Raw genomic sequence first — 111647 nt, forward strand, 5'->3', positions numbered from 1 at the left:
ACCGGGTGAAGAACATTCTTGCCAACGTGCACTCGATCGCCACGGCGACGCTGCGCCGCAGCAACTCGCTGGCGGAGTTCGAAGCGGCCTTTCTCGATCGGCTCAAGTCGCTCGCCCGTACCCAGGATCTGTTGCTGCGCGAGAGTTCCGGCTGCGTCGACCTTCACGAACTGGTCAGCTGGGAGCTGGCCGCGCATGGCTGGGAAGAAGACGGCCGGCTGACGATCGACGGACCGGAGGTCACGCTGTCGCGGCGGGAGGCGCAGGCCTTTGCGATGCTGGTGCACGAACTCGCCACCAATGCGGTGAAGCACGGCGCGTTTGCAGGACCCGAGGGCCGTCTTGACATCACCTGGAGCATCGCGCGTGCAAACGGCAGGGACAATATCTCATTTGAATGGCGGGAGGACGGTGTTCTCATCGACAAGCAGCCGACCTCGAGCGGTTTTGGAAGCGGCCTCATCCGGCGAAGCGTCGGCCATATGCTCGGCGGCACGAGCCGCCTCGACTTTTCCGCGCGCGGCGCTATCTGCAAGGTGGAATTCGCGCTAGACGCATGAGGCCCTCGTGTCAGCTGACAGAAGGCTCGCTGGACTTCACATTCTTGTCGTCGAGGACGAGTTTCTCATCGCGATGGAGCTAGAAGACGCGATTGCCCAAATGGGAGCGACCGTGACGATGGTCGGGGGGCGCACCGAGGCGCTGGATGCACTGGCGCATGAACGGCCCGACGGCGCAATTCTCGACGTGCAGCTCGGTGAGGAGATGTCGTACGACGTCGCGAAGCAACTCATCGGACTTAAGATACCGTTCATTTTGGCGACCGGCTTCGAAGGCACCATCTTGCCGCCCCACATGCGCGACCGCCCTCGCCTGAGCAAGCCGTTTGCGCCGGCCGATCTGGAGCGGCTGGCCGTTCAAGTTTTCCGCGCCAGACGCTGAGCGCAACAGCGGCAATCGGATGCTGCATCTGCACCTCGCGCTTTACGCTGCAGGGCGCGCTTGTCTGCTACCGGAAATACGTTGAACCGGGATCGGATTGGGCACAAAATTATCGAGCAAGTCCAAAGCAGTACGGCGTCCTGCGTCATATCCCTGGTGCGGCGCTGGAGCGGAAAGGTGAAGCCAATGAAGAGGCTGGCAATCATTGCCTTGTCGCTGGCGACGGCGCTGACGAGCGGTGCACCGGCGATGGCGTTTCCCACCCCTGTCCCACTGAAGGTCGAGACACCGCAGGCGGAACCGGTGCAATACAGGCGCTACCGCGGAGGCTATCGCGGAGGCTACCGTGGCGGCTACTATCGCGGGCACCGCCACCATGGCGGCGACGACTGGGCCTGGGCACTCGGCGGGCTCGCCGTTGGCACGATCATCGGCGGGGCGCTGGCGCAGCCGAGATATTATGGTCCTGGCTACTATGGCGGCTATGACGGCTATTACGGCTCGGCCTATTACGGCCCGCGCTATTACGGGACAGGCTATTATGCGCCGCGGTATTATGCACCGCGCTACTACGCACCGCGCTATTACCGCCAAACCTACTATGGTGGCGGCAATGCGCATGTGCGCTGGTGCTATGCACGCTACCGTTCCTACAGGGCTTACGACAACACGTTCCAGCCCTATTACGGTCCCCGGCGTGCGTGCGTCTCGCCTTACTGACAATGGCGCAGCATAGGACAGCGCCGCGCGTGATTGGACGCGCGGCGCTGTAGTTCCGGACTCGAGAGCGCCGCGAAAATACCTTAAATCGAGATCGATTAAAGGCGCCATGCTGTAGAAATCCGCACCACCCTCACCTACTTGTCCGCCTGTCGAGTGTGTAGACGTGATGGCCGGCAAGATGTCCAGCAACACAAGAAAGCCTGCAAGGAAGGCCGAGGAGCAGCGGGACGCTGCGGCGGACGCACAGCCGAAGCTGCTTTCGGGCGGCAATCCTCAGATCGCAAAAGCCTATGGAGACGCGCCGGTGCGGGCCTATATCGCGGCCATGCCCGGCTGGAAGAGCGAGGTCGGACGGCGCCTCGACGCGCTCGTCACGCGCACCGTCCCGACGTGCGGAAGGCGGTCAAATGGAACTCGCCCTTCTATGGCATGGAGGATGAGAGCTGGTTTCTGAGCTTCCATTGCTTCACCAGATACGTGAAAGTCGCCTTCTTCCGAGGGAGCTCGCTGCGGCCACTCCCTCCGGGCGAGTCCAAGCGGAAGGAAGTGCGCTATATCGATATCCACGAGGACGACGAAATCGACGAAGCCCAGTTTACCGACTGGGTGAGGCAAGCAAGCCGATTGCCCGGCGAACGAATGTGAGCGGGCGAGCGACGACGAACACGAGGAGACGACATGACGAGGAACGGCACGAGCGGCGGTGATACGGGAGACACGGCCTCCCAATTGATCGATGCGAGGATCGGTGCGCTCGGTGATTGGCGGGGCGAGACACTCGCATGGATTCGGCGTGTCATTCAGGAAGCAGACCCGGATGTCGTCGAGGAATGGAAGTGGCGCGGCGTTCCGGTGTGGGAACACGACGGGATCATCTGCACCGGTGAGACCTATAAGCAGGTCGTGAAGATGACATTCGCCAGGGGCGCCGCGCTCAAAGATCCGGCAGGGCTTTTCAACTCCAGCCTCGACGGCAACACCAGGCGCGCCATCGACATCCGTGAGGGCGAGGAGATAGACGAAGAGGCGCTGAAGGCGCTCATTCGCGCCGCCGTGGCGCTGAACATGTCGACGCGGGCAGAGAAGAAGCGGAAGAGCGTTTGAGAAACGTCGTGTGGCGGGGGCATGCAGTAGCCACTTGCATTCGCATCCCCGCCGGCTACCCTGTTCGCCCCACCGCAAAGGAGCACGACCATGGAGTATCGTCTGCTCGGCCGCTCCGGCCTCAAGGTCTCCACCATTACCATGGGCACGATGACGATCGGCGGCGGCGGCAAGTTCGCCCAGGTCGGCAATGTCGGGCTCGATGATGCTCGACGCTACGTCGACATCTGCCTCGATGCCGGCGTCAACCTGATCGACACCGCCGACATCTACTCGACCGGCGCCTGCGAGGAGGTCATCGGCGACGTGCTCGGCGGCAAGCGCAAGAACGGCGTGCTGATCGCCACCAAGGCGCGCTTCTCCATGGGCCCCGGTCCGAACGACGGCGGCCTTTCGCGCCAGCACCTGATTGCGGCCTGCGAGGCGAGCCTAAAGAGGCTGAAGACCGACGTGATCGACCTCTACCAGGTGCATGAATGGGACGGCCTCACGCCGCTCGAGGAGACGATGGAGGCGCTCGATACGCTCGTGTGCCAGGGCAAGGTCCGCTATATCGGCTGCTCCAACTATTCCGGCTGGCACATCATGAAGGCGCTCGGCATCAGCGCGCTCGAGCACCGCCAGCGTTTCGTCAGCCAGCAGATCCATTACACGCTCGAAGCCCGCGAGGCGGAATACGAGCTGATCCCGATCTCGATCGACCAGGGTCTCGGCATCCTGGTGTGGAGCCCGCTTGCCGGTGGCCTGCTTTCCGGAAAGCACCGGCGCGGCGCCACGCCGGAGGGCACCCGCCAGCTTGCCGGCTGGAACGAGCCGCCGATCCGCGACGAGGAACGGCTGTGGAGGATCGTCGACATGCTGGTGACGATCGCGGCCGAGCGCAACGTCTCCGCCGCACAGATCGCGCTCGCCTGGCTGATTGGCCGCAAGGGGGTGACGTCGGTCGTCATCGGCGGCCGCACCGAAGCGCAATTCCGGGACAACCTTGCCGCTGCCAGCCTCAAGCTCAACGACGAGGAGCGCCAGTTGCTGGACGCCGTCAGCCTGCCGCCGGTCCTCTACCCCTACTGGCACCAGCTCTGGACCGCCAAGGATCGGCTCGGCGAGGCCGATCTGTCGCTGCTTGGGGCGCATATGTAAGGGGTTGTGGGGTACCCGCTCTGCCCTGCCGGGCAGGGCAGAGGGGGGTTAGCTAACGGCCCACGGCCGGTTGCCGCACCCAACCGAGCGTATCGCCTCCAAAAACCGCCCGCTGCACACGCGGCGCCAGCGATTCCGCGTAAGCCGTAGCAATGTGATGGCGGTCGCGGAAGGTGAGCTTGCCGTCGATCACCGCCGGGCAGGTCGTTTCGTTACAGAAGAGGTCGATCAGATCGACATAGTCCGCTTTCAGCGCCGCTGCGACCGCGCGCTCGGCGGCGGGTATCGTCTCCTCCACCGCTTCGGCGCGCGGCGTGTCGCAGACGCTCGGGCTTCGGTCCTGCCAGAGCGCGCGAGCGACGCATTTGTCGAGATACGCCTTGTGCACCGGCACGTCGCGAAGCAGCACGACGGCGCTGCCGTCCGCTTCAAGCCTCTCGATCGTCCGCCTGAGACCCGACTTCCAGTCCTCAAGCCTGATCGGGTTGGACGTGTGATTCATGTCGTTCCGGACGTAGCTGGAGGAATATTGGGAGAGGATCACCATGTCCGGCTTCAGCGAAGCGATCTCGCGGAAGGCGCGCTCCTTGAATTCGTCGCACTCCTCATAGCTCCGCATCAGCGCGCCGTTCCAGACCGTAACGCTTGCCGTCGGGCAGGACGACTTCATGTAGGTGACCAGGCGCCAGCCCTTCGTCTCGGCGATCCTCTTGAACGGCGTCGACCAGTGATCGGCATGGGAATCGCCGAAGAGCACGATCGTCTTCTTCGGCTCGGCGGAGCCAAACGAGCAGGCTTTCGGCTGCACCTCCTCCCGATCCAGAACGCAGTCCGTGTCGAAGCTGCGCGCCGCCGATTGCCGCTCGGCGCTTCGAAGGACCTCTCTTTGCTCGGCATCGAGGCTGCGGCTCGCGAGCGCCGCGCTGCCATAAGCGAGCGTTGTCCCGCTCCCGGTGAGGAGCACCGCCAGCGCCAGCGAGCGGCTCGTCTTGGCCGCCAGCCAGCCGTTCTGGCGCACCGGGTTTTCGATGAAGCGATAGCTGAAGACGGAAAGCGCGAGCGTCGCCGCGCCGCAGAGCAATCGGTCGGCGATGGTCAGCTCGGGTTTGAGAATCCCCGCATAGACGATGACCGGCCAATGCCAGAGATAGAGCGAATAGGAGAGCTTGCCGATCTCCTGCAGCGGCCGCAACGCGAGAAGCGATTTCGGCCCGGCGCCACTCTGATGCGCGCCGCTCAGCAACACCATCGCCGTACCGATGACCGGCAGCAGGGCGATCGATCCGGGAAAGGGGACCTCTTCGGTGACGGTCAGATAGGCAATGGCGATCAGCAGGAGCCCGATCCAGCCGAGGATGGGCGAAAAGCGAAAGCGTCTCGCCCATTCCTGCGGCAAGGCCATGGAGGCAAGACCGCCAAGTGCGAATTCCCAGGCCCGGAAAGGCGAGAAATAGAAGGCCCAGGGCTGGGATATCGCCGTCATTCGCCAGCAGAAGGCGAAGGAGACGGCGGCGATGATGGCAAGGAGAACGAATAGGCCGCCCCTCCCCGGCCGAAACTTCGCCAGGAGCAGCAGAAGTGCCGGCCAGACGAGGTAGAACTGCTCCTCGACCGACAGCGACCAGAAATGGATGAAGGGATTGTTCGACGCATCCGTGGCGAAATAGTCGACGGTCCAGCGGATGAGCCAGAGATTGATCATATAGGCGGAGGCAAACAGCGAGCCCTTGGAGTAGAACTGCTGTTCGGAGGGCGCCAGAATGAAATAGCCGACGATAAGCGTCGTCAGGATGACGAAAAGCGAGGCCGGAAGCAGGCGCCGGGCACGCCGGGCGTAAAAGCGCCAGAGGTTCACCGTGCCGCTCCTGGCGATTTCCTGCTGGAGGTGGCGGGTGATGAGATAGCCGGAGATGACGAAAAAGATATCGACACCGACAAAGCCGCCAGGCAATCCGCTCAGGCCGAAATGAAAGGCGACGACGCCGGAGACCGCCAGGGCCCTGAGCCCTTCAATGTCCGGACGAAACTCGCTCGAAGATGCTGATGAACGCATATGACCGGTGCCCTGTCCCTTGCCCGCCCGCCTGCCGCATGGGCCGGTCGCGACGCGAAGTTCTATTACGCATTGCAACAGTCCTGCTGCAGTGCAACGCACGGTGAAGCGATCCTGCCTGACAATATGGCGTCAATAAGGGCGCCGGCGATTTATCCCCGGCGACTGTCTCCGGCTTCAGGGCGCGAAGCCCTCTACCTGCCGGGCAGAGGGGAAGAATTTGTGCCAAAGCCCCTCCCCAAAAGGGGGAGGGATTTACGATGCCGCACCCTCTCTGCCGATACCCACCTCGCAACCGACGCTACCGCATCGAAATTTCATGAGATCGCCGCGAACACCAAGCCCCTCCCCCTTGTGGGGAGGGGTTGGGGAGGGGTCGTCCTCGCTTGCGATTTGAAGCGCTCAAGCGGCCTCGGCCATTTCGCCGCGTATCAGCGCGCCGAGGCGGCGGATGCCCTCGTCGATCATCTCGTCGTTGGCGCAGGAGAAGCTCAGGCGCAGGGTGTTTTCGCCGGATCCGTCGGCGAAGAAGGCGCGGCCCGGCACGAAGGCGACCTTGGCGGTCTCGATCGACTTCGCAAGCAGCGCGGCGCCGTCCGTGCCCTTCGGCAGCGTCACCCAGACGAACATGCCGCCTTCCGGCTTCGTCCAGCGGACATCGGCCGGCATGTATTTCTCGAGCGCCGCCAGCATGGCGTTGCGGCGGTGGCCGTAGACGCGGTGGATCTTCGCGACCTGTGCGTCGAAACCGCGCTCTGCGACGGTGCAGATCGCCATCTGATTGATGGTCGAGGAATGGAGATCCGCCGCCTGCTTCAACAGGACCAGCTTGCGGATGACCCGGTCTGCGGCGCAGACCCAGCCGACGCGAAGCCCAGGCGCCAGCGTCTTGGAGAAACTGCCGCAATAGATGGTGCGGGCCATGTTGATGTCGCCCTTGCGGGCGATTTCGAGCGCCAGGACCGGCGGGATGGCCTCGCCGTCATAGCGTAGCGCCTGGTAGGCCGCGTCCTCGATCACGGCGACGTCGAGCTCCTCGGCAAGGGCGAGCACCCGTTGGCGGCCGGCGCGGTCGACCGTCTCGCCCGTCGGATTGGCGAAATCGGCCGACAGATAGGCGAACTTGACACGGCCGCCCGCTTCCGCCGCGGCCTGGACATAGGCCTCCGGCGTCCGGTTGCCTGCGGGATTGAGCTGGTCATAGACCGGCTCATAGGCATTGAAGGCCTGCAGTGCGCCGAGATAGGTCGGCCAGGTGACGAGCGCCGTGTCCTTGGGCGAGAGAAACAGCTTGCCGAGATAATCGAGCGCCTGCTGCGAACCGGAGGTGATGAAGATGTTGTCGGCCGCTGCCGGAATGCCGAGGCCCCGCATCTGACCCGCCAGCCACTCGCGCAGCGGCCGATAGCCCTCGCTCACCGAATATTGTAACGCCGCACTGACCGCCGGCCCGCCGAAGATCTCCGCATAGGCCGCTTTAAACTCCGCATCGGGGAAAAGCTCGGGATCGGGAATGCCACCGGCAAACGAGATGATGTCCGGGCGGTCGAGAAGTTTCAGAAGCTCACGGATTTCCGAGGCCTTCATCCGGCTCGAGCGCGTGGCGAAAATGCTTTCCCAGTTCAGCATGCGGGCCCTCCCTTTGGCGAAGGCCGGACATCATCACAGCGCAGGATTTATGTCAATATTACTGACCTATTTTCCTCTACGTCGGCTCGACAGAGCGTCGCTTGACAGATGGATACTTTAGTGTCATTCATAGTGACATGAATACACAAAAGATGCGAAAATATTCGAGCCCCCTGAGAGAGGCGCACACTCAGGATACCCGCGAGCGGATCCTCGACGCCGTCGGCGTTGCCCTGCAGGAAACGCCGGACGGCAACATGTCGATCGATGCCGTTGCCCGGATTGCCAGTGTCGAGCGGCGAACCGTGTTCCGCCATTTCACGAGCAAGGAAGCCCTGCTCGATGCCTTCTGGGAATGGATCAACGCCAGGCTCACGGACAAGACCCTGCCGGAATCGCTTGAAGAGCTCTTGTGGGCACCGAGACAAACATTCACGCGCTTCGATCGAGAGGAAGCCTTGATCCGGGCAAGCCTGCACACCTCGTCCGGCCGGGAGATGAGGCTGCGCATGGTTCCGAAGCGCCGAGAGGCATTCCATCAAGCGCTGCTGGAGGTCACGCGCGGCCTCGAGGACAACGAGGCGCGACGGGTCGAAGCGATCGCCCACCTTCTCTACAGCGCATCCGCGTGGGAAACGCTGCGCGATTATGGCGGCCTCAGCGGCGAGGAAGCGGGAGAGACCGTTGAATGGGCTCTCAGGCTGCTCGTCGAGACGATTGCGAGACAAAAGAACGACGGCGATGCGCCGGAAATCACAGACAGGAGAGAGAAATGAACACATCGATTGGCATCAGCGATCCGGACGGTCTGGATTCTCTGTGGCTCGTGCGCGACCGGATCACGTTCAGGGGCGAGGTCGCGGACACGGGACTGTCCATTGTCGACGTCGAGGTTCCGCCACAATCGGGCACGCCGCCCCATCGCCATCCGTCGCCGGAGATATTCCGCGTGCTGGATGGTGAAATTACCTTCGGTCTCTTCAATGAAATCCCGCCGAGGGAGATCGTCGCCGGCCCCGGCACCGTCGTCACCGTCCCCTCCAGCACACCGCACAACTATCTCAACGCGAGCGGCCGGTCGGCGACGATGATGGTCGTGGTCGAAAAACAGATGGCCGATTTCTTCCGCGACCTCGGCCGCAGCGAAACGCCCGTTGGAGGCCCGCCGGATGAAGGCGAGATCGCCGCCATCATGGCCGCCTGCCAGCGCCACGACATCGAAATCCTCGGCGGCCCGCCGGCGTGACGCCCTTCGCCTAACGGGCGCCTACAGCGTCGCGCGTCGGGAAGAGCGAACCGCTTAGGGTTTCAAAGCCAGCCGGCCTGCCTACCACCGCGGCATATTGACCGCTGGCCGGGCGGCCCCGCTCAGTGCCCGATGCCGCCCTGCCCGCGCCTGACCCATCGAATGCCGGCGGCGGTCGCGAGACCAAGGAGCGGCCAGGCGGCCCAGAAAGTTCCGTGCCAAGTGAGAAGGTTGATCGACGTGACCGCAAGTCCGGCCACGGCCAAAGCGGCGAAACCGCGGTCGAGCCGGGACGTTCTGATCCAGAGCAAAGCCGCAATTAGCGCCACGGCAAAAACAGGCCAGACGGCCCAGACCTCGCCGCGCCAGGTGAGAAGGTTTACCGCGACGACTCCTGCGGCGATTATGCCGAGCCCGCAGAACACAGCGCGGCGCCGCCGCGCGGTACCGGCTGCGGATGTCGCCGTCCGCTCGGGCGCCGCCTGCCGCCCGAAAACAGACCGATTGCCCCGAGGCCCTGGCCGATCCTCCTCCGCGCCGATGTGAACCGCATAGCTTGCGACACCGCCTTCGATGTTTTTCACCTGGAGCTGCCCGAGAAATTCGAAGCCGACGGCCACCTTATTGCGAACCTGATCATAGACGGTGTTGGAGATGACGATGCCGCCGGCGGGGGCAGAGGCTTGCAGGCGCGCGGCGATATTGACGCCATCCCCATAGATGTCGTCGCCCTCCCCGATCACGTCGCCGAGATTGATGCCGATACGGAAATACATCCGGGCTCCGTCGGCCTGCGCTACGTTGAGCCTGGCGAGCTCGTTCTGGACATCGATCGCCGCCCGCACCGCCTCGACTACGCTCGGGAACTCGGCGATCAGCCCGTCGCCCCAGGTGTTCACCACCCGCCCGCCGCGCGCGTCGATCAACCGCGCCATCGCATCCCGGTAGCGCCTGAGGGTCGCGAGCGTCCCCTCCTCGTCCGCCCCCATCAGGCGCGAATAGTCCTGGACGTCGGCACAAAAAATGGTCGTCAGCTTGCGGTGCATGTCCGACATCGCCTGATCCCCTGCTTGCGGCTGAAAAGGCAAGATAGGTGAGCGCATACCATTCTCAAGGAACTGGGCGCCACAGGGGCTTGCCGAATGCCCGAGCCCCTGCTCCGTTCAGATCTCTCGTCCTGTTTGCTCCCACATCCGGCGCTGGCAACCACCGTTGCCGTTCGCGCCAGGGAACTGAAACAGCAGTTCGAGGTTTGGCTCCGCGTAAGAGGTAAACACCAGACTCTGGAGGTCACAGTTATGCTGACAAGATTCCTCATCGCCGGCGCCCTTTCCGCAGCTTTCGTGTCCCCGGTTTTTGCCCAGGCCGACATGATCTGCGATCAGGACGGCCTGTCGAAGGTGGAAACCGAAGTCGGGGCGTTCACCGACGCCACGAGAAAGGACTATGCGGAGAAGGAGCTTGCCATGGCAAAGGAAGCCATGGCGGCGAATGATGCCGAAAAGTGCAAGACTCACATGGCCAACGCTCTCAAGGGTGGATCCTCTGATTGAGGCTCCGTCCGCCGGCACTCATCCGGCGTTCTTCGGCTCCTTCCAATAGCTGAACAAAAAGGCCGGGGCTCGATCCCCGGCTTTCTCGCGTCATGATAACGCTTGCGTAGCGGATGACGGGATGCTCCCATGGTACCGCGCCGGCACGAGTGATGCGGGGGTTTTGGATGAGATTGCCAATGTCGAGCGAGGTAATCACCCAGGCGGCAAGCAGCGACCAATATAGCGCTTTCGCAGCCATGGTTCGCGAATATGTCGAATGGTGCCGCGAACGCTATTCTGCCGACGCATGGATGGTCGATGCCGCATTCAGTCACCAGGCCCTCGATGAAGAGTTGCAGACCCTGTCGTTCTCCTACGGACCGCCGAACGGCCGCACGTTTCTCGCGGCCCACGGAGACGAGATGCTCGGCTGCATTGCCTATCGGCGGCTGTCGGACACGATTTGTGAGATGAAGCGACTTTTCGTTCGCGGGAGCGGCCAGGGGCGCGGCACAGCGCGACGCCTGTGCATGGCCGCGATCGATGCGGCACGCAGCGACGGCTATACGCTGATGCGACTGGACACAGCCAGCCGGCTCACGGAGGCGATCGCCCTGTACAGGTCCATCGGCTTTCGCGACTGTCCCGCCTATAACATGTATCCAGACGCGCTGATGCCCCATATCGTCTTCATGGAGATGCCGCTCGTAACAGGAACCACGAGTCCGTCGTGAACTTTTCGGGGTGGTTCCTCGATTGCGCCGATCGCATCGCCCATAAAATGAAAGCCGAGGCAATCGCCCCGGCTTCCTTCGATCTAATGGGACAGGGCGATCCGCTGGGTAGGCGCGCTGTGCAGGGCGATGCTCACGCACATCGGCCAAGCAGCGTAACGGCGTCCAGCGGGTCGCCCTGTCCCACCCGAAGGGCCGGGCTCTTGCGCGCCGCGGCTGCGTTGCGCCACGCTTGTGATGCTATGGCATCACGGCGCGTGACGCGCCTTGCCACGACGCCCAATAGCTCCGGTTAGATCGGCCAGAATCTACCGCCGTTGGTATTAGTTCTTCGCCTTGTCGACCAGCTTGTTCTTGCCGATCCAGGGCATCATGCCGCGCAGTTTCGCGCCGACTTCCTCGATCTGGTGGGCATCGTTGACGCGGCGGATGCCCTTGAAGCGGGCAGCACCCGAACGGTACTCCTGCATCCATTCCGAGGTGAACTTGCCGGTCTGGATGTCTTTCAGCACGCGCTTCATCTCGGCCTTGGTCTCTTCCGTGATGATGCGCGGACCGGTGACGTATTCGCCCCACTCGGCCGTGTTCGAGATCGAGTAGTTCATGTTGGCGATGCCGCCTTCATAGATGAGGTCGACGATCAGCTTCACTTCGTGCAGGCATTCGAAATAGGCCATTTCCGGCGCATAGCCGGCTTCGACCAGCGTTTCGAAACCGGCGCGGATGAGTTCGACGAGACCGCCACAGAGAACGACCTGCTCACCGAAGAGGTCGGTTTCGCACTCTTCCTTGAAGTTGGTTTCGATAATGCCGGAGCGGCCGCCGCCGACGCCGCAGGCGTAGGAGAGTGCCAGGTCGAGCGCATTGCCGGATGCGTCCTGATGCACGGCGACGAGGCAGGGAACGCCGCCGCCCTTCTGGTATTCGCCGCGAACCGTATGGCCCGGGCCCTTCGGCGCGATCATCACCACGTCGACCGAGGCCTTCGGCTCGATCAGGCCGAAATGGACGTTGAGGCCGTGGGCGAAAGCAATCGCCGCACCGTCGCGGATATTGCCGGCGATCTCGGCCTTGTAGATGTCGGCTTGCAATTCGTCCGGGGTCGCCATCATGATGAGGTCTGCCCAGGCGGCCGCTTCTGCAACCGAGAGAACCGAAAGACCGTCGGCCTCGACCTTGGCGGCGGTCGCCGAGCCCGGCTTCAGCGCAATGCGGATTTCCTTGGCGCCGGAATCCTTGAGGTTCAGCGCATGGGCGCGGCCCTGGCTGCCATAGCCGACGATAGCGACCTTCTTGGACTTGATAAGGTTGAGATCGGCATCACGATCGTAATAGACGCGCATCGAATTTTTCCTTCCCTTTGCTTGTCTGTTTGCCTCTGGCAGCCAGTCGAGGACCGCCGTTACGCTTTCGCGCCGTAGAGCTTCAGAAAGGCGTCGACCGCCCGCTCCGCCCTGCGGCTGAAATCCTTCTTCATCACGCCCGTCTCTTCGCCGAGCAGCAGGCGAAGATGCCAGTCGGAGACGACGAGCCCGTATAGCGCGCCATAGGCCTCCTCCGCGTCGTCGAAGGCGAGAAGCCCCGCCTTGCAGCCCGCCTCCAAGAGCGCTCCTGCCCGCCGCCCGATCGGCCGGCGGCCGCGCTCCTGCAGGAGTCGCCCGAGCCTGGAGCCTTCGCGGCTCGCCTGACCGATCGCCAGCCGGTTGAGCGCCAGCGACACCTCGCCGGAGAGAACTTCGAGCAGGTCTCTCGCGAAGGCGACAAGATGCGCCTTGAGGCTTGCCGCGTCCAGCGCTTCCGCCGAAACGTCGAGCGTCCTGACCTTGCTCGCCTGGAAAGCGATCATCGCCGAAAGCAACCCCTCGCGATCGCCGAACCACTTGTAGAGGCTTTCCTTGGAGCAATTGGCCGCGCGCGCAACCCCCGCCGTCGTCAACGCCTTTTCGCCGCCATCGACGAGAAGGCGCAGCGCCTGCTCGAGCACCACGCCCTGACGCTCGGTCAGGCCGGTCCCGGCACTTGCCTCTCTTGTCGCTTCGACGCGTGGCACTTTGCCATTCCTCTGAGTACCGTACGGTACGGTTCGCACTCTTCTATTGAGAAGGAGAGACGGCGTCAAGCCGGTTCTTCAGAGGATCGTGCAGCGCTTCGCCGCCGAATTTGCGGAGGCTCTGGCCGCGATTGTGGCGGTGACGCCAGGGGCAGCCTTGCAGTTGCGATACGGCAGTCCACCTCTGGTCGCGCAGCCTTCAATGCCATTTTGACCGCGGAAGGCCCTCTCGAATCGGACGACACGTCCTGAACATTACGAAAATATAATGATCTCAATGCTTTTCGCCGGCCGACTACACCTCTATCCTGCTTGGAAGATCGCCCTGACAGAGTTATGCCCATGAGCAAGATGGCCAAGCCGGCGCAACAGGATGCGGCGGCCTCCAGTCCGACAGCAAAGGTCACCGTGATCCCGAAAACGCCGTCGCGGCTGCGACGCAAGCGCCGGTCGCGGCTCTGGATCGCTCTGCCCATTCTGCTCGCGCTCCTCGGCGCGGGCTATTACACGTGGAGCCAGTACGGGGCGCAGCCGGCGACGGCGATCCTCACCCAGGCGGTGACGCGGGGAGATATCGAAAACAGCGTGACCGCCGTCGGCACGCTCGACGCGGTCAAATCCGTCGACGCCGGCGCGCAAGTGTCGGGCCAGTTGAAATCGCTGCATGTCGCGATCGGCGACCGGGTTACCGAGAACCAGCTCGTTGCGGAGATCGATCCCGCCTCGATCGAGAACAGGATCGAAATCGACCAGGCGGAACTCGCCTATCTCGAGGCGCAGCTCGTCTCGAAGAAGGCTCAGCTCGTGCTGAAGGATGCCAATGTCGAACGTCAGCGCAGTCTCGTTTCCGCGAGGAGCGCGTCGCAGTCGACACTCGACCAGGCGATCGCGGATCACGCCGCCGCGGAAGCCGACGTGCAGGCGGTCGAGGCGCAGATCCGCAAGCAGAAGGCGACGCTGGCCGGCGACCAGGTTGATCTTGGCTACACCAAGATCTATGCACCGATGGCCGGAACGATCGTCGACAATCCTGCCAAGGAGGGCCAGACGCTCAATGCCAACCAGACGACGCCGACGATCGTCACCATCGCCGATCTTTCGACGATGACTGTCAAGGCCCAGGTCTCCGAGGCCGATGTCGGCAAACTGAAGATCGGCATGGACGCCTATTTCACCCTGCTTGGTCAGCCGGGAAAGCGCTTCGCCGGCAAGCTGCGCCAGGTCGAGCCGAAGCCGGACACGGACAACAACGTGGTTCTCTATTACGCGCTGTTCGACGTGCCCAATCCCACCGGCGAACTGATGATGTCGATGAGCGCACAGGTCTTCTTCGTCGAGGCCGCGGCGAGCGACGTGTTGCTTGTGCCGAGTGCCGCGGTCCACATGAATGACGACGCGGCCGGCAAGCCGACACGGGCACAGGTGACCGTCGTCTCGCCGTCCGGCGTGACCGAGACGCGCGGCGTCGAGATCGGCATCCGCAACCGCGTCAGCGCCGAAATCGTCAGCGGCCTCGATGAGGGTGAAGAGGTGGTGGTCGATACCGGCTCCGTAGGCAATCGCGGCGACGGTGCCGGCACGGGATCCCGGCGCGGCATGCGCATGCCGCGATTTTTCTGAGCGCACCAATGGCCCCTCTCCTCTCGCTCGACAAGGTCAGCAAGACCTATTTCAACGGCGATCTCGCCGTCGAGGTCCTGCACGACATCTCGCTCGACATCGAAGCCGGCGAGTTCGTCGCCATCATGGGCCAGTCGGGCTCCGGCAAATCGACCTTGATGAACATCCTCGGCTGCCTCGACCAGCCGACCTCCGGCGACTACCTGATCGATGCCGAAAACGTCGCCGGATTCGATGGCGACGAACTCGCGGCACTGCGCCGCCGCACCTTCGGCTTCGTGTTCCAGGCCTATAACCTCATCCCGACTGCGACCGCCCGGGAAAATGTCGAAGTGCCCGCGATCTATGCCGGCGTTCCCGCGGGCGACCGGCACGAGCGCGCCGAGGCGCTGCTCAATTCGCTCAAGCTCGGCGACCGGCTCGACCATCGGCCGAGCCAGCTTTCCGGCGGCCAGCAGCAGCGCGTCTCGATTGCCCGCGCGCTGATGAATGGCGGCCGCGTCATCCTTGCCGACGAGCCGACCGGCGCGCTCGACAGCCAGAGCGGCCAAGAGGTGATGGCGCTCCTGCGCGAGATGAACGCGAACGGCCATACCGTCATCGTCATCACCCACGCGCGCGAAGTTGCCGAGCAGGCCGACAGGCTGATCGAGATTCGGGACGGCCGGATCATAGCCGACAGGACCAGGACGCGGCGCGCGGATCCGGACGCCGCCAGCGGCCTTGCGCAACGCACCCGTGAAGGCTTTGCCGCCATCGCCGACGTGTCGGAGGCGATCCGGATGGCGATGCGGGCGCTGCGCGCCAATCTCTTCCGCACCATCCTGACGCTGCTCGGCATCGTCATCGGCGTCGGTTCCGTCGTCGCCATGCTGGCGATTGGTACCGGCGCACAGGATTCGGTGCTGAGCCGCATCTCCTCAATGGGTTCCGATCTGCTTCTGGTGCGCCCAAGCATGGCGAATTTTCGCGGCAGCGCCGGCGGCAGCAACGTCACGCTCGTGCCGGCCGATGCGGACGCGATCCGGGACCTCCCCAACGTCGCCTTCTCGGTCCCGGAAATGACGAGCACGGTGACGCTCCGGCGCGGCAATGTCGACTACCAGACGACCGCGAACGGCACGGTGCCGCAATTCACCGAAGCGAAGTCCTGGGTCGTCGGCCGCGGCGAATTCATCAACCGCAACGACATGGAAACCTATGCGCCGGTCGCGGTGCTCGGCCGGACTGTCGTCACCACACTCTTTACCGACGGCACGGACCCGATCGGCCAGTATGTGCTCGTCAACAAGATCCCCTTCCAGGTGATCGGCATCATGAGCGAGATGGGCGCAAGCGCCGGCGGCACCGATCGGGACGATGTCGTCCTCGTGCCGCTCACCACCGGCAGCATGCGCATCTTCGGCCAGCGCAACATCCGCACCATCACCGTCAAGGTCGAGGATGCGTCCGCCATCGACCTCACTCAGGAGCGGATTCAGGCGCTGCTCAACGACCGGCACAAGCGAGAGGATACCCAGATCACCAACATGTCGTCGGTGCGCGAGGCCTTCACCGAAACGTCCAACACGCTGAAGCTTTTCCTCGGCTCCGTCGCGGCGATTTCGCTCATCGTCGGCGGCATCGGCGTGATGAACATCATGCTCGTCAGCGTCAGCGAACGCACCCGGGAGATCGGCGTGCGCATGGCGACCGGCGCGCGCCGGCGCGACATCCTCGTGCAATTCATCATCGAGGCGCTGGTGGTTTCCGCGATCGGCGGCGCGATCGGCGTCGTCGTCGGCCTTGGAACGGGCTATGCCGCGCGATATTTCGGCATGCCGGTGGCCTTCACCGCCGGCCCGGTGGCGCTTGCCTTCGCCTGCTCCTTCGCGACCGGGCTCATCTTCGGCTACCTGCCCGCCCGCAACGCCTCACGCCTGCAGCCGGCAATGGCGCTCAGCGCCGATTGAAGGCCGCTGTGGAGACATGCGGTGGACGTTGCGCATCCGGCCGTTGCCGCACCTGCGCTACGCGTTCCGGACCTGCGATCAATTCCCAGCGGCGGCCGTCCGCCTGCGACTGGCGGGCGAAGTAACTATAGGGCGTGCGCGACCAATCCCTGATCGAGTTGGTCAGATTGTCGAGCACGAGGTCGCCCTCGCTGGTGCGAACGGTGAGCACCGTGTGGCCCTGTCCTTGATAACGGGCAACCGTCAACAGCAGCGCCGAGGCCGGCCAGCCGCGCGCGAGCAGTTCGTGCTTCTTGAGGATGGCAAAGTCCTCGCAATCCCCATAGCGCGTCGGCAGGCGCCAATCGTCGTCGCGCCCGGAGGTCGAGAGATCGCTGCGCTCCTCGATGCGCGCATTGACGGCCCTGTTGACCTGCTTCAGCTCCGCCGCCCTCGCCTCGCTCAGCGAGACCGCCTTGGCTCCCCCGCCGGTTTTGCACAATCTCGGCTCGCTCGCGCAAAACGGCTTGAAAGCAGGAGGAGCGAAGGCCCTGCCGGCGGTCTTCATGATCGTCCCCGCACCCGCTCCCCCCGGAGCCAAAATCAGCAACAGGAATGCGGTCGGCGCGATGAAGCGTTTCATGAGGTCTTCTCCAGACGGGCAGGAATATCCCCAGCCCGGCGTGGAGATATAAATGGAAACGGTTAATTCGCCGTTGATTAACGCCGAATTTGGCAATGATGTGGCAATTTCCCACGAGTCATCACGTCATCCACTCAAATTTTTCTAAGTACATCCGCGAATTACGATTTCATCTTACGTCATGGTTGCAGAAACGTAATGAAAGTGTTTCTAATCGATATTTAGGATTTTCCCCGTACTCCACGGCACCTCTCGTGGTGAATATATAAAGCTTGGCGTCGCAATCGAAATACCTTTCTCGGCCTAACTCTGCCGATCCCTTGAAGGCGCGCTACGGAAATTCTTGCCCCTGAGGAGAACTTGCTCTCCCCTGCGCTTTTCGATCTCGCCAACGACAGCAAACCACAAGGCTGCGATCGCAGGATCGGCACGCTGGCCGCCGGGCCGGAGATTCGAAGGCGTGCACCGCAGCCGGTCGCGTGCTTTCTCGCTCCATTGGAATCCATCAACTCATCCTGGCGGCGAGCATGGCTGCGGCGTTCACTGCGATCCCATAGCCCTCGGGTCCCAGTCCGCAGATCACCGCCGTTGCAGCAAATGAAATGTATGAATGATGGCGGAAGGCCTCCCGCCGGTGAACATTGGTGACGTGCAATTCGATCACCGGTCCGGAGAAGCTCTTCAGCGCGTCGTGGATGACGATTGACGTGTGGGTCAGACCGCCGGCGTTGATGACAATGGCGTCGGCTTCTCGGCGCGCTTCATGGATCCAATCGACGAGCTGGCCTTCATGGTTCGACTGCCGAAAGATGATGCCATGCTTTCGCGCGGCTTCGGTGCGGCCGCAACTGGCCTCGATGTCGGCCAGAGTCGTGTGGCCGTAGATGTGCGGTTCGCGCTCGCCGAGAAGATTGAGATTGGGACCGTTGAGGACGTAGATGGGCTTGGCAATCATGACAGATCTCTCATGCAAGGGCGAAAGTCTTGGCGGAACCATCTGAGAGCAGCTCGTAACGTTCGCGCAGGTCAATGCGAGTGCCCGTCGCAGCTGCTTCAGTGATGGCGAGGGTAGCAATCAGCGTGCGGGCACCGTCCTCGACGCTCTGTATCGTCGGAACATCTCCACGGATCACATCGCGGAAATGGTCGAGCTGCGCGGCGTAGGGGTCAATCGTGGTGGTGAAGAGCCGCTGCGACATGACCGGCTTGTTCCAGCTGCGCGCGGTTTCGTCCTGGCTCCAGTGGACGAGGGTCGGAAACTCCAGCGATCCATGGCTGCCCATGAACCGGTAAGGGCTCTCGCCGCTGAAGGGAAACTCAACAGATTCGCCCGTGCCCTGCTCGACGCTCCAAGGCGTCACCGCACTGTCGCTGGCGATCATGGTGCCGATCGCACCGTTCTCGAACTCGATGAGCGCCGCCGCCGTGTCCTCGACCGGGAATCCCCTTTGACGATTGGATGAGACCGCGTTGACGGCTTTGATCTCGCCCGCGGCGAAGCGCAGGAAGTCCACTTCGTGTATCAGATTGATGAGGATGGGTCCGCCGCCTGGCTGTGTCCGCCACGGACCCGCCTCGAAATAGTCGTTCGGTTTGTAGGTCGCCCAGATGGCCGAGACGCCGACCAGCGATCCAATGCTTCCCTCGGCCAGCAGCGCCCGCAGCCTCTGGACTTGGTCGTGGTGGCGGCGGTGGTGGCCGACGAGCGTCTTGACCCCGCTCAGCCGCGTCTCGACAATCAGCCGGCTGGCAGCCGCGATGGTGTCGGTCACCGGTTTTTCGATCAGGATGTGAATGCCGCGGCGGGCGCATTCAATGCCGGCCTCCGCGTGCAATTGATTGGGCGACGCGATGATGACGGCGTTTGGATGTATTTCGTCCAGCATCTCGCGATAGTCGGCGTAGACTCGCTCCCCGGGATGCTGGGCGGTGACCGCGTCGCGGTTGACGTCGGCGATGGCGGCGAGCGAATAGTCTGGATGCTCAGCTATCTTCTTGAGGTGCTTTCGGCCGATGAGGCCGGCGCCAATGAGGCCGATTGAAATGTTCGTCATGGTCTCCATCGCTCCTTGCATGGCGTGGTCGGCGCTACCTTTGGGATGTTGCAGCGGCCTTATTCGAGGCAAATTGAGGCTTGCGGCTCGGACATCAGTCCTCGGTCGCCGCAATGGCCCGGGGCGCTATCCGTCGTATCCAAACATCCGTGGAAGCCAGAGGACGATGCCCGGAAACAGAATGAGCAGAAGCAACGCGCAGATCAGGACTGCGGCGAACAGCCAGATCTCCCGGATAATCTCGGCCAGCGGAATGCGCGTTACCGCATTGATCACGAAAAGCAGTATGCCGTAGGGCGGAGTGATCAGCCCGATCATACAGTTGACGACAGCGACCACGCCGAAATGCACCAGGTCGATGCCAAGTTCGCGGCATGCGGGGATGAACAGCGGAATGATGACCAGGATGATTGTCGTGGCATCAAGAATGCAACCAAGCAGCAACAGCAACAGGTTGACGGAAAGCAGGAAGACCAGCGGCGGGACGTCGATTCCGACAAGCGACTGCGCGACGAGGTTGGGGATGTTCTCGGACGCGACGACGTAATTGAGCACCAGCGCCGTACCGATGACGATGCCGACGGCCGCGGAGGACCGGGCGCTCTCAATCAGGACTCGCCCGAATGCGGACAGCGACAGCGACCGATAGAAGATAGTCGCGAGAATGAGCGCGTAAAAGGCGGCGACAGCCGCGGCCTCCGTAGGAGTCGTGACGCCGCCGTAGATGCCGTAGAGCAGGATCGCCGGCATGAGCAGCGCCGGGCCGGCGTCGCGCGTCAATTTCGGCAGTTCGCTAAGCGGGATCGACTTTTCGACGCCGAAGCCGCGCCTATGGGAGATCCAGGCGTTTATCCCCATCAGTACGGCTCCCATCAGCAGCCCCGGCATGATGCCACCGAGGAACAGGAAGCCGATCGAGCTGTTCGATACCAGCGCGTAGAGCACCATCGGGATGGAGGGCGGGATGATCGGCCCAATGGTTGCGGAGGCAGCGGTTATGGCAGCAGCGTAGCCGCGCGTGTACTGACCAGAACGGATCATCATATCGATGATGATCTTGCCAATGCCGGCCGCGTCGGCGACCGCCGAACCGGACATGCCGGAGAAAACCAGAGACGCCAGCACGTTGACGTGGCCCAGGCCGCCCCGGAAGCGGCCGACGAGGCCGACGCAAAAGCGTAGCAGCCTGTCGGAGACAGAGCCGGCATTCATGATGTTGGCGGCCACGATAAACAGCGGCACGGTCAGCAGGATGAAGCTCTGATAAAGCCCGTCGAGCATGATCTTGCCTGCGATGCCAATGCTCATCCCGTTCGCCGCCAGGTAGACGAAGGAGGCCAGGAGGATGGCATAGGCGATAGGCGCGCCGATTGCCGCGATCACGCCCATGGCGCCGAGTGAGAGGACAAAAGCGTAACTCATGCGTCGACGCGCTCCACTTCGGGTTGCAGAGGCTCGTCGATCGGGTGGCGGACGGCATGCCAGACGCCTACGGCGTATCGACCCGCGACGACCACGAGGAACAGCAGATAGATCGCGTAGATGTCGCGCATCCGGATCCAGTCGCCGAACAGTACCGAGAGGGTCGCGGTCTTCTTCAATCTGAGAACGGCCAGCCGATCCCAGGTGGGCTGGATCGACAGCAACAGCCCGCCCGCGATGATCGCCGCCGACACGATGAAGAACGTCCTGCGCAAGGCGGGCGAGACCGCGTAAAACAGGATGTCGAACGAGACGTGGTCCTGGTTGCGGACAATGAAAGCGTTGCCCCAGAAAACCAGCCAGACCCAGAGCGCGAGGCAGAATTCCAAGGTCCAGCCGAAGTTCGACGGCTGCAGGAATGGAACGGCATCGGCGAGCCACTCGACGCGTGCGGTGTAGCGGATCGCCACCTGCACGATAAATGTCGCGAACATCGCCGCCATCATGGCGCCGGCGACCGTCTCTGCGAATATGCGGAATGCTCCGATGCTTCGATCCACGGGCGAACCTCCCTCGTGCCACGTCGTGCGCGGTTCTCAAGCCGGGTGCGGCCCGGCGGCTGAACGTGCCGCCGGTCGCCGGCCGGAAACGGGTCAGTTGCCGAGTGCGTTGATCTTGTCGAGCACGCCTTCCGGCCACGCCTTGGCGAACTCGGAACCAACATATTGCGCCTGGACATGCTCGCGGAACGCCTTCAGGTCCGGCTCGTAGATTTCGAGGCCCTTGCCCTTGAGGAAGGCGACGAGTTCCTCCTCCTTCTTGAGCTGCGCCTGTCGCCCGGACTCCGCGGCGTCTACGGCCGCCTTCTGCACGGTCGCCTGCTGCTCTTGTGTCAAGCCGTCCCAGACCTGCTTGGAGATGGCGATGTAGTTGAGGTCGACCAAATGCGAGGTCAGGCTGATCTGCTTGGTCACCTCGTAGAACTTGGAGTCGACCACGGTCGGCAGCGGATTATCCTGACCGTCGACCGAGCCGGTCTGCAGCGCGGTGTAGACCTCCGAGAAAGCGATCGGCGTCGGGTTGGCACCCAGCGCCTTGCCGAGGAACAGCCAGGCGTCGGTACCCGGCATGCGCAGGTTCACACCGGCGAGGTCGGCCGGGGTCATCACGTTGCGCTCCGAACGGGGAAAGCGGAGATTTACGTGGCGGCGGCCGAGATACATGACTGCCAGCAATTTGACGCCGAGTTCGTCCTCGACCTTCTGCTTGAACGGGTCCATCAGCGCATCGTCGAAGACCTTCACCTGATGCTCGGCGCTCTGGTGGACGTAGCCGGTGGCGAAGATCGAGAATTCGGGAAAGAACGTCGCAAGCTCCTGCGCGGAGCAGACGGTCATTTCCAGATCGCCCGACGCGATCGCCTCGAGTTCCGAACCCTGCGCGACGAGCGACGAATTGTAATGCGGCTGAAACTCGGCGAACTCCGCGACAGCCGGGCCGAATACCGTCGCCATCGCTATGGAGCGCTGATCGGTCTCGGTGCCGGAGGTCGACAGGCGAAGCGTGATCTTGCCCTCTGCCCACGAGGCGACAGGCATCATGATGGTTGCCGCCAGCGTGAGGGCGGCGGAGCCGGCGAGCAGCGTGCGACGGCCGAATTTGGTCATCTGAGTTCCTCCCACAAATTGTTCGTTAGCGTTCATTATCTTCCTCCCTGGAATTCCTGAAGCGGGGCAGTTCGCGTCGGCACGCACCCTCGAGCCTGCTGGGGAACCCGCTGCCCGCGGACCGAGGTCCACCAGACCACGAGCGACACCGCTCCGACACCGGCGCGCCTGGCAAAAACGACCAGCGCTCATGCTTCGCGGTGGCGTTGCGAGATCCCGCCGGGGACCGCTGTGCCCCCACCTGTCGAAACTGAGCGCAATCACACGAACCGCCGGATCATCCTCCTCCACCGAACCAGCGGCATCGGGTCGACAAAATGTTCATTTCGGTTCACAATACTTCCAACGACGAAGCCGAGTCAACTCCCGCGGAGAGATGACGGCAACGGCCCATTTTATCGTTATATATCATTAGATTGACGTCGAAACGTGCGATAGTTGGACCACGTTCATGCTATCTTTTCGCCGACGAAAAATGACCGATACGGTTCATCACGGGTGCCCGGCTGGCGTGCTATAGGATCACGCAGGTTGAACGAAGGTGGTTTGTCGCGATAAACACGGGGACGCAGAGTCCAAGGTCGAGGGAATGAACGAGCAGTCGCCAGGCAGAACGGGTCGTGGCCGCAGATACGCGCGGTCCCTTCCGAGCAACGATCCAGACCGTACCCGGGCGGACATTCTGAATGCGGCCGAGGCCGAGTTCGCGCGCCACGGCTTCGGCGGCGCGAGGCTCGACAGCATTGCGGCCAAGACCAAGCGCAGCAAGCGCATGATCTATTATTACTTCTCCTCCAAGGCGAAGCTGTATCTGGCCGTGCTCGAGAACGGCTACCGGCGTATGCGCACCGCCGAGATCGCGATCAATCTCGAGGAGGACGATCCCCGACAATCGCTGAAGAACCTCGTCGGCTTCTCCTTCGACTTCCATTTCACGCATCCCACCTACGTCAAGCTGCTGATGACGGAGAACCTCAACGACGCCCGCTTCCTGGCGACCTCGTCCGCAGTTCTGGAACTTCATCAGCCAGTCATCCTTCGAATCGAGCGGCTGCTCAGAAAGGGCTATGAGATGGGTCTCTTCCGGCGCGCGATCTCGCCGGTCGAGGTTCACATGACAATCTCCGCACTATGCTTCTTCAACGTCTCGAATCGCGCGACTTTTTCGGCGGCATTCAACGTGGACATGCAATCGGCCGCATTCCAGAGAGCGCGCAAGCAGGAGATACTGCTGACCATCTTGGGTCGCCTCGACACCGACATGACCGGATTCAGTTCCGAATACGAACGCTGACGCAATGGGCCAATGCGCCCGAGTTCAACTGGCGGAGCGGCACCGCCCGCCCGTTGCCACATCTCACTTGATGTCGGGCCCGAGCGACAATGCCCACATCAAACTGCATTTTCCGAGATGACTATGTCGAAGGGCAGCGCCTCGGGACGCGATAGCTCGCCGCCCGTGGTCCGGACCGCCGTGACCACTTCCTCTACCAGTTGTTGAGCGAAGGCCCGCACCGGGGTCGCGATCACCATTGACACCGTACCCGACAGCAGCGCCTGCCGCGAGACAGGCGTGATCTCATTGACGACGAGCGAGACCGCCTTTTCACGGCCGCGCGCCGCCAGAGCTTCGAGCGCGCCCTCGAAGCCGCCACTCGCGACATAGACACCGACCAGATCGTTGTGGCTGTCGAGAAGCTGCGAGGTCGCCAGGCGCACCGCGTCTGGAGACTCGGCAACCGCCGCCGTATCGACGATCTCGAACTGGGGACCTCGTTCGCGCATGTAGGAGCGGAAGCCAAGCTCGCGCATTTCCTGGGCGGCGAAGTGGTGGACGCCCGTTACCAGGGCGACCCGACCCGCGCGCCTGGCGGTGTGGGCAATGCCCCATGCGGCGGCGCGCCCAGCCTGGCGATTGTCGACTCCGACATAGGCGTGGCGGAAATCGACGGCGAAATCCGACAGGATGGAGAAGGTGAACACCTTGCGCTGGCGCAGGCCGAGAATCGCGTCGCGCAGGTCCGGACTGTCCGGCGCCATCATTGCAATCGCGTCGCAATGTGCGCCCATCTCGCGGGCAAGCCGAACCGCCTCGGCGGGCGAATTGTCGGCTTGATAATGGAATGCGAGTTCCACTTCGGCCGACAAATGGCGAGCTGCTGCCGCACGCAGCTCGGCCTCGATCCGCTGGTAGAAGGGATGGTGTCGCCGCCGGATCGCAACGCCGAGCCGCATGCGCTCGCGGGGCACCGGCGCGCGAGCGCGAAGGATCGGCAGCCCGTGATAGCCGAGCGTCCGCGCCGCGTCATAGACCAGTTGCGCCCGCTTGCCGCTGACCGGTGCTCGCCCGTTCAGCACCCTGTCGACTGTGGCGAGACTGACGCCGGCCGCGCGTGCGACGTCGGTGAGTGTGACGCGTTGCGTTCCGGCTTCTCGCTGCATGACAGTTTCTTTCATAGAAAGACGTATTTGAGAGGAAATATCATCCCGCGTTGAGAGCGACAATCTTTCGTTCGATGATCGTGCAATCGATCGCGCGAGGAGAAGACGATGTCGGACGGAAAGCAACGCGACTACAGCCTCGTCGGGCCGAGTTCGCGAGAAGCGGTCGCGGCTGGCCTGGCCACCGCCGAATGGTACCACACCGATATTCCGCGCAAGGCGATGAAATCGCTGATGCAACGCCGCGATGGCCCTGCGATCAGAGACACGCTGCTGTGGGTGGCGCTGCTGGTGGCAAGCGCAGCCGGCGGCATCTGGTTCAGCGGTTCGTGGATCGCGCTGCCTTTCTTCGCGCTCTACGGCGTGTTCTACGGCTCTGCTTCGGATTCTCGCTGGCACGAATGCGGCCACGGCACTGCCTTCCGCACGTTCTGGATGAACGACCTGGTGTACCAGGTCGCCAGTTTCATGATCATGCGCGAGCCGGAGGTAACCCGCTGGAGCCACGCCCGGCACCACACGGACACGCTGATCGTCGGCCGCGATCCGGAAATCGCTGTCAAGCGTCCGCCCAATCTGCCACTGATCCTGGTGAGCTTCTTTGCCGTTGGCGGGGTCTGGAACACCACGATCTCGGTGATCCGCCACAGCCTTGGGCGACTCACGCAGGACGAGATCGAATTCATCCCCGAAAGCATGAGGCCAGCCGTGTTCAGGACGGCGCGCGTCTGGCTGGCGATCCATGCCGGGACCGCCGCATTGTCGCTGGCGCTGGGAAGCTGGTTTCCGGTCCTGCTGATCGGCGCGCTGCCAACCATCTACGGCGCCTGGTTGGCGAGACTGTTCGATCTCACCCAGCACGCGGGTCTTGCCGAGGATGTGCTCGACCATCGTCTGAACTCACGCACGGTACTGATGAACCCGCTGTTCCGCTTCGTCTACTGGAACATGAATTACCACGTCGAGCACCACATGTTCCCCATGGTGCCCTACTACGCACTGCCGCAGCTTCACGAGTTGATGAAGCACGATGTGCCGACACCGTGTCCAAGTCTTTGGGCTGCCTACCGGGAAATCGTGCCGGCGGTATTGCGGCAGGTGCGCGACCCCAACCACCACATCAAGCGCGAATTGCCGGCCACCGCCAAATCGTATCGCCACGAGCTTCACAATCTCGTGGTGATGCCGCAGCCCGCCCAGTAACCACAACAGCTTCGGAGTTTAGCGCCATGTCTGAACATGACTGGATTGACGTCTGCGGCGTGGATGACATCGACGAAGAAGACGTCATCCGCTTCGACCATGGAGGCAAGACATACGCCATCTATCGTGACCCGGACGGCGCCTTCTTCGCCACGGACGGCCTGTGCACGCACGAACAAGTGTCGCTCGCAGATGGGCTGGTGATGGACCACGTGATCGAATGCCCCAAGCACAACGGTCGGTTCGACTACCGCAGCGGCAAGGCCCTGAGTGGTCCGGTCTGCGTGAACCTCGGCGTCTATCCTGTCGCGCTCGATGGCGGCAGGGTCAAGATCGCGGTCGCCTGAGATGACCGCGCGCGGCATGGTGATCGTCGGCGCCGGCGAGGCTGGATGCGCAGCCGCGCTCGGCCTGCGAGCCCGCGGCTATGAGGGGACCGTGACCCTCGTCGGCGACGAAGTGCACGAGCCCTATGAGAGGCCGCCGCTTTCCAAGCCGGGGGCTGACGGTCGTGAAATCGAGGCGAAACCGATCATCACCCGCGCCTTGCTCGACTCGGCCGGTATCTCGTTCGTTTCGGGCCGGCAGGCGGTGTCGATCGACAGGGCGGCGCGATCGGTGGCTTTCCGGGATGGGAGCACGCTGGACTATGACGTGCTGTTGCTGGCGACCGGCGCAAGCCCCCGCCGCCCAAACGCATGGCCACGAAGCGAGCGCATCATGACCCTACGCACGCTGGATGACGCCCGCCGATTTCACCGCACCGTGCGTTCGGGGTTGCGGCTCGTTATGATCGGCGCTGGCTTCATCGGCCTCGAACTGGCGGCGGTCGCGCGACAATCCGGCGCGCCGGTCGTCGTTGTAGAGGCGCAGGATCGCATCCTGAAACGGGCCGTGCCGACGGCGATTGCGGACATCATCGCCGGTCGGCACGCCGAGGCAGGCGTGCGCATCGTGACCGGCGCGCGCATCGATGCCGTCGAGGCCGAGCCATCAATGGTTACGATCCGGCTCGCGACCGGGGAGACGGTGCAGGCCGATCTCGTGATTATCGGCGTCGGCGCGTCGCCTGACGATGCGCTTGCGCGCGCCTGCGGTCTGGCGTGCGACGACGGCATCGTGGTCGACGCCCGCCTGGCTACGAGTGACCCCCACATCTTCGCGGCAGGCGACTGCTGCCGCTTTCCGCTTCAATTGCTCGGGGGCCGGCACACGCGACTGGAAAGCTGGCGCAACGCCCGGCAACAGGGCGAGCATGCGGCTTCATCGATGCTTGGAGACAACGCGCCGTTCAATGCCGCGCCATGGTTCTGGACGGACCAATACGAGCTCGGGCTTCAGGTGACGGGGTTGGCAGATCCTGCCGCCGAATCGATCGAGCGCAGACTAGGCGAGTCCGGCATTGCCCTATTCCAGCTCGCAGTGGACGGCCGGTTGATCGCTGCCTCGGCGGTCGGTCCGGGCACGAGCGTCGCCAAGGACATCAAGATCGCCGAGCAAATGATCCTGGGCGGCTGTCGCCCCGATCCTGTGCTGCTCGCCGACAGCAGTGTCAGCCTCAGATCGCTCATGCGGTCCGCACAGCCCGCGGAGGGGAAATCATGATCAGCAGAAAGATGACGGTGGCCGACCTGCGGGCACTGAAAGGCAAACGCCAACTCGTCATGTTGCGCGTCGAGACTGCCGAGGACGCCGCCGCCGCCGAGCAGGCCGGCATCGACATGATTTCGGTGCCTCCGAGCCTGCTCACACATCCGGATTTCCGAGACGCGGCGCCCTCGCTATTGCGTGGCCAGCCTGAGCTATGGCATATACGCGACGGCGAAGGAGTATCTGCGTGCTGCCTTCGAAGCGCGCCGCGCCGGAGCCGATGCGGTCTACTGTGCTGCCAGCTTGCGCATCGTCAGACGTCTTGCCGAGGAACGCATTCCGGTCTGCGGCCATGTCGGGATGATCCCCTCCCAGATCACCTGGACGGGCGGCTTCAAGGCAGTCGGTAAGACCGTCGAGAGTGCGATGGAAATCTGGCGCAACGTTACGGAGCTCGAAATGGCCGGCGCGGTGATGGCCGAAATCGAAGTGGTTCCGGAGTCTGTTGCCGCCGAAATCTGCAGCCGAACCTCGCTCATATTGATGTCGATGGGAGCTGGAGCCGGGTGCGATGGCCAGTACATGTTTGCAGTCGACATCTTAGGATCGCACAAGGGCCACTATCCGCGCCACTCGAAGACCTACCGCAATTTCGCTGCCGAGTACGACCGGCTCCAGTCGGAGCGCATAGGTGCGTTTCGAGACTTCGCCGATGACGTGGCTCGCGGAACATATCCAGCCTCCGGGCACGTCGTTCCGTTGGATGGCGAGATCCTGGCGGAATTTGTCAGGAAACTCAGCGAGTCAAATGGCAACAGTCGGTAATACCGCTTATGCCGGTCTGCTCCGACTGTCGCCGTCCCGCAACCTTTCAGCAACTCCTCGCCTCGATAATGCCCGCGCAATCGAGGACCGAATCGGATGGCCAAGGCAAATACCAGGAAGCGCAGGCGCAGCACGAAACGGAAGAGCAGCCGGGACGGCATGGCGCCGTGGTACCTTGCCGCGCTCGCTCTCATCGGCGGCATCGTCGCGCACGAGCATTGGGAAAAATTCAGTCGACTGCCGGGCGGGCGGGAGGTGGTGGCTCTGCTCTCCGAACCCGAAACGAAGCCGAAGCCGAAGCCCCCGACGCCTCGCATCGTCCGGCCGCAGGAGCATACCGGCTCGATCGCTCCGAAGCCCAAAGTGGCCGTGCCGCCGCCGATGGAAAGGCCCGTGGAACAGGCGGCGCCATTGCCGACCGGCCGCTCTGCCGACAGCACCACCTTCTATTTCTGCGGCATTCGTCACGACAATTGCGTGATCGATGGCGATTCCTTCCTCTTCAATGGCGAAAGAATCCTGATCGCCGATATTGACGCGCCGGAAACGAAGCTTGCGAAATGCGACGAGGAGCGCTCGCGCGGCGCGCACGCCAAGGCCCGGCTCAGAGAATTGCTGAACGCCGGCCAGTTCACGGTGGTCGATGCGCCGGCGGGTTTTGTCGACGGGGAAGCCGGCAAGCGACGGCTGGTGACGAGAAACGGAAGGTCGATTGGGGGCATTCTGCTTGCCGAGGGTCTGGTACGCAAACGGACCGCTCGGCCGGCCGCCTGGTGCGGCCCCACGACGGCCCGCGTTTCGGGTTGACGAGACACGTCAGTGCGCGTGATCGGAGAGAACCTCTGCGATGAGGCACCGAGATCGCTCGATTTCGAGCCGATCATTGCCCATCATGCCGGCAGCGACAATCATCGCCTTCCAGAGAGTCCAGGCGCGCCCGCGCGTCCAGGTCCCTTCGTCGAGGGGAAGCGCTGCGCGAAAAACCTCGCGGCTCTCGCCCTTGAACATCGTCCAGGCGATCGATAGGTCGCAGGCGGGGTCCCCGACGCCCGATGTGCCGAAGTCGATGACGGCGCTCAAGCGGCCGCCCTCCACCAGGAGATTGCCGGAGGCGACGTCGCCGTGGAACCAGACCGGGGAGCCGCTCCATTCGCTGGAAAGCGCCTCCTCCCACAGATCCCGCGCCGCGGCCGTATCGATCGTGCCGTCGAGCGCATCGAGCGCCCGGCGGGTCTGCTCGTCATAGACCGCCAGCGGCCCGCCGCGAAAGAAGTTGTGCGCACCCGGCGGCGGACCGCCATCCGCATCGATCGCCTGCAATTTTATGAGGAATGCGGCAAGCGCTGCGGCAAAGGCGGTGACATCGTCGATGACGGCATGGGTGGCGATCTCGCCTTCGCGCCATCGATAGACAGACCAGGGCCAGGGGTAGCCCTCGCCCGGACGTCCCAAGGCCAGTGGCGCGGGGATAGGCAGCGGCAGATGCGGCGCCAGAAGCGGCAGCCAGCGCTGCTCCTTCTCCACCTGCTGCACGTAGTGCGCAGCGCTCGGCAGTCGCACCGTCATGTGATCGCCGAGACGGAACGTCCGATTGTCCCAGCCGCCGAAGGCGACGGGCCTTACCGGCAGATCGGTCCATTGCGGGAACTGCTCCGCAACCAGGCGCCGGACCAGCGGCACATCGATCACGATCTCTTCGGCAGGGGATGACATGGCGAGACAACCTGTCGCTGAAAACCAACGCAGATCTTGCACGTCAAGCGTCAATCCCGCAACTGCACGGCCTCGCGCCTCACCTGCCCAGATCCTCTATGATCTCGTCAATCTCGCCGAGGTAATTTTCCGGTTTGAGATCGAGCGCCATATCGGAAATCCCGGCACGTTTTAGCGCTTCGGATAGGGTTTGCGAGAAGGCCGTGCCCTCGATCGCCGTGCGTTGTGCGGCTTCGTAGAGCAGATGATGCGCCTTGTGTCGGCCGATGCGCGGCGAAAGCTGCATCATCGCCGATTCCGACAGGATGAGCCCCTGCGTGAGTTCGAGATTGCGCCGCATGTTCTCGGCATTGACATGGAGGCCAGATAGGACGCGCTCAGCGGCCTCTGCAATCGATGCCGCCAGGATAGCGATTTCGCCGACGACGATGTCGGAGATGTTCGTGGCGGAGGAATCGCCCTCGTCCATACGGACCATGCCGGCCAGGATCATCGGCAGCCGGGCTTCCAGCATGCGGCAGAGGCTGACAAGAACCAGGGCAGTCGAGGGATTGCGCTTCTGTGCCATGGTCGAACTCCCGACCTTGCCCATATGGAAGGCTTCCTCGATCTCGCCAATTTCCGACCTTTGCATAAACACGATGTCCTGCGCGATCTTGTGAATCGAGCCGGCAAGCACCGCAAGCGCGGACAGATAGTCGGCGACTCGGTCGAATGAAGATCGAAGCGGCAACCGCGCCGGTCTGAGGCCAAGGAACCGGGCAACCTCGTCCTCCACCGCGCGCCCCCTTCCGCCCATCGCGGCGAATGTTCCGATGGCGCCTCCGAAATAGGTCAGGAACGATTCTCCTCCGCGCTCTGCCAGTCTTTGACGACTGCGGCGGATTTCCTCGTGCCATCCGGCAACCTTGAAGCCGAATGTCATCGGCAGGGCGTGCTGGCCGTGCGTCCGTCCGGCCTGCAAGGTGCGGCTGTGTTGGAAGGCCAGGCTTTTCAGCCGTCCTTCCGTCCTTTCGAGCACGGAGATCAGATGCTGATGAGTCTTCTTGAGCTGCAGGGCAATCGCCGTGTCGAAAATGTTCTGGGTGGTCGCGCCCCAGTGGATGAAGCCGGCAGCCGGTTCTCCACACCGTTCCTCGAGCTGCTTGAGGACCGGCACGAAAGGATGCTGGGCGAAGGCGATTTCCTTGCTGAGGCGCTCGAAGTCGAACGCGTTGGCGTTGCAGCACGTCGCTATCCTGTCGGCGGCCTCGGAGGGGATGAGGCCGAGCTTCGCCTGGGCAACGGCCAAAGCGGCCTCGACCTCCAGCCACGCCTGCAGCGTTGCCTCGTCCGACCAGATGTCGACCGCCACCTTGCTGAACCAATGCCGGGTGATGAACGAACTGAACATGCCGATGGTCATTCCGGACTCCTCTTCGAACGCTGACGACGCAAGGATAAGCGGTGGCGCCGGAGATAGGCTGCCGACGCCACTCGGGGGAGCTCACTCGGCGGCGATCTTCGCGCTGTCGATAATGCCCTTGTAGGTCCCGGCCTGTGTCGTGATGAAGATCTTGAACGCGCCGGCGGAAAGCGGCGAAGCCGCGAAGCCGGCGTCGGCATAGCGCTTCGCAACATCGGGGCTGGCAAGCGCTTCGGAGATCGCCTTGTCGAGGGCCGCAACGAAGTCGTCCGGCGAGCCGGCCTTGGCGAAGACGCCTTGCCAGAGCGGGAAGGTCAGGGCGTCGAAGCCCGGCAATTCGGCAAGGGTGGGAACGTCCGGCAACTGTCCGGCACGTTCCTGGCCCGACAGGGCGAGGACGCGAATCTTGCCTTCCTTGGCGAGCGGCAAGGCCGTCGAAAGGGTCAGCACGGCCGAGTCCAGCACGCCCGCCAGCAAGTCGTTCGTTACCTGAGCGCCACCGCGATAGGGCGCGTGCAGGAACTTGACGCCGGCACGCTGGGAGATGAGTTCGCCGAGCAGATGCTGCGCCGAACCGATGCCCGGCGAGCCGTAACTGACCGTTTCAGGCGCCGCCTGTGCGGCCGCCGCCAGCGCCGCGAGGTCCTGATGGGGCGACTGTGCCGGAACGACGACCGCCATCGACGTGGTCGTCGTGCGTGCGGCCGGCACGGTGTCGGTTTCCCAGTTGACCATTACCTTTGCATTGGTCATCGGCACTGCCACCGTGTCGAAGCCGCCGTAGTAGATCGTGTTCGTGTCCGCGGCGCTGTTGATGAGTCTTTGCAGCGCGATCATGCCGCTCGCGCCCGTGGCGTTCTCGACGACGACGGTGCGTCCAAGGCGGGTGGCGATTTCCGGGGCGATAATCCGCGCGGCGAGATCGGCGCTGCCCCCGGCCGAGTAGCCGACGAGCAGCGTGATTGGGGCCGTCGATTGCGCTTGCGCCGCAGGCGAAGCAAGCAGAGCCGAAAGCGCCAGCGCTGCGAATGTTTTCCAAATTGAACGAGACATCGATCATTCCTCCTCTACCGGTTGATACAATATGTATCTTCGTAAGAAGTATCATCCTTACTCACAACTGCATTAATTTCACTCATTCTCCGCATCAATACAAAACTTCCCACTTTTCAATAATACATTCTTGATGATACAAATTGTATTGTGTTACGGAGGTGACGATGAGCAAAATTGAAAAGCTGCAGGACTATCTGAAATCGGTCGCTACCAATGCGCAGCCGGGGGATCGCTTGCCGACTGTGCGAAGTCTGATGCGCGACTTCAAGCTGTCCCAGCCGGGGGTCCAGAGCGCGCTCAAGGCCTTGAAGGACGAGGGCCTGATCGACGCTCAGATCGGGCGGGGGACCTTCTTTACCGGCGGCATGGCCTTGCAGCCGGCGCCGGGTGGTCGGGTCGCGCCCAAACAGGGACGCAGCGTCATTCTGCTGCGGCGCCCAACCGCCACGCAGCGTGCCCGTCTCGTCATGGATCGGCTTCAGGCAATGGTGACGGCGGGTGGCGACCTGACTCTGGAAGTCGGGTATTCGGATGCCAGTCATGCGCGTCATGTGCTGCAGTCACTGCCGCGCTTCAATGCCTGCATAATCCAGAATTCATTCGAACAGATGCCGGTCGAGATGCTCGCGGCGCTCCGCCGGAAGACGGACAACATCATCGTCGACGGCGCGTGGCTGGTCGGAACCGACATCGATGCGATAGGCTTCGAATGGGGCCGTCCCGTGGAGCACGCAATACGCCTGCTGTTGTCGAGGGGTCACGACGAAATCCATTTCCTGACGACGGCTCGCCCCTTCCTCGCCAACCAACTCGGCCTACATCGCTATCACCATCTCCGCGAAGAGGCGGAAACGGCTGCTTTCCTGCGCGAGCCGACCCTGATCCCGGCCTTGCCATCCAAGGAATTCGAGCTCGCCACCCTGGAGCGCATCGCGGCGATCGTGCGCGGTCCGAGCCGCGGCCGGAAAGCCGTCCTGCTCTGGGGTGTCGAGAGCGGTCAGCGCCTGCGCGCCGGCCTCTTTGCCCGCGATATCAAGGTTCCGGAAGACATTTCCGTCGTCCTGCTGGGGCGCAGCGATATCGAGGCAGAGCGCGACGGCTTTTTCCATCTCATCGGCTACAGCGCGCTCGATCAGGCGGAAGCGCTCTATGCCCGCATGAAGAGCCGCTGGGAAAATCCGCATGCGCCCTATGGGTTGACCTTCACGCAGATGCATGAGGTCGAAGGGCCGTCGCTCTCGACGGCCACACCATGAACACTGACGAACCCGCCTGAATGCCGGGTTCCGAACTCGACAAGGGAGGAAAAGATGGTTTTGAAGATTAGGTCGGAAAAGGACTTCGGCAGCGGCCTGCTTTATCTCCTGCTCGGCGGCGCGGGCCTTGCCATTGCATGGGATTATGGCCTCGGCACCGCTGGCAGGATGGGACCCGGTTACTTCCCCATCTTGATCTCCGCTCTCCTCCTCCTTTTCGGCGTCGCGACCCTGGTGCGGAGCATCCTCGTCGAGGGACCGGCGATCGACGCGATGAATTGGAAAGGGCTCGCCCTTGTCACTTTATCTGTCTGCCTGTTCGGCGCGCTCCTGTTGGGCGCCGGCCTGCCGTCGGCACTTACCGTGCTGATCCTGGTTTCGGCCATGGCCAGTGAGAAATTCGCGATTAGTCCCAAGGCGATCGCCGCAATGATCGGCCTCGTCCTCTTCTGCTCACTCGTGTTCGTGAAGGGGCTCGGCGTGCCGATGCCGCTGCTCGGCTGGTGGTTCTCCGGCATCATTGCTTTTTGAGGGCGACACAATGGACATGTTCTCCAATCTCTGGCTCGGCCTCACCGTCGCCTCCTCGATCACCAACCTCGGCTATTGCCTGCTCGGCGTCTTCCTCGGCACGGCCATAGGGGTGCTGCCGGGCCTTGGTCCAGTCGCGACCATCGCCATGCTCCTGCCGCTGACATTCGGTCTGCCGTCCGAAACTGCATTGATCATGCTGGCCGGCATTTATTACGGCGCTCAGTACGGCGGCTCAACCACAGCAATCCTCGTCAATCTGCCGGGGGAGCCGTCATCGGTGGTCACTGCGCTTGATGGTCACCAACTTGCCCGCCAAGGACAGGCGGGGCGCGCGCTCTCGACCGCCGCCATAGGCTCCTTCATCGCCGGCACGGTCGCGACCGTTCTGATCGCTCTGTTTGCGCCGGTACTCGCGGAGGTCGCGTTACAATTCGGCCCGGCCGAATATTTCACCCTGATGGTGCTCGGCCTGATCGCCTCGGTCGTCATGGCCTCGGGATCGCTCCTGCATGCGATCGGCATGATCTTGGTCGGCCTCTTGCTCGGGATGGTCGGCACCGACGTTAATTCCGCCCTGCCGCGCTACACCTTCGACGTCCCGATGCTGGCCGATGGCATCAATTTCGTCGTGCTCGCCATGGGCATTTTCGGACTCGGCGAAATAGCGGCGAACCTCGAAAACGAGGCGGAGCGCACGCTCCTGACCCGCAAGGTCACGAACCTGATGCCCACACGCGACGACTGGAAACGCATTCTCGGTCCGATCGCGCGAGGCACCGCGCTCGGCTCGGTGCTCGGTATTCTGCCGGGCGGCGGGGCGGCGCTCGCCGCCTTCGGCTCCTATTCGCTCGAGAAGCGCCTGTCGCAGGAGCCTCAACGCTTCGGCAGGGGCGCGATAGAGGGCGTGGCTGGACCGGAATCGGCCAACAATGCCGGGGCGCAGACCTCCTTCATCCCGATGCTCACGCTGGGCCTGCCGTCCAATTCGGTAATGGCACTGATGATCGGCGCCATGCTGATCCAGGGCATCCAGCCCGGCCCGTCAGTGATGATGGAGCAGCCTACGCTGTTCTGGGGTCTGATCGCCTCAATGTGGATCGGCAATCTGATGCTGCTCGTTCTGAACCTGCCGATGATCGGTCTGTGGGTGCGAATGATCGCGATCCCTTATCACTTCCTCTTTCCGTCGATCATCGCGCTCTGCGCCATTGGCGTCTTCAGTGTCAACAACAGCCTCTTCGACGTCTATGCCATGGCCCTGTTCGGCGTGGTGGGATACTTATTCCGCAAGCTTGACGCCGAACCGGCTCCCATGCTGCTCGCCTTCATCCTGGGGCCAATGATGGAGGAATTCCTGCGCCGGACGTTGCTGTTCTCGAAGGGGGATCCCAGCGTCTTTCTGACGCGGCCCCTGAGCGCTGTCCTGCTCGCAATCGCGGCAATACTGCTCCTGTTGGTGGTTCTGCCGGTCGTTCGCAGGAAGAGAGAGGAAGCGTTTCAGGAGGAGTAGAGCTTGCCAGCCCAACGCGTTTCATGATCGTGGACGGTCAGCGGTTCGCCGGGCGACGAGGCAGCCTGTCGCTGTAAACCAGTACCGATCTCGCCTGGCCGCCGTCAATCCCGCAACTCTACGGCCTCCACGTCCTCTGTTTCCTTCTGCGTGATCAAGCGGGCGCTGTGCTGGCCGCTTAGAAAGGTCCACAGCCAGCTCCAGGCGACCGCGAAACGGCTGCGGGTGCCGATCAGGAAATAAATGTGGGCGATGCCCCAGATCCACCAGGCGAGCGCACCCTTGAGCTTGATGCGGCCGAAATCGATGATGGCGGCGCGCCTGCCGATGGTGGCGAGGCTTCCCTGGTGGCGATAGCGGAACGGACCCGGCGCCGACCTTCCTTCGAGCCTGGCCCGGATCGTTTTGGCGACGAAAGCGCCCTGCTGCTTGGCGGCGGGCGCGATGCCCGGCACCGGCTTGCCGTCGGCCCGACTGATCGACGCGGTATCACCGATGACGAAGACCTCCGGATAGTCCGGCGCCGTCAGGTCCTTCCCGACCAGCGCGCGACCGGCGCGGTCGGCCGGAATGCCGAGCCAGTGCGCGGCGGGCGAAGCCTGAACGCCGGCCGCCCAGACGAGCGTGCAGCTCGGCACGAAGCGATCGCCGATCATCACGCCGGCAGCGCTGCAATCGGTCACCGGCGTTCCGGTCAGCACCTCGACGCCGAGCTCTTTCAATTCGCGCCCGGCATAGCCGGAAAGCGCTTCACTGAATGCGGGAAGAATGCGCGATCCCGCTTCTACGAGCACGATCCGCGCCCGACGCGTATCGATCCGGCGAAACTCGGGCGGCAAGATCCTGTGGGCCATTTCGGCGATGATGCCCGCAAGCTCGACCCCGGTCGGCCCGGCGCCGATAATGGTGAAGGTCAGCAGCACATCGCGCCTCTCCGGATCCTGCTCGAGTTCCGCCCGCTCGAAGGCCAGGAGAATGCGGCGGCGAATGGTGGTCGCATCCTCGAGCGTCTTCAGCCCGGGCGCCACCGCTGCCCACTCGTCATGACCGAAATAGGCGTGGGTCGCGCCGGTCGCCAGGACCAGCGTGTCATAGGTAATCGCCTGTCCGCTTTCGAGCGAGACGGTCCGGGCAACGGGATCGACCCCGATCACTTCGCCGAGAAGCGTCGTCACCTCAGGGCGGTCCCGGTAGAGGCGGCGGATCGGCCAGGCGATTTCGGAGGTCGCCAGCACCGTCGTCGCGACCTGGTAGAGCAGCGGCTGGAACAGATGATGGTTGCGCCGGTCGATCAGGGTGATCCGAACCGCCGCGCCCTTAAGATCATTGACCAGCTGCAACCCGCCAAAGCCGCCACCGACGACGACGACATGATGTCCTTCCGACATGGCTCCTGCCTCGCTTTCCGGGTCAGCCTGCCTGCTCGAAGGCGAGGACGCAAGCTCCAGTTCGGCAAGAGTTCCATGCCGGAGAAGCAAAGCTCATCTATCATTCTGCGTAGTCGACCGGCACGGCCGTGCCGCTTTTCAGCACTTCCATAGAAATCGAGGCGGAGACGTCGAAGAGCTCCACCTTCCGGACGATCTGTTTGTAGACGACGTCGTAATGCTCGACGCGCGGCAGCACGACCTTGACGATATAGTCATAATTGCCGGTCAGCCGATGCACTTCGACGATCTCGGGTATGTCGCTGATCACCCGCCGGAATTTTTCGATCCACTCATCCGAATGGTGCGCGGTCTTGATAAGCGCGAAAAGCGTCGTCGGTACACCCATCTTTTCCCGATCGAGCACCACGATCCGCCGCGCGACATAACCCGCTTCCTCCAGCCGCTGGATGCGGCGTGAACAGGCGGAAAGCGAAAGGTTCACGCGATCGGCAAGATCGCCCATGGCAACGCTCGCATCCTCCTGCAGAAGCATGAGCAGCTTTCGGTCCCTGTCGTCCAGCACGCTCACCACTCCTCACGAACAAAAATAACGCGCTGATTGTTTGCACAAAATATTCACATGGCGCAACTCACTTGCGCGAGTTGACCGGGTTACGCCCCTAAACGCAAACACATTCCGGCAGCGCCGCGCCATAATCCGTTCGTCAAACCGGGTTGCAGTGGCAACGCTCACTCCGACATTCGGTTCCGACGCTGCAATCGAAAACCAGGGGACGAGAGATGGCAAGGCGGAAAATCGGGGAATTGCGCAAGATCGGCCTGATCGGCGGCATGAGCTTTGAAAGCTCGGCAATCTACTATCGAATGGTCAACGAGGCCGTTCGCGCCCGGCTCGGCGCGCTGCACTCTGCCGAAGTCCTTCTCCACTCCGTCGATTTCCAGCGGATCGTCGACCTGCAGAAGGCCGGCCGCTGGGATGAGGCCGCCCGGCGCCTCTCCGAAGTCGCGCGAGGGCTGGAGGCGGCCGGCGCCGAGTGCGTGCTGATCTGCACCAACACCATGCATCTGATCGCGGACGCCGTTCAGGCGGCAGTCGGCGTGCCGCTCATAAACATCATCGACGAGACCGCGCTTCGGTTGAAGGCCGCCGGATGCCGAAAACCGCTGCTGCTTGCCACGCGCTATACGATGGAACACGGCTTCTATGCCGAGCGCATGCGCGCGCACGGCATTGATGTGATGGTACCGGACGCCGAGGGACGCACGCTCACCCACAATGTCATATTCGACGAGCTCTGCGCCGGTCACGTGCTGGACGCCTCGCGGGAGGCGCTTAGCGCATTGATCGAACAGGCGAAGTCGGCCGGCGCCGACGCCGTGATCCTCGGCTGCACCGAAATCTGCCTGATCCTCGACCCCGCCCGCCTGCCCCTGCCGGGCTTCGATTCCACTGCGATCCATGCCGAGGCCGCCGTCGAATTTGCCCTTGGCGCGGAGAGGATGCACGCCGCAGCCTGATATGAGACCGCCTTCAAGCGCCGTCTGGGGGCGCGAAGAAGCAGTTCATGTGATCTTCCGTCGGGTGCAGGCAGATGTGATAATCGCCGTCTCCTGACGGAATCTCATCCCCATAGGGGATCAGGAACATATGCTCCCTCGTCACCCTATAGTGGTCTCCGGGGCCGAGGATGACCGAAAACCCATGCTTTCCCTTCCGGACAGTGCCGCCCGGAATGCGCTGGCAGTCGCCGCCCTGATTACTCCCCTTGCAACAGGCCGGCGGGTACGCCCAGCCGCGTTCCGTATAATGCCCATGACCACCGGCAGGGAAGGTGCCGATGGCGGCGGCGACAAGCAAGGCGGACCTGCGTACCATTGGACGACTCCGATCAAGGGAGCGACCATCATTCGATACAGCGATTTTACGCCATCTGCTATTTTACGCCATCACGCCCGGACCGCTATTCACGCCACGTCGAACTCCGCACGCGCCCGGCGGATCGCTGCGTGATTTTCCACCGACCAGTCGACGAATAGTCTCAGCACCTTGAGGAACGAGCGGCCCAGATCGGTCAGGCCGTATTCGACGCTCGGCGGCTGCGTCGGGTAGACGGTGCGGCTCAAATAGCCGTCGCGCTGCAGATCGCGCAGCGTCTGCGTCAGCATGCGCTGCGATATGTCCGGGATGAGCCGCCGAAGTTCGGAAAAGCGCAAGGGACCATCGGCCAGCGTCAGGATCATCAGCGAATTCCATTTGCCGCCTATGTGATCCATCACGTCACGCACCGGGCAATTGTCCATGTCCATCGGCACCCCGCCGACGAGGATTGCCCGCCTGCCCTCAACCTTCTCCGTGGCCTCGTTCATGACGGTTCCCTTTCCGTAACCACAGCAGAAAAAACTGCCTCCTTTACAGCTCTTACCAGATTACGGGATAAGAGCAACTCTCAAAAAGAGACCAGCATTCGTCATGAGCCCATGGACGCGGCTGGAGAGAAACGGAAAGGTAGACCATGGCTGAAACATTGCTCGTGACCGGTGCTGCAGGTCAGTTCGGCAAGCTCGTCCTCAATGCGCTTCTTGCCTCCGGCAAGACGGATCCCGCCCACATCATCGCCACCAGCCGCGACGTGGCCAAGCTCGCCGATTACGCCGCCCAGGGCGTGGAGACGCGCAGCGCCGACTTCGACGATCCCGCCTCGCTCGACACGGCCTTTGCCGGCGCCGACCGCATCCTGATCGTCTCGACCGACGTGCTGGACCAGCCTGGCAAGCGGCTGAAGCAGCACCTCGCCGCCGTCGCAGCCGCGAAGAAGGCGGGCGTCAAGCACATCCTCTATACCTCCATGCCGAACCCGGACCAATCGGTGATCCCCTTTGCCGCCGATCATCTCGGCACCGAAAACGCCATCAAGGCGACCGGCATCCCCCACACGATCCTGCGCAATGCCTGGTATATGGAAAACCTGTTCCTGGCGCTGCCGCATGCACTCGCAAGCGGGCAATGGTTCTCGTCCGCCGGCAACGGCCGCATCTCGCACGTCGCCCGCGCCGATCTCGCCAGGGCCGCGGCCGCCGCACTGGAAGCGGGATCAAGCGAAAGCCGCACCTACACGCTGACCGGCTCTGGGGCCCGCACCACGGAAGAGATCGCCGCTCTCGCCGCCGCGGCGACGGGCAGGAAGCTGGATGTGGTCCAGATTTCCGACGAAGCGCTGGCGGGCGGCCTGAAGGGCGCCTGCCTGCCGGACTTCCTCGTCCCCATTCTGGTCTCCTTCGACGCCAACACCCGCGAGGGCCATTTCGATGTCGTCACCGACGATGTCGCCACCCTCACCGGCAAGGCCCCGCTCGGCCTCTCCGCCTTCCTCGAGGCGAACAAGGCCGCACTGGCGCAATGACCTGACCATGCAACGAGGATGGGCCCGGCCGGATCTACCGGGCCTGTCGCTTACCCGACTTTGACGCCGAAGAGCCCACCCCCGCCACCCTCTCGCCTCAGCGCACCGTTATGCTCGCTGTTGCTTGGTTTCGCGAGACGGGAGGAAGGACGATGCCGGCACCGCTCGATTTCTGGTTTTCGATAGGAAGTCCCTACACCTTTCTGGCCGTGATGCGGCTATCCGAGATCGCCGAAAGGGCGGCGGTCGAGGTTCGTTGGCGCGCCTTCGACGCTCGCGCAATCCAGGTCGAGGCGAACGATGCTCCTTTCGCCGACAGGCCGCTGAAGGCCACCTACATGTGGCGCGACATCGAAAGACAGGCGGCGAGATTCGGCCTGACCGTCCGCTTGCCGATCCCCTATCCGCTCGCCGAATTCGAACGGGCGAACCGCGTGGCCGCGCTCGCCGCCGGCGAAGGCTGGTGCCCCACCTATGCGATCGCCAGCTACCGGCACTGGTTCGTCGACCGCGAGCCGGCCGGCGGCGAACCGAACCTCTCGGCGAGCATCAGGGAAGCGGGCCAGGACCCGGCTCGCGTGCTGGGACTGGCAAACTCGGAAGCCGGAATTGCGACGCTGGATGCCGCGACCAATGAAGCGAGAGAGATCGGCATCTTCGGCTCGCCTTCCTTCGTCGCCGACGGCGAACTGTTCTGGGGTCACGATCGCCTGGAAGATGCCATCGCATGGCAACACAACCTCGACCAAGGGAACCCGGGGTAGTGCGTGGTGGTGGAGGACGGGCAGGCCCGATGAAGGGCAAAAATTTGTTCACGCCTTTCCCGCTCTCGCGCCGAGCCACCCATCCGCCGACAACTTCCCGGCTCCCCAGGTGACGATGGCAAGCGCCATCGCCGCCCAGGTCAGGTGAATCGGCCATCCATCCGGCACGGTGAGCTGAATGAAGATGGTCATCGCCAGCAGTCCGAGCGCGGCAAGTCGGGTTGCAAGTCCCAGCACCAGCAGGGTCGGCAGCAGCACCTCGGCGCAGGCGACCACGAATGCCATCATGGCCGGCGCCGGATAGTCATAGGGCCCCCCCGGCAGATGCAGTTTGAACTCCGATGTGAAGAGAAGAACGGCAGTATCGTTCAGTTGCAGGAAGCCGTCCCACTTGCTCATGCCGGAGCGCCAGAAGGGGACGGCCAGGGCGAAGCGCAAGGCAAGCTGGGCAAGGGATGCGGGCGCCATGGCGGCAACGAGACCATCGATGCGGCCGAGCCAGCCGGCCCTCCCTCCGGCCTCGGGGTTATCGAAGAGCTTTCGTATGGATGTCAGCATCTCATCCTCCATGGCGGATCGCCGCGAAGGCGCCCGCCTCGAGCATCGTGCGGATCGCGGCCGCGGGATCGAAATCCGCGTTTACCGCGCCTGCCGCGGAAGCCGCACGCTCCATCGTCTCCCCCGCGACCAGGCCGCCGAGAAACCGGTCGGCGCCCGGCGCAAGACGGCGCACCTCCACGTCGAGCGCCGGCCGCGTCACCAGAGCGCTCTCCGCGGCCGTCGTTTCGATCCGTCCAACCGGCCCACTGGCCCGGTTCACCGAAAAGATCGTCACCGCCGGATAGGCGGAGCGCACGATGCGCGTCGCCGGATGCGCTTCGAAGACGAGGTCCCCAAGCCGGTCCGGCGGCACCGCGGCAAGCTCGGCCGGCGACAGCACGGCACCGTCCGCCGCGTGATAGGCGTCGAGCCAGGCCCGCTCGATCCGCGCCACATCCGCCAGCCACGGCATGGATTGCGCATATTCGTAACGTTCGATGAAATCGGGAAAATCCCGGCCGTATTCGAAGAGAAGCGGCGATGTCGGCGGCGTCTCGCGAACGTGGAACCGCGCCATGGCGCGAAAGAACGCCTCTCCCGTGATGCGCAGGGTCGCCGGATATATGTCCGCGAGCGCGTTCATGAGACTGACGGTCACATTGTTGCGATAGACATTGAAGCGCCTGTCGGCCGCTTTGCCGTTCGGGCCGGCGACGAAGCCGGGCGTCGCGCAAGAAGGATCGAGCAGTCCGGGCGTGAAGCCCTCCGCATAGCGGCCGCAGGCGGGTTCGGGCGACGATAAGCTAACCGAGCGCATGCATCTTCTCCTGTCCGAAGCTCGCCGCATGCCGGTCGAGGATCGACTGCGCCGCCTTCGCCTCGGCCTTCAAAACCGGCCAGTCGGGAATGGCGCTATCCCATTCGATGAGCGTCGGGATCGGGCCGCAGCGGCCGATGACGATGTCGAAGAGCCTCCACACCGCATCGGCGACCGGGCCGTCGTGGCTGTCGATCAAAAGAAGGTCGCCCTCGTCGTCCTGCTGCTCCGCGTGTCCGGCGAGGTGGATCTCGCCGACATCTTCGAGCGGATAGTCCGAAAGATAATCGAGAGCGGAGAAGCCGTGATTGGTCGCCGAGACGAAGACATTGTTGACGTCGAGCAGCAGGCCGCAGCCGGTGCGCCTGACGATCTCGCGGATGAAGGCGGTCTCGCTCATCGTCGATTCCTTGAACAGGAGATAGGTCGAGGGATTTTCGATGAGGAGCCGCCGTCCGATCGCCTCCTGGACCTCGTCGATATGCTCCGAGACGCGCCGCAAGGTGGCCTCCGTATAGGGCAGCGGCAAGAGGTCGTTGTAATAGGCCGTGCTGTGAGTCGACCAGGCGAGATGTTCGGAGACGAGTTGTGGCTCGTATCGTTCGACAAGCGCCGCAAAGCGGGCGAGATGGGCCTTGTCCAGCGGCTGCGGACCGCCGATCGACATCGCGACGCCGTGGAGCGAGACGGGATGGTCCTCGCGGATGCGGAGAAGCGCCGCATGCGGCGGGCCGCCCGCGCCCATGTAGTTTTCGGCATGTACCTCGAAGAACCCGCGATCCTGCTCTTCGTCCGCAAGGATGGACGGCAGGTGCTGGTGCTTGAAGCTGGTGCCGGCCAGGCCGTCGATCGCGTGAGCCGGAAAGCGAAGGCCGGCCGACGCGCCGCGATCCGGGTGAATTGCCAATTCGGGCATCGATGCCTCCACTTTCCGGGTCTACTGCGTGTCTCCTGTCATCGACTTCGATTTAGGGACAAAGACATGCAGCAATTCAAAGTGCTAGAGCGGTGACGCGAACGCATGCGCATCCCGCTCCAGCGGTTGCGGCTTAAGACGGAACGTCGCGCGAAAGCGGCTCCATCGAGCCCATGCGGCCGCCCGGCAGTTCCATCGTCGTGCAGGTGCCGCCATCGACGAATTTCCAGGCATTGCCCTGGTAATCGACGGTCGAGGTGGCTTGGCAGGTCGTGCCCGGGCCGGCTGCGCAGTCATTCTGCCCCGCCAGCGCCACGCCGTAGCATTTCTCCTTGCCGGCATCCATGGCCGCCTTGACTTCGTCTTGCGACAGCGGCGCGGCGACAGCAAAGGATGACACGGCGGCCGCAACGGCACCGGCCAGCATTGCCGAGTTGATCGAGGATTTCACAGACATGAGACTCTCCATGTTGATGGTTATGGCGCCTCGCTTTCGGGGCCACGCAAAGCCTCATTCGTCGCCGATGCGGAACATGTTACAGTCGCTCGTCTACACACATTCGTGAGTACGAATTCGCGGCAATTCACCGTTACGTGCCTTGACTCCAGTTAGGCCCGTAAGCGTGATCGGCCGCCGCATGACACCGGGACCGCCAGTCTTCGCAAAGAACCGGGTCTTCGCAAAATTTGCTGTAGCGCTCTGTTCCAAAGTGGAGCACGGGACAAAGACATGCGGTAGACATTGCCGTTCCCGCGCAATACGGGGAAAATTGGGGCGGCGATGTAACAATCGGCGAAAGCCGGCGAATTGGGAGGAAGAAGGTGGACGACAAGGATCTCGCCGGACTTTTCCGCCTCGCCCTCGACGGCGACGAGCGGGCCTATGGCGATTTCCTTGAGCAGGCTGCGGAGCTCGTCCGCGCCTGGGCCCGACGGCGGACGACCTTCGGCGGCCTGGATCCGGAAGACATCGTCCAGGAAACCTTGCTGGCGATCCATATCAAGCGCCACACCTGGCGGAGCGATGGCCCCGTGATGCCGTGGCTCTATGCGGTTGCCAGGCACAAGCTCGTCGACGCCCTCAGGCGGATGGGGCGGCACTCATGGATCGAAATCGGCGAGTTGGAAGGTCAGCTTGCGGCCGAGGAAAGCGAGACCGCAAGGAGCTGGGAGATCGACCGGGCACTCGAGACGCTGTCGCCCGGCCAGCGCTCGGTGGTGACGGCAATTTCGCTTGAGGGGCGCACGATAGCCGAGGCGGCAAGAAGCCTCGACATGAAGGAAACGGCAGTTCGCGTCGCGCTCCATCGCGGCCTTGCCGCCATTGCCAAGAGATTTGGACGCGACTGATGGAAACACAGGAACTTATCAAGGCACTTGCGGCAGATACCCGGCGGAGCGGCGTGCCGATGGCACTCGCCTGGTCCTTGGCTGCCTGGACTGCCGTCGCCACGGCCGCGATCGTTTTCTTCTTCCTGCTCGGCCCGCGAACGGATATCGCCAGCGCGGCGGAAACGGTTCGCTTCCTCTTCAAATTCGTCGTGACGACCGCGCTTGCGGCAAGCGCTTTTTCTCTCCTGCGCGCCCAGTCCCGACCGGAAACGGGCAGACGCGGATTGCTGCCCGGTCTCGCCATCGCGCCGGCGCTGCTGTTGGCGGCCGTCGTTGCCGAGCTCGCAGTCCTACCGCCCGGCACCTGGTCCGCGAGGCTCGTCGGAACCAACGCTTTCGTCTGCCTGACCTTCATCCCGCTGATCGGCCTCGGGCCGCTGGCCCTCATGCTCATCGCCCTGCGCCACGGCGCCCCGTCCCGTCCGAGGCTGGCGGGTGCCATGGCCGGATTGACGGCCGGCGGTATCGCCGCGACCTTCTATGCCGCCCATTGCACCGACGATTCACCCCTGTTCGTGGCCACCTGGTATACAATCGCAATCGCCATGTTGACGCTGCTCGGCGCGGTTTGCGCGCACCGCGTCGCCCGCTGGTAGCCGCTACTGCATGTCTCCTTTAATCGACCTCGATTTAAGGACAAAGACATGCAGCAGTTCAAAGTGCTACAGCGACCTTTGCGCGTCTAATTAGACGCGCGGCGCTGTAGAAGGATCGGGAAAGTAAAGCGGCCTACGGCCGGCAATTAGGCGAGTGCCGGCGCGCTCGCTCGTCCTGTATCGGCGGGCACGGCAGGGAACCGTAGGAACAGAATACGCAACAATCCCCCTGTTTCGGCCGGAGCAGCAGGCCACAGTGCTCGCAGGTGTAAAAATGCAGGCAGGCATCCGTCGGCATGGTCTCGGCCGATCGATGCCCGCAGGCTGGACAGGTCAGGATAGAGATCAATTCGCTCATGCGGAATGCCCTCTGCCACCTCCGCATGATCTTACTTCAAATCACCGCACTGCGCCGATATTCGTTCGCTCAGACGAAGGTGCGGCTGCTTTCCGCGCGACCTTGCCTTCCTCGGCCTTGTAAAAGAACTGGCTCGCAACCAACCAGCCCTTGAGCGGCCGGAGCGGCGGAATGCAGGTCAGCAACATGAAGGGGCCGGTCACCAGCAGGTGCACCCAAAGCGGCGCGCCGTATTGCACCTCCAGCCAAACGCCGAGGAAGACGCTCGGGACGCAAGCGAAGCAGATGACGAAGAAGGCCGGTCCGTCCGCCGGATCGGCAAAGGAATAATCCAGACCGCAGACTTCGCACTCGCGCTTGAGCTTCAGGAACCCCTCGAACAGGTGACCCTCGCCGCAACGGGGGCAACGGCCTCGCACGCCCGTATGCAGCGGCGACAGGGGTGGCCACTCTTCGGTTGAAGACATCGCTTTTCCTTTCAAAGAATCTGGCAGCGCATAGCTCACAAACCCGCGACGGAACCCCACGTTCCACGTATCCATCCTTGGCGCGCCAACTCCCCGCAAGAAAGCCATACAAAACATACATTGTCAAAGCATTGTATGTATGAGGGGCTGCGACAATTCCGCCCGCGAGCGCGTGGTGAACACACTTGCTCTAAACGACGAGAGTGAGAGCCGCAGGGGTCTGAACGGCAAGATCGGCGATGATGCGGAGGCTGCGCTGCAGCTCGATCCTCGTCTCGGCAGCGCCGAGGCCGACACGGACGGCTTCCGGCGGTTTTGAAACGGCAAAGACATCGCTTGCGACGACCCCTACGCCGCCCGTCCGCAGCCGCGCCGTGAATTCGCCGCGCGTCCAGGCAGGCGGCAGCTTCAGCCAAAGATGGAAACCCTCGCCGTCGGAAAGATATTCCGCGCCGGCAAAGGTCCCGGCCGCGATCTGCTGACGCAGTCGCGTCTCGCGTCGAATGGCCGTCAAAACGTCTTCAGCCACGCCGCTCTCGATCCAGCGCGTGGCAATCGCCGCCGAAAGGGGCGAGGCCATGCCGGCCGTGGCCCGCACCGCGCCCTCCAGCCGAACGGTGGAGATCGTCTCCGGCACGACGAGATAGGCTATCCGCAGCGCCGGCGAGAGGCATTTGGCGAGCCCGGCCACGTGATAGACGAGATCGGGGGCAAGTGCGGCAAGCGGCGGCACGGGCTCCGTCGGCAGCGCACCATAGGCGTCGTCCTCGATGATAGGAACGCCGTGCCGACGGGCGATCGCCACGACGGCCTCGCGCCGCTTCAACGGCAATGTCGCCGTCGTCGGGTTGTGCAGCGTGGGATTGCAGTAAAGCGCCTTCGGCCGATGTTCGAGGCACACCGCCTCGAAAGCCTCCGGCAAGAGGCCATGCTCGTCCATCGCGACGGCGGCGACATGAATGCCGAGATGGGCTGCCAGCGAGCGCAGGCCAGGATAGGTCAGCGCCTCGGCACAGATCCTGTCGCCCTTGGAGGCGAGCACGCTGACGATCGCCAGCAACGCGCCTTGCGCTCCGGGACAAACCAGCACGCGCTCGGCCGCCACTTCAACGAGCCGCGGTTTCAGCCACCCGGCGCCGGCGGCCCGGTCTCGCATGGCGCCGCCGACCGCCTGATAGCGCATCAGCAGGTTCAAGCCCTGGTCGCCCTGCAGCGCGGCAATGTCTCGCCACATTCGTTCTAAAATGGCCGGTTCATCGAAGAGCGGCGGCAGGTTCATGCTCATATCGACGAGGCCGCCGGGCACGCTGCTGCTGCGCCCGGCCCGGGCCCGCACATAAGTGCCCTGCCCGACCCGGCCCTCGATCAGGCCGCGGCGGCGCGCTTCGTTATAGGCACGACTGACGGTGGTGAAGTCGATGCCGAGCGCCTTCGCAAGCGCCCGATGCGGCGGCAAGCGAACCCCGTCCTTGAGCCTGCCGGCCGCAATGTCGCTGGCGATCGCGTCCGCAATTGCCAGATAGAGCGGTCCGCTCGCCTGCGACAGCGCCGGCAGCCAGGAAAGATCGGTGAGTTCCGTCTCCATTGCCAAGCCCCGGTTTCGATAATGTATGGATATTGCATGGATAAGTTAGCACCGCAAGGCGATAGTCAGCGGATCAAACGGCCTCCCCGCAGGCGCGGCGGAAGCGGCGCACGGTTTCGGCCATGCCGTATTCCAGCGCGTCGGCCGTCAGCCCGTGGCCGATCGAAACCTCGGCAAGCGCGGGAATGTGGGCGACGAGCAGCGGCAGGTTCGCGACCGTCAGGTCGTGGCCGGCATTGACGCCAAGACCGAGTTCAAGGGCGATCTCCGCCGTGCGGCCGAGCTCAACGGCGATTCGCTCGGCCTTTTCCGGATCGTCGTAGCAGCCGCCATAAGGCCCGGTATAGAGCTCGATCCGGTCCGCCCCGGTTTCCCTGGCGATCCTCAAAGCTTCCGGGTCCGGATCGCCATCGGAAAAGACAGAGACGCGAAAGCCCTTCTTCTTGAGCCGGGCGACGACATTGCCGAGCAGATTGTGGTTCTTGCGGAAATCCCAGCCGTGGTCGGAGGTCGCCTGCGCCGGGTCGTCCGGCACCAGCGTTACCTGCTCCGGCTCATGCCGCTCGACGAGTTCCAGGAAGCTCTCGTTCGGATAGCCCTCCATATTGAACTCAGCCTCCGGGAATTCGTCGTCGATCAGGTCGCGGATCGGCTGGAGATCGGAGAAGCGGATGTGGCGCTGGTCGGGACGCGGGTGAACGGTGAGCCCGCTCGCCCCCGCCGCAAGGGCAATGTGGCCGAGGCCGGTCACGGACGGCCAGGGAAGATCACGCCGGTTGCGCAGCATGGCGACGGCATTGAGATTGACGGAGAGTTTGGCGGGCATGACGCAACCTTTGCTGAAGCACCCCGGATACGGGGCAAACCTGGATTGGGGTCGGAACCTGTCAACAGCCTTCTACCGCAGATTTTTCCGAACCGGAATCGCCATCGGTGTTCCGCTTGCGGGATTCGCCTTTTGACACAAGGCGATTGCGTTGATATCAACCTTAATGTATGTGAAGACTTCGATCGGACGATCCTGCCTTTCAGCGCCGCGCGTCTTTTCAGACGCGCAAAGGTCGCTGTAATTCTTTGAAACCGCGCATCGCGCTTTCCGAAAATCGGGTACGATTTTCGCGCCGATGTGCCAGAGGAGAGCAATCATGCAGGCATTGACCCCCGCAAGCGAGCTGGCCGCCATGAACCGCGCCCAATTTCCAAACGAGACTGCCGAGTACCGGCAGGCGCGCAATGCGCTGCTGGCCGAGGAAATCGAGCTCAGACGCCACATCGAGCGGGTGGCAGAACTGCGCCGGCAATTGCCTGCTGGCGGAGAAGTGATGAAGGCCTACCGCTTCCAAGGCGAGAACGGACCGGTGACGCTTGCCGATCTCTTCGGCGACAAGGCGACGCTGATCATCTACAGCTACATGTTCGGACCGCAGCGCGAACGGCCCTGCCCGATGTGCACCTCATTCATGGCTTCGTTGGAAGGCAAGGTGCCGGACATCGAGCAGCGCGCAGCCCTCGCCATGGTCGCCCGCTCGCCGATCGAACGTCTGGTCGAGGCCAAGAAGGCGCGCGGATGGACGCAGCTCAAGGTCTATTCCGACGGCGACGGCAGCTTTACCCGCGACTATGTGAGCGCCGAGGATGCGGACGTTCCCGGCTACACCGTCTTCACCCGCAGAGACGGGAAAATCCGACATTTCTGGAGCGGCGAAATCGGCGGCGAGATGGCCGACCCTGGGCAGGACCCGCGCGGCGCACCGGATCTTGACCCGCTATGGACCCTGCTCGACACCACGCCCGAAGGCCGTGGCGCCGACTGGTATCCGAAGCTGAATTACAACGGCGGCTAGGGTTGGCAGACAGTTATGTGAAATCCCACGAAAGTCGGCTTAGCCTATCGGTACTTCAAACCACGAATGCGCACAGTTCCTGGGGCGTCCGCGTGTCCATGTTGCGTCCACGATTGAGATGGTCGTCGATCTCGGCGGCGGCACCGATCATCCGACCGTAGAGGAACACGTTGAACGCGGCGGTCTCCAGGTCCCGTTCGCTCAGAGCCCCCGATCGGTAATCCTTCCAGAGGATCGCCAGCAGCAGTGCCGCGATCACAGCGTCGATGTTGACGCAGAACACGTAGCGCGAGGCACCTGTCTCGTAGAGGGCCTGCACCAGCGCTCGGTAGAAGGCGTGGAAGACGTTATAGTCGCCCCGCGCGGACAAATACTCCGCGATGAACTGCTCGCGGGGATCGTAATTGACCGGCTTGCCCCTGAAGATCGGATGATGGACGCCCGGCAGGGCGCGAGGCCCGTCAGATCCCGCCTCCTTCGCATGGCGCTTGTCATGCTTGTATTTTTCCGCGAAGGCCAGCGCCATAGCCTTCAGGTCGAGGCCATGGCCGGGATCCGCCGGATCCTTCAGGTCCACGCCCCTGAACTGCTCGATGAGGAAAGCCATGCCTTCGAAGCCGTTGCCACCATGACTGTAGCCGCTGTGGCTCAGGAAACCGACCATCGCCTTGTTGATCTGCACCCGATCCGGGGTCTGCGGACCATCTGCGGCGACCGCGCCTTTGGCACCCTGCGCAGTGATCGAACCCGGACCGTTCGAGATCAGGAGACCTGTCAAGATCTGCAAGGGCCGCACTTCATCCTCGGTCGGCTTCTTGCCGGTGAGGGCCAGGAACAGGAACTCGGCCATCGTCCAGCGGCCGAAGCGCTCGTCGCGCGGGATTCCGCAAAGACTACCGCGTCGGTGATCGCGGCCGGGGATCGAGGCGCCGATCATCACGCCATAGAGTCTCAGATACCAGGGCAGCGTCTCCGCCGTCAGCCGGGAAATCCGTTTGCGCATCAACGGCCCCCAGGCGATGGTGGTCGATATCGCCGCCAGGATCGCATCCCGCGACAGGCGGCCGCCAAGGGACTCAAGCAATTTCAGGAAGACCGAGCGGCCGCCCCGCTCATGGACCGCTTTGAGCATGGCCTCCGGCCGAGGATCGTTCGCTTCGGCTTCGGTTGCGAGAAAGAGTGCGCGGGTCTCATCGTCGACCGCGATGACACCGATGTCGTAACTTTCGTCGCGACCGTCCAAAAGGCCGGAATGCGCAAATAGATCGATGAGCCGTGCGCTGCAGGCGAGTGTGCGTTCGACACGCTTTGGACCGATGATGGCAGTTGCCGCAGCCATGACCGTGTTCGGTGAATTGCCTGCATCCCGCGCGGCATCGGCCGCTGCCAGCGCGGGATCGCCGACGAGGTTTATTTCGGCGGCGACCGCAATGTCGAGCATGGCCCGATCGTTCTCGGTCGCGATCTCATGCACGAGCGGGAGTGCGAAATTCGCTTCGAGCGGCTGGAGCGCGAGATCGAGCACGGAATAGCCGTGCACACTCGTGACCTGCGTCCTCGGATCCATCACGGTAGCCCCGGACTTGTCCTTCATGTTCTGGCGCGCGATCACGGCGCCGACCTGAGTGCGGAGCCCCCTGATCTGCTCGTCATAAGGAGAGACCGCCTCGACCGTTGGAAGGGCCAGTTCGGCCGGAAGCTCGAGCCCCTGGTCGTTGGCGATCCAAGGCTTGAGCGCGAGGTTGCCGCGAGGCGCAAAGTCGGGGGTCTCGCCGTTGAGGCGCATGACTGCGCTGAGGGCTGCCGGAATATGGGCAATGTTGGTGACGACGGCGCCCTTGGCGGAGACGACGGGGTATTCCGGCGTAAACAGCGCGTCGACGCCGAAGGCCTCCATGAACCAGCGCTCCTTTTCCTCCGCTCGATCGCCGGAACCGGCAAGCGCGCCGGCATGGCCCACGGCACGGGTCAGCTTCGACTTCCAGCGTCCGACGACGCAGGCGACGACCGGTTTGCCGAAGTCGACCTCGTGCTCGTAGTAGCCGCCGGGCTCCGCGTAGAGCACGGCCGCCTTGCTGCGGGCATCGTTCTTGAGCGCATGGGCAAAATCGCGCGCGGCATAGTGGATGTATACGTCCTTGCCCGACGAGATGAGAGTGGTCGTGCCCCACCCCTCGGTGCCGAGATACTGGGCGATCGTCGTGGTGAAGCCGCCCGAGTTCGAGAAGATCGCGATCGATCCCTTGAGCAGGACCTCGTCGGGATGATCGCCGCCGAGCGCGCCGCCAATCCGCACGCGGTTCCAGGAGTCGGCGACACCGAGACAGTTGCCGCCGATGATGTCGATCCCGTTTGCCTGTCCGAGAGCGCGGATCTCACGCGCGTCGTGCACCGAAATCTTCTCGGTGATCATGACGATTTTGCGGAGGTCGGGATTGACGCGGATCAGTTCTGCGACACCGTCGCGCACGCCTGACGGCGGCAGATAGACCACGCCGGTATTGAAGGAGAGGCCGTCGGAAAGCCCCTCGCGCACGTTGTTGTAGACGGGAATGTCGCCGACCGGCGTTGCCAGCCTTTGACCTCGGCGCCCCGGCGAGGTGCCGAACACCACGTTGCCCCCCGAGAAGGCGTGGCTCACGGGGGTCACCTGGCGCGACTCGCCGCCGAGGATGTTGAGCACACAAATGCGATCGGTTCGTGTGGCCACCTCGTCGAGCGAGTCGAGGCCGAGATAGTAGGGAAATCCTTTGATACCCGTCTTGTGCATGGAGAGACCTCAGCGCAGGAACTTAAACAGGGGATTTTATGCCGAGCAATTGACCGATCTCGGCCCGGCCGCCCGCCTTCATCCAGGTATCGACCTTCTTCGCGTAGTTCACGACCTCCGAAATGGCACTGTCGAAGCCGAAGAAGCGGTAGGGAAGGTTCAGGGAATCGCAGGTCTCGGCGAGCGCGCCCATACCCCGCACAAGGTTCGGGCCGCCGCGACCGACAACCACGAACAGGGGCGTCGGCCCGTACGCGCTGAAATGCTCGCGCAGCGCGTCGCCCATGGCGCGAAAGGTCTCGTGGATGTCGGTGTTGTTCGACTTGCCGCCGATGATGAAAAGCACGTTCGCCTGGCGCAGCCAGTGCTTGTAGCAGATGCGCGCCACCTCCTTCATTTTCTCATAGGGCGGATTGCCCCCGAAATCAGAAGAGATGATCGCCGCCTCGCCGAGCACCTCGGTGACCAGCGAGTTGGCGCCGCCGCCAAATGTCGGCGCCAGAATCGTGCCCTTGTCGTTGATGACGAAGACGTCGGATTGGCCCTGATGCGTGCGCAACTGATTGACTTCCTGCTCGAACTCCGAAGTGTCGGCGGTGAACAGATGGTCCGGCAGGCCGAGGCGCTGCCAACGCGGGTCGTCACGATCGAACCCGCATTTGAAATCACAGGCGACCGGTGTCAGCCGCCCCTCCCGCCCGGGTCGCATGCGGATCGGATTGAGCTCGAGCGTGGTCATGCCGTAGTGGTGCATGAGTTCCCAAAGTCTCGGCAGGTACTGAACCAGCGGCGAGATGACCTCCTTTGGCGCACCGATATCGGAGAGCGCATTGGCGACCACGAAGGCCTTGAGACCTGTCAGCGCCTCGAACGGCACCTGCGCGACATATCCGGCGTCGACGTCTTCGATGTCGACGCCGCCCCTATGGGTCAGCGTCATCGTCGGAGCCCGGAACTCGGTCGAATCGGTGATGGAAAAGTAGATCTCGTGATCGGCAGGTACGCCGCCCTCGAAGGTGACGCCGTTCGCCTTCGCTACCGCATTTTCATGACGGTGCTCGACGAAATAGAGGCGCTCCTTCTCGGCAAGTGCGGTCTTCAGATCGGTCGCCTTGCCGATCAGACCCGATTTGCCCTTCTTGCCGATGCCGCCCTTGAACAGGGGCTTGATGAAGATGAGCTTGTGGCGGGCGATCAGCGCCTGGATCTCGTCCTCCGTCGCTCCTGGACCAAGCACGTCCGACGTCGGAAACTCGACGTGCTTGAGCAGTTTGGAGCCGTACAACATGCCGGTGATCTGCATCGTCGTTCTATTCCTTGCGTTCAAACCCAGGTTGCGGGCGTTGCTGCGGTGCGTTTGCCTCAGTTATCTGGGCCGACGTCCAGATGCCGTCGCCGCCGCCGTGACCGGCGGCCGCCTCGGAGATAATCCGGGTGTCGACAGCGTTGGTGCCGATGTCGTTTTGGCCAATGGTGCGGGGAAGCTTCTCGGCGAACGCATCGAGCGCTGCCTCTGCCTGCGACAGGTCGGTCGCGGCGAAAATGGAAATGCGGCCTTCCTTCTTGGCCGCGGCGCGAACTCGTCGTCGGCCGCGCGTGCTGACCCCGCGGCGCAGGGCGTGATCGCAGATCTTAATCCAAGAGCCTTGATAAAAGCTGTCAATGCCTCCTCCCTTTGGCAGTGACGATTTTCCGGGAACGTCTGACCGGGCAAACTGTATAAGCGCGGCCGCGGCGTCGCCCCGGAGGACACGCCATTGACTGGAATGCGATCAAAGCTCCCCCGGCCGGGGCCATGCCTCCTCGGCAACATGCGGCCGGTCTCCCTCGAGGAGTTCGATTTTCGACAACAGACAGAGGATGCTGATGGTCCGCCGCGGTACGACGCCGCCGGCGATCGGATTCTGATCTCCTCCCTGCTACCCGATCCCCTCCCTGCGGAATTCACAATGCATGGTAGATTGGAAATCTGTCACGATCCTGTCACCGCCGAGGTCAACCTGAAGCAGCCACTCGCGCGTGAAACCACTTGCCCCCGCAAAGACGCCCCGACTGCGCCGGATCGATCTGCCTCGCTTCATCTCAGCTTCATTTCAGCAAAAGCTGACATTTCTTCACCCAAACCTGACAACCACCATCTTTGGGTCTAAGTTTCGAATCAGGTTAAAGTTGCCTGTTTTTCGGAAACCCAACCCTTTGTACCGGCATCCTGCCGTACGCTTTGGAGCCCATCGATGATGCCAGCCGAAAGGCCCTGCGACGAGACGATCCGTTCGGCACTCGCCCGGATTCTCGCCAGCGACGGCTTTCAGCGGTCGGAGCGGCTGCGCGCCTTCCTCGCCTATGTGGTCGAAAAGGAGATCGTCGGCGAAGGCGCGCAGTTGAAAGGCTATTCGATCGCGGTCGACGTCTTCGGCCGTTGCCAGAGCTTCGACGCCGACAGCGATCCGCTCGTGCGCGTGCATGCCGGCAAATTGCGCAAGCTGCTCAAGGTCTTCTATGAGAAGGAAGGTGCCGAGGAGGAATGGCAGATCGCCATCCCGAAGGGAACCTATGTGCCGGAATACCGGCGCCGGCGCGAACCGGCCGCCACGCCGCCGCAACCGACAGGCGTAAAGCGGCGCCCCGGCCGGCGCGGCTGGCAACCGCGCCCCTTCTCCTCTCCCTGGGCGGTGCTGTCGGTGTTGCCGCTGCTTCTGTTCATGCCGCTGCCCTCACCGGAGGTGACGCTCGGCATCGAGGCGGAGGCGAAGCTCGCGAATGGCTTGATGGCAAACGTCCGCGGGCTCCCCTCCGTCAGGATCGGCCTGGCCGGCCGGCAGCACGGGATCGCCAAGCAATACGCCGCGGCACTGCGCACGGCCGCCCAACGCTACGAGACGCTTGCGCAAGCCAATCCCGACAGCACGACTTCGGAGCCCGCGGCCGTGAACCAGGCCCTGTCTTTTTCGGTGATCGTCGCCTGGCATGACGGGTCGGAACCCGGCCTGCGCATCACGCTCCGTCACGACGGCGAAGGCATTCCGATCCGGGAGGAATTCGTGGCCGCGCAAAAGCTTGCGAGCGAGGCCGATATTCACTTCGAGATCACCTCGCTGGCCGCACGGCTTTTTGCGCTGGACGGCGAGATCTATGCCCACGCCGCCGTGGAAGGTCTCGGAAGCATCCTGATGGAATGCATGGCGGCCACGGCGCGCTACAAGAAACTGTTGACGCGCGAGAGCTTTCAACGGGCTTGGGACTGTCAGCAGACGCTCGGCCCTCTCAAGGGCGACGAGCCTCTCTTCATCCTGTCCGCCCGCGGAGCGCTCGGACAGGGCGGCCATTGACACCGCCTGCCGGCGGCGCGCCTCGCGCCGTGGTTGAACCATGGATTGCCTGCCTATAATGCAACCAGAACATGAATCGAGATGATGAGCCTGTTCTTTTTGTTGATTCGCGCTTACGGTGAATTCGTATTGCTTATTTGAGTGCCTGGGTTGCTCGCTGGAGCTTGGTACGTTCATCCGAACGCGCACGGGACTTCAGTCCGGCAGCGCTCGGCGTCTCGTTGACGCCAGCCTGAGGGCAAGCACATTGGTCTGAAGTATCCGTGCTCCGTGCACGATGTGCCTCGCGAAGCAAGCAGGTCGGCGGCAACGCCGGACGAATGCTCGGAGGCGGGGAACATCGCCCTCACCCTCCGGCTAGAGCGCTTTGAACGGGGACATGGTGATGCCGCAAGATTCATGGAAACAAGATTCATGGAAGCATGCCGGTCATACGGAGCAACCCGGCCAGGCCGGATTTTTGCCGGAGCTCTCCGTGCCCTGTCCAGGGACGGACGAGCGGCTCGCCATCGCCGACATGGCAGAGGCCTTCGGCGTGACGCATCGGACCTTGCATTTCTATGAGGAGAAGGGGTTGCTCAACGCCGCGCGACTCGGTCCCATGCGCGTCTACGACGGGGCGCATGTCCGCCGCATGGCCGTGATCAACGCCTGCCGGGAAATCGACATGCCGATCGCCGCCATCCAGGAATTGATGACGGGCCTCGACGGAGCAAAAAGCCAGGCGGAGGCCGATGGCGTTTTCGAGACCGCGTTGCGCGCCCGCCGGCGCGAGCTCGCCGCCCAGCAGTCGATCCTGCGCCGGCAGATGCAACGGATCGCGGAACTCCTCGAAACCGCCGCGAACGGATGCGACGACGTCTCCGCCAGCCCGGATGTACATCTCTCGCCGATCGAAGCCGAATGCCTCGGCTTCATGGCCGAGGGCTACCCGGCCACGCGCATTGCCATGCTCATGGACATGGACCTCAAGGCCGCAGTCACGCTCGAAGCCGGCATCATCCGCAAGTTCGAGGCCCATAATCGCTTCCAGGCGGTGTCCAAGGCGGTGCTCGCCGGCATGATCGCCGCGGAATAGGGGAAACCAAAACCTGCCCGCCTGCACAAACCACAACGATCTGTCGCAATAATTGACGAACGGAAAAGCGCCGATGAGTTGTCATTGCCCCCTGGCGGCAGTAGCATTCGCGCGGATCTACTCGTCTTTGACGAGGATCCGGCATTTCTTGTCAAAGAGATGCTTCCGACCGGGCCGAACACCCTCCCACAGTTCGACGGTCATGCTCGGAAGCCTATTTCCATCCGACGCCATTCAATGGCGCCTCCGGCGATCTGCGTTGCATACGGACGGATATACTTGGAGGAAATGATGAACAAGCGCACGATAGCTTTCATTCTTGCAGGCGGCCTTGCCCTTTCCGGCTGCCAGTCCGCGACTGTCTCCACGGGTAGCACGGGAAACGAATTCGCTTGCATCGCCGGAACGGTCGGCGGCGCGGTCGTCGGCGGCCTGGTCGGGGCGACCATCGGATCCGGCACCGGTCAGCTCTGGGCCGTCGGCAGCGGCGCTACGCTGGGCGCCGCAGGCGGCAATGCCTTGACCTGCATGTGATGCGAGAGACTCGGGCGATGAAGGGCGCAATCCTGCTGGCGGCATTCGTCGCTTTCAACACGGCTGCGGCGCAGGCCCAAGCCATGAACCAGGGCCAGATGGATCGACTCGACCGCGACCGGAACGGTGCGGTCGACCGGTCCGAATACCAGGCCTTCATGACCTCGGCCTTCGCCAATCTGGACAAGAACAAGGACGGCAGCCTCAGCCGCGAAGAGGCGGCACAGACGCTGAATGCGCAGCAATTCGCCGCCACGGACGCCAATGGCGACGGCAAGATTACCCAGCAGGAATTCCTGAATCGCGTGATGGCGGATTTCGAGGCCGCCGATCGCAGCGGCGACGGCAGCTTGCAATAGCAGAGAGTGACGGCGGATTGGACCGCTCGCCGTCGTGCCTGCCTTGCCGCGCGTCCTGTCCGGCGCAGAGTCGTCGACCGTGAACAATGACTATCGCTAAGCGGCGCGCGGGTTCGCTCGGGCGTGCAGCCAGGCGAGCAGCAGCCACAAAAGCTGCCTCAACCAGTTGAGAAGGAGCGAGAAGTTGTAGCCGGCGGCGGCCAGGACGGCGTTGTTGGCGTCGCCGTGTTCGCTGGCGAGATAGTTGCGGCCCATGCGGTGCTCGGCCTTGAGATGGCCGATGACCGGTTCGACGGCGGAACGCCGCCGCATCTCGCGCTTAATCGCCGGCGTGACGCGGCGTTTCTGGCCGCTGGTGAAGACCCTGAACCTGTGGCTCTCCGGGGCATTGTGGCCGCGGTAGCCGGCGTCGGCGAGAATGCGGCCGATCTCGTTGCCGATGGTTTTCTCCATGTCCGGGATCACGGTCGCCAGCGTGTGGCCATCATAGGGATTGCCGGGCAAGGCCTTTGCATGCAGGGCAAACTGGCCGCCCCTCGAGCGCTTGAGCGTGGTGGCGACGGAGACCTTGACGCCGAACTCGTACGGCCTGTGCGCCTTGCCTTTGCCGATACATTCGACCTCCGGCGCGTGCAGGCTGTAAATCTTGCGGCCGCGCTGGCGCTGCCGCTGCTCCAGAACCGTCGAGGCCTGGTGGAGCGGCCAGAGGAAGATCGCCCGCAGCTTCTCGTCATCGCCGATCTGCCGGCGAACGTCGCGGACGGTGCGGCCGAGATAGGTCCTGAGGGTCCGCAGCGCCTTGTTGGCCCGCTTGAACTGCTTGGCATGGGCGTAGCGCTGGTGCTTGATCAGCGCCAGCTTGCCGATCCGCAGATAGGTCTGGCGCAGCTTCACGCCGGTCTTCTTCGCCAGCCTCACCAGTCGCTCGCGCGCCCGGTGGAGGAGCTTCGCGTCGGTCGGGAACATCACGTTCTTCGGCTGCACGGTGGTGTCGACGATCACCCGGCGTGTGTCGGCCGGCTGCATCGCCCCGGTCTTGACCGCCACCGCCAGGCTTTCCTGCAGCAGCGCGGTCAGCCGCTCCTCTCCCATGCGCCCTCGCCAGCGGGTCATCGACGAGCGGTCGAACGGCAGGTCATGGCGGAAGAACTCTTCGCCGCACAGATATTGGAAATAGGGGTTCTCCACCCAGCGGGCGCACAGCTCCTCGTCCGACAGGTTGAAGGTATGCTTGAGGATCGAAAGCCCGGCCATCAGCCGCGTCGGCAGCGGCGGCATGCCGGGGCCGTCGCTATAGACTTCACCGAAGTGGCGCTCCAGAAACGGCCAGTCGATCGCCTGCGCCAGCCGCACCAGTTCGTGCTTCATGTTGATGATCTGATCCAGCCGGGAGCGGAATAGATCCTGCTCCCCCGTCTCGCGCCGCTCGCGTGGTCTCGACATCGCCGCTCCTCGATTCACCGCCGCTAAACCGAGTGAATCACGCCGCGCTGAAGGCGCAAACCGCAAAATCAAATTGCAAGAAAAGCGCGCTTAGCCAGCGCCTTTCTTGCAACACTGTACCGCAGGAAAGCAGAAATTACAGAGCGCTTTCAGAGACGTACGGATAGTTCACGGACGACAGAGTCGCTGGAGCCGAATGAATGGGCGGCGTCAGGTCGCCGGTCGCGTTCTCATCAGAAAGTCCTCGAAGCGCGTGGCGGGCCGCCCCAGCAATCTCTCGACATCGCCGCAGACACGCGCATAACGGCCCTCTTCGATCGATTTGCACAGGCTCGAAAAGGCGTGGGGCCAAGGGTCCGACATCTCGCCCCAGGCCCAGGCGAGATAGTCGGCCGGCAACGAGGCGGTGTATCGGATCGGCCGACCGAAGACGCGGGCCGCCGCTGCGGCAATTTCCTCGAACGAACAGGCGATCGATCCGGTCAATTCATGGATGGTGCCATCGCGGCCCTCGGCGGCAACAGCGGCCATTGCCTCCGCCACGTCGTCGCGGGCGATCGGCGCTACGCGAGCGTCTCCCACCGGCAACGCCATTTCGCCGCTTGCAAGCGCCGGCCGGATCCAATGCGAGAGGATGAGATCCGCGTAAAGACCGCACCTGAGGATCGTCCATTTCATCCCGGACGCAAGCAGCCGGCGTTCGGCGTCCCGATAGACCGGTGTGAAGTAGAATCCCGACGACGCCTCGATGTCGATGATGCTCATGAAGATGACGTGGCCGACACCGGCCGTCGCCGCCGCGTCTATGACATTCGCGTGGTGGCGCATCACCGCCCGCGCATGCCCGTCGCTCGCGACGAATACGAGGCGATCGACGCCTAGAAAGGCCCGTTCGAGGCTCGCCGGCTCGTCATAATTGGCGATCCGTATCGGCGCACCGGCATCTTCGACCTCGGCCGCCCGACCGAGATTGCGCACCATCGCGGAAACCGCGTGGCCTCCTTGCGAGAGCCGCCGCAACACGGCGCCGCCGACGTAACCCGAAGCTCCCGTCACCAGGATCATGGCCGATCTTTTTCCTTCGGCGCTATTGCCATATGGCCGGCAATAGACCTGATAATTATGACAAATATTGCCGCATCACGCGGCTTGCAAAGGGCCTATTTCAATCGCGATGGCGTTGCGGTGCGAGCGCCATGGTTTGCGCGTAAGCCATCGGTGAGCGGTTGCCAGGCATGTTTTCGTCGAGCACCAGGGTCTTGATATCATCCGAGCGGACGTCAATCGCTATGACAGACTCAAGCTTGTCGATCTGCCACACCGCATAGCCGAGTTTCGCCTCATATCCGCAATCGCATCCGCAATCGCCTTGCACGATTTTTCTCGGAGAGACAGGCAAGAACATGATCTGCGGTTTCGGTAATTTGTAGCAATGGCCTTCGTAGGCGTAGCCGTATATTACGCCAATGCTCTTCAAGTCATCTCCATCGCCCCCAGCGCAACCAACTTTAGTATTGAGATGTACGGGCAATGAACAAACCTCTGAACCGTGGAACAGGGCCAACGTAACCCTCTCGCCATCGGCGCCAATAATCGTGTCAGCCACGTAATCCGAAAAAATCTCTCTCGCAGCCACTGCCGCTGTCTTGTTATCCGTCCCGGCAAGCGTTTTTTCTGAAAGCCGAGCTTCCAACCGCTCGTCAACGACCTTATTGTCAACTTTGAATATTGAGTGGCACGCAGCAGGACGACCATATAATCGCACTTCACCGGGGCGATAGGTGTCGTATTCTGGGTCAGGCAATTTCTCTTGAGACGTACCGACGCCGGGATTTCCGCAACAGTCGCTCATCATTCCCTCCTCAAATAGCTCATCTCCAATCAAATGATCTCACGCCACACAAAATTGGATTCCAGCCGTTCGGCCGCCGCGTCGCCCGCCTTGTCGATCACGGCGCTTGCTGCCTGCGCCAAGGTCACCATGTTGGGATCGAGCGTCCGCAGCGAAAGAGCAAGCGCCTGCCCGATTGCATCGCGAGCATCCGTCAGTGCCCGCTTGAAAGTGAGTGGCTTGATCCCGAAGGCATCTGCCGTCGCCTGACGAAAGCGGTCGAATTCATCCCGCGCAAGCTCCCGGATATCGAAATCCAGGAGGCTGCCGTCAGCGCAGCCGTTCGCGACGAGATCGCGATGATAGAGATCGACGATGCTGTCGAAGATGGCTCCGATGAACGGAAGCGCGCGGTCGTGCACTTCGCGGGTAACCGCGTGCATTTGGCGGAAATTGGTTGCCAGGCGGATCTGGGTCTCGGGACTCGTTTCTGCGAAGCGGTTCAGTTCGTTGTAGAGCAGAAGATTGCCTCTCGTTCGCCGAAGAAGCCGGTCGATCGCGGAATCGAAATGCAGGAAAGAAATCAGCGACACAATGTCCGCGAACGCTTCGGAGAACGAAAAGAAATCGTCGTCGCGCGGTATCCCGCTCGGAATACCTGTCTCGGACAGCATTACGAGATGCCCGACTTCGTGAGCGATCGTATCGAAATTCAAAGCGTAGGGCCGCCTGATGCCATCGACTTCGGAGCAGCCCAACTCCAGAAAGCCGTAACCCGCCTGTGCGTTGTCCCAATCCACGAAGGCGACGATTTCGAGCCTTGGGAACCTCTGATCGAAAAACCACCGGATCGGTCGGCCGAGATAACTCTGCCAGATGTCGAGGACGAAGCGCACGCAGGCATAGGCGTGAACTGCCAGAAATGGCCGTGAGCCCGGAACCATGTTGTCGAAGTGGCGGTCCGGGCCCGGCCTTGCCGGCGGGCGCCTCTCCCCCTCGAACGGCGGAAACCGGTCGAAACCGTATGGTTGCTTGTCGTAGGCAGGATCCACCACATACATCGTCACATCGCTGGGACCCGCGCCGATTTCGTCACGTGGTATCGACAGCCAGACGCGGTCCGGTTGCTCATATCCGGGAATGAAGGGCGGTTGTGGGTAGATCCAGAAGCGCGTTCCAAGACGCGCATTTGCGGATTCGAGGGAATCGTCCCGAAGCAGACGCATCGCACAATTGCCTCCCCTCGATCGGAACATCCGGCAATTAGGGATTCAATTTATAAGTGTTCACTAAATTTGAGTCAATGCCACTCGCCTCGAGATCCCGGATGAGGGTGTTCGTCGCAAGCCACGGTTCGGGCGCATATGCGTGCTTCCATTGCATCGCCAGGCTTGGCGCCATGCGCAGGGCAAGGAGCGCATCGTGCCTCTTCTGCCCGTGAATTTCCTTCCGCACCTGCCTGATCCTGTCTTCCGGCCACCCCGCCGTCTGCATGACCGCACCGATGGACCGTTCGCGAAAATTCATCGCTCGCGCGATTGTTGTGAGCAGGTGGCGCTCGGCCGGCGTGATGAGCTTGCCGTGCATCCACGCGGAAAAGCTCCGCTGGAGATCGATTAGGGAGTCCGTCAGAGGCAGAAAGCCAAGCTCCGCAGGCCCGGAGTGGACGGCGACCGCATCGTCCGGAGCAAGCTGCCAGCGCCGGTACCACCGGTAGATCAGCCCGACGCCGACCATGCCGAAGGCGTTGAGTTCCGCGGCTCTGAGCGCGCCCATGCTGGCAGCGCCGATCACCGCGATCCCCTGTGCCATCGCCCAGAGGATTTCCTTGTGGCGAACGGCCGGCCGATCTTCGAACTGCCCGTCGATCAGCACCATGGCGCGGGGACGAAAGGCATGAGCGGCCAGCAGCATGTCCCCTTGCGCGGCGGGCTGCAGATAGACAGCGTCGAGCACAGCCTCGGCTTCGGCGAGACGCAGCGTCGGGCCGAGAAAAACGAGGATGGGACCGTCGACTTTTGTTTCGGCCATCTGAACGCTCATCGCAGACGGAAAAATGGAGTAGCGCCAGGAAGGACGGTTCGCACGCACCGCACACCCGTTTCGTCATCCGATCCCACGGGCACGGCCAGTATCGGCCCCAGGCCAGCGGATGTCACCCTCTCCAACAACGAGGCGAGATCGCTGATCACGGCCGGCGTCTCAGTTGCCGCGACCGCCCCAGATGGCGCCTCGAGGATAAGTTGGCGCGCCGTGGCAACGACGGCGTCGGTGCTTTTTCTATAATGCTTTCTGGTTTGATCGTCGCGTGCGCCGGAAATCGCACCCGCCCGCGCCGACAGCGCCTCCAGCATTGCGCTTGACGCCGCCGCAGAAAGGCTCGGTCCGGCCGAGTAACCTTCCGTCGGAAGCGCCAGGATCGGCACGCCGGGACCCATCTCGATCGTCTGGCACCACACGACCGGGACGCCCGTCGGCGAAGGCGCGAGCCACAGGCCGGAGGATATTCCGCGGAGCGCGGTAGCCGAAAGGATCTGATCGACCCGATCACCAAGCCCGGTGGGGGCAATTCGCATCCGGTCGAAGAAGCCGTGGGTTGCAAAGGCGCGGGCGATGGCGTCGCGCTCGATGCACTCGAATAACCCATGCAGGAATGCCCGACAGCCATCCATATGGCAGGCGAGGCCCGTAGTCGTGCGCAGGAAAAATCCATCATGGGCGGGAGGCGGATCGGTGTAGCAGGTATGCACCAGTTCCAGGGGAACCGGACACCTCGATCCGCTGATAACATCGACGCCGACAATCCAGGATATCGTGCTTGACCGCCAGTTGCCCTGCCGCTCGGCCAAGAGAAGATTCTCGAATAGCCCGTCGGCGATTTCGAGTTCGTCGGCGGTGGCGAAAAATATCTGCTCCACCGGAATGGACTCGGCATAGTAGCGTTCAAGCGCTTCCATGGTCGCTCCGATAGCTGCCTCCGCTGTGGAGTGCCCCCGCCCCAGGGACGTGACTTCGGAAAGAGCGGCGGGCCGAACGGCCTGCACGACCGGAAGCCCGACTCGGTCGAGCCCGGTCAGGTCGCCGATCCGGGTTATTCGCGCGCGACGACAGAGGGTGAGAAGCGCATGGAACCGGTGCTCCACGTCTTCAGCAGTTTGGTCTTCAGAGAGAGACATGTGTAGGTTTGAAACGATCGCGGCATGTAGATCGGCAAGCGCACCATTCAGGCGCAATGGATCAGCTCCTGACAACAACACCAAGCTCCTGGATCGAACGTCTGGCGCGCTTGAGGAGGGCTTTTGCCCCCTGGCATTGCGCAATTTCAACGGCTGCGCTCAGGTCGGCAGCAAGCGCATCCTTATGTGTGCCGGCCCGAGCCTTGAGCAACGCCCGGCAACGGTGCAACTCCGCCAACCAGTAGGCATGGCCGGATTCCTCCGACTTGGCGATCGCTTCGTCGGCCACCTCGATGGCGCTCGCGAAACTTCCGGCACGCCCCAGCAGACTTGCATGCATGTAAAGGTAGATCGGCAGATCCGCGACGGCGCCGAGGCCTCTCAAAAGCTCCAATCCGTCACGGAATCGCTTGTGACCGCTTGCAAGATCCCCCCTGTGCGCCTCCGCCCACCCGCCGCACAGAAGCGACAGACCGGACAGCGACTGCATCCCGTGCTTTCCGGCAAACTCCGCCATGCGTTCCGAGATTTGGGCGAGATATTCAAAATCTTCCCGATAGAAGGCGGAGACCGCCTCGGTGTCGAGCGAGTGCGCCTTGCTCGGGACGTGGCCGATCCGATCGACGAACGAGATCATCCTCCTGAGTGCCGCATCCGATGCCTTCGTCTGCCCCGTCAGCCAGAGGGAAAGCGCCAATTGTCCGAGACCGCAGACCTTCGCGTCGTGGCCGCCGAATTCCGTCCGGCTCTTCTGCGCCCGTCGCAGATCATAGAGCGCAAGGCCAGCCTTGATCGCCTCCTGCGTCTCCCGGTGCCGTCCGAGATTGAAATCGATCGCCCAGATGCAATGGTTGACCTGAAGCTGAATCTCAGGGTCCTCGGTCTTTGCCAGCATCGACTGCACTTCCAGGGCGCGGTCGTGCATGGCGCGGAAATCGGAGCCCGTAAGCCACCAGCCCCAATAGATCGGGAACCATTTCGATTGCTCCTCCATCGGCTGCCGGCGGGCGATTTCGACGCCGCCTTCATAAAGCTTGCGCGCGGGCGGTGAATTCAGGCCCACAAGTCCGGTGAGGATCGGCCCCAGTGCCGTCAGCGCCGCAAGCTGCCGTGACTCGATCTGGCGTCCCTCGCCACACTGGCCGCAAAGGCCGAGAGCATGTTCCAGATATTGCCGCGCCTCTGTCATCGCCGAGCGGCTCGAGCTTTCCTTTCCGGCCGCTATGTACAGGTCGACCGCCTCCTCAAAGAGCCCGGCTCGCTCCGCATGCTCGGCCAGCCTTCCCGTATCGACCCACGTCGCCACGGCGCGATTCTGGCTGACGGCGCCATAGAGGCGCCGGTGCAGTACCTGGCGCTGCTTGCGCAGCAGCGCGTTATAGATCGTCTCCTGAACCAACACGTGGCGAAAACCGTAGGCGATGCGCCCGGGTACCCGGACGCGCGTCAGGAACCCGGTCTCGCAGAGCGTGTCGGCCGCGGCTGCAATCGCCTTCTTGCCGAAGTCGGGCAGCAGCGCGCGAAGCAGCGGCAAGGTCACGTGCGTGCCGGCGGCGGCGGCCGCCCGCGCCACGTCGCGCGCCGAGCCCAGATGTTCGAGCCGAGCGTCGAGGATCGCTTCGAATGCCGACAGATGCGCCGGCTTGACGCTCTCCGAAAGGCTCTTCCTGCCAGCGTCGACATTCTCGGCGACCCATTGGCAAATCTCCTCGATGAAGAGAGGAACGCCGCCTGAAATCCGTTCCGTCACCTCGAAGAGTTCGGGAAGCACCGCCAGCCGGTGCTGCGGCCACTTGGCTTCTATCGCCAATCTCGTCTCGCCGCGGTCCAGCGGCCGCAGCGACAGGCGCGTGGGGTCTGCCGCCTCCAGCCATTCCGAGGGCTCACCGGGACGCGAGGTCACGATGAGGAAAGCGGGATACCGATGGATGATGCGGGCGGCCTCGCCGAGCAAGTCGCGGGATGTCGGATCGATCCAGTGGATGTCCTCGACGGCGATGACGACCGGCCCGTTTTGGCAGATCGCCTCGAGCGCCTGATCGACGGCGCGATATGCCTTCTCGCGGATCGTGCTGGGGCTGTCGTTCTGCAGGACCTGGCTCCGCCCTTGTGCCCCGAGCAGATAGGCAAAGATGTCGATGACGTCCGCGTCCACGATGCCGTTGCGCTCGAAGAGGGCCTGCACCGCCGCAGCCGTGGGGCCCATCTGTCCGGTTTCGGAAGGCAGAATGTGCAGCAGCGGATGCAGCGTCGAGCGCAGCCCGCCCGGGAGGCATTGGAAGAAAAGCAGCTTCGTCCGCCGGTCGCGCGTCCGCCTGCGCAGTTCCCGCAGCAGCCGCGACTTGCCGATCCCCGCCTCGCCCTCGAGCAGGGCAACCGCCCCGCGCCCGCTCAACACGCCGTCCCACAGGCGGGTGATGGCGGCCAGTTCGCTTTCACGATTGATGAGAGGGCCCGCAACCCTGCCATAGGCATAGAAGCGGTCGACTTCGATCTTGTGCCCCAGCGCACGCCAGACCTTCTCCGGTTCGGCGAAGCCCTTGAGTGTCTTGCTGCCCTGGAACACGAAGGCATGCGAACGTCCGGCAAGATTGCGCGTGTCCTCGGAAACGAGAACGCTGTTGGGGTCGGCGATGGCCTCGAGCCGGGTGGCCATGGCGAGCGCGGCGCCGGTCACCGGCTCTTCCATCCCGCCTTCCTGCGACGGGTCGCGGACGAGCGCGATGGACGTGGCGATGCCGACGCGAACGCCCAGATCGTCCCGTCCGCCCTCGCGGCCAACCCGTTCGCAGGCATCGACGATCCCGAGCCCCGCCCGGATCGCGAGCGAGGCGGAATCCCTGGCGTCGAGCTCGACCGGGAAAAGGGCCACGCCACCATCGCCAGCCTCGTGTTGAATGACGCCGGAGTGAGAAGCGATCGACTGCCTCGCCGCCCGCTGAAAAGCGGACATCAGCTCCTGGTAGTCTTCAATGTCCATGAGATGCAGGAGATCGGTCGACCCGACGAGATCGTAGCAGAGCGCCGTGACGATGCGCCGCTCCCCGCCGGGCGCAAAGGAACTGCCCGCGCGCCTTCCGCGCCCGGCCGCTCGTCGTGGTGTCTTGATCCCGCTTTCGCGCAGCATGCACCACCCCCGCCTTCCGCGACACAACCGTAGTTCGGCGCGCGGCATCCCAGATCTAAACAGTATCGCTTTCTCGTAATACTTTTTTCGTTGTTGACCTGAATGGGCTAGCAACCGCCGATATTGCAGTCAGAGGCTGACGGTCGAACGGACCGATGTCAATCGGCGGCAGGTTGCATGCAACCGCTCGCTAGCAATCAGGCGCAAGGCAGGTACGTTGCGGCAAGCTGTTTCCCCAGGGGAAGTTGCTCCCCAGAGCACGACAAAGTGCAAAAAAGTCGATCCCCCGGGCCGTTCAATTGCCCCTCATCCGGCCTGCCGGCCACCTTCTCCCCGCAGGCGGGGCGAAGGAAACTCGCAGCGCCCTCCAGTTCCCTCTCCCCGCCTGCGGCGAGAGGGCTAGGGTGAGGGGCGGCACCTTCGGGTCGCTATGGCGCACACCACCAGAAGGCAGACTTTTCAGGGCTTTGCCGGCGCCCCTCACCGGACGATCGTCAACCGCTCTGCCGCCCGAGTGATCGCCGTGTATAGCCAGCGCTCGCGGGTGTCGCGGAAGGCGAAGCTCTCGTCGAAGAGCACGACATTGTCCCATTGCGAGCCCTGCGCCTTGTGCACCGTCAGGGCATAGCCATAGTCGAACTCGTCGTAGCGCTTGCGTGTGGACCAGGGTATCTCGCCCTCGACATCCTCGAACGCCGCCTTCAAGAGCTTGATCTTGGCAGCACCCCGATCCATGTCGTCGTCTTCCGGGCGGATCATCAGGTTGATCCCCGGCTTTACGGTTTCCTTCGACGAACTCATGACCTGCCAGAGCGAACCGTTGAGCAAGCCCTTGGCCGGATCATTCCTGAGGCAGACGAGCTTGTCGCCCGATTGCGGATAGTCGCTGGTAAAGCCCTTCAGTTCGCGCAGGCGCTGGTTGTAGCGCCGCCGCGTGCGGTTGGTGCCGACGAGCACCTGGTCGGCCTCCAGCACCAGCGGCTGCGTCACCTCCGTCTTGGAGATCACCTGCGCCGTGCCATAATCGCCCCGCACAATCTCCCTGCCCTCGCGCACATGCATGGCGAGTTGGATGATCGGGTTGTCGCGGGCCTGCCGGTGGATATCGGTAAGCAGATAATCCGGCTCCTGATTGGTGAAGAAGCCGCCGCCGGATACCGGCGGCAATTGCCCCGGATCGCCAAGCACGAGGATGGGCGTGCCGAAGCTCATCAGGTCCTTGCCGAGCGCCTCGTCGACCATCGAGCATTCGTCGACGATGATCAGCGCCGCCTTTGCGACCGGGCTCTGGCGGTTGATGGCGAACATCGGCGCGACCGAAGTCTTGCCGGTCTGCTCGTCCTCAACCTCCTCCTCACCGCGGGGCCGGTAGATCAGCGAATGGATCGTCTTGGCGTTGCTGGCGCCCTTCGAGCGCAGCACCTGCGCGGCCTTGCCGGTGAAGGCGGCGAACAGGACCTCGCCGTCGACATGTTCGGCGAAGTGCCGCGCAAGCGTCGTCTTGCCGGTGCCGGCATAGCCGAACAGCCGGAAAAGCGGCGAGCGGCCTTCCTTTAGCCAACGCGAAACGGCCTTCAGCGCCTCATCCTGTTGCGGAGCGAACTGCATGCCCTGCAGTGTCAGGATTCGGGGGCTCGGCGCAAGCCCGGATTCGGACATCTTGTGGCTGGCCAGGATTGGAGAGGTCGGTCGAAGGAGACATGCGGCAAGGGCGCGCGGCACTGTGATTTCGAAAAAGGCGCTCACACGGAACATTCTGCCGCCAAGGGCAGCCAATCGGCCGCATGCGCCGCGGTCCGCGCGCCATTCTCTGAGGCGACCACTGTGGCGGAATCTTGCAGTGCACCTTGAGCGGGCACGATCAATGCTGCTAACCAGACGACGGTCTCAGAATGCGCGCGTTCGCGCCCACGCGGATCCCCTGCGGAGATGAGCTTGAAGCCGGAACAGCCAGCCACGCCGATACCACCGAAGAATGCCGGGATGGGGCGCCTGCCCCCGGCCGTCCAATGGTTCGTGCTCGCCGCTCTCTCCATGGTCTTCGCCGTCGTCCTCGAGGCGATCGGCATTCCGGCAGGCCTGCTGATGGGGCCAATGGCGGCGGGTGCCATCGTCGGCATGAACGGCGGCACGATCCGCCTGCCGCGCCAGTTCTTCTTCTGCGTCCAGTTCATTCTGGCGATGATGATCGCCGCCTCGATGCGGCCGGATCTGTTCGCAACCTTTTCCGGCAACTGGCCGCTTTTCCTCACCGTCATCCTGTCGGTGATCGGCGTCAGCACGCTCTCGGGCTGGACGATCACGCGGATGCGCATCCTGCCGGGCACGACGGCGATCTGGGGATCGTCGGCCGGTGCCGCCTCGACCATGTTGCTGATGGCCGACGCCTATGGCGCGGATGTGCGGCTGGTCGCCTTCATGCAATATCTGCGCGTCGTTTTCGTCGCCAGCGCCGCGGCCGTGGTCGCCCATCTCTGGGTCAGCGACGCCGAAGCCGGCCACGCAACTGCCTTGTTCGCGCCGATCGCCGCCCTTCCCTTCCTTGCGACACTCGCGGTCGGCATTGTCGGCGGGCTCCTCGGCAAGGTGCTGCGCGTGCCCGCCGGCGCCTTTCTCGTCCCCTTCGCCATCGGTTCGGCGCTCAACGTCACTGGCGCTTTGACAATTGCACTGCCGCAATGGCTGCTGGCGTTGTCATTTGCCCTGCTCGGCTGGAATATCGGCCTCGGCTTCACCCGGACGATCGTGGCTCATGCGCGCCGCGCCTTCCTGCCGACGGTTGTCTCCATCCTCGTGCTGATGGGCTTTTCGGCTTTGCTTGCCTTGCTGCTCATCAGGGCCGTCGGCATCGATCCGCTGACCGCCTATCTCGCCACCAGCCCCGGCGGCCTCGATTCGATCGCCGTCATCGCCGCCTCCAGCAATGTCGATCTCCCCTTCGTCATGGCGCTGCAGACCGCGCGCCTGCTGATCATCACGCTGATCGGCCCCGTGCTCGCCCGCTTCGTCGCCGACCGGGCCTGAGCAGGCCCTGTCGACGCAAGCGTGGGAGTCTCCACGCCGCGGCCGCGTCCTTGATCAAGGACATCGCTGCAACCGTCACTGGCGCAATGGGAATAAATCCGCCCCCTCCCGTGTCTTCTCATCTGCATACCAGCCTGCGCCGGGTCCGCGCTTTCGCGCGGCACCACAAACCGAGGAAGGAAATCTCCCATGATGAAAACGTTGCCACTCGCCATCGCCATTTGCCTGGCCACGGGCGCTTCCGCCCTCGCCGCGCCGCCCGTCAAGACCGTTGACACCGAAAAGGGGCCGGTGCTGGCCGCCGAAAATGGCATGACGCTTTATACCTATAAGGACGATATGGGCGGCGCCTCCAGCTGCTATGATCAGTGTGCGAAGAATTGGCCGCCTTTCATGGTCGAAGGCGATGCTGCGGCCGAGGCGCCCTACACGATCGTCGAGCGCAAGGATGGCAGCAAGCAATGGGCAAAGGATGGCATGCCGCTCTACTTCTTCGTCAAGGACGAGAAGATGGGCGACGTCACCGGTGACGGCGTGAAGGGCGAATGGGATGTCGCAAGGCCGTGACGGTCCAAGGGCGAGCGCAGAGGTGAAAGCCTCTGCGCCCGACGATTTCGAAGAAAATGTTCTGGCCCTGATGCCCGCCCTCCGGCGCTATTCGCGCAGCCTCACCCGCTCCGATGCCGATGGCGAGGACCTGCTGCAGGACTGCGTCGAGAAGGTGCTGGCGCGGCGGGCGCAGTGGCGGGGCGTGAACCTGCGCGCCTGGGCCTTCACCATCATGACGAACCTCTATCGGAACCGCCATCGCCGCCAGACGCAACATCCGGAGGTGGAGCTCGACGAAACGCTCGACCTCGTCACTGAAGAGGAACGCGGCGATCCACTCGAGAGGCGCAGGCTGGAGCAATCGCTCGACCGGCTCTCGCCGGAGAACCGCTCGGTGCTGATGCTCGTGGTGATCGAGGGATACCGCTACCAGGACGTGGCGGAGATATTGGCCATCCCGATCGGCACGGTGATGTCGCGCCTGTCGCGCGCCCGCCGGCAATTGGCCCAAGCGATGAAGGACGACAATGTGATTGCCCTGCGGAGACCGAAATGACGGATGAATTCAACACCGTCTCCGAAGACGACCTGCACGCCTATGTCGATGGCCATCTGAGCCAGCCGGAACGAGGGCGCGTCGAAGCCTGGCTTGAGAAGCACCCGACCGAGGCCGAAGAGGTGCGCCGATGGCAGGCGCAGGCGGCAGCGCTGAAACAGCACTTCGCGCCCTACGCCCATGGCGACCCGAGCGACCGCCTGCGCGTCACCGCCCGCGGGCGCGCCACCGCCTCGCGCACGTCTCTCATGCCCCTCTTCCGCCGCATCGCCGCCGGGCTTCTGCTTTTTGCCGGCGGCGCCCTTGCCGGAGCCTACGGCTCGCGCCTCGCCACGCCGGAGCAACCGCCCGCCGCGACCGCCACCGCCGAGTCCCTGCCCCGGCAGGCGCAGTCCGCCTTCCTCGTCTATGCGAGCGAAGTCCGCCACCCGGTCGAGGTCGGTGCCGACCAGGAGGCGCATCTCGCAACCTGGCTCGGCAAGCGGCTCGACTATACCCTGAATATCCCCGATCTCTCCCCGCTCGGTTTCTCGCTCGTCGGCGGCAGGCTCCTGCCCGTCAACGGAACCGCCGGTGCCATGCTGATGTATGAGGACCGAACCGGGCAGCGGCTGACCGTGCTTCTCGGCCGCAATGCGGAGAACCGTGAAACGAGCTTCCGCCTGTCGAGCCAGGGCGGCATCGAGACCTTCTACTGGATCGACGGCGAGATCGGCTATGCCGTCACCGGCGAAGTGCCGCGCGACCTCCTGCAGAAGATCGCTCACGAATGCTACAGGCAATTCGAAGGGGCATCGGAGTCATGATTGGAATGAGGGGCTCTCACCCCTCTGGCCTGCCGGCCATGTGGGCTCGACCGCGACAAACTTCACCGCCGCATCACCCCCGCCGCAGAGGGTCATTCTCAAGCACGATCGGCTTCCCATGCGGCGTCGCCTCCGCCGCGCGTTGCCAGCTTTGGGTGAGAGTTTCGAGTTCCGCGCCGGAGGCGACGGAAAGCTGCTTCAGCAATTCGCTGAGCGCCGCGACCCAGCAATCGTAATAGTCGCTGCCATCCGCCTTGCGTCCCGGTTTGTGAAGTTCGGCGGACAGAGCTTCGGCCCAGGTATCCCAGGAAAACAGACCCTGGTCGTGGAGCCGCACGGTCATCGCGAAGGCGGTCGCCTGCCAGGGCTCGGCGAAGACCGGCTCGCCACCGGCCGCTCTCGGAAGCCCGGCAGAGGCGAGGAGCGGAGAAGAAGCCTTATGCGCGCTCAAGATAGCTCTCCCAGGCATCGATCGAGACGGTGAGCGTAGGATCGCCCCCCTCGCCCCAGATTTCAGGCCCATCGAACACGACCGTATAGACCCATTGCGGGTTCTCGCCCTTGCCGTGGGCGTTGTCGTCCGGGAAAACGAAGCTTCCCTGCACCGCCTCCACCACGCCCGCCCTTGCCCGGGCATAGCGCGGCAGACGCGTATGCGTTTCCGGATTGAAGTTCTTGGTGCGAACCCTCTCGCCGACGGCAAAGCGCGGCGGCGTACCGACCGGGCGGTCGCAGGGGCCGCCTCTGGCGAGCACGCCGGCGACCATCTCCGCCTTCAGCACTTTTTTCGGCTCGCGCCCCCGGTACAGACTACGGCCGGCATCGAGTTCGGCCTGCGTGACGAAATCGTGCCGTTTCAAGAGCTGCTCGAGCGCGCGCGTCCAGATCTCGTAATAGCTCGCCGAAAGATAGGTCGCCGGCGGCAGGCATTCGCGCGCGCGCCGGCTTTCGTCGAGCGTCCAGGCGCCAAAGGCCCCGCAGGAGAGCGTGATGCCGAGTGCCCGCTTCTCCCATTCGGCATGGAAAACGGGTTCGTTCCTTTCCGGCGCGATCGGACCGAAACCCTGCTGCCCGCCGAGATCGTGCGGTCCGTTCATCGCACCGCCTCCGGAGAAAGGGCAAGCCCCGTGCCGATCATCGAGTCGCGCGTAACGAGGTCGGCGAGCGCCTCTTCGCTGATGCCCTCCGTGCCGTCGGGCCGCTCCGGCACGACGAGATAACGCAGCTCCGCGGTCGAATCCCAGACGCGGACCTTCTTGTCCGCCGCCAGGTCGAGCCCGAATTCCGCAAGCACCCCGCGAGGATCGATCACGGCGCGAGAGCGATAGGACGGCGCCTTGTACCAGACCGGCGGCAGGCCGAGCACCGCCCAGGGATAGCAGGAGCAGAGCGTGCAGACGACGAGGTTATGCGTCTCGGGCGTATTGAACACGGCGCGCATATGCTCGCCCTGCCGGCCGGTAAAACCGAGGCTCGCAATCGCCGCCGTTGCATCACGCCGCAGCCACTCGGCGAAGCTGGCATCGGCCCAGGCCCTGACGACGACGCGGGCGCCGTTCCGCGGCCCCACCTTGTTTTCATAAGTTTCGACGATCGCATCGATGGCTGCCGGGTCGATCAGGCCCTTTTCCGTCAGCAGGCTCTCCAGCGCCTTCACCCGCGCTTCCATATCGGTGAAGTGATTGTCGTGAGGGTGGTCATGCTCAGGCCCATTGCCATGGCGGTGCTCGGACATTTCATCACTCCCCTGCCGGAATCAGCATTATTTCTAATCCACTACGGTGGAAACCGGAATCGATTTCTGAACGGATCGCGACGTGCGGATAGGTTGCAATCCACGAGCCCTCCCCTTATTGCACGGCGCAATTTATTGTTGCAGAATGAAGATGATTGCACGTTATTCTCCTCAGGCAGAATTTGAGACCTACCAAACATACCAACGCATTTCGTGTCCTGCTGTGTCGACCTGCTCGTTGTGCTAAATTGCAGCGGTCGGACAGCAGCGGCAAATAGGGGCAGCACGCGCATTCACCCAGACAGACTGGTGCACCGCTCGCGAGAGCGCCGGGAGGAGGACGGGAAGATGATGCAGAGCCATGCGGACGAGCGCCTCGTTCGGGAACGCGACTTCCACAATGAGCGCTTCGGCGCGACCGAAGCGCGCAAGGAAGACGCCTTCTATTTCGCCGTTGGAGCCGCTGTCGCGGCGTACTGGCGGCTGGTCCGGCAGGCGACGGCAGGCAAGGATGTGCTGGAATATGGCTGCTCCAACGGCCAAAGCAGCATCGGTCTCGCCAGCACGGCCAGACATGTCACCGGCATCGACATTTCTGATGTGGCCATTGCCCAGGCGAATGCCGAGGCCGCACGCCGGTCGATCACCAACGCCACCTTCAAGGTCGACAATGCGGAAAAGATGGACTTTCCGACCGAAAGCTTCGACGTCGTCTTCGGCAGCGGTATCCTGCATCACCTCAGTCTCGAGGATGCGCTCAGGGAGATACGGCGCGTGCTGCGCCCCTCGGGCCGCGCAATTTTCTTCGAGCCTCTCGGGCACAATCCGGCAATCAATTTCTACCGGCGCAGGACACCAGAATCCCGGACGATAGATGAGCATCCGCTGTTGAAGTCCGATTTCGACATCGTGCGCGCGCACTTCGCCGGATGCGACCTACAGTTTTTCGGCCTGTCGACGCTGGCCTCGATACCTTTCCGGATGGGAGCCGCCGGACGCACGATTCGCGGTGTCGGCGAACGCATGGACAATCTGCTCCTCAAGATACCCGGGCTGAAATGGCAGGCCTGGATCGTGGTCATGACACTGCAGGCCTGAGCGAGGATTTCCTTCGTCTCATCGCCGATTGTCGGCCTGCCGAAGGCAGGTGAACCAGCTCACTTGCGCTTTGGCGATTTGCGCTTCTTTGCGGGTGCGGCAGCCGCACTCGCCGCTTCGGCCGCTTCCTGTCCTAGCCGCAGCTGTCTCAGGCGGGCCGTCTTCTTCTGGCGCGCGGCCGTTTCCTGCTCCAGGATTGCGCGGGAAGCCAGCGTTGCCTGATCCATTCGGTCTGCCGGATTTTTCTTTTCAGCCTTGAAGAGGCCGTTGGTATTGGTGTTCTTCACGAACGCCTCCTTTTCCAAGCGCAATAAAAAAGGCCGGGCGAACCCGACCTTCCTCACCATCTCGACCTGCCAATGCCAGTACATCCGTGGTCAAAGGCCGGGAGATGACAAACTCGTCATGCACCGTGACAGATACCCTCAAAGGGCACGCAGGTCTTCTGCAGAAGTCTTGCCCGTGCGACGATCCTGGGCAAGCTCGAAGCTTACTTTCTGACCGTCCTTGAGCGTCGACAACCCGGCGCGCTCCACCGCCGAAATGTGCACGAACACGTCTGCAGTGCCATCCTCAGGCTGGATAAATCCAAAACCCTTGGTGCTGTTGAACCATTTTACTGTTCCTGAGGCCACGTTGATATCCTTTCAAACGCGCATAGATGACCAACACCGCCTTTTCAGCAGTGTATTGAAACCGATTTTGTCAGGATCTCCGTGACGATGCGCCGCAGCGCAGAAACAAACATCGTCGATCAACATCGATATCACCTATCTAGGATACAAATATGTTGCTTACAAGGCGTAGTTCTATTTTCTTTTACGTCTTTAAAGCCTGCCGGGCGGCGGCGGGGGGGGGGGGGCACACAAAGCAGCAAAGGCGCGGTCACCGGAACGTGACTTATGGACTCTTTCAAATCGGATTCTTAGATTTCATGATGACAGCGCCCGCGCGTCTTTTCCGACGGGAAAAGATCGCTCGAACTTTTTGACTCTGCGCCTCGAGCTTTCCGAAATTCGGCTATGATTTTCGGAGCCGATGCGCCCGGCCCAGCACAGGACAGTCTTGATGCATGATCCCATCCCTACCCTTGCTTTCCGCGGCGGCCGCAAGGTCCCCGTCCTCGGTCAGGGGACCTGGCGGATGGGCGAGAACCGGGTGACGGCAGCGGCGGAAATTCGCAGCCTGCAGATCGGCCTTGATCTCGGCATGACGCTGATCGACACCGCGGAGATGTATGGCGACGGCGGTGCGGAGCGCATCGTCGGCGAAGCCCTCCGAGGGCGGCGCGACGAAGCGTTCGTCGTCAGCAAGGTGCTGCCGGCGAATGCCAGCCGTTCGGGCACGATCGCCGCGTGCGAGCGCAGCCTCGAAAATCTCGGCACCGATCGTATCGATCTCTACCTTCTGCACTGGCGCGGCGGCCATCCGCTCGCCGATACCGTCGCCGCCTTCGAGGCGTTGAAGAAGGCCGGCAAGATCCTCGCCTGGGGCGTCTCCAATTTCGATGTCGGCGACATGGAGGAACTGATCGCGGTACCGGAGGGCGGTCATGTTGCGACCAATCAGGTGCTCTACAACCTGTCCCGCCGCGGCATCGAATACGATCTCCTGCCCTGGTGCCGCGACCGGCATTTGCCCGTCATGGCGTATTCGCCGCTCGACGAGGGGCGGCTTCTCCACAATGCCGATCTGATCCACATCGCCAAGGCGCATCAGGCGACGCCGGCACAGGTGGCGCTCGCCTTCCTGAAAACCCGCTCCGGCGTCATCTCCATCCCCAAGACCGGCTCCGCCGAGCGCGCCCGCGAAAACCGCGACGCGATGGACATTCACCTGACGGCGGAGAACCTCACCGAACTCGACCGGTTCTTCCCGCCGCCGAGGAGAAAGATGCGGCTGGAGGTTATTTGAGGCGCGGATAGAGCACCCCCACAGTTCGGCGCCGAAGAGACTCCTCCCCAACCCCTCCCCACAGGTGGGAGGGGCTTGGTGGCCGCTGCCGGCGCCTGCCACTTGCAAGTGTTGCGCCTAACGCGCAGGTTGAGATGCGGCTGAGGTGGTGCGGCAAGTTGAGCCCCTCCCACCTGTGGGGAGGGGTTGCGGAGGGGCGCGCTTGAGGGCGCAGTTCCCCCCCACATTCAGGCAACCCGCCCGCTCACATCCCCTGGTGGCCGCGGTTCATCGCAGCGATGCCGGTGCGGCAGACCTCGATCAGGCCGAGCGGCTTCATGATCGCGATGAACTGTTCGATCTTCGACGGCTTGCCGGTGATCTCGAAGACGAAGTGCTCGATATTCGCGTCGATGACCGAGGCGCGGAAGGCGTCTGCGAGCCTGAGTGCCTCTACCCGGTGCTCGCCGGAGCCATGCACCTTGACGAGCGCCAGTTCCCGTTCGATCGGCCGGTCGTGGCCGAGGCTCGCCGCCCGCACGGTGAGGTCGACAACGCGATGGACCGGCACCAGCCGTTCGAGCTGGTTCTTGATCTGCTCGAGCACATGCGGCGTGCCGCGCGTGACGATGGTGATGCGCGACAGATGCGCCTCGTGCTCGGTCTCGGAGACCGTCAGGCTCTCGATGTTGTAGCCGCGGCCGGAAAAGAGGCCGATGACGCGGGCAAGCACGCCCGGCTCGTTGTCGACGAGAACGGAAAGCGTGTGCGTTTCGGCAAGCTCCGTCTCCTTGGCGATGAAATAGGCGGAGCCCGTCGGCTGAAGATGTGCACTCATTTATCGTTCCTCTATCCTCAAACGAGCTGGCGGCCCTTGGCGTCGATCGCCGTGGCGACCGCCTCGTCCGTCGCCTCGTCGGGCAACAGCATCTCGTTATGCGCCTTGCCGGAGGGAATCATCGGGAAGCAGTTGGCGAGATTGGCGACGCGGCAGTCGAATATGACGGGCGCCGGCGTGTCGATCATCCGGCGGATCGCGTCGTCGAGCTCACCCGGCTTCTCGCAGCGGATGCCGACGCCGCCATAGGCTTCGGCAAGCTTGACGAAGTCCGGCATCGCCTCCGTATAAGAATGGGACAGGCGGTTGCCGTGCAGGAGCTGCTGCCACTGGCGGACCATGCCCATATATTGGTTGTTCAGAATGAAGATCTTGACCGGCAGGCCGTATTGCACCGCGCAGGACATTTCCTGGATGCACATCTGGATCGAGGCGTCGCCGGCAATGTCGATGACGAGGCTTTCCGGATGCGCAACCTGGACGCCGATCGCGGCCGGGAAGCCGTAGCCCATGGTACCGAGTCCGCCCGAAGTCATCCAGCGGTTCGGTTCCTCGAAGCCGAAGAACTGTGCCGCCCACATCTGATGCTGGCCGACCTCGGTGGTGATGTAGGTGTCGCGGCCCTTCGAGAGCTCATACAGCCGCTGGATCGCATATTGCGGCATGATGACATCGTCGCTCGCCGTATAGGCGAGCGAGTTGCGCGCACGCCACTTGCCGATCGAGCGCCACCAGTCGCCGAGCCGCGCCGTGTCCGCCGTTTTCGCCGCCGCGCGCCAGAGGCGAACCATGTCTTCGAGAACCGTGCCGACATCGCCGACGATCGGCACGTCGACCCGGACGTTCTTGTTGATCGAGGATGGGTCGATGTCGATGTGGATCTTCTTCGAATTCGGCGAGAACGCATTGAGCCGGCCGGTGATGCGGTCGTCGAAGCGCGCGCCGATGCAGATCATGACGTCGCAATCATGCATCGCCATGTTGGCCTCGTAGGTGCCGTGCATGCCGAGCATGCCGAGCCAGTTCTTGCCGGAAGCCGGATAGGCGCCGAGGCCCATCAGCGTCGAGGTGATCGGAAAGCCGGTGAGCTCGACCAGCTCGCGCAGGAGATGGGCGGCCTGCGGGCCTGAATTGACGACACCGCCGCCGGAATAGATGACGGGCTGGCGCGCCTCCTTCATCAGCGCTATCGCCTCTTCGATCTTCCTGATGTCCCCTTGGGTCTTCGGCTGATAGCTCTTCTGCGTCGGCACGGCCGAGGGCGGCGTGTAGGTGCCGGTCGCGAACTGGATGTCCTTCGGAATGTCGACGACGACCGGGCCCGGCCGACCCGATTGCGCAACGCGGAAGGCCTCGTGGATGATGCGTGCGAGATCGTTGACGTCCTTGACCAGCCAATTGTGCTTGGTGCAGGGCCGCGTGATGCCGACGGTGTCGCATTCCTGGAAGGCGTCCGAGCCGATCAGCGCGGTCGGGACCTGGCCGGAGATGCAGACGAGCGGGATCGAATCCATCAGCGCGTCCTGCAGCGGCGTGACCGCATTGGTCGCGCCTGGACCGGAGGTGACGAGCATGACGCCGACCTTGCCGGTGGAACGGGCATAGCCTTCGGCCATGTGGCCGGCGCCCTGCTCGTGACGAACGAGGATGTGCTCGATGTCTTCCTGCTGGAAAATCTCGTCATAGATCGGAAGCACGGCGCCGCCGGGGTAGCCGAAGATGTGTTTGACGCCGTTGTCTTTCAGAGCCTGGAGAACGATCTCCGCCCCGGTCATCTGGTTTTCAGTTCCGCTCATGAGCCTGCTTCCGTCCCTTTTTCAGGTTTTGGGGTGATTAGCGTGTTTGAAGACATAAAAAAAGGCCCCATCAGGAGCCTCGTTCAGCGCATGGGTGGCTATCGCCGGATGGTTACACCATCCTGCCCATGCGCCGTCCCACCACAAGAATAACCGCGAATTTTTTCATGGGCCGATTTGATAAACAGAAATCCTTGGGCCGTCAACGCCGTTTTGCAAGAGTTGCAACCACTTGTTAAAGCCGTTCCTCTATCCTTCGAAGCAATTCGCCCGAGGTGTCAATTGCTCAACAGTGAACGTCAGTCCCCGAGCGGAGCCGGGGAACAGGATCGCCGCGACGGCACGAAGCCGGGGAATCGTTTCCTCGGCCGGGTCGTCGCGTGCAACGGTTCGCGGGCAACGATCGCTGCGGTCGCCGAACGCGGCGAGACCTCGCTCACCGAACTCTGGTCCGTCGGCCGGCTGATCTCCATTTCAGTCGGCGAGAACCGCGTCGTGGCTCTCGTCTGCTCGATGCACACCGCCTCCGAGGAGTGGAGCGAGGAGACGAACAACACCATCCGCATCGAAGTCGAACTGATGGGCGAAGTCTATATTGGGCCGGATGGGCGGGAGGAATTCTCCGCCGGCATCAGCCGTTATCCCTATCTCGGCGCCATCGCCCACCGCATCCGCGCCTCCGACCTCGCGCGCATCTACGATTCCAAGCAGGCGGACAGTTGCGTCATCGGCAAGCTGACGCAGGACGAGAGCCTCGACGCGACGATCCACGTGCCCTCGATGCTTGCCAAGCACTTCGCCATCGTCGGCACGACCGGCGTCGGCAAGTCGACCGCCGTGACCCTGTTGCTCAACAAGGCGATCGCCGCCGATCCGAAGCTGCGCGTGCTGATCCTCGACCCGCACAACGAGTTCGCCGCCGCTTTTCCGGAACATGCGGTCGTCATCGACACCGACTCGCTCGAACTGCCGTTCTGGCTCTTTCGCCTGGAGGAACTGGCCGAGGTGATCTTCCGCGGTCGCCCCCCGGTGGCGGAAGAGCTCGACATCCTGCGCGACGTCATCCCCGATGCGAAAAAGGCCTTCAAGGGCGGCGAATCGGGCCTGATGCGCCGCCAGACGGAAAAGAGTTCGATCACCGCGGACACCCCCGTGCCTTTCCGCATGGCCGACCTTTTGGCGATGATCGACGAGCGCATCGGCCGGCTCGAAGGGCGCACCGATAAGCCGCATCTGCGCTCGCTCAAGGTCAGGATCGCCTCGGCGATCAACGACCCCCGCTATCATTTCATGTTCTCGTCCAACACGATCACCGATACGATCCAGGACACGATCGCCAGGATCTTCCGCATACCTGGGGAAGGCAAACCGGTCGCCACCTTCGAACTGGCCGGCATCCCCTCGGAAGTCGTCAATTCGGTCGCCTCGGTGCTCTGCCGCATGGCCTTCGAAATCGGCCTCTGGAGCAATGGCGGCATTCATATGCTGGTCGTCTGCGAGGAGGCCCACCGCTACGTGCCGGCCGACCCTTCCTTCGGCTTTCTGCCTACGCGCCAGGCGATCGCCCGCATCGCGAAGGAAGGCCGCAAATATGGCGTGTCGCTCGGCATCATCACCCAGCGACCCGGCGAACTCGATCCGACGATCCTGTCGCAGTGCTCGACGGTCTTTGCCATGCGGCTCGCCAACGACCGCGACCAGGAGATCATCCGCTCCGCGATCTCCAACTCGTCGATCTCGACCACCAGCTTCATCTCATCGATCGGCAATGGCGAGGCGATCGCATTCGGCGAAGCCGTGGCGGTTCCGATGCGCATGCGGTTCAGCCGCGTGGAAGAGGCGAGATTGCCACGCGCCCATGGCATCACCGACAGGGTCGAAGAGGATGCACCGCCCGTCGATCTGCGTTCGATCGTCAGCCGCATGCGCGCCATGAACGGACCGGATATATCAAGCTTCCAGCAGAGCTACCTGGCGGCCGAAAGCGCTCACACGCTCGCCGACGAGGAGGAGGGCTGGGAAGAACCCAGTGGCGAGATCGCTCCCTCACCCGCCGAGGGCATGCAGGAGCCGGCGCTGGAGTCCTACCGGCCGGATATGCTTCCGCACGCACCCGAACCGGTCAATCCCCAACTCGAGCGCTTCAACCAAATCCGCGAGCAGATCCTTTTCGGTCAGGCGGAAAGGGATACCGCGAGACACCGTCCGCCGGTGCAGCCGGAGCGGAGCTTCGGCTCCCCCGCCCCCGAAGCGCAGCGTCAAGGATCGCTGCGCGAAAGCCTGCTCAAGCGTCCGCTGGGCAGTATCATCCGCAAATAACGGAGCCCCGCATGGCGCGGAAGACGACGGTTCCAATCCAAACGCAGAAAGTTGTGCGGATCGGAATCCCTTCTTGAAACGTTGATGCATGACATGAACGCCGCAGCACGGTGGAGGGAAACGTGGATGACGACGAGGCATGGGAACTGGAGCGCAGGCTGTGGCTCGAAGGTGCCGGCGCCTACCAATCACTGGTCGCTGACGAATGCCTGATGGCATTCCAGCCGGTTGGCATCCTCGCCGGGTCAGAGATCGTTCGAGCTCTCGATGGCGCCTCGCGTTGGCAGGACGTGACAATGACGGAGAGACGGATTGCCCGGCCGACCGAAGCAATCATCGTTCTCGCCTACCGCGCCCAGGGCCGGCGTGATGTCGATTCCTCATATACAGCCCATTGCACCTCCACCTATGCGCAAATCGGCGCTGAATGGCGGCTGGTACAGCATCAGCAGACACCGGCGCACTGAACGCGCATCACAGGGAGGCCGCAAATGGAGGAAGTTCTACGCGAATTTTTCAAGCGCTATGAAGGCATGGCCAATAAGGTACTTGCCGGGGAGATCGACGTCGGCGACACGACCTTCGTATTCGCATCGGATTTCATCGCGGCCTCGCCGGCCGGCGTGATGGCGGGAAGGAACGACGAGAGTCTGAATACCTCGATGGAAAAGGGCTATGCCCACTACCGCGCGATCGGGACCAGGGAACTCAAGATTCGCGGGCTCAAGATCACGCCGATCGACGCACTGCACTTCCTCGTCCGTGTCGATTGGCGCTCTGTCTATGCGGTGAAGGACAGGCCCGATGTCACCATCGATTTCGAGGTCCACTACCTAGTTCAGGTCCGAAATGAGGAGCCAAGGATCTTTGGCTGGATAAGCGGCGACGAGGAGGCCGCGCTGAAGAAGCATGGCATAGGTTGACATGCTTGAAGCGGTGCCGGTTACGACGGAAAGCCTCACGTTTTACAGCGCATCCGCCTTCTCGACCCGTTGCCAGCTGTCGTCGAGCTGGTTGCGGAACCAGGTCATCTGGCGCTTGGCATACTGCCGTGTCACCGCCGCCCCGGTCTCGATCACCTGCGCCTCGCCCATCTCGCCCTTGAGCATCGCAGCAATCTGCTGGACGCCGATCGCCTTCATGACCGGCATGTCCGACGATAGCCCAAGCGCGAGCAGGGCCCGCACCTCGTCGACCGCGCCGCTTGCGAGCATCGTCACGAAGCGCCGGTCGATGCGGCTGTGCAATAGCGCGCGATCCGGAAGCACGACGATCTTCAGCGCTCGGCCGGGATCGACGATCACCGGACCACGGCCCTGTTGATAATGGCGAATGGAATTGCCCGTCGCCTCGATCACCTCGAGCGCCCGGACGATGCGCTGTCCGTCCTCCGGCCGCAACTGGGCGGCGGTCTGCGGATCTCGCGCCGCAAGCTCGGCATGGAGCATCCCCCCACCCTCCGCCTTCAGCCGACCTCGCAGCCTTGTGCGGATTTCCGCCGGAACTTCCGGCATATCCGAGAGGCCTCCCGTCAGCGCCTTGAAATAGAGGCCCGTTCCGCCGACGAAGACGGGCAGCCGCCGTTCTTCGCGCAAACGCGCAACCAGCGCTTCCGCCTCGCGCAACCAGGCGCCGGTCGAATAGGGCTGCCCCGCCGGCACATGGCCATAGAGCAAATGCTCGATACCGCCCATCTCCGACTCGTCGGGACGCGCGGTCAGGATCTTCAGCGTGTCGTAGACCTGCATGCTGTCGGCGTTGACAACGACGCCGCCGTGCCGCCGGGCCAGCTTCACGGCAAGTGCGGACTTGCCGCTGGCGGTCGGCCCGGTTATCAGGATCGCGTCCATATCTTGCTCAAGGTTCTCCATCATGGCTCTCGTTGCCACGCTTGTCGCCAATCCGTCAAATCCCGTCCTGACGTCCGCATTGGCCGAGGCCGCGGCAGAGGCCGTCAAGGCGTCCGGCCTCTACTGGCTCGCCGACGGAATTGCCTGCGACATCGCGCTCATGGATGGCAGCGATGCGGAGGCGGCCGAGGCGCAGTTGCGCGCCGTGCTCGGCGATGCGAGCGTCGACGTCGCGGTGCAGGATGCCGAAAGCCGGCGCAAGAGATTTCTCATCGCCGACATGGATTCGACCATGATCGGCCAGGAATGTATCGACGAACTCGCAGCGGAAGTGGGCCTGAAGGAAAAGGTCGCCGCCATTACCGCACGCGCAATGAATGGCGAGATCGCCTTCGAACCGGCGCTGATCGAGCGCGTGGCGCTGCTCAAGGGCCTCCCCGCAGCGGTCATCGGCGAGGTAATCGCCAAGCGCATCACGCTGACGCCCGGCGGGCGGGAACTGATCGCCACGATGCGGGCGAAGGGACATTACACGGCACTTGTTTCCGGCGGCTTCACCGTTTTCACCGGCCCGATCGCCGAAAGGCTCGGCTTTCACGAAAACCGCGCCAATATCCTTCTCGAAGAAAACGGAAAGCTGACCGGCGAAGTGGCCCGGCCGATCCTCGGCAGGCAGGCGAAAGTCGATGCGCTGATCGACATCTCCGAACGGCTCGGCATCTCGACCGCGGACGCGATCGCCGTCGGCGACGGTGCCAACGATCTCGGCATGCTGCAGCTTGCCGGCAGCGGCGTTGCACTGCACGCCAAGCCCGTCGTCGCCGAACAGGCGCAGATCCGCATCGACCACGGCGACCTTACCGCTCTCCTTTATCTCCAGGGCTACCGCAAAACGGATTTCGTCACGTGATCCTCTACGCGATCACGGCCGACGATTGGGCGCGCCAACCCGGGTGGAAGGATTAGCACTCTCCAGCGCCGCCTGTGATCAAAGCGCAGCGCGCCGTGCGTGACAGAGAGGCGAGCGAGCCCTACTCCATCCGCACCGTGACGAAGCGCAATTCGCCGGACTTGTTGGCGATCATCAGCAACGCATTGCGCCGGCCGTCCGCTTTCAGAGCCTCGACGCGAGCCGTCACGTCTTCCGGCGTTGCCATTGCCTCCTGGCCGACTTCGACGATCACGTCCCCGGGCTCGAGACGGCGCTCGGCCGCGGGGGAGTTCGGCCTGACCTCGGTCACGACCACGCCCTCTATGGTCTCGGCGATGCCGAACGCCTTGCGGCGGTCTTCGTCGAGCACCGCGAGCTTCATGCCAAGCACCGCGTCGCTTGCAGGCAACGGTGCAGCCTGCGGGTCTTGAGGCTCCGTCCCTTGGCCCTCCGGCACCGTCACCGCCTTTGCCAGTTGCTCTCCATCTTCAAGCCTTCCGAGCGTGATGCGAACCGTCTGCTCCTTGCCCTCGCGAATGATCACCACATCGACCGCCTTGCCCACGGCGCTTTCGCCGACCGCGCGGATGAGATCTCGGGTTTCGGCGATATCCGCCCCGTCGAAGCGGGTGATGATGTCGCCGGCCTTGATTTCGCCATGGGCGATCGGGCCGCCTTCGATGATCCCGGAGACGAGCGCACCGTGCGGTCTTTCCATCTTCAGGCTTTCAGCGATGTCGTCACTCACCGGCTGAATGCGCACGCCAAGCCAGCCGCGCCGCGTCTCACCGAATTCCTTAAGCTGGTTGACGACATTGACCGCCAGTTCCGCCGGCACGGCAAAGCCGATACCCACCGACATGCCGGTCTGTGACAGGATCGCCGTATTGATGCCGATCACTTCGCCCTGCATGTTGAACAGCGGCCCGCCGGAATTACCGCGGTTTATCGCCGCATCGGTCTGGATGAAGTTGTCGTAAGGACCGGCATTGATGTTGCGGCCGCGGGCGGAAACCACGCCGACGGAGACGGACACGCCGAGGCCGAACGGATTGCCCACGACCATCACCCAATCGCCAATTCTGATCTTGCGCGAATCGCCGAATGTGACGGCCTTGAGCGGCGTTTTGGGATCCACCTTGAGCAGGGCGAGGTCGGTCTTGGTATCCATGCCGACCAGCTTCGCCTTCAAGCTCATGCCGTCGGAGAGATTGATCTCGATGTCGTCCGCGTCCTGGACGACGTGATTGTTGGTGACGATATAGCCTGCGGGATCGACGATGAAGCCGGAGCCGAGGGAGTTGACCGTGCGCGGACGGGCACCGCCGCGCTGACCCTTGAAGAATTCATCGAAGAACTCCTGATGCGGCGAGCCCTCCGGCACCTGCGGCATCGGGGCATTGTCCTCGCTGGATTTCACGTTCTGCGAGATCGATATGTTGACGACGGCATCGAGGACCCCCTCCGCGAGATCAGCGACCGAGGGCGGCCCGATCGGCGGCCGCGGCATAGCCGTCTCGGCAAAGGCGCCGTTGGAAAGGATCAGTGCCGTCGCGGCCGCCAGCACCGCGCTGCGGAAATATTCGGGTCGTTTGGACAAGTCGCTAGGCTCCCATCATTGCTTTTGCGTCGCGTCGATCTGGACCCCTGCCCGGTCCTCGCATGTCGACTGCCATAGGCTAATTATACCGCCTTCTGCATGTCTCCTTAAATCGAATTCGACATAAGGACGAAGCCATGCTGCGGGCGAAACGCTGCAGCGACCTTGCGCGTCGTGTAGGCCGTACGGCGTTGCAGGCGATGCGTTGCAGCAGGCCCGCACGACAAATTCTTCGTCTGAAGATACGGCGGAATTCGGGACCGTCCAGACACGATTTCCTGATCCTGCGCGCTAGCCCAGGGCCAGACGCCGTCAGGTGGTGATTTCGTGCCCGTACTCCTTCAGCGCCTGCAGCGCCTTTTCGAGATCGGATCCCGCAACGAAGACGTAATCGGTGCTGAAGGTCGAATTGGCGAACACGCCGACCCCTGCGGACGTAAGCGGATCGAGAACGGCCGCCAGCACGCCCGGCACATCGAAGCTGAAATGCTGCTCGACGCGGAAACAGCGCCAGCCGAGCGAACTCTGAACGCTTGAGGGGACGCGGGCGGCCCGGCAAACGAGCGTCATCTCTTCGCGGGAACTTGAAACGGTCCAGAACCCCGGCCCGGGCAGCCACTCCGGAATAGCAGACCCGATCGTGAAACGGGTAATGGCATATTCGGCGTCGACCAACCGGATCAGCAGTTTATGTTGCATTTCGCATTATCCTCGAACCAACCAGACAAGTCCGACGCCCATGGCCACCGAAGCGACTCCGGCCAATCGGAGCTGATACTCCGGGACATACGGCAAACGCTTCGCCATTTCCACAAGAACCAAAGGGGCCAGTGCGTACACCAGCCCCTCGATGATCAGGAAAAATGCCAATCCGGTCAGAAAATCGGACATCGCCCGCTCAGTCCGCCGCCTCCGGCGCAGCCGGTACTGCCGGTGCCGCAGACGTTGCCTTCGTCTCTTCTTGCGCATTCGCGCTGTTGAAGTAGCGGAAGAATTCTGACTGCGGCGAAAGCAGCAAGGTCGTGTCCGGACTGCCGATCGCCTGCGAATAGGCCGCCATCGAGCGGTAGAACTCAAAGAAGCCCGGGTCGCGCTGGAAAGCGTCGGCAAAGATCCTCGTGCGCTCGCCCTCGCCTTCGCCGCGCAGGATCTCCGAATCGCGCTGCGCTTCGGCAACGATCTCGACGACCTGCCGGTCGGCGATGGCGCGTCGGCGCTGGCCCTCTTCGTTACCGCGCGCGCGGATGAGCTCGGCCTCTGCCAGGCGCTCGGCCTTCATCCGCTCGTAGGTCTGCTGCGAGACCTCCTGCGTCAGATCCGTGCGGCGGATGCGCACGTCTTCCAAGCTGAGGCCGAGCGATTCCGCATCGAGCTTGAGGTCGGCACGTACCTCGCGCATCATCGATGCGCGCTCGTCGGAAAGTGCTGCCTCGAAGCCCCTCAGACCGTAGACACGACGCAACGATGCATCGAGACGGGTCCTCAGCCGCGCCTCGGCCGATTCCCGGTCGCCGGAGACCGTTTCGCGGAAGCGGCGGGGATCGGCGATCTTGTAGACCACGAAGGCGTCGACCTCGTAGAACTTGCCGCCCGAGACCTGCACGCGGATGTCGTCGAGATCGAAGCGAAGCGCCTGGTCGGGTACATACTGGACGCGGTCGGCGTCCATGAAGGCGAAGGGCAGCTTGAAATAGATGCCCGGCTGCGTCTTCACGGCGCGGATCTCACCGAAGCGCACGACGATGGCCTGCTGGCGTTCGTTGACGACGAAAACCGATGCGTAAGCGATGACCAGCACCGCGGCGAGCACGATGAGGACGATGGAACTGCGATTGTTGATCATTGCGTACCTCCCGACTGCGCGGGCCTGCCGAGTTCATTGAGCGGCAAATAGGGCAGGACGCCCTGGCTGTTCGCCTCGTCGAGGATGATCTTCCTGGACTTGCCGAGCACGCCCTGCATCGTCTCGAGATAGAGCCGCTTGCGGGTGACCTCGGGGGCCTTGGAATATTCATCGTGTACGGAGACGAAGCGCTGCGCCTCACCTTCCGCCTCCTTGACGACGCGGTCCTTGTAGGCTGCCGCCTCTTCGCGGATTTGCGCCGCCTGGCCGCGCGCGCGACCGAGCACCTGGTTGGCGTATTGGTTGGCTTCTTCTACGAAGCGGTCCTCGTCCTGTTCGGCGCGCTGCACCTCGTCGAAGGCATCCGCGACTTCGCGCGGCGGTGCTGCGTCCTCGATGGCGACCGTGTTCACGGAGACGCCAGCGCCGTAGCTGTCCATCGTCGCCTGGATCGTGTTGCGGACATCCGTCGCGATCGCCTGACGGTTATCGCGGAAGATATCCTGTGCCGGTCGCCTGCCGACGACTTCGCGCATTGCGCTTTCAGCCACCTGCTGCAGCGTGTCGACGGGATTTTCCACGTTGAAGAGGTAGGCTTTCGGATCGGTGACGGAGAACAGTACGGAAAACTGGACATTGACGATGTTCTGGTCGCTGCTCAACATCAGCCCCGAACTCGACTGGCCGCCGGCGCGGCTGCCGATATTCAATTGCTGTTCCGTGACCTTGGCATATTCGACGGTCTCGAACGGCCAGAAGTGATAATGCAGGCCCGGCATCGAGATTTCGTCCTTCGGCTTGCCGAAGCGCATCTCGACGCCGCGTTCGTCCGGCTGAACGGTGTAGATGGAATTGAGCAGGACAAATCCGACGATCAACAGGCCGGCGATCACGAAGATGCCGCCGTTGAAGCCGCCGGGCACGACATTCTTCAACTGATCCTGACCGCGCCGGATGATCTCCTCGAGATCCGGCGGCCCGCCTTTTCCGCCCCGCGGTCTGTTCCCCTGGCCCCACGGCCCTTGATTGCCGCCGCCGCCCCAAGGGCCGCCGCCGCCATTCTGATTGCTCCAGGGCATCAAAACCTCTCTTGAACGAAGACTTCTCAGATCGACCTCGCCGCCTCATGCGGCCGGTCAAAGATGTGACCCCGTTATAGGTATCGGATGCATTGCTTTCAACGCGATACGACCGAGTTCACCGTAAATGCGTTAAAATAAATGTCGCACCTGCGCAGGAGACGTGCCACGAGCGGAATCGGGCGCGCGCACCGGTCACCTCGCGGCAGCTCCGCCCTCCCTCTCGCGTCGCCGCCAGGTGACGAAATGCATCGCATGGCTGTCCTTCTCGCCGCGCGGAAGGTCTTCCTCGAATACTTTTTCAAAGATGGCGGCATCAATCGCCGGAAAGACCGTGTCCCCCTCCACTTCGGCCTGGACCTCGGTCACATGCAGCACATCGGCAATGCCGATCGACTGGCGGTAGACTTCGCCGCCGCCGATGATGCAAATCTCGTCGACACCCAGGGTCGCCGCATGGTCCCGCGCCCTGTCGAGCGCCGCCTCCAGCGAGGACGCGAGCTCGGCGCCTTGCGCCGCAAAATTGGGATCGCGGCTTATGACGATATTGGGACGCCCGGGCAAGGCGCGCCCGAGAGAGGCCCAGGTCTTGCGGCCCATCACCACGGGCTTGCCCATCGTCAGCGCCTTAAAGCGCTTGAGATCGGTCGAAAGCCGCCATGGCAGGTCCCCTTCGCGGCCGATGACACCATCCGCCGCGATCGCGACGACGATGACGATTTTCGGTTCGCTCTTGCCTTCAGTCATGGAACCCACTCGGCTTGCTGTCGATTTCGCGGGCCCGCAGAAGTGCGGGGCGGTCGGTCACCACGCGCACATAGCGGTCGATGACGTCGCTTTCCGGCAGGATCTTGCGCATCCACTGCAATGCGCTCGCGAGCAGCAGGTCGGCAGTGCTCATCCTGTCGCCGATTAGATAGGGCTGGCGGGTGAGCACGTCGATCACATGTGCGCACATTTCCGTATGGAGCCTCGCCAGCGCCGGATTATTGGCCGTCGAGCCGGAAACATGGGCGCTCGCCGCCGGCTCGATCACGCCCGCATAATAGGCAAGCCAGGACAGATAGGCGCCGCGCTCCGGATGGCCCGGCGGCCGGCCAAGGCTGCAATCGGGGTGAAGATCCGTCAGATATTGCACGACGGCGACCGACTCCCATATCAGGGTTCCGTCATGCAGGAGGGCGGGCACCTGTTTGTGCGGGTGAGGATTGTTTTCGTCCGGCCCGCCCGAGCCGTCCCACCGCCGGATATCCACATAGCGGATTTCGTACTCGGCGCCGATTTCCTCCAGGAGCCAGATGATCCGCGAGGACCGTGACAGGGGCGCGTGAATCAGTGTCAACATCATAACCTCCGTATCCGCCGGATCGGCAGCCATCGAGAACGCCCGCCGTCGAACGAGCCGCCGACAGCGCTCGTCCGATTGCAGTCAGACCGCGACCGGCGCCTTGATGTGCGACTCGGCCTCGTAGCCGATCAGGCTAAAGTCCTCGAACCTGAAGGAAGACAGGTCCTTCACCGCCGGGTTTATTTCCATCCTGGGCAGCGGCTTCGGCGTGCGCGTCAGCTGCAGCCGCGCCTGGTCGAAATGATTGTGGTAGATATGCGCGTCGCCGAGCGTGTGCACGAAGTCGCCGGGCTCAAGCCCTGTCACCTGCGCCACCATCATCGTCAGCAGCGCATAGGAAGCAATGTTGAACGGCACGCCCAGGAAAATATCGCCGGAGCGCTGGTAAAGCTGACACGAAAGCTTGCCCTCCGCCACATAGAACTGGAACAGACAGTGACAGGGCGGTAGCGCCATCTCCTCGACAAGCGCAGGGTTCCAGGCCGAGACGATGTGCCGGCGTGAGTTCGGGTTGGTCTTCAGCCCCTCGATCAGTCCGGCGATCTGGTCGATATGGCCGCCGTCCGGCGTCGGCCATGAGCGCCATTGATAGCCATAGACCGGCCCCAACTCACCATTTTCGTCCGCCCATTCGTCCCAGATGCTGACCCCGTTTTCCTTGAGATAGGCGATATTGGTGTCGCCTTTCAGGAACCAGAGAAGCTCGTGGATGATCGAGCGCAGATGCAGCTTTTTTGTCGTCAGCACCGGGAAACCTTGCGACAGGTCGAAGCGCATCTGGTGACCGAAGACCGAACGCGTGCCGGTGCCGGTCCGGTCGCCCCGGTCGCTGCCGTTGCTCATCACATGATCGAGAAGCTCGAGATATTGCCGCATGGTCGCCCGCCGCCGATTCGTTGCCCTTCAAAATAGGGCGAAGTCCATGCGGAGCCAACGGGCAATCTGCTTTCCTGAAGCACTGATCCGTCAGGTCAGGGGCCCTGCCCGCCTCCATCATTTCGGGGGCGTCGGTTGGCGGCGTGATCCTGATATTGATCGCTCTTCACCTTATTGCCGTCGAGGCCGCGCGCGTCCGAGTGCTGTTTCTTGTCGCGGTTGGACAGGACCTCGTTTTCGCCGAGCATTTCCTGCTGCACCTCGGTCTTCGCCCCGCTTCCCGAGCCCTTGCCCTTGTCGGGCTTGCCGATGTTCTTCTTGCTGGCATGAGCCATGGTCATCTCCTTCATGCTCGTACTATGTGCGACCGCGAATGCCAGGTCGCTCAACCCCCGCCATCCTTGTGGTGTCTGCTCTCCTGGTTCTCGCCTCTCAGAATGCTGCGCTCATTCTCCTCACGGGCATCGGCATGATCGGTGTCGAGACTTCGCCCTTTGCGTTGCGCCCGTCTGAGGGCCTCGGAGCGCTTCAGATCCGCCTCGGCATCGAAGTCCTTGCCCGCATTCGATGTGTCCTCGCGGCCCTCGATAATGCGCCGCTGTTGTTCATGCGTCTTCCTGCCGACCATGGTCGTCGCTCCTATTTGTTGGTTCGCCCGCGCTGGGCAGGATCTGCGCCGCCCTCACCCGTGGCGTCGTTCGCCACATCGCCTTCGACGGTACTGTCGCGCTTCAGGCGCTCATAGTCGGCAGGGCCTTTGATGCCCTTCGACTGGCCGATACCGGGGTCCTGTTTCAGGTCCTTGTCGCTCGGGCGCCGGGTCTTGGGATGTTTGGAGGTCATAATGGAACTGCCTCCTCTCGCTGTCGGACTTATCATCCCGGTGTTAACCGGGGTCGGCGCCTAAAGTTCCCCCGATGGCAGGCCGCGGCTGCGCCCTTGTGGCAGCGCATCCCGGAGCAGAGGTTCCGCTGCTCGTGAGAGAAGCCTTCTACGACCAGTTCCCCTCCTCACCGGAGAAGGCAAGCCGCTCGCTCGACGGCTTCCTGGCGATCATCGCTGAGGGAATGAAGGGCGCCAGGCCGGTCAATCCGGCCCGACAGCGTTGGCGCCGCAGAGGAACGGCAGCCGGCTCCAGCGATCGGCGCGCGTCGCGAAAGACGCGCACCGGCTACCGTCAGATACCTGTCATATTCCCATCTGCCCCCCTTTTCTTGGGGCCTGGAAAGACCTATATCACGAGTGCCGTCCTCGGGCGGCTATGGCAATAAACGGGCGATGCAATAAACCCATTGGACCCGGGGGCGGTACCCGGCGCCTCCACCAAAAACCGGTCTCCGGAAGCATTCCGACCGGCTTTTGATGGGGGCGAAATAGGATCGACAAGGGTGTAAAGATCGACTTTTTGCTCGGCATTGTACCACCGTTATCGGGCTAAATTTATAGTTGCAAACGACAACTATGCTGAAGCACGTCTCGCTGCCTAACGGCGGTGCGGCACTTCAAATCAAGTCCTTCCGGGTAGCACCGTAAGGCGGGGTCCGAAGGCACCTGGCAACAGAAGCCTTCACCTTCTCCCCCGTGCTGAAATGGTCTATAGATGCCTCGATAATTGACTCGCCATAAACAGACGGGCAATGAAGCACGCAACGGCTGGACGATCGAGCCATGCCGCAGATTGAAGACAGACGGGGACCACATGGGCCAGGACCACATCCGCTACGATATACTGGCGCAGGACGCGCTTCGCGGCGTCATTCGTAAGGTATTGGCCGAAGTCGCCGCAACGGGTCACCTGCCCGGCGACCATCACTTCTTCATTACCTTCCTGACCGGCGCTCCCGGCGTTCGTGTTTCGCAACATCTCAGGGCGAAATATCCGGAACAAATGACCATCGTCGTCCAGCACCAGTTCTGGGACCTCAAGGTTTCGGAGACCGGCTTCGAAATCGGTCTTTCCTTTTCCGACACGCCCGAGAAGCTGGTGATTCCCTTCAACGCAATCCGCGGCTTCTATGACCCGTCGGTGAATTTCGAACTGGAGTTCGACGTCGCCGCCGGCGAGGAGGACGAGTCGGAACCGGCGGAGATCACTGCCTACCCGGTCGGCGACACCGACGATGCCCCTGAGGCAAGCGCCGAAAAGACCGGCGAGGAGCAAAAGAGCGGCGGCTCTGTCGTGTCTCTCGATTCCTTCCGCAAGAAGAATTGAGCTGGGGCGCGGGAAATGGCCGGTGACGTCGTCAACCTACGTCAGTTTCGCAAGCGCCAGGCCCGCGCCGCGAGCGAGAAGCAAGCTGAACAGAACCGCATTTCCTTTGGCCGCACGAAGGCGGAAAAGTCCCTGACCAAAGCCCTGAACGAAAGGGCGTCGAAGTCGCTCGACCAGGGTCGGCTGGAGCCCACCTCGTCCGGGACGTCCGGGAAAGACGAACCCGAAGGAAATGAGCGGACTTAGTTTCAAAGAGATACAGCGACCTTGGCGCGTCTGACAAGACGCGCGGCGCTGTGGCATCCGAAAAAATCGGACCCCATTTTCGGAAAGTACACGGCGCTCGCGTACAAGCCGATTCCCCCGGAATTTGATTCTGCAGCAAGGACTTGGCTCGGCTTGCGGAATCGAATTGCGAAGGACTTGAATCAACCTGTGAGGCCACGAATGATCGGCAAGCATTCGGCGACGCTGCACGGACATCGCACCAGCTTCACCCTTGAAGATCCCTTCTGGCAGGAGCTGAAATCAATCGCGAAGAGCCGCGGCATTCCGCTGGCGCGGCTGATCGCCGAGATCGATGACAATCGCGCGCCGGAGGGCAACCTCTCCTCCGCGATCCGGCTCTACGTGCTTGCCTGGGTCAAGGCGCGCGCCGAAGCGGCGGGCGTATCACGGGTTATTGAACCGTGATGTCGGGCAGCATCTCGAAATTGAGCCCTTGCCCCGCGGGCGGGCCCGCATTCTCGCCTGCGCCCGGCGGCAGCAGCACGCCGCCCCGCTGCACATCCTCGGTCGGCGCAGCGCGCGGCGGCGATGACGGCAGTTGCCGCGTGCGCAGACGCTCTTCCTCCGCAGCACGCCGTTCTTCCGCCGCCCGCGCTTCCGCCTCGGCCTTCATCCGCGCCGCCTCAGCTGCGGCGGCCTCGCGCCGGCGCTCCTCGATAATCGCCCGCCGCTGCTCGATCTCCCGCTTCTCCGCCTGCGCCTTGTAAAGCTGGACCTCCCGGCGCAGGCGCTGCTTCTCGAGCACGTTCGCCTGCAGCATCTCCACGCGCCGCCGCTCCCGCTCGTAAGCCCGGAGCGACAGGAAGTTCGCCAGATCGGTGACATCGAAGGAGACGCCGGGCGACGCCAGCAGGCCGGCATAATCGATACGCACCCGCGGTTCGGCACCCGCAAGCGCCTCGTCGCCCGGCCGGAATCCGAGCTCGATCGCGGCATTTATACGCCCGGCCGAAAGATCGATCGACGCATCGCCGCTAAGCTCCGCATGGCTGTCTGCGGCGGTGACGTTCTGCATCCTGATGATGCCGCCAGCCATGCTGAACGGCACCTCGATGCTTTCGACCACCGACTGCCCGCTGAAGATCTCTTCCTCGGCGACCTTGCGGATGCTGTCGGCCGAGATCTCCGTCTTTGTCGCATCGGCCGCCGCGATCAGTTGCGGCAACGCCGCCGTATTGATCCCGTTGAGCGTCACACCGCTGAAAACCGCCATTCCCGAGCCGCTCGCCGATTGCGCCATTGCCTGCGGCGTCGCACCCGAGGCTTCCATGGCCACGGCGAGATCGAATCGGCCTGTTGCCGCCGGCCCGTCCCGCAGCATCCATCCCGCCGCGCCCAAATCGCCGCCCTTGAGGTCGAAACGCGAACGCATGAAGCCCGAACCATTGGCATTGCCGAGCTGCAGCCGCCCCGTAAGCTTGCCTCCCAGCCAGTCACCGATTGCCTCGCTGAGCGCCAGTTCCTCGCCTTTCAATTCGAGCTTTCCGCTGAAGTCGGTCACGGCGTCGTAGACGCCTGGCCAGAAATGCTTCGCCTTGACGTTGACGTCAACGTCGAGGTTCGTCCAGTCCGGCTGCGCAACCGGGGCCGTCGACAATTCGCCCGTCGCGGCATCCTGCACCTGACCGAGGATCGCCTCGCCCATCCAGCCGAAATCGAGCGTATCGAGTGCGAGTTCGCCCTGCGCCTTGCCCGGCACCCTGCGGTCGATCGACAAGGCACCGGCAAAGCCGTTGCTGTCGGCCTTGCCCTTGATGTCCAAAAGCGTGACTCGCTCGGGGTCGGACGTGATTTCCGCCGACAGGGTCATGGGAAGGCCGCTTCCCATCTGTGGCAGGGCAATCCCCTGAAGCAGGAGGTATGGCTCGAGATCCTGGGTCTGCAGCGTTAGCTTCCCCTGCCCTTCGAAGAAATGATCGCGGGAGAGATCGACGGTGCCCTTGGCGGCAAGCGACGTCCTTTCCGTGGTGAAGGTCAGCGTGCCGTTAGCCTTGGTGTCGTCTCCGCCCTGCAGCTTCACCGAAAGGATGCCATTGGCGTCCGCATCGAAGGGCAGCGGATCGAGACCCGCCTGACCGAGAAGGACCGGCGTCCTCGGATTTTCCAGCGTAGCCTCGAGCAGCATGTTCCTGCCGGCAAGCGCCTGGGCGACGTCCGGCGCCTGATAGCTCGCGGCGATCTTGCTGCCGTTCGCCGTGCCGATCACACCGAAGGTAACCGGCGCATCACCTTCCTTGCTCCCGGCGGTGAGTGTCACGTCGAGGGCCGCATCGGCGAAATAGGGGCCGGCCTCGATCAGCCGGCGCAACGCCGGATGGGCCGCCATATGCCGCCCGATCATTTGCAGGAAAGGCGTCATTTCCTCGGCAGCGAGCTTCATCTTTGCCGAAATCGCCGGCTTTTCGAGGCCGCCGCTCATCCGGCCGGAAAAGGCGAGTTTTGCACCGGAAAGCGCTCCGATCGCCACCCGCTCGGCCTGCAGCTGACCGTTTTTCAGCGTCAGGACCGCCTGGACATCCTCAGCCTCCTCCCCGAAAGCGGAAAACCTCTCGGCGGAGAATTCGGCGGCGATCGCATGCGTGAGCAGCGTTCCCGTCGACGCGTCGCCGGCGACGAGGCCAGCGAGCGCCTGCAGTGACTCCAGGTCTATTTGGTTGCCCTTGAGTTGCAGCGACAGCGACGGCTGCTGCTCAGGGAAGGACAGACGTTCGATCCTGCCCTTCAACGTCGCGGGACCCGCTGCCACCTCGAGGTTCTCGAACTGCTGAAGGGTATCCGTGAGATTCACGGTCGCTGCGAAGCCTGCCGTCTTCAGCTTGCGAATGGCGGGATCAACCGATCCCGCCAGCCAATTGGCGAGCCCCGACGGCTGGTTCGAAGCCATCACGATATCGCCGCGGAAGGCGCGCTCATCCTGGAGGTTCAACCGCCCCTTCGCCTCCAGTTGCGTGCGACCCGGCAGAAGCGCCACGGCATTGTCGATGATCCATCCCGCGCCGTCCGGCTTGACGTCGAGACGCACGTCGCGAACGGTGGTGTCACCGATGACGATCGCCGGGAGTCTGAGGCTGGCGCGGCCGGGCACCTGCGGGATCGGAATATCGGCGGCGAACGCCATCATCGCTTCGATTCGCTGGCGGAGCGATACCGCCGGGTCGCGGTCGGTCTTGCCATTGCGCCCGGAACTGCCGATCCGACTGACATCGATCTGCTGCCCGTCGGCGACGAGGAGGAATTTCTGCTCCTTGCCGGTATCGAGCGTCGCCTCGCCGGTGACGATATAAGGATCATCCGGCGGTCCTATCTCGAAACGGTATTCCGGCACCCGGATGCTTTCATTGGTCAGCTGAAAATCACCGTTGATCCGCAGCCCGCCACCCGCCTTGACCTCGGCCGCCTCGCCGGCTTGGCGGTTTTCCGTCAGCGTGAACCGGCCGGCATAGACCGGTTTGAGATCGACGATCTTGAGCTCGCCGTCGAGCTCGACCCCGAAGGGCCGTTCATCCGGCGTCAGCTTTGCCCTGAGGCTCCGCACGCCTCTCTCGTCCACTTCATTCGTCGAAAAGGAGAAGCTGCCCGCCTCGCCGTCGAGCACCGCTTCACCTTCTATCTTCCAGGGCCCTGCGAGCGTGCGCGCAGAAAGGTCGGCTGAAAGGTCGGTCACCCGGCGCGTGCGTCCGGTTTGCTCGTCCATGAACTCGATTTCGCCGTCGGCGATCTCGATCTTCTCCAGTATCACCGTCCTCGCCGGGATCTCCGACCGCAGGCCACGCGCCCAATCGAGCGTGCCGTCGGGCTGCAGGCGGATACGCGCCTTGGGCCGGTCGAGCCGCATGTCGTAAATCAACGCCTCGCCGCTCAGGAAAGGCGCAAGCTCGGCGCTCATTGAGAAATGTTCGACCCGGACCAGCGGATCGCCGCCGTCCGTCGGCCCGACGCGCACGTCATTGAGCGTAACCGTGGGGAAGGGAATGAGCCGAGCGTCGACGCTGCCATGCACCACGACGGGCTTGCCCATGATTCGGCTTGCCTCGCGCTCGAAATCGGCGCGGAAATTGGTCCAGTCAATGAACAGGGGTGCGATCAGCGCCGCGAACAGCGCGACGACCAAAAGGCCGCCAATGATTACGAAAATGCGCGCCAGCACCGTGTCATATTCCCATCTGCTCAGGCTCGGGCAAAAATCTTGCCCGGATTGAAGATATTGTCCGGATCCAGCGCATGCTTGATCTGCCTCATCAGATCCACCGCCTCGCCGAGCTCGGCCTCGAGGAACGGCACCTTGCCCTGGCCTATCCCGTGTTCCCCGGTACAAGTACCATCCATTGCCAGGGCGCGGCTATTCAGCCGTTCGATGAACGCCTCGACCCGCTCTACATCATCAGCGTCCTTATCGTCGAAAACCACGCCCACGTGGAAATTACCGTCGCCGACATGGCCGACGATCGGTGCAATCAAGGCGTTCGCGGCAATATCCTCGTGCGTCGCCGCCACGCAGTCGGCAAGACGCGAGATCGGCACGCAGACATCGGTCGCCAGGATGGCGGCGCCGGGCTTCAGGCTCTTCTGCGCCCAATAGGCATTGTGCCGCGCTTTCCAGAGCCGTGCCCGCTCCTCCGGTTTTGTCGTCCAGACGAAGCCCTTAGACCCGAATTCCGACGCTATTTCGGCGAAGTGGCGCGATTGCAGCGCGACGCTCTCGGCGCTGCCATGAAACTCGACGAAAAGCGTCGGTGTCTCCTCGTAGCTCAAGCCGGAATAGACATTGCAGGCCTTCATCTGCAGCGCGTCGAGCAGCTCGATCCGCGCCACGGGAATGCCGGACTGGATCGTCAGGATGACGGCATTGCAGGCATCCGCTACCGTCCGGAACGGGCACACGCCGCCGGAAATCACCTCCGGAATGCCGTTGAGGCGCAGCGTGATCGAAGTGATGATGCCGAGCGTGCCTTCAGCCCCGACGAAAAGCCGCGTCAGATCGTAGCCGGACGAGGACTTGCGCGCGCGGTGTCCGGTTCGGATCTCGCGCCCGCCGGCAACCACGGCCGTCACCGCAAGCACATTTTCCCGCATCGTGCCATAACGTACCGCATTGGTGCCCGAGGCACGCGTCGATGCCATGCCGCCGATCGAGGCATTCGCACCGGGATCGATCGGGAAGAAAAGCCCGGTGTCGCGCAGAAAGGTGTTCAGTTCCTCGCGCGTCACTCCCGGCTCGACCGTGCAGTCGAGATCCTCGGGATTGACCTCGATGACGCGATTCATGCGCGACATGTCGACCGATATGCCGCCATGCGGGGCATTGATATGGCCCTCGAGCGAGGAACCGGCCCCGAAGGCGATGAGCGGCACGCGATGGGCCGAGGCGATCTTCACGATCTCGCTCACCTCGACGGCATTTTCGGGAAAGACGACCGCATCCGGCAATTGCGCCGGAATATAGGTCGTCGTGTGAGCGTGCTGGGCGCGGACGGCGTCTCCTGTCTGGAACCGTTCACCGAAGCGGGCGCCGAGGAGCGTCTTGACGGCCGCGATCCCGATATCGTTTCTTGCGCCCTGCTTGATCGCCTTCAACGCCACGCGACTTTCCTTCCCACCAAACTCCGACAAACGCAAAAACGTCTGTGCGAGCGGCTTCGCAAAGTATCCTCAATTCGACGCGGAATTAAGGAGGCCGGACAATAAGTCTCCGCGCCGCTTCCGATTATCGCCGCCGCCATTTTCGACCATTCCAGCCTTGTCGCCGCCACGCCGCATGGGCTGGAAGCGCTTTCATTTCAATGCGCTACTGTGCAAATCGGAATCGATTTGTCCAGAAGTTCAAGCCAATTCTCGCAATGCCGGCATCGAAATCGTCCGCGCTGATACCGGCTTGTCACAAGTTGCAGCGGAAGGACCGCCAGCGCTGCCCGCCCTGTGGCGCAAAATCGCGGTCCATCCCAGAAGACATGCGGTACGCCAAAGATGCAGCTTTTGTTTGCGGTTCCATGGGGTATCATGTCCGAAAACGGGAGACCTTACCATGTTCGGCCTGCTCGCTTTGCTCACCGCTTCCGTCTTCTTCGGCGCCGCCATCTACATCAACATCGCCGAGCAACCGGCAAGGCTTCGCCTCGATCACCGATCCGCGCTTGCCGAATGGGGCCCGGCCTATCGCCGGGGCTTCGAGATGCAGGCTTCACTTGCGATCCTGTCCGGCCTGCTGGGCGCCGCGGCCTGGTGGCAGACCGGCAACGCGCTCTGGGGTCTCGGTGCGGCCGTCATCATCATGAACTGGCCCTACACGCTTTATTTCATCATGCCGATCAACAAGCGCCTGGAGACGACGCCGGCAGACCAGGCGAGCGGCGAAACCCGCGAACTGATCACCCGCTGGGGCAAGCTCCATGCCGGGCGCAGCACTCTCGGCGCCGTCGCTGCAGTCATTTACCTCGCCGCCGCCTATGCGATGACAGGCTGAAGCCACCGCTCAACCGGCCTTGGGTGCCTTTTCGAGCAGGGCCGCCGCATCCATCTCCTCGTGCAGTTTGCGCTCTTCATCCGCATGCGGCCTGGTGAAGCGGGCGATCACGAGATAGGCAACGGGTGTCAGATAAAGCGTAACGACCGCCGCAAGACCCAGGCCGCCGACGAGGACCCAGCCGAGGGCCGTGCGGGCTTCCGCCCCGGCGCCGCTTGCGAGCACCAGCGGCACGGCGCCGACGACGGTCGCGATCATGGTCATCATCACCGGTCTCAAACGAATATTGGCCGCATCCTCGATGGCGCTGCGCACGTCCTGTCCGCGGTCACGCAACTGATTGGCAAATTCGACGATCAGTATGCCGTTCTTCGCCATGATGCCGACGAGCATGACGAGCCCGATCTGGCTGTAGATGTTCAGCGTATTGCCGGTCATGATCATCGCGAAGACGGCGCAGGCAAGCCCGAGCGGCACCGTCGACATGATGATGATGCCGCTGACGAAGCTCTCGAATTGCGCCGCCAGCACCAGGAAGATGATCACGATCGCAAAGCCGAAGGTGATGAAGAGGCCGCTGGCGTTCTCGTCGAGCGTGGCCGCCTCCGCAAGCGGCATCAGCCGCGAGCCGGGCGGCATGAGCGGCTCGGCCATTTGCTCCACCATCGACAGGGCTTCCCCGAGCGCCAGGTCGTCTTTCAGCCCGGCCGAGAGCGAGACTGAACGCAGTTGGCTCTCGCGCGAGAGCTGCGGCGCCACGGCCTTCTCCTCGACCGTCGCGATCGTCGACATCGGGACGATCCGGCCGTCACCTGTCTTGACGAAGATGTTCTGCAGATCCGTCGGATCGTTGAGCGGCGCCGTCGAGGAGAGCAGCTTGACCGGATAGGACTCGCCCTCTACGAAGATGTCGACGACACTGCTGCCATCGAGCATGGCCTGCAGCGCCCAGGCCAGGCCGCCGATGTCGACGCCGAGGTCGGAGGCCCGCTCGCGATCGATCGTCACCGACAATTGCGCCTGGTTGGCCTCATAGTTCAGCCGCACGTTCTCAAACCGGCCGCTATCCTCGATCGCGCGCACCAGTTTCGCCGCCGCGTCGCCGAGTTTCGTATAGTCATTGCCGACCAGCGCCACCTGAAGGCCGCTGCCGGCGCCGCGAATGCCGAGGCTGTTCGACTGGATCGTGAAGGCGCGGACGGATGGTATGGCGGCGGTCGCCTTGTTGATGTCGGCAACAATCTCCTGCTGCGTGCGCTCGCGACCCTCCCAGGGCGTCAGTCTCAGGACCATGAACCCGTTATTGGCTGAACCGCCCTGTCCGGAAATCGAGAATACATTGCTGACCTCGCCCGATTTCATCAGCGGCTGCAGCGCATCCTCGATCCGCCGCATCTGCGCCTGCGTGTATTCGAGCGACACCCCCTGGGGCGCATTGACCCTGAGCATCACCAGCGAGCGGTCCTCGTTCGGCGTCAGTTCCGATTTCAGTGTCAGGAAACCGGTGGCGCCCGCCGCGGTGAAGAAGGCGGCCACGACGAAGACGACGAGCGGCGCGTTGAGGCAGGACCGCAGCGTTGCCCGGTAGAAGGCGGAAGCGCGCGCGCCGAAGCGGCGCATGAAGCCGTGATGGGCATGTGCCTCGGTCGTCAGCATGCGCGAAGCCAGCATCGGGCAGAGCGTCAGCGAGACGAAGGACGACAGGAGCACGGCAAACGCAAGCACGAAACCGAACTCGCGGAAAAGCCCACCGGTCTGCCCCGGCAGGAAGGAGAGCGGCACGAAAACAGCCGCAAGCGTCGCGGTGGTCGCGAGAACCGCGAAGAAGACCTCAAGCGTGCCGTGCACGGCCGCCGCCCGCGGCCCAAGCCCGCCGGCCCTGCGGCGCACGATGTTCTCGAGCACGACGATGGCATCGTCGACCACAAGGCCGGTGGCGAGCACGATCGCAAGCAGCGTCAGGATATTAATCGAAAAGCCGGCGAGATAAATCGCCGCGAGCGTTCCGATCAGCGCGATCGGCATGGTGATGGTCGGGATCAGCGTCGCCCGCCAGTCGAGCAGGAAAAGATAGATGACGAGGGTGACGATGGAGACCGCAACCATGAGCGCGATCTCCACCTCGTGGATCGCACCATTGATGAAGACCGCGTCATCACTCGTCACCTGCAACTCGGTTCCCTGCGGCAGAATATCCGAGGAGATCGTATCGACCACCTTGCGCACGCCTTCGGAAATGTTGACGGTGTTGGATTGCGCCTGGCGGATGATGCCGAGGCCGATGCCCTGGCGACCGTTGGAACGCAGGGCCGAGGTGCCCGTATCCGGACCCAGCGTTACCGTCGCCACGTCGCCGAGCCTGACATTGTTGCCAAGCATCAGGTTTTCGAATTGCGCAGGCGTCTGCAGGTCGGCCGTTGCCCGGACCGAGATGTCCTGGCTCGAACTCGTCAGCGACCCCGCCGGCACGTCATAGGAAGCGTTGGCGAGCGCCTCGCGCAGGTTGGCGACGGTGATGCCGCGCCCGGCGAGCTTGGCCTGATTCAGGTCGATGCGGAAGATCTTCTCCTGCTCGCCATAGACCGTGACATCGGCAACGCCCTCCACCGCCGCCAGCCGGTCGCTGATCTCGTTCTCGACCAGGAGCGTCATGTCTTCCATCGACATCGCGTCGGAGGTCAGCGCCAGGCGCATGATCGGCTGGCTGTCCGAATCCGCTTTCACGATCCGCGGCTCCTCCGCGTCGTCCGGCAGCCGGTTGGTGACGCGGCCCAGTGCGTCGCGCACGTCGTTGGCGGCCTGGCCGATATCGGTCGTGTCGGAGAAGTCGAGCGTGACGCGGCTGCGGCCGAAGGAAGACGTCGACGAAATGCCCTTGATGCCTTGAACGCGCGAAACGGCGCCTTCGACGACCGAGGTGACCTCTCGATCGATCGTTTCGGGAGACGCTCCTTCGAATTCGGTCGTTACCGAAATGACGGGCTGGTCGACCTGGGGCAATTCGCGAATTTCGATGCCGTTCCAGGCGGCGAGACCTGCCACGACGATCAGCATGTTGACGACGAGCGCGAAAATCGGACGGCGGATGAAAAGCGCGGTGAATCCGGTCTTGCCGCCCTCTCCCGCGGCTGGCAATCCTCCCCGATGACCGCCGAAGCCGATGTTCATTGCGCGTCTCCCGCCACCTTCTGCTCCGGCGCGGCACGCGGCTCCCCGGCGATGCGCACCGTGCCGCCTTCGCGCAGCCGCTGCACGCCTTCCGTTACGACACGGTCGCCCTCGGAAATCCCGGCCTCGACAAGAACCGTGTCCGGATTGCGCTGGATGATCTTGATCGGCACGCGCTCGCTCTTGTCGCCTTGGATCCGCCAGACATAGGCTCCTTCCGAGCTCCATTGGATCGCCAGCGGGTCGACGGTCGGATAGCGATCGCCATCGAAAGCCATGGTGACCGAGAAGGACATTCCGGCGCGCAGCATGTCGTCGGGATTTTCGATCCGCGCCCGCACGCGAAGCGTGCGGCTCGTCTGGTCGAGGCGGTTGTCGATCGCATGAATGGCGCCGTCGAGCGAACGGCCGGGCTGGGCGATCGCGTTCGCGGTCACCGGCTGGCCGACGTAGATCCTGCTGGCGAAACGTTCCGGCACCCAGAAGTCAACGAGGATCTCGGAGCGGTCGTCGACGACGGCAATCGGCGTCGAAGTGGTGACGTAATCGCCAACATTGACCGTGATGATACCGACTATCCCCTTCGACGGGGCAACGATGTCGCGCCGCTTGAGATCGAGTTCCGCCGTGTTCAGCGCCAGTTCGGCCGCCTGCAGCGCGATCTCCGCGTCGCGCACCTCGACCGCCGTGACGACGCGGGCGCTGCCGAGATTGCGATAGCGCTCGACCTTTTCCCGGGCGCTGTCGCGGGCCAGCCGGGCCTGCTCGGCGGCGATCGTCTGATCGTCCCTGTCGAGCCGCGCGATCACCTGGCCCGCCTCGATCCGGTCGCCGGACCGGACGAGAATTTCTGTGAGGTTGCCCGTTGCCGTCGGCGTCACCGTGACGGATTGGATTGCTTCGCCGCTGCCTATGACGTTCAGCCTATTGTTGACGACTGCGGTCTCAGCGGGCTTGACCACCACCAGCGCCGCCCCGCCCGCGCCACCGCGTCCGCCCTGGCCGCGCCCGCGATTGCCCTCGCCGCCCCTTCCCTCGCCGCCCCTTCCCTCGCCGCCTTGCGAGCGCGATAGCGCATCGAGGAGAGGATGTGAAACGCCGATCGCCGCCAGCGTTTCCCCGGCACCGGGGGCAAAGCGTATCCAGGCGGCGCCCCCGACGACGAGAACGACGAGGCTGACCGCCAGTTGCTTCCAAAAGCGCATCCATGTCTCCGACTTGAGGTGCACGCGGCGGCGCGGCGCGCACCGGGAGGAACGTTCCGAGTTGTCGCGAGTATGATTGTTCGCCCGCCCGCGGGCAATCTCGGAACGCCATCATTACGCAATTGTAATGAAAGCAGAATTTGTTGGCCGCATGATGGCGCTTTCCGCAACCGGAAAAGACATTGGCCACCCTGGAAAACCATTGTTTACAGCAGCCACGGCTTAGCTATCCTGCTGCTCGGACTGCGGCATCTCCAATCAGGTTTTCAACGCTCAAACAGGGGAGCAGGGGCAATGTGCGATGCATGCGTCATTCAATCGGTAAAGGAGCGGATGCTTTCGCGGCGAGACTTCTTCCGCGCGGCAGCGGTCGGCACGGCTGGGATTGCCGCCGCAAGCATTGGGGCCGCGCCGCCGGCGCTTGCCGAAGGCCACGCCAGCGTCACGGATCTTACGCATGAGCTTCACGAGGAGTTCCCGACCTTTTTCGGTCAGCAGCAATTTTTCCGCGAGCAGAAGTTCAGCTTCGCCGAACACAAATTCAACCTGTTCGAGCTGCGCGTCAACGAGCACACAGGAACCCATGTGGATGCGCCGCTGCATTTCTCGGCCGACGGGCTATCCGTTGCCGAACTGCCCGTCGAAAAGCTCGTCGTGCCGCTCTGCGTCGTCGACATCCGAAAAAAGGCCGCGGCGGATCCGGATGCCCAGGTGACACCGGAGGACATCAAGTCCTGGATCGCTGCCAATGGCGAGATCCCGGATAACGCCTGTGTCGCGATGCTGTCCGGCTGGGCCGATCATGTCGGCACGGACAAATTCCGCAATGCGGATTCCGCAGGTAAACTGCACTTCCCCGGATTCCACGTCGAGACCGCCAAATTCCTGCTGGAGGAAACGCAGGCCGCCGGCATCGCAGTCGACACGCTTTCGCTCGACCATGGGATTTCACCGGATTTTGCCACACACCACGCCTGGCTTCCCGAGGGCCGCTGGGGACTCGAGGCTGCCGCCAATCTCGACAAGATGCCGGCGAAGGGCGCCACCCTCGTCCTCGGCGCCCCGAAGCACCGCGGCGGCACCGGCGGTCCGGCACGCGTCTTCGCACTCGTCTGATCGGAGGATTACCGCATGAGCACCGTCGCGCCGCCACCCGATCCCGAAGCCGATCCGCGCGTCAGGGCGGTATTCGACGACATCCGCGCAACGCGCAAATCGAATTTCATCAACAATATGTGGCACTGGCTTGCCTTCGACCCGGACTTGCTGGAGCGCACCTGGGCAGAGGTGAAGGCGGTGATGGCGACGCCCTCGGCTCTCGACCCGCTGGTCAAGGAGATGCTTTACATCGCCGTTTCCGTCACCAATGGCTGCGGCTATTGCATCCATTCCCATACTGCGTCAGCCAAGGCGAAGGGCATGACGGACGCGCAGCACGCCGATCTTCTCATGGTGATCGCGCTTGCCGCCAAGACCAATCAGCTCGCGACCGCGCTGCAGGTGCCGGTCGATCCGGCCTTCGACGCCAGGGGCGAACAATGATGCGCGCGGTGAAAAGGCTAGTCTTTCCACAGTCTTGCTGAGCCCGGCAGAGAACCCGGAATAAAAGAGGAACATCCTTTCTGGCCTTTCGGTCCCGAATCACTACATTGGGCCGCATGAGCAAAGGTTTCGACGACATCCCCTTCTTCGACGAGGAGCCGGCACCGCGCAAACCCGCCTCCGCCACGGGCGGGATCGCGGCGCGTGCCATGGCGGCCCGCGACAGGTCCAAGCGTCCGGATTATCTTTCCGGTCTCAATCCGGAGCAGGCGGACGCCGTCGAAACCCTCGAAGGGCCCGTATTGGTGCTCGCGGGTGCCGGCACCGGCAAGACGCGCGTGCTGACCACCCGCATTGCCCATATCCTCTCCACCGGCCGCGCCTACCCATCGCAGATCCTCGCCGTCACCTTCACCAACAAGGCCGCGCGCGAGATGAAGGAGAGGATCGGCGTGCTCGTCGGCCATGCGGTCGAGGGCATGCCCTGGCTCGGCACCTTCCACTCGATCGGCGTCAAGCTCCTGCGCCGCCATGCCGAACTGGTGGGCTTGAGATCCGATTTCACCATTCTTGACACCGACGACGTGGTGCGCCTCATCAAGCAGCTGATCCAGGCGGAAGGCCTCGACGACAAGCGCTGGCCGGCCAAGCAGTTCGCGGGCATGATCGACGGCTGGAAGAACAAGGGCCTCGACCCTTCGCATATCCCCGAGGGCGACGCCCGCGCCTTTGCCAACGGCAAGGGCCGCGAGCTCTACGCCGCCTACCAGAACCGGCTTCTAACGCTGAACGCTTGCGATTTCGGCGACCTGCTGCTGCATCCGATCCGGATGTTCCGCGCCAATCCGGATGTGCTCAAGGAGTATCACGACAGGTTCCGCTACATCCTCGTCGACGAGTACCAGGACACCAATACGGCGCAGTACATGTGGCTCAGGCTCCTGGCGCAGCGGCCCCGGTCTTCCGAGCGATCTGGCACCGGAAATCCGGGCGGAGCCCGGCAAGGCCAAGCGGCCGTCGCGCCTGATGGCGCGCCCCTGCGGAGCGAGCCGCGCAGCGGCGACAGCGTGAGCGCGAATAAACCCATACAACAAATCAATCTCTGCTGCGTCGGCGACGACGATCAGTCGATCTATGGCTGGCGCGGGGCGGAGGTCGACAACATCCTGCGCTTCGAAAAGGACTTTCCCGGCGCCAAGGTCATCAAGCTGGAGCGCAATTACCGCTCGACCGAGCACATTCTCGGCGCCGCGTCGCATCTGATAGCCCACAATGAAGGCCGCCTGGGCAAGACGCTATTCACCGAGCGCAGCCATCCGGACGACGAGAAGGTGCATGTGCACGCCGCCTGGGACTCCGAGGAAGAGGCCCGCGCGGTCGGCGAGGAGATCGAGCAGCTCCAGCGGGGCAAGCACAATCTGAACGACATGGCGATCCTGGTGCGCGCCTCGTTCCAGATGCGCGAGTTCGAAGACCGCTTCGTCACCCTCGGCCTCAACTATCGCGTCATCGGCGGCCCGCGCTTCTACGAGCGGCTCGAGATTCGCGATGCCATGGCCTATTTCCGCCTGGTCTGCCAGCCGGCCGACGACCTCGCCTTCGAACGCATCATCAACACGCCGAAGCGTGGGCTTGGCGAAACCACCGTGCGCACGCTGCACGACTATGCGCGCAGCCGCGACATTCCGATGCTCGCCGCCGCAAGCGAGATCATCGAGACGGACGAACTGAAGCCGAAGGCGCGCAAGGCCCTCTTCGACGTCGTCACCGATTTCCGCCGCTGGCAGACGCTGCTCGAGACGACCCTGCATACGGAGCTTGCCGAGAAAATCCTCGACGAGAGCGGCTATACGGCGATGTGGCAGGCGGACAAGTCGGCCGAAGCTCCCGGGCGCCTCGAAAACCTGAAGGAACTCATCCGCTCGATGGAGGCGTTCGAGTCGATGCGCGGCTTTCTGGAGCATGTCGCGCTGGTGATGGATGCCGAGCAGAACGAGGACATGGATGCCGTCTCGATCATGACGCTGCATTCGGCCAAGGGCCTGGAATTCGACACGGTATTCCTGCCGGGCTGGGAGGAAGGGCTATTTCCGCACCAGCGCGCGCTCGACGAGGGCGGCCGCGCCGGCCTCGAGGAGGAACGCCGCCTCGCCTATGTCGGCATCACCCGCGCCAAGCGCCGCTGCCATATCTGGTTCGTCTCGAACCGCCGCATCCATGGGCTCTGGCAATCCACCATGCCGTCGCGCTTCCTCGACGAACTGCCGATCGACCATGTGGAAGTGGCCGAGCAGGAAGCTTCCTATGGTGGCTATGGCCGCGGTGGCTACGGCCAGTCGCGCTTCGACAAGGCCGATCCCTTCGAGAACAGCTACCAGACACCCGGCTGGAAGCGCGCCCAGCAGCACCGCTCGGATGCCACCCGCGACAATTGGGGCACCCGCTCCGGCCACGCCGTCGAGCGCATCGGCTACGGCGAATCCGGCCCGCGCACCCGCACCATCGAGGGCGAGCTCGTCGCCAAGTCGACGACTGCGGAACCCTCCCGCTTCCAGGTCGGCGACCGCGTCTTCCACCTGAAATTCGGCAACGGCAACATCGCCGCCGTCGAAGGCAACAAGCTGACGATCGACTTCGACCGGGCGGGACAGAAACGGGTACTGGACGGATTTGTGGAAAGGGTGTGAGCCCCGCTCAAATCACCATCCGGTACATCACGAATCCGGACTTCTCGGCGAGCTTGTCGTAAAGTTGCATCGCCGTGATGTTCGACTCGTGCGTAAGCCAATAGACGCGTGACGTGCCGGCGCGCCGCGCGGCGTCGAAGACGCCGTTGATCAGGGCCTGGCCGACCCCTTTCCCGTGGATGCCTTCTCTGATGAAGAGGTCCTGGAGATAGCAGTTCGGCTGGATCGCCGTGGTGCTGTGGTGGAAAATGTAATGGGTGAGCCCGACCAGCCGACCATTGTTTTCCGCGACAAGCGCATACATCGGTTCATAGGCATCGAAGAAACGCGACCAGGTCATGAGGGTAATGTCGGCGTCGAGCGCCTTTTCACCCGAACGTCCGTTGGATGCGTTGTAGTGCTCCCAGAGGACCAGCCACTGATCGTAGTCGCTGCGAACGACCGGACGGATGGAGACGTTCTCGCTCATCGTCGAACCCACCGGAATGACCACCCTTTGCGGGGGCGACAGCATAACCTCTCGGATTGGCGCGGTCCATCAGCCGCTCATCACACATTGTCACCTTCGCGCATCATTCGCGCGTGGCGGATGGCCCTTGAAATTGTCGTGGTGCTCAAATCGCGTAATGCCTGCGCCCAAGTCGAAGACCACTAAAATTGCAGTGAATTTCGCCGGGCTTCGTTAATACGGCAAAGGTACGAATCGGACTGCTTATCGGCTGGAACGCAAGCCACTTTTCATTTTTAGCACGACAGGCCGTTTCGAATGAGCTTTCTCCCTGCCGTATCCGCCCTTGCCCTCTCGGCTATAGTGCCGCTCCTGTTGTCTCTCGGGCGCACTGCCGCCGGCAGCCGCGAGCTTTCGGCCGGTTGCGCCCTGGCCGCAGCTGCAAACGGGCTGATGGCCGTGGCGGCGCTGCTCGGGATGCCGCTTGCCGCAACGTTCGGCTTTTTGGCGCTGATAGCCGCCTTCGTTTTCATATTCCTCGCTTTTCGGCGTCTCCTCGCCCTGCCGGCACCTCCGGCCGTCTTCACGGCCGTCGCCCTTGCCGCCGGTACCGCCGGCCTCGTCATTGCGCTTGGCGGTCTCGGCGGTTCCACCACACGCGTTCTCGTCGGCAGCGGCCTTTGCGGCTGTCTGCTCCTCGTGATCGGTCTTCCGACCCTAGATCGCTGGGCTGCGGGGCGGCCGGCCATCCGCCTTGCCGCCGTGGCAGCGCTGGCGATCGCCTGCATGTCCCTCATCCACGCTCTCGGCCCGATGTCCGCGGTGGCGCTTCAGGCTGCACCCTCCCCCGGCTACGCTTTCTCGCTGGCAGTCCTGCAAACGCTCGGCCTGCCGTCCCTTTTCCTGGCGGCGAACCACACGCTGCGGAACCGCATCATCGGCGATCTCCGGACGGCGATCGCCCGCGACGAACTCACGGGCGTCCTGTCGCGCAGGGCGCTGATCGAGAAAGGCGAGGGGATTCTCGCCTTCTCTCTTTCGCGCCGTCGTCCGGCTTCTTTCCTGCTGCTCGATCTCGACTATTTCAAGCAGATCAATGACCATTACGGCCACGCCTGCGGCGACATGGCCCTTGCCCATTTCGCCGAGACCGTCTCCGGCTTCCTCGGCGATCGCGGCGCCTTCGGGCGGATCGGCGGCGAGGAATTTGGCATCATCCTCCCCAACCACACGGAGGAACAGGCAGCCGCTCTCGCCGAGGCGATCTGCCGCCTCGTGCGCGAAACGCCCGCCGGCCGGGCACACCAGCGCATCCGACTGACGGTGAGCATCGGTATCGCCGGCGCCGAGCCCGGCGATTCGATCATGGACGTGATGATCCGCGCCGACATGGCGCTTTACGACTCCAAGGCCGACGGCCGCGACCGCTGTTCGCTTGCGAGGCAGCGCCGTGCCGACCCCAGCGCCCGCGTGCTTGCAGCGGCCGCCGCGCAGTTGCGTCAGGCCGATATGTCCGATCAGGAGCGATTGCGCGAGAGCGCATAGAAGGCTCCCCTATCGTAATCGATGCAGTTCCCACCTATGTGAACGCTAATGCATGTCGCCCAAAAGTGTGCAGCGGTTGGGCCAACGACGTGCATGAAAACAAGGAACTAAAGCGCGTTGCACGAATACCGTTAAACGCGACGCGCTTTGGCGTATCGGCCCGAAAATCGCGCGGCGCCGTATCGCCCATAGGAGGATAGTCATGT

Annotated in this window: 110 protein-coding genes, 1 other RNA gene and 2 pseudogenes (2 of these 113 running past the window's edge); 52 read left to right on the forward strand and 61 right to left on the reverse strand. The window is 63.2% G+C overall.

Features of this window, described 5'->3' with window-relative positions:
• The 6 genes and pseudogenes from AC4P1R_RS09445 to AC4P1R_RS09470 form a co-directional block, all read left to right on the forward strand.
• Window positions 1–560: the 3' portion of a sensor histidine kinase gene (locus tag AC4P1R_RS09445; RefSeq protein ID WP_492176745.1), read on the forward strand. It extends 772 nt beyond the left edge of the window; 560 of the gene's 1332 nt are visible here — the last part of the coding sequence; its start codon lies off the left edge, out of view; the stop codon is at window positions 558–560.
• A 7-nt stretch (window positions 561–567) separates the two neighbouring features.
• Window positions 568–942, forward strand: coding sequence for a response regulator (locus tag AC4P1R_RS09450; RefSeq protein WP_492176746.1), 375 nt, complete (start codon window positions 568–570; stop codon window positions 940–942).
• Between the two features lie 186 nt (window positions 943–1128).
• Window positions 1129–1662, forward strand: coding sequence for a BA14K family protein (locus AC4P1R_RS09455; RefSeq protein ID WP_492176748.1), 534 nt, complete (start codon window positions 1129–1131; stop codon window positions 1660–1662).
• A 169-nt stretch (window positions 1663–1831) separates the two neighbouring features.
• A pseudogene (locus tag AC4P1R_RS09460) lies at window positions 1832–2310 on the forward strand (DUF1801 domain-containing protein).
• Between the two features lie 33 nt (window positions 2311–2343).
• Window positions 2344–2769 (forward strand): DUF1801 domain-containing protein, encoded by a 426-nt coding sequence (locus AC4P1R_RS09465; protein WP_492176749.1) that lies wholly within the window; start codon window positions 2344–2346, stop codon window positions 2767–2769.
• A gap of 90 nt (window positions 2770–2859) precedes the next feature.
• Window positions 2860–3909: an aldo/keto reductase gene (locus tag AC4P1R_RS09470; RefSeq protein WP_492176750.1), complete on the forward strand. Its 1050-nt coding sequence runs from the start codon at window positions 2860–2862 to the stop codon at window positions 3907–3909.
• Window positions 3910–3961: 52 nt separating this feature from the next.
• Here the strand turns inward: AC4P1R_RS09470 and AC4P1R_RS09475 are convergent, their stop codons facing one another.
• Window positions 3962–5962, reverse strand: a complete 2001-nt coding sequence (locus AC4P1R_RS09475; protein WP_492176751.1) for an acyltransferase family protein — start codon at window positions 5960–5962, stop codon at window positions 3962–3964.
• 402 nt (window positions 5963–6364) lie between these two features.
• On the reverse strand, window positions 6365–7591 hold the full coding sequence (locus AC4P1R_RS09480; protein WP_492176753.1) for an aminotransferase-like domain-containing protein: 1227 nt from the start codon (window positions 7589–7591) through the stop codon (window positions 6365–6367).
• A gap of 152 nt (window positions 7592–7743) precedes the next feature.
• Here AC4P1R_RS09480 and AC4P1R_RS09485 point away from each other — a divergent pair, with 152 nt between their 5' ends.
• Together AC4P1R_RS09485 and AC4P1R_RS09490 are read left to right on the forward strand one after the other, a co-directional pair.
• Window positions 7744–8367, forward strand: a complete 624-nt coding sequence (locus AC4P1R_RS09485) for a TetR/AcrR family transcriptional regulator (RefSeq protein ID WP_225191694.1) — start codon at window positions 7744–7746, stop codon at window positions 8365–8367.
• A complete protein-coding gene (locus tag AC4P1R_RS09490; protein ID WP_492176754.1) occupies window positions 8364–8837 on the forward strand; it encodes a cupin domain-containing protein in 474 nt (157 codons plus the stop codon). The genes AC4P1R_RS09485 and AC4P1R_RS09490 overlap by 4 nt, the downstream gene beginning before the upstream one ends.
• Window positions 8838–8959: 122 nt before the next feature.
• Here the strand turns inward: AC4P1R_RS09490 and AC4P1R_RS09495 are convergent, their stop codons facing one another.
• Complete coding sequence (locus AC4P1R_RS09495; protein WP_492176756.1) at window positions 8960–9892, reverse strand: adenylate/guanylate cyclase domain-containing protein; 933 nt, start codon at window positions 9890–9892, stop codon at window positions 8960–8962.
• A gap of 243 nt (window positions 9893–10135) precedes the next feature.
• On the opposite strand from AC4P1R_RS09495, the gene AC4P1R_RS09500 reads away from it, so the two are divergent.
• Window positions 10136–10390, forward strand: a complete 255-nt coding sequence (locus AC4P1R_RS09500; RefSeq protein WP_069457313.1) for a hypothetical protein — start codon at window positions 10136–10138, stop codon at window positions 10388–10390.
• A gap of 179 nt (window positions 10391–10569) precedes the next feature.
• Window positions 10570–11106 (forward strand): GNAT family N-acetyltransferase, encoded by a 537-nt coding sequence (locus AC4P1R_RS09505; RefSeq protein WP_192803712.1) that lies wholly within the window; start codon window positions 10570–10572, stop codon window positions 11104–11106.
• Between the two features lie 323 nt (window positions 11107–11429).
• Here the strand turns inward: AC4P1R_RS09505 and ilvC are convergent, their stop codons facing one another.
• Together ilvC and AC4P1R_RS09515 are read right to left on the reverse strand one after the other, a co-directional pair.
• On the reverse strand, window positions 11430–12449 hold the full coding sequence (gene ilvC, locus AC4P1R_RS09510; protein ID WP_069457311.1) for a ketol-acid reductoisomerase: 1020 nt from the start codon (window positions 12447–12449) through the stop codon (window positions 11430–11432).
• Window positions 12450–12508: 59 nt separating this feature from the next.
• On the reverse strand, window positions 12509–13156 hold the full coding sequence (locus tag AC4P1R_RS09515) for a TetR/AcrR family transcriptional regulator C-terminal domain-containing protein (RefSeq protein WP_151611440.1): 648 nt from the start codon (window positions 13154–13156) through the stop codon (window positions 12509–12511).
• A gap of 342 nt (window positions 13157–13498) precedes the next feature.
• Between AC4P1R_RS09515 and AC4P1R_RS09520 the strand changes: the two genes are divergently transcribed.
• Both AC4P1R_RS09520 and AC4P1R_RS09525 read left to right on the forward strand, forming a co-directional pair.
• Window positions 13499–14776 carry an efflux RND transporter periplasmic adaptor subunit gene (locus tag AC4P1R_RS09520; protein ID WP_492176757.1) on the forward strand — a complete coding sequence of 426 codons (1278 nt, stop codon included), beginning with the start codon at window positions 13499–13501 and terminating at the stop codon, window positions 14774–14776.
• Between the two features lie 8 nt (window positions 14777–14784).
• Entirely contained in the window at window positions 14785–16728 is a 1944-nt protein-coding gene (locus tag AC4P1R_RS09525) for a MacB family efflux pump subunit (protein WP_492176758.1), read from the forward strand.
• Here the strand turns inward: AC4P1R_RS09525 and AC4P1R_RS09530 are convergent.
• The 6 genes from AC4P1R_RS09530 to AC4P1R_RS09555 form a co-directional block, all read right to left on the reverse strand.
• Window positions 16715–17350, reverse strand: a complete 636-nt coding sequence (locus tag AC4P1R_RS09530; RefSeq protein WP_083265240.1) for a transglutaminase-like cysteine peptidase — start codon at window positions 17348–17350, stop codon at window positions 16715–16717. The two genes, AC4P1R_RS09525 and AC4P1R_RS09530, sit on opposite strands and share 14 nt — an antisense overlap.
• Window positions 17351–17855: 505 nt before the next feature.
• On the reverse strand, window positions 17856–18305 hold the full coding sequence (gene aroQ / locus AC4P1R_RS09535; RefSeq protein WP_069457307.1) for a type II 3-dehydroquinate dehydratase: 450 nt from the start codon (window positions 18303–18305) through the stop codon (window positions 17856–17858).
• 10 nt (window positions 18306–18315) lie between these two features.
• On the reverse strand, window positions 18316–19404 hold the full coding sequence (locus AC4P1R_RS09540) for a Gfo/Idh/MocA family protein (protein ID WP_492176760.1): 1089 nt from the start codon (window positions 19402–19404) through the stop codon (window positions 18316–18318).
• 126 nt (window positions 19405–19530) lie between these two features.
• Window positions 19531–20826, reverse strand: a complete 1296-nt coding sequence (locus AC4P1R_RS09545; RefSeq protein WP_492176761.1) for a TRAP transporter large permease — start codon at window positions 20824–20826, stop codon at window positions 19531–19533.
• Complete coding sequence (locus AC4P1R_RS09550; protein WP_492176763.1) at window positions 20823–21386, reverse strand: TRAP transporter small permease; 564 nt, start codon at window positions 21384–21386, stop codon at window positions 20823–20825. The genes AC4P1R_RS09545 and AC4P1R_RS09550 overlap by 4 nt, the downstream gene beginning before the upstream one ends.
• Before the next feature lie 93 nt (window positions 21387–21479).
• Window positions 21480–22493 (reverse strand): sialic acid TRAP transporter substrate-binding protein SiaP, encoded by a 1014-nt coding sequence (locus tag AC4P1R_RS09555; protein WP_151611444.1) that lies wholly within the window; start codon window positions 22491–22493, stop codon window positions 21480–21482.
• Between the two features lie 589 nt (window positions 22494–23082).
• Here AC4P1R_RS09555 and AC4P1R_RS09560 point away from each other — a divergent pair.
• Window positions 23083–23787 (forward strand): TetR/AcrR family transcriptional regulator, encoded by a 705-nt coding sequence (locus AC4P1R_RS09560; protein ID WP_069457305.1) that lies wholly within the window; start codon window positions 23083–23085, stop codon window positions 23785–23787.
• 98 nt (window positions 23788–23885) lie between these two features.
• Here the strand turns inward: AC4P1R_RS09560 and AC4P1R_RS09565 are convergent, their stop codons facing one another.
• A complete protein-coding gene (locus AC4P1R_RS09565) occupies window positions 23886–24935 on the reverse strand; it encodes a LacI family DNA-binding transcriptional regulator (protein ID WP_069457304.1) in 1050 nt (349 codons plus the stop codon).
• A 108-nt stretch (window positions 24936–25043) separates the two neighbouring features.
• Here AC4P1R_RS09565 and AC4P1R_RS09570 point away from each other — a divergent pair, with 108 nt between their 5' ends.
• From AC4P1R_RS09570 to AC4P1R_RS09590, 5 genes and pseudogenes are all read left to right on the forward strand, one after another.
• Window positions 25044–26138: a fatty acid desaturase family protein gene (locus AC4P1R_RS09570; RefSeq protein WP_069457303.1), complete on the forward strand. Its 1095-nt coding sequence runs from the start codon at window positions 25044–25046 to the stop codon at window positions 26136–26138.
• Window positions 26139–26164: 26 nt separating this feature from the next.
• The gene (locus AC4P1R_RS09575; RefSeq protein WP_069457302.1) at window positions 26165–26485 is read left to right on the forward strand and encodes a MocE family 2Fe-2S type ferredoxin; all 321 of its coding nucleotides are present in this window, start codon (window positions 26165–26167) and stop codon (window positions 26483–26485) included.
• A 1-nt stretch (window position 26486) separates the two neighbouring features.
• Complete coding sequence (locus AC4P1R_RS09580) at window positions 26487–27743, forward strand: NAD(P)/FAD-dependent oxidoreductase (protein ID WP_492176765.1); 1257 nt, start codon at window positions 26487–26489, stop codon at window positions 27741–27743.
• A pseudogene (locus tag AC4P1R_RS09585) lies at window positions 27740–28553 on the forward strand (3-methyl-2-oxobutanoate hydroxymethyltransferase). The gene AC4P1R_RS09580 and the pseudogene AC4P1R_RS09585 overlap by 4 nt, the downstream one beginning before the upstream one ends.
• Window positions 28554–28649: 96 nt before the next feature.
• The gene (locus tag AC4P1R_RS09590; protein WP_492176766.1) at window positions 28650–29360 is read left to right on the forward strand and encodes a thermonuclease family protein; all 711 of its coding nucleotides are present in this window, start codon (window positions 28650–28652) and stop codon (window positions 29358–29360) included.
• Between the two features lie 9 nt (window positions 29361–29369).
• Here AC4P1R_RS09590 and AC4P1R_RS09595 read toward each other — a convergent pair whose 3' ends face one another.
• The 3 genes from AC4P1R_RS09595 to AC4P1R_RS09605 form a co-directional block, all read right to left on the reverse strand.
• Window positions 29370–30266, reverse strand: a complete 897-nt coding sequence (locus AC4P1R_RS09595; protein WP_492176767.1) for an aminoglycoside phosphotransferase family protein — start codon at window positions 30264–30266, stop codon at window positions 29370–29372.
• A gap of 79 nt (window positions 30267–30345) precedes the next feature.
• On the reverse strand, window positions 30346–31671 hold the full coding sequence (locus AC4P1R_RS09600; protein ID WP_492176769.1) for a class-II fumarase/aspartase family protein: 1326 nt from the start codon (window positions 31669–31671) through the stop codon (window positions 30346–30348).
• An 81-nt stretch (window positions 31672–31752) separates the two neighbouring features.
• Window positions 31753–32724, reverse strand: a complete 972-nt coding sequence (locus tag AC4P1R_RS09605) for a Bug family tripartite tricarboxylate transporter substrate binding protein (RefSeq protein ID WP_492176770.1) — start codon at window positions 32722–32724, stop codon at window positions 31753–31755.
• Between the two features lie 167 nt (window positions 32725–32891).
• Between AC4P1R_RS09605 and AC4P1R_RS09610 the strand changes: the two genes are divergently transcribed.
• Genes AC4P1R_RS09610 through AC4P1R_RS09620 form a run of 3 tightly spaced genes read left to right on the forward strand, consistent with a single transcriptional unit; the run spans window position 32892 to window position 36027 of the window.
• Window positions 32892–33983 (forward strand): GntR family transcriptional regulator, encoded by a 1092-nt coding sequence (locus tag AC4P1R_RS09610; RefSeq protein ID WP_492176771.1) that lies wholly within the window; start codon window positions 32892–32894, stop codon window positions 33981–33983.
• Window positions 33984–34037: 54 nt separating this feature from the next.
• The gene (locus tag AC4P1R_RS09615; RefSeq protein WP_492176773.1) at window positions 34038–34514 is read left to right on the forward strand and encodes a tripartite tricarboxylate transporter TctB family protein; all 477 of its coding nucleotides are present in this window, start codon (window positions 34038–34040) and stop codon (window positions 34512–34514) included.
• 10 nt (window positions 34515–34524) lie between these two features.
• Complete coding sequence (locus AC4P1R_RS09620; protein WP_492176774.1) at window positions 34525–36027, forward strand: tripartite tricarboxylate transporter permease; 1503 nt, start codon at window positions 34525–34527, stop codon at window positions 36025–36027.
• 104 nt (window positions 36028–36131) lie between these two features.
• Here the strand turns inward: AC4P1R_RS09620 and AC4P1R_RS09625 are convergent, their stop codons facing one another.
• Both AC4P1R_RS09625 and AC4P1R_RS09630 read right to left on the reverse strand, forming a co-directional pair.
• The gene (locus tag AC4P1R_RS09625; RefSeq protein ID WP_492176775.1) at window positions 36132–37415 is read right to left on the reverse strand and encodes an NAD(P)/FAD-dependent oxidoreductase; all 1284 of its coding nucleotides are present in this window, start codon (window positions 37413–37415) and stop codon (window positions 36132–36134) included.
• Window positions 37416–37515: 100 nt separating this feature from the next.
• The gene (locus AC4P1R_RS09630) at window positions 37516–37980 is read right to left on the reverse strand and encodes an Lrp/AsnC family transcriptional regulator (protein WP_069457297.1); all 465 of its coding nucleotides are present in this window, start codon (window positions 37978–37980) and stop codon (window positions 37516–37518) included.
• 218 nt (window positions 37981–38198) lie between these two features.
• On the opposite strand from AC4P1R_RS09630, the gene AC4P1R_RS09635 reads away from it, so the two are divergent.
• Window positions 38199–38936, forward strand: a complete 738-nt coding sequence (locus AC4P1R_RS09635; RefSeq protein WP_492176777.1) for an aspartate/glutamate racemase family protein — start codon at window positions 38199–38201, stop codon at window positions 38934–38936.
• 13 nt (window positions 38937–38949) lie between these two features.
• Here the strand turns inward: AC4P1R_RS09635 and AC4P1R_RS09640 are convergent, their stop codons facing one another.
• Window positions 38950–39294, reverse strand: coding sequence for a hypothetical protein (locus tag AC4P1R_RS09640; protein WP_492176779.1), 345 nt, complete (start codon window positions 39292–39294; stop codon window positions 38950–38952).
• 89 nt (window positions 39295–39383) lie between these two features.
• Window positions 39384–39785, reverse strand: a complete 402-nt coding sequence (locus tag AC4P1R_RS09645) for a winged helix-turn-helix transcriptional regulator (protein WP_492176780.1) — start codon at window positions 39783–39785, stop codon at window positions 39384–39386.
• 146 nt (window positions 39786–39931) lie between these two features.
• Here AC4P1R_RS09645 and AC4P1R_RS09650 point away from each other — a divergent pair, with 146 nt between their 5' ends.
• Complete coding sequence (locus AC4P1R_RS09650; protein WP_492176781.1) at window positions 39932–40819, forward strand: NmrA family NAD(P)-binding protein; 888 nt, start codon at window positions 39932–39934, stop codon at window positions 40817–40819.
• A 152-nt stretch (window positions 40820–40971) separates the two neighbouring features.
• Window positions 40972–41583, forward strand: a complete 612-nt coding sequence (locus AC4P1R_RS09655) for a 2-hydroxychromene-2-carboxylate isomerase (protein ID WP_492176782.1) — start codon at window positions 40972–40974, stop codon at window positions 41581–41583.
• Between the two features lie 48 nt (window positions 41584–41631).
• On the opposite strand, the gene AC4P1R_RS09660 is transcribed toward AC4P1R_RS09655, so the two are convergent.
• From AC4P1R_RS09660 to AC4P1R_RS09675, 4 genes are all read right to left on the reverse strand, one after another.
• Window positions 41632–42141 (reverse strand): DoxX family protein, encoded by a 510-nt coding sequence (locus AC4P1R_RS09660; protein ID WP_492176784.1) that lies wholly within the window; start codon window positions 42139–42141, stop codon window positions 41632–41634.
• Window position 42142: 1 nt separating this feature from the next.
• Entirely contained in the window at window positions 42143–42940 is a 798-nt protein-coding gene (locus AC4P1R_RS09665; protein WP_492176786.1) for an HvfC/BufC family peptide modification chaperone, read from the reverse strand.
• The gene (gene bufB, locus AC4P1R_RS09670; protein WP_069457290.1) at window positions 42927–43856 is read right to left on the reverse strand and encodes an MNIO family bufferin maturase; all 930 of its coding nucleotides are present in this window, start codon (window positions 43854–43856) and stop codon (window positions 42927–42929) included. Before bufB ends, AC4P1R_RS09665 begins: the two co-directional genes overlap by 14 nt.
• 133 nt (window positions 43857–43989) lie before the next feature.
• Complete coding sequence (locus tag AC4P1R_RS09675; RefSeq protein WP_069457289.1) at window positions 43990–44313, reverse strand: BufA1 family periplasmic bufferin-type metallophore; 324 nt, start codon at window positions 44311–44313, stop codon at window positions 43990–43992.
• A 365-nt stretch (window positions 44314–44678) separates the two neighbouring features.
• Here AC4P1R_RS09675 and AC4P1R_RS09680 point away from each other — a divergent pair, with 365 nt between their 5' ends.
• Both AC4P1R_RS09680 and AC4P1R_RS09685 read left to right on the forward strand, forming a co-directional pair.
• Window positions 44679–45206, forward strand: a complete 528-nt coding sequence (locus tag AC4P1R_RS09680; RefSeq protein WP_069457288.1) for a sigma-70 family RNA polymerase sigma factor — start codon at window positions 44679–44681, stop codon at window positions 45204–45206.
• Window positions 45206–45844, forward strand: coding sequence for an NrsF family protein (locus tag AC4P1R_RS09685; protein ID WP_492176787.1), 639 nt, complete (start codon window positions 45206–45208; stop codon window positions 45842–45844). The genes AC4P1R_RS09680 and AC4P1R_RS09685 overlap by 1 nt, the downstream gene beginning before the upstream one ends.
• A 133-nt stretch (window positions 45845–45977) precedes the next feature.
• Here AC4P1R_RS09685 and AC4P1R_RS09690 read toward each other — a convergent pair whose 3' ends face one another.
• The 4 genes from AC4P1R_RS09690 to AC4P1R_RS09705 form a co-directional block, all read right to left on the reverse strand.
• On the reverse strand, window positions 45978–46229 hold the full coding sequence (locus AC4P1R_RS09690) for a GDCCVxC domain-containing (seleno)protein (RefSeq protein ID WP_492176788.1): 252 nt from the start codon (window positions 46227–46229) through the stop codon (window positions 45978–45980).
• 14 nt (window positions 46230–46243) lie between these two features.
• A complete protein-coding gene (locus tag AC4P1R_RS09695) occupies window positions 46244–46669 on the reverse strand; it encodes a DUF983 domain-containing protein (protein ID WP_492176790.1) in 426 nt (141 codons plus the stop codon).
• Window positions 46670–46859: 190 nt separating this feature from the next.
• Window positions 46860–48254: an aminotransferase-like domain-containing protein gene (locus AC4P1R_RS09700; RefSeq protein ID WP_492176791.1), complete on the reverse strand. Its 1395-nt coding sequence runs from the start codon at window positions 48252–48254 to the stop codon at window positions 46860–46862.
• A 73-nt stretch (window positions 48255–48327) separates the two neighbouring features.
• Entirely contained in the window at window positions 48328–49080 is a 753-nt protein-coding gene (locus tag AC4P1R_RS09705) for a pyridoxine 5'-phosphate synthase (protein ID WP_492176792.1), read from the reverse strand.
• 319 nt (window positions 49081–49399) lie between these two features.
• Here AC4P1R_RS09705 and AC4P1R_RS09710 point away from each other — a divergent pair, with 319 nt between their 5' ends.
• Window positions 49400–50098: a DUF899 family protein gene (locus AC4P1R_RS09710; RefSeq protein WP_492176793.1), complete on the forward strand. Its 699-nt coding sequence runs from the start codon at window positions 49400–49402 to the stop codon at window positions 50096–50098.
• Between the two features lie 55 nt (window positions 50099–50153).
• Here AC4P1R_RS09710 and AC4P1R_RS09715 read toward each other — a convergent pair whose 3' ends face one another.
• Both AC4P1R_RS09715 and AC4P1R_RS09720 read right to left on the reverse strand, forming a co-directional pair.
• Complete coding sequence (locus AC4P1R_RS09715) at window positions 50154–52868, reverse strand: CoA-binding protein (RefSeq protein WP_492176795.1); 2715 nt, start codon at window positions 52866–52868, stop codon at window positions 50154–50156.
• A gap of 22 nt (window positions 52869–52890) precedes the next feature.
• A complete protein-coding gene (locus tag AC4P1R_RS09720) occupies window positions 52891–54171 on the reverse strand; it encodes an ATP citrate lyase citrate-binding domain-containing protein (protein ID WP_492176796.1) in 1281 nt (426 codons plus the stop codon).
• Here AC4P1R_RS09720 and AC4P1R_RS09725 point away from each other — a divergent pair.
• The 5 genes from AC4P1R_RS09725 to AC4P1R_RS09745 all read left to right on the forward strand — a co-directional run bounded on the left by AC4P1R_RS09725 (window position 54155) and on the right by AC4P1R_RS09745 (window position 58168).
• Window positions 54155–54553, forward strand: coding sequence for a hypothetical protein (locus AC4P1R_RS09725; RefSeq protein WP_492176797.1), 399 nt, complete (start codon window positions 54155–54157; stop codon window positions 54551–54553). The genes AC4P1R_RS09720 and AC4P1R_RS09725 overlap by 17 nt on opposite strands.
• A 549-nt stretch (window positions 54554–55102) precedes the next feature.
• Window positions 55103–56197: a hypothetical protein gene (locus tag AC4P1R_RS09730; protein ID WP_492176798.1), complete on the forward strand. Its 1095-nt coding sequence runs from the start codon at window positions 55103–55105 to the stop codon at window positions 56195–56197.
• Window positions 56198–56582: 385 nt separating this feature from the next.
• Entirely contained in the window at window positions 56583–57275 is a 693-nt protein-coding gene (locus AC4P1R_RS09735) for a MerR family transcriptional regulator (RefSeq protein ID WP_492176799.1), read from the forward strand.
• A 291-nt stretch (window positions 57276–57566) separates the two neighbouring features.
• Window positions 57567–57809, forward strand: coding sequence for a hypothetical protein (locus tag AC4P1R_RS09740; protein ID WP_069461589.1), 243 nt, complete (start codon window positions 57567–57569; stop codon window positions 57807–57809).
• 17 nt (window positions 57810–57826) lie between these two features.
• Entirely contained in the window at window positions 57827–58168 is a 342-nt protein-coding gene (locus AC4P1R_RS09745) for an EF-hand domain-containing protein (protein WP_069461588.1), read from the forward strand.
• A gap of 96 nt (window positions 58169–58264) precedes the next feature.
• Here the strand turns inward: AC4P1R_RS09745 and AC4P1R_RS09750 are convergent, their stop codons facing one another.
• The 8 genes from AC4P1R_RS09750 to AC4P1R_RS09785 form a co-directional block, all read right to left on the reverse strand.
• On the reverse strand, window positions 58265–59611 hold the full coding sequence (locus AC4P1R_RS09750) for an IS5 family transposase (protein ID WP_492176801.1): 1347 nt from the start codon (window positions 59609–59611) through the stop codon (window positions 58265–58267).
• Window positions 59612–59821: 210 nt separating this feature from the next.
• Entirely contained in the window at window positions 59822–60676 is an 855-nt protein-coding gene (locus AC4P1R_RS09755; RefSeq protein WP_069461587.1) for an NAD(P)H-binding protein, read from the reverse strand.
• A 100-nt stretch (window positions 60677–60776) separates the two neighbouring features.
• Entirely contained in the window at window positions 60777–61463 is a 687-nt protein-coding gene (locus AC4P1R_RS09760; RefSeq protein ID WP_492176802.1) for a hypothetical protein, read from the reverse strand.
• A gap of 29 nt (window positions 61464–61492) precedes the next feature.
• On the reverse strand, window positions 61493–62668 hold the full coding sequence (locus AC4P1R_RS09765; protein ID WP_492176804.1) for a gluzincin family metallopeptidase: 1176 nt from the start codon (window positions 62666–62668) through the stop codon (window positions 61493–61495).
• A 37-nt stretch (window positions 62669–62705) separates the two neighbouring features.
• Window positions 62706–63473, reverse strand: coding sequence for a TfuA-like protein (locus AC4P1R_RS09770; protein WP_492176806.1), 768 nt, complete (start codon window positions 63471–63473; stop codon window positions 62706–62708).
• An 8-nt stretch (window positions 63474–63481) separates the two neighbouring features.
• The gene (locus tag AC4P1R_RS09775) at window positions 63482–64618 is read right to left on the reverse strand and encodes a YcaO-like family protein (protein WP_492177731.1); all 1137 of its coding nucleotides are present in this window, start codon (window positions 64616–64618) and stop codon (window positions 63482–63484) included.
• Between the two features lie 61 nt (window positions 64619–64679).
• Window positions 64680–67745, reverse strand: coding sequence for an ATP-binding protein (locus AC4P1R_RS09780; protein WP_492176807.1), 3066 nt, complete (start codon window positions 67743–67745; stop codon window positions 64680–64682).
• Window positions 67746–68225: 480 nt separating this feature from the next.
• Window positions 68226–69353: an ATP-dependent DNA helicase gene (locus tag AC4P1R_RS09785; RefSeq protein ID WP_069461617.1), complete on the reverse strand. Its 1128-nt coding sequence runs from the start codon at window positions 69351–69353 to the stop codon at window positions 68226–68228.
• Window positions 69354–69680: 327 nt separating this feature from the next.
• On the opposite strand from AC4P1R_RS09785, the gene AC4P1R_RS09790 reads away from it, so the two are divergent.
• The 4 genes from AC4P1R_RS09790 to AC4P1R_RS09805 all read left to right on the forward strand — a co-directional run bounded on the left by AC4P1R_RS09790 (window position 69681) and on the right by AC4P1R_RS09805 (window position 72680).
• Window positions 69681–70769, forward strand: a complete 1089-nt coding sequence (locus AC4P1R_RS09790; protein ID WP_492177732.1) for an AbrB family transcriptional regulator — start codon at window positions 69681–69683, stop codon at window positions 70767–70769.
• A gap of 192 nt (window positions 70770–70961) precedes the next feature.
• Complete coding sequence (locus AC4P1R_RS09795; protein ID WP_069461616.1) at window positions 70962–71336, forward strand: COG4315 family predicted lipoprotein; 375 nt, start codon at window positions 70962–70964, stop codon at window positions 71334–71336.
• A complete protein-coding gene (locus AC4P1R_RS09800) occupies window positions 71320–71874 on the forward strand; it encodes an RNA polymerase sigma factor (protein ID WP_492176808.1) in 555 nt (184 codons plus the stop codon). The genes AC4P1R_RS09795 and AC4P1R_RS09800 overlap by 17 nt, the downstream gene beginning before the upstream one ends.
• Window positions 71871–72680, forward strand: a complete 810-nt coding sequence (locus AC4P1R_RS09805; RefSeq protein WP_492176810.1) for an anti-sigma factor family protein — start codon at window positions 71871–71873, stop codon at window positions 72678–72680. The genes AC4P1R_RS09800 and AC4P1R_RS09805 overlap by 4 nt, the downstream gene beginning before the upstream one ends.
• Window positions 72681–72753: 73 nt before the next feature.
• On the opposite strand, the gene AC4P1R_RS09810 is transcribed toward AC4P1R_RS09805, so the two are convergent.
• The 3 genes from AC4P1R_RS09810 to nthA are packed head-to-tail and all read right to left on the reverse strand — an operon-like array spanning window position 72754 to window position 74415.
• The gene (locus AC4P1R_RS09810) at window positions 72754–73149 is read right to left on the reverse strand and encodes a nitrile hydratase accessory protein (protein ID WP_492176811.1); all 396 of its coding nucleotides are present in this window, start codon (window positions 73147–73149) and stop codon (window positions 72754–72756) included.
• Window positions 73118–73777: a nitrile hydratase subunit beta gene (nthB, locus tag AC4P1R_RS09815; protein WP_492176813.1), complete on the reverse strand. Its 660-nt coding sequence runs from the start codon at window positions 73775–73777 to the stop codon at window positions 73118–73120. Before nthB ends, AC4P1R_RS09810 begins: the two co-directional genes overlap by 32 nt.
• Window positions 73774–74415, reverse strand: coding sequence for a nitrile hydratase subunit alpha (gene nthA, locus AC4P1R_RS09820; RefSeq protein ID WP_492176815.1), 642 nt, complete (start codon window positions 74413–74415; stop codon window positions 73774–73776). Before nthA ends, nthB begins: the two co-directional genes overlap by 4 nt.
• A gap of 348 nt (window positions 74416–74763) precedes the next feature.
• Here nthA and AC4P1R_RS09825 point away from each other — a divergent pair, with 348 nt between their 5' ends.
• Window positions 74764–75513 (forward strand): class I SAM-dependent methyltransferase, encoded by a 750-nt coding sequence (locus AC4P1R_RS09825; RefSeq protein WP_492176817.1) that lies wholly within the window; start codon window positions 74764–74766, stop codon window positions 75511–75513.
• A 59-nt stretch (window positions 75514–75572) separates the two neighbouring features.
• On the opposite strand, the gene AC4P1R_RS09830 is transcribed toward AC4P1R_RS09825, so the two are convergent.
• On the reverse strand, window positions 75573–75800 hold the full coding sequence (locus AC4P1R_RS09830; protein ID WP_069461615.1) for a hypothetical protein: 228 nt from the start codon (window positions 75798–75800) through the stop codon (window positions 75573–75575).
• A gap of 138 nt (window positions 75801–75938) precedes the next feature.
• On the reverse strand, window positions 75939–76148 hold the full coding sequence (locus AC4P1R_RS09835; RefSeq protein ID WP_069461575.1) for a cold-shock protein: 210 nt from the start codon (window positions 76146–76148) through the stop codon (window positions 75939–75941).
• A gap of 433 nt (window positions 76149–76581) precedes the next feature.
• On the opposite strand from AC4P1R_RS09835, the gene AC4P1R_RS09840 reads away from it, so the two are divergent.
• Window positions 76582–77427 carry an aldo/keto reductase gene (locus AC4P1R_RS09840; RefSeq protein WP_492176819.1) on the forward strand — a complete coding sequence of 282 codons (846 nt, stop codon included), beginning with the start codon at window positions 76582–76584 and terminating at the stop codon, window positions 77425–77427.
• 244 nt (window positions 77428–77671) lie between these two features.
• Here AC4P1R_RS09840 and ilvN read toward each other — a convergent pair whose 3' ends face one another.
• Window positions 77672–78244: an acetolactate synthase small subunit gene (gene ilvN, locus AC4P1R_RS09845; RefSeq protein WP_034851062.1), complete on the reverse strand. Its 573-nt coding sequence runs from the start codon at window positions 78242–78244 to the stop codon at window positions 77672–77674.
• A 17-nt stretch (window positions 78245–78261) separates the two neighbouring features.
• A complete protein-coding gene (locus AC4P1R_RS09850) occupies window positions 78262–80040 on the reverse strand; it encodes an acetolactate synthase 3 large subunit (protein ID WP_492176820.1) in 1779 nt (592 codons plus the stop codon).
• A gap of 282 nt (window positions 80041–80322) precedes the next feature.
• On the opposite strand from AC4P1R_RS09850, the gene AC4P1R_RS09855 reads away from it, so the two are divergent.
• The 3 genes from AC4P1R_RS09855 to AC4P1R_RS09865 all read left to right on the forward strand — a co-directional run bounded on the left by AC4P1R_RS09855 (window position 80323) and on the right by AC4P1R_RS09865 (window position 83282).
• Window positions 80323–82359 (forward strand): ATP-binding protein, encoded by a 2037-nt coding sequence (locus AC4P1R_RS09855; RefSeq protein WP_492176821.1) that lies wholly within the window; start codon window positions 80323–80325, stop codon window positions 82357–82359.
• A gap of 122 nt (window positions 82360–82481) precedes the next feature.
• A complete protein-coding gene (locus AC4P1R_RS09860; protein ID WP_492176822.1) occupies window positions 82482–82826 on the forward strand; it encodes a nuclear transport factor 2 family protein in 345 nt (114 codons plus the stop codon).
• A 24-nt stretch (window positions 82827–82850) separates the two neighbouring features.
• Window positions 82851–83282 (forward strand): DUF6841 family protein, encoded by a 432-nt coding sequence (locus tag AC4P1R_RS09865; RefSeq protein WP_069461570.1) that lies wholly within the window; start codon window positions 82851–82853, stop codon window positions 83280–83282.
• A gap of 42 nt (window positions 83283–83324) precedes the next feature.
• On the opposite strand, the gene miaA is transcribed toward AC4P1R_RS09865, so the two are convergent.
• Window positions 83325–84233: a tRNA (adenosine(37)-N6)-dimethylallyltransferase MiaA gene (miaA, locus tag AC4P1R_RS09870; protein WP_492176823.1), complete on the reverse strand. Its 909-nt coding sequence runs from the start codon at window positions 84231–84233 to the stop codon at window positions 83325–83327.
• Here miaA and serB point away from each other — a divergent pair.
• Window positions 84232–85119 carry a phosphoserine phosphatase SerB gene (gene serB, locus AC4P1R_RS09875; protein WP_273361328.1) on the forward strand — a complete coding sequence of 296 codons (888 nt, stop codon included), beginning with the start codon at window positions 84232–84234 and terminating at the stop codon, window positions 85117–85119. The genes miaA and serB overlap by 2 nt on opposite strands.
• Window positions 85120–85240: 121 nt before the next feature.
• On the opposite strand, the gene AC4P1R_RS09880 is transcribed toward serB, so the two are convergent.
• From AC4P1R_RS09880 to AC4P1R_RS09930, 11 genes are all read right to left on the reverse strand, one after another.
• Window positions 85241–86740, reverse strand: coding sequence for a Do family serine endopeptidase (locus AC4P1R_RS09880; protein ID WP_492176824.1), 1500 nt, complete (start codon window positions 86738–86740; stop codon window positions 85241–85243).
• 312 nt (window positions 86741–87052) lie between these two features.
• Window positions 87053–87439 carry an ACT domain-containing protein gene (locus AC4P1R_RS09885; protein ID WP_492176825.1) on the reverse strand — a complete coding sequence of 129 codons (387 nt, stop codon included), beginning with the start codon at window positions 87437–87439 and terminating at the stop codon, window positions 87053–87055.
• A 6-nt stretch (window positions 87440–87445) separates the two neighbouring features.
• Complete coding sequence (locus AC4P1R_RS09890) at window positions 87446–87631, reverse strand: DUF2065 domain-containing protein (protein WP_492176826.1); 186 nt, start codon at window positions 87629–87631, stop codon at window positions 87446–87448.
• A 7-nt stretch (window positions 87632–87638) separates the two neighbouring features.
• Window positions 87639–88583: a protease modulator HflC gene (gene hflC / locus AC4P1R_RS09895; RefSeq protein WP_492176827.1), complete on the reverse strand. Its 945-nt coding sequence runs from the start codon at window positions 88581–88583 to the stop codon at window positions 87639–87641.
• Complete coding sequence (hflK, locus tag AC4P1R_RS09900) at window positions 88580–89662, reverse strand: FtsH protease activity modulator HflK (protein WP_069461563.1); 1083 nt, start codon at window positions 89660–89662, stop codon at window positions 88580–88582. The genes hflC and hflK overlap by 4 nt, the downstream gene beginning before the upstream one ends.
• Window positions 89663–89857: 195 nt before the next feature.
• A complete protein-coding gene (locus AC4P1R_RS09905; protein WP_151611467.1) occupies window positions 89858–90409 on the reverse strand; it encodes a dihydrofolate reductase in 552 nt (183 codons plus the stop codon).
• Entirely contained in the window at window positions 90402–91007 is a 606-nt protein-coding gene (locus AC4P1R_RS09910) for a glutathione S-transferase family protein (protein ID WP_492176828.1), read from the reverse strand. The genes AC4P1R_RS09905 and AC4P1R_RS09910 overlap by 8 nt, the downstream gene beginning before the upstream one ends.
• Before the next feature lie 84 nt (window positions 91008–91091).
• The gene (locus tag AC4P1R_RS09915) at window positions 91092–91886 is read right to left on the reverse strand and encodes a thymidylate synthase (RefSeq protein ID WP_069461561.1); all 795 of its coding nucleotides are present in this window, start codon (window positions 91884–91886) and stop codon (window positions 91092–91094) included.
• A gap of 95 nt (window positions 91887–91981) precedes the next feature.
• The gene (locus tag AC4P1R_RS09920; protein WP_492176829.1) at window positions 91982–92221 is read right to left on the reverse strand and encodes a hypothetical protein; all 240 of its coding nucleotides are present in this window, start codon (window positions 92219–92221) and stop codon (window positions 91982–91984) included.
• A gap of 50 nt (window positions 92222–92271) precedes the next feature.
• Window positions 92272–92514 carry a hypothetical protein gene (locus AC4P1R_RS09925; RefSeq protein ID WP_492176830.1) on the reverse strand — a complete coding sequence of 81 codons (243 nt, stop codon included), beginning with the start codon at window positions 92512–92514 and terminating at the stop codon, window positions 92272–92274.
• 11 nt (window positions 92515–92525) lie between these two features.
• Complete coding sequence (locus AC4P1R_RS09930) at window positions 92526–92732, reverse strand: hypothetical protein (RefSeq protein ID WP_492177733.1); 207 nt, start codon at window positions 92730–92732, stop codon at window positions 92526–92528.
• 359 nt (window positions 92733–93091) lie between these two features.
• Between AC4P1R_RS09930 and ssrA the strand changes: the two genes are divergently transcribed.
• The 4 genes from ssrA (at window position 93092) to AC4P1R_RS09950 (ending at window position 94791) form a co-directional block, all read left to right on the forward strand.
• Window positions 93092–93458: a transfer-messenger RNA gene (ssrA, locus tag AC4P1R_RS09935) on the forward strand.
• A gap of 127 nt (window positions 93459–93585) precedes the next feature.
• Window positions 93586–94098, forward strand: a complete 513-nt coding sequence (locus AC4P1R_RS09940; protein WP_492176831.1) for an SspB family protein — start codon at window positions 93586–93588, stop codon at window positions 94096–94098.
• 15 nt (window positions 94099–94113) lie between these two features.
• Window positions 94114–94344, forward strand: coding sequence for a DUF4169 family protein (locus AC4P1R_RS09945; protein ID WP_492176832.1), 231 nt, complete (start codon window positions 94114–94116; stop codon window positions 94342–94344).
• A gap of 201 nt (window positions 94345–94545) precedes the next feature.
• The gene (locus AC4P1R_RS09950; protein WP_069461555.1) at window positions 94546–94791 is read left to right on the forward strand and encodes a ribbon-helix-helix domain-containing protein; all 246 of its coding nucleotides are present in this window, start codon (window positions 94546–94548) and stop codon (window positions 94789–94791) included.
• On the opposite strand, the gene AC4P1R_RS09955 is transcribed toward AC4P1R_RS09950, so the two are convergent.
• Window positions 94778–98533, reverse strand: coding sequence for an AsmA family protein (locus tag AC4P1R_RS09955; protein ID WP_492176833.1), 3756 nt, complete (start codon window positions 98531–98533; stop codon window positions 94778–94780). The two genes, AC4P1R_RS09950 and AC4P1R_RS09955, sit on opposite strands and share 14 nt — an antisense overlap.
• Window positions 98534–98553: 20 nt before the next feature.
• A complete protein-coding gene (locus tag AC4P1R_RS09960; RefSeq protein ID WP_492176834.1) occupies window positions 98554–99966 on the reverse strand; it encodes an FAD-binding oxidoreductase in 1413 nt (470 codons plus the stop codon).
• Between the two features lie 442 nt (window positions 99967–100408).
• Between AC4P1R_RS09960 and AC4P1R_RS09965 the strand changes: the two genes are divergently transcribed.
• Window positions 100409–100846 (forward strand): anthrone oxygenase family protein, encoded by a 438-nt coding sequence (locus AC4P1R_RS09965; protein WP_069461553.1) that lies wholly within the window; start codon window positions 100409–100411, stop codon window positions 100844–100846.
• 9 nt (window positions 100847–100855) lie between these two features.
• On the opposite strand, the gene AC4P1R_RS09970 is transcribed toward AC4P1R_RS09965, so the two are convergent.
• The gene (locus AC4P1R_RS09970; protein WP_492176835.1) at window positions 100856–104014 is read right to left on the reverse strand and encodes an efflux RND transporter permease subunit; all 3159 of its coding nucleotides are present in this window, start codon (window positions 104012–104014) and stop codon (window positions 100856–100858) included.
• Window positions 104011–105219, reverse strand: coding sequence for an efflux RND transporter periplasmic adaptor subunit (locus AC4P1R_RS09975; RefSeq protein WP_492176836.1), 1209 nt, complete (start codon window positions 105217–105219; stop codon window positions 104011–104013). The genes AC4P1R_RS09970 and AC4P1R_RS09975 overlap by 4 nt, the downstream gene beginning before the upstream one ends.
• Window positions 105220–105513: 294 nt before the next feature.
• Between AC4P1R_RS09975 and AC4P1R_RS09980 the strand changes: the two genes are divergently transcribed.
• The 3 genes from AC4P1R_RS09980 (at window position 105514) to AC4P1R_RS09990 (ending at window position 109448) form a co-directional block, all read left to right on the forward strand.
• The gene (locus AC4P1R_RS09980; RefSeq protein WP_492176837.1) at window positions 105514–106335 is read left to right on the forward strand and encodes a cyclase family protein; all 822 of its coding nucleotides are present in this window, start codon (window positions 105514–105516) and stop codon (window positions 106333–106335) included.
• A 15-nt stretch (window positions 106336–106350) separates the two neighbouring features.
• Window positions 106351–106761: a carboxymuconolactone decarboxylase family protein gene (locus AC4P1R_RS09985; RefSeq protein WP_492176838.1), complete on the forward strand. Its 411-nt coding sequence runs from the start codon at window positions 106351–106353 to the stop codon at window positions 106759–106761.
• 116 nt (window positions 106762–106877) lie between these two features.
• Entirely contained in the window at window positions 106878–109448 is a 2571-nt protein-coding gene (locus tag AC4P1R_RS09990; RefSeq protein WP_069461612.1) for an ATP-dependent helicase, read from the forward strand.
• Between the two features lie 7 nt (window positions 109449–109455).
• Here the strand turns inward: AC4P1R_RS09990 and AC4P1R_RS09995 are convergent, their stop codons facing one another.
• Window positions 109456–109917 carry a GNAT family N-acetyltransferase gene (locus tag AC4P1R_RS09995; protein WP_069461611.1) on the reverse strand — a complete coding sequence of 154 codons (462 nt, stop codon included), beginning with the start codon at window positions 109915–109917 and terminating at the stop codon, window positions 109456–109458.
• 297 nt (window positions 109918–110214) lie between these two features.
• Between AC4P1R_RS09995 and AC4P1R_RS10000 the strand changes: the two genes are divergently transcribed.
• Both AC4P1R_RS10000 and AC4P1R_RS10005 read left to right on the forward strand, forming a co-directional pair.
• Window positions 110215–111441, forward strand: coding sequence for a GGDEF domain-containing protein (locus AC4P1R_RS10000; RefSeq protein ID WP_492176839.1), 1227 nt, complete (start codon window positions 110215–110217; stop codon window positions 111439–111441).
• 202 nt (window positions 111442–111643) lie between these two features.
• Window positions 111644–111647, forward strand: the start of a protein-coding gene (locus AC4P1R_RS10005; RefSeq protein ID WP_069461547.1) for a CreA family protein. It continues 494 nt past the right edge of the window; only the first 4 of its 498 coding nucleotides appear in the window; the start codon lies at window positions 111644–111646; its stop codon lies beyond the right edge, outside the window.

This window comes from Sinorhizobium sp. Y406 (assembly GCF_058732025.1).

Bases quoted from the DNA above. Each gene is read 5' to 3' on its own strand.
- AC4P1R_RS09455 (WP_492176748.1), top strand. From the start codon at position 1,129: ATGAAGAGGCTGGCAATCATTGCCTTGTCGCTGGCGACGGCGCTGACG.
- AC4P1R_RS09465 (WP_492176749.1), top strand. From the start codon at position 2,344: ATGACGAGGAACGGCACGAGCGGCGGTGATACGGGAGACACGGCCTCC.
- AC4P1R_RS09470 (WP_492176750.1), top strand. From the start codon at position 2,860: ATGGAGTATCGTCTGCTCGGCCGCTCCGGCCTCAAGGTCTCCACCATT.
- AC4P1R_RS09475 (WP_492176751.1), bottom strand. From the start codon at position 5,962: ATGCGTTCATCAGCATCTTCGAGCGAGTTTCGTCCGGACATTGAAGGG.
- AC4P1R_RS09480 (WP_492176753.1), bottom strand. From the start codon at position 7,591: ATGCTGAACTGGGAAAGCATTTTCGCCACGCGCTCGAGCCGGATGAAG.
- AC4P1R_RS09485 (WP_225191694.1), top strand. From the start codon at position 7,744: ATGCGAAAATATTCGAGCCCCCTGAGAGAGGCGCACACTCAGGATACC.
- AC4P1R_RS09490 (WP_492176754.1), top strand. From the start codon at position 8,364: ATGAACACATCGATTGGCATCAGCGATCCGGACGGTCTGGATTCTCTG.
- AC4P1R_RS09495 (WP_492176756.1), bottom strand. From the start codon at position 9,892: ATGTCGGACATGCACCGCAAGCTGACGACCATTTTTTGTGCCGACGTC.
- AC4P1R_RS09500 (WP_069457313.1), top strand. From the start codon at position 10,136: ATGCTGACAAGATTCCTCATCGCCGGCGCCCTTTCCGCAGCTTTCGTG.
- AC4P1R_RS09505 (WP_192803712.1), top strand. From the start codon at position 10,570: ATGTCGAGCGAGGTAATCACCCAGGCGGCAAGCAGCGACCAATATAGC.
- ilvC (WP_069457311.1), bottom strand. From the start codon at position 12,449: ATGCGCGTCTATTACGATCGTGATGCCGATCTCAACCTTATCAAGTCC.
- AC4P1R_RS09520 (WP_492176757.1), top strand. From the start codon at position 13,499: ATGAGCAAGATGGCCAAGCCGGCGCAACAGGATGCGGCGGCCTCCAGT.
- AC4P1R_RS09525 (WP_492176758.1), top strand. From the start codon at position 14,785: ATGGCCCCTCTCCTCTCGCTCGACAAGGTCAGCAAGACCTATTTCAAC.
- AC4P1R_RS09530 (WP_083265240.1), bottom strand. From the start codon at position 17,350: ATGAAACGCTTCATCGCGCCGACCGCATTCCTGTTGCTGATTTTGGCT.
- aroQ (WP_069457307.1), bottom strand. From the start codon at position 18,305: ATGATTGCCAAGCCCATCTACGTCCTCAACGGTCCCAATCTCAATCTT.
- AC4P1R_RS09540 (WP_492176760.1), bottom strand. From the start codon at position 19,404: ATGACGAACATTTCAATCGGCCTCATTGGCGCCGGCCTCATCGGCCGA.
- AC4P1R_RS09545 (WP_492176761.1), bottom strand. From the start codon at position 20,826: ATGAGTTACGCTTTTGTCCTCTCACTCGGCGCCATGGGCGTGATCGCG.
- AC4P1R_RS09555 (WP_151611444.1), bottom strand. From the start codon at position 22,493: ATGACCAAATTCGGCCGTCGCACGCTGCTCGCCGGCTCCGCCGCCCTC.
- AC4P1R_RS09560 (WP_069457305.1), top strand. From the start codon at position 23,083: ATGAACGAGCAGTCGCCAGGCAGAACGGGTCGTGGCCGCAGATACGCG.
- AC4P1R_RS09565 (WP_069457304.1), bottom strand. From the start codon at position 24,935: ATGCAGCGAGAAGCCGGAACGCAACGCGTCACACTCACCGACGTCGCA.
- AC4P1R_RS09570 (WP_069457303.1), top strand. From the start codon at position 25,044: ATGTCGGACGGAAAGCAACGCGACTACAGCCTCGTCGGGCCGAGTTCG.
- AC4P1R_RS09575 (WP_069457302.1), top strand. From the start codon at position 26,165: ATGTCTGAACATGACTGGATTGACGTCTGCGGCGTGGATGACATCGAC.
- AC4P1R_RS09580 (WP_492176765.1), top strand. From the start codon at position 26,487: ATGACCGCGCGCGGCATGGTGATCGTCGGCGCCGGCGAGGCTGGATGC.
- AC4P1R_RS09590 (WP_492176766.1), top strand. From the start codon at position 28,650: ATGGCCAAGGCAAATACCAGGAAGCGCAGGCGCAGCACGAAACGGAAG.
- AC4P1R_RS09595 (WP_492176767.1), bottom strand. From the start codon at position 30,266: ATGTCATCCCCTGCCGAAGAGATCGTGATCGATGTGCCGCTGGTCCGG.
- AC4P1R_RS09600 (WP_492176769.1), bottom strand. From the start codon at position 31,671: ATGACCATCGGCATGTTCAGTTCGTTCATCACCCGGCATTGGTTCAGC.
- AC4P1R_RS09605 (WP_492176770.1), bottom strand. From the start codon at position 32,724: ATGTCTCGTTCAATTTGGAAAACATTCGCAGCGCTGGCGCTTTCGGCT.
- AC4P1R_RS09610 (WP_492176771.1), top strand. From the start codon at position 32,892: ATGAGCAAAATTGAAAAGCTGCAGGACTATCTGAAATCGGTCGCTACC.
- AC4P1R_RS09615 (WP_492176773.1), top strand. From the start codon at position 34,038: ATGGTTTTGAAGATTAGGTCGGAAAAGGACTTCGGCAGCGGCCTGCTT.
- AC4P1R_RS09620 (WP_492176774.1), top strand. From the start codon at position 34,525: ATGGACATGTTCTCCAATCTCTGGCTCGGCCTCACCGTCGCCTCCTCG.
- AC4P1R_RS09625 (WP_492176775.1), bottom strand. From the start codon at position 37,415: ATGTCGGAAGGACATCATGTCGTCGTCGTCGGTGGCGGCTTTGGCGGG.
- AC4P1R_RS09635 (WP_492176777.1), top strand. From the start codon at position 38,199: ATGGCAAGGCGGAAAATCGGGGAATTGCGCAAGATCGGCCTGATCGGC.
- AC4P1R_RS09640 (WP_492176779.1), bottom strand. From the start codon at position 39,294: ATGGTACGCAGGTCCGCCTTGCTTGTCGCCGCCGCCATCGGCACCTTC.
- AC4P1R_RS09645 (WP_492176780.1), bottom strand. From the start codon at position 39,785: ATGAACGAGGCCACGGAGAAGGTTGAGGGCAGGCGGGCAATCCTCGTC.
- AC4P1R_RS09650 (WP_492176781.1), top strand. From the start codon at position 39,932: ATGGCTGAAACATTGCTCGTGACCGGTGCTGCAGGTCAGTTCGGCAAG.
- AC4P1R_RS09655 (WP_492176782.1), top strand. From the start codon at position 40,972: ATGCCGGCACCGCTCGATTTCTGGTTTTCGATAGGAAGTCCCTACACC.
- AC4P1R_RS09660 (WP_492176784.1), bottom strand. From the start codon at position 42,141: ATGCTGACATCCATACGAAAGCTCTTCGATAACCCCGAGGCCGGAGGG.
- AC4P1R_RS09665 (WP_492176786.1), bottom strand. From the start codon at position 42,940: ATGCGCTCGGTTAGCTTATCGTCGCCCGAACCCGCCTGCGGCCGCTAT.
- bufB (WP_069457290.1), bottom strand. From the start codon at position 43,856: ATGCCCGAATTGGCAATTCACCCGGATCGCGGCGCGTCGGCCGGCCTT.
- AC4P1R_RS09675 (WP_069457289.1), bottom strand. From the start codon at position 44,313: ATGTCTGTGAAATCCTCGATCAACTCGGCAATGCTGGCCGGTGCCGTT.
- AC4P1R_RS09685 (WP_492176787.1), top strand. From the start codon at position 45,206: ATGGAAACACAGGAACTTATCAAGGCACTTGCGGCAGATACCCGGCGG.
- AC4P1R_RS09690 (WP_492176788.1), bottom strand. From the start codon at position 46,229: ATGCGGAGGTGGCAGAGGGCATTCCGCATGAGCGAATTGATCTCTATC.
- AC4P1R_RS09695 (WP_492176790.1), bottom strand. From the start codon at position 46,669: ATGTCTTCAACCGAAGAGTGGCCACCCCTGTCGCCGCTGCATACGGGC.
- AC4P1R_RS09700 (WP_492176791.1), bottom strand. From the start codon at position 48,254: ATGGAGACGGAACTCACCGATCTTTCCTGGCTGCCGGCGCTGTCGCAG.
- AC4P1R_RS09705 (WP_492176792.1), bottom strand. From the start codon at position 49,080: ATGCCCGCCAAACTCTCCGTCAATCTCAATGCCGTCGCCATGCTGCGC.
- AC4P1R_RS09710 (WP_492176793.1), top strand. From the start codon at position 49,400: ATGCAGGCATTGACCCCCGCAAGCGAGCTGGCCGCCATGAACCGCGCC.
- AC4P1R_RS09715 (WP_492176795.1), bottom strand. From the start codon at position 52,868: ATGCACAAGACGGGTATCAAAGGATTTCCCTACTATCTCGGCCTCGAC.
- AC4P1R_RS09725 (WP_492176797.1), top strand. From the start codon at position 54,155: ATGCCGGTGATCTGCATCGTCGTTCTATTCCTTGCGTTCAAACCCAGG.
- AC4P1R_RS09720 (WP_492176796.1), bottom strand. From the start codon at position 54,171: ATGCAGATCACCGGCATGTTGTACGGCTCCAAACTGCTCAAGCACGTC.
- AC4P1R_RS09730 (WP_492176798.1), top strand. From the start codon at position 55,103: ATGATGCCAGCCGAAAGGCCCTGCGACGAGACGATCCGTTCGGCACTC.
- AC4P1R_RS09735 (WP_492176799.1), top strand. From the start codon at position 56,583: ATGCCGCAAGATTCATGGAAACAAGATTCATGGAAGCATGCCGGTCAT.
- AC4P1R_RS09740 (WP_069461589.1), top strand. From the start codon at position 57,567: ATGAACAAGCGCACGATAGCTTTCATTCTTGCAGGCGGCCTTGCCCTT.
- AC4P1R_RS09745 (WP_069461588.1), top strand. From the start codon at position 57,827: ATGAAGGGCGCAATCCTGCTGGCGGCATTCGTCGCTTTCAACACGGCT.
- AC4P1R_RS09750 (WP_492176801.1), bottom strand. From the start codon at position 59,611: ATGTCGAGACCACGCGAGCGGCGCGAGACGGGGGAGCAGGATCTATTC.
- AC4P1R_RS09755 (WP_069461587.1), bottom strand. From the start codon at position 60,676: ATGATCCTGGTGACGGGAGCTTCGGGTTACGTCGGCGGCGCCGTGTTG.
- AC4P1R_RS09760 (WP_492176802.1), bottom strand. From the start codon at position 61,463: ATGAGCGACTGTTGCGGAAATCCCGGCGTCGGTACGTCTCAAGAGAAA.
- AC4P1R_RS09765 (WP_492176804.1), bottom strand. From the start codon at position 62,668: ATGCGTCTGCTTCGGGACGATTCCCTCGAATCCGCAAATGCGCGTCTT.
- AC4P1R_RS09770 (WP_492176806.1), bottom strand. From the start codon at position 63,473: ATGGCCGAAACAAAAGTCGACGGTCCCATCCTCGTTTTTCTCGGCCCG.
- AC4P1R_RS09775 (WP_492177731.1), bottom strand. From the start codon at position 64,618: ATGTCTCTCTCTGAAGACCAAACTGCTGAAGACGTGGAGCACCGGTTC.
- AC4P1R_RS09780 (WP_492176807.1), bottom strand. From the start codon at position 67,745: ATGCTGCGCGAAAGCGGGATCAAGACACCACGACGAGCGGCCGGGCGC.
- AC4P1R_RS09785 (WP_069461617.1), bottom strand. From the start codon at position 69,353: ATGCAGTTCGCTCCGCAACAGGATGAGGCGCTGAAGGCCGTTTCGCGT.
- AC4P1R_RS09795 (WP_069461616.1), top strand. From the start codon at position 70,962: ATGAAAACGTTGCCACTCGCCATCGCCATTTGCCTGGCCACGGGCGCT.
- AC4P1R_RS09800 (WP_492176808.1), top strand. From the start codon at position 71,320: ATGTCGCAAGGCCGTGACGGTCCAAGGGCGAGCGCAGAGGTGAAAGCC.
- AC4P1R_RS09805 (WP_492176810.1), top strand. From the start codon at position 71,871: ATGACGGATGAATTCAACACCGTCTCCGAAGACGACCTGCACGCCTAT.
- AC4P1R_RS09810 (WP_492176811.1), bottom strand. From the start codon at position 73,149: ATGCCTGGGAGAGCTATCTTGAGCGCGCATAAGGCTTCTTCTCCGCTC.
- nthB (WP_492176813.1), bottom strand. From the start codon at position 73,777: ATGAACGGACCGCACGATCTCGGCGGGCAGCAGGGTTTCGGTCCGATC.
- nthA (WP_492176815.1), bottom strand. From the start codon at position 74,415: ATGTCCGAGCACCGCCATGGCAATGGGCCTGAGCATGACCACCCTCAC.
- AC4P1R_RS09825 (WP_492176817.1), top strand. From the start codon at position 74,764: ATGATGCAGAGCCATGCGGACGAGCGCCTCGTTCGGGAACGCGACTTC.
- AC4P1R_RS09840 (WP_492176819.1), top strand. From the start codon at position 76,582: ATGCATGATCCCATCCCTACCCTTGCTTTCCGCGGCGGCCGCAAGGTC.
- ilvN (WP_034851062.1), bottom strand. From the start codon at position 78,244: ATGAGTGCACATCTTCAGCCGACGGGCTCCGCCTATTTCATCGCCAAG.
- AC4P1R_RS09850 (WP_492176820.1), bottom strand. From the start codon at position 80,040: ATGAGCGGAACTGAAAACCAGATGACCGGGGCGGAGATCGTTCTCCAG.
- AC4P1R_RS09865 (WP_069461570.1), top strand. From the start codon at position 82,851: ATGGAGGAAGTTCTACGCGAATTTTTCAAGCGCTATGAAGGCATGGCC.
- serB (WP_273361328.1), top strand. From the start codon at position 84,232: ATGGCTCTCGTTGCCACGCTTGTCGCCAATCCGTCAAATCCCGTCCTG.
- miaA (WP_492176823.1), bottom strand. From the start codon at position 84,233: ATGATGGAGAACCTTGAGCAAGATATGGACGCGATCCTGATAACCGGG.
- AC4P1R_RS09885 (WP_492176825.1), bottom strand. From the start codon at position 87,439: ATGCAACATAAACTGCTGATCCGGTTGGTCGACGCCGAATATGCCATT.
- AC4P1R_RS09890 (WP_492176826.1), bottom strand. From the start codon at position 87,631: ATGTCCGATTTTCTGACCGGATTGGCATTTTTCCTGATCATCGAGGGG.
- hflC (WP_492176827.1), bottom strand. From the start codon at position 88,583: ATGATCAACAATCGCAGTTCCATCGTCCTCATCGTGCTCGCCGCGGTG.
- hflK (WP_069461563.1), bottom strand. From the start codon at position 89,662: ATGCCCTGGAGCAATCAGAATGGCGGCGGCGGCCCTTGGGGCGGCGGC.
- AC4P1R_RS09905 (WP_151611467.1), bottom strand. From the start codon at position 90,409: ATGACTGAAGGCAAGAGCGAACCGAAAATCGTCATCGTCGTCGCGATC.
- AC4P1R_RS09910 (WP_492176828.1), bottom strand. From the start codon at position 91,007: ATGTTGACACTGATTCACGCGCCCCTGTCACGGTCCTCGCGGATCATC.
- AC4P1R_RS09915 (WP_069461561.1), bottom strand. From the start codon at position 91,886: ATGCGGCAATATCTCGAGCTTCTCGATCATGTGATGAGCAACGGCAGC.
- AC4P1R_RS09920 (WP_492176829.1), bottom strand. From the start codon at position 92,221: ATGGCTCATGCCAGCAAGAAGAACATCGGCAAGCCCGACAAGGGCAAG.
- AC4P1R_RS09925 (WP_492176830.1), bottom strand. From the start codon at position 92,514: ATGGTCGGCAGGAAGACGCATGAACAACAGCGGCGCATTATCGAGGGC.
- AC4P1R_RS09940 (WP_492176831.1), top strand. From the start codon at position 93,586: ATGGGCCAGGACCACATCCGCTACGATATACTGGCGCAGGACGCGCTT.
- AC4P1R_RS09945 (WP_492176832.1), top strand. From the start codon at position 94,114: ATGGCCGGTGACGTCGTCAACCTACGTCAGTTTCGCAAGCGCCAGGCC.
- AC4P1R_RS09950 (WP_069461555.1), top strand. From the start codon at position 94,546: ATGATCGGCAAGCATTCGGCGACGCTGCACGGACATCGCACCAGCTTC.
- AC4P1R_RS09965 (WP_069461553.1), top strand. From the start codon at position 100,409: ATGTTCGGCCTGCTCGCTTTGCTCACCGCTTCCGTCTTCTTCGGCGCC.
- AC4P1R_RS09970 (WP_492176835.1), bottom strand. From the start codon at position 104,014: ATGAACATCGGCTTCGGCGGTCATCGGGGAGGATTGCCAGCCGCGGGA.
- AC4P1R_RS09975 (WP_492176836.1), bottom strand. From the start codon at position 105,219: ATGCGCTTTTGGAAGCAACTGGCGGTCAGCCTCGTCGTTCTCGTCGTC.
- AC4P1R_RS09980 (WP_492176837.1), top strand. From the start codon at position 105,514: ATGTGCGATGCATGCGTCATTCAATCGGTAAAGGAGCGGATGCTTTCG.
- AC4P1R_RS09985 (WP_492176838.1), top strand. From the start codon at position 106,351: ATGAGCACCGTCGCGCCGCCACCCGATCCCGAAGCCGATCCGCGCGTC.
- AC4P1R_RS09990 (WP_069461612.1), top strand. From the start codon at position 106,878: ATGAGCAAAGGTTTCGACGACATCCCCTTCTTCGACGAGGAGCCGGCA.
- AC4P1R_RS09995 (WP_069461611.1), bottom strand. From the start codon at position 109,917: ATGAGCGAGAACGTCTCCATCCGTCCGGTCGTTCGCAGCGACTACGAT.
- AC4P1R_RS10000 (WP_492176839.1), top strand. From the start codon at position 110,215: ATGAGCTTTCTCCCTGCCGTATCCGCCCTTGCCCTCTCGGCTATAGTG.